Below are 113100 nucleotides of genomic sequence, written 5' to 3'. Positions count from 1 at the left end.
CGGCGAGCGATGCCAGCCTGCTGCGCGAGGTCTACAAGGCCTACCGCTCTGCCGCACACCGGCAGGCGTTGCAGAATGAGGCTGGAGTCATCACCGGCGATCAATTCGTGACCGAGCGGCGGGAAGTGTTGCGGATCTGGCGCGAGCTGGGGCTAAGCTAGGCGGCCTGACAGGGGCCACCATGTACTCGGCGGGCATTGCGGCTCGCCCAAACTGAACCGACGGCGAAGGCCGCGGTGCTGGATTCTCGAGGCGGGGAGGCATATGCCTCCCCGGCTCGTTTATGGAAACCACATGAATATTCTGATCGTTGGGCCCAGTTGGGTCGGTGACATGGTGATGGCGCAGACACTCTTCGAGTGCCTGAAGCAGCGTCATCCACAATGCGAGATCGACGTGCTGGCCCCCGAGTGGAGTCGCCCGATTCTCGAACGCATGCCCCAGGTGCGTCGGGCCTTGAGCTTTCCTCTGGGACATGGCGCCCTGGAGCTGGCAACCCGCCGTGGCATTGGCAAGTCCCTGGCCGGCCAATACGATCAAGCCATCCTGCTGCCCAACTCGCTGAAGTCGGCGCTGGTGCCGTTCTTTGCCGGCATCCCCAAGCGCACCGGCTGGCGTGGCGAGTTCCGCTACGGCCTGCTCAACGACGTGCGCAAGCTTGATAAAGAACGCTATCCGCTGATGATCGAGCGTTTCATGGCCCTGGCCTATGAACCGGGCGCCGAGTTGCCGCAGCCTTATCCCCGGCCGAACCTGCAGATCGACCCGCAAAGTCGCGAGGCGGCCCTGGCCAAGTTCGACCTGACCCTGGATCGCCCGGTCCTGGCGCTGTGCCCCGGGGCGGAGTTCGGCGAGGCCAAGCGCTGGCCCTCCGAGCACTACGCCCAGGTAGCGGAGGCCAAGATCCGCGAAGGCTGGCAGGTCTGGCTGTTCGGTTCGAAGAACGACCATGGCGTGGGTGAGGAGATCCGCGGCCGGCTGATCCCCGGGTTGCGTGAAGAATCGGTCAACCTCAGTGGCGAGACCTCACTGGCCGAGGCCATCGACCTGCTGTCCTGTGCCCATGGCGTGGTGTCCAATGATTCCGGACTGATGCACGTGGCCGCCGCGCTGAATCGCCCGCTGGTAGCGGTGTACGGCTCCACCTCGCCGGGCTTCACCCCGCCCCTGGCCGACCAGGTGGAGGTGGTGCGCCTGGGGATCGAGTGCAGTCCGTGCTTTGACCGCACCTGCCGCTTCGGCCATTACAACTGCCTGCGCCAGTTGATGCCGCAGTCGGTGAACGAGGCCCTGCAGCGGTTGCAGGGCTCCGTGGTCGAGGTCCAATAAGTTGCGGGTACTGTTGATCAAGACGTCCTCCCTGGGTGACGTGATCCATGCATTGCCGGCGCTGACCGATGCGATGCGGGCGATCCCGGGAATCAAGTTTGACTGGGTGGTGGAGGAGGGGTTCGCCGAGATTCCCACCTGGCACCCGGCGGTGGGCAAGGTGATCCCGGTGGCGATCCGTCGCTGGCGCAAGAACATCTGGCAAACCTTCAAGAGCGGCGAGTGGCGCCGCTTCAAGCAGAACGTGCGTTCGACCAAGTACGACCTGGTGATCGATGCCCAGGGCCTGCTCAAGAGTGCCTGGCTGACCCGCTATGTGCGTGCCCCGGTGGCGGGGCTGGACAAGCACTCGGCCCGCGAGCCCATGGCCTCGCGTTTCTACACCCGGCGCCTGGCGGTGGCCCGTGGGCAGCACGCCGTGGAGCGGGTGCGCCAGCTGTTCGCCGTGGCCCTGGGCTATGACCTGCCCCAGGGGCTGGGCGACTACGGCCTGAATGTCGAGAAGCTGGTGGAACTGCCGCGCAAGAACCCTTTCGTGCTGTTTCTGCACGGCACCACCTGGGACACCAAGCACTGGCCCGAGGCCTACTGGCGCGAGCTGACCGAACGCATGGGCATGCTGGGGGTCGAGGTCAAGTTGCCCTGGGGCAATGCTGCCGAGAAGGCCCGGGCCGAGCGCATCGCCAGCGGCCTGAGGAATGCCACGGTGCTGCCCAGGCTGAACCTGGCCGGCGTTGCCCGGGTCCTGGCTGATGCCCAGGCCTGCGTGGCCGTGGATACCGGGCTGGGGCACCTGGCCGCCGCCCTGGATGTGCCGACCATCTCGTTGTTCGGCCCGACCAATCCGGGGCTGACCGGCGCTTATGGCCGGGTGCAGATCCACCTGGGGAGCGACTTCCCCTGTGCCCCGTGCCTGCAGAAACAATGCACCTACCAGCCGACTGCCGTGGATCGGCAGCGGTTCGACCTCAAGCGCGAGTGGCCGCTGTGCTTCACTCGCCTGAATCCCGAGCGTGTCGCCAGCCGACTGAGCACCTTGTTACTGGCTGAGGAGCCGCGCTGATGCAATTGGCTTTTGTCCTTTATAAGTATTTCCCCTTCGGTGGCTTGCAGCGCGACTTCATGCGCATTGCCCTGGAGTGCCAGCGCCGTGGCCACCAGATTCGTGTCTACACGCTGATCTGGGAGGGTGAAGTCCCCCCGGGTTTCGAGGTGCTGGTGGCGCCGGTCAAGGCGCTGTTCAACCATCGGCGCAATGAAAAGCTCAGCGCCTGGATGGAGGCCGACCTGGCCAAGCGCCCGGTGGACCGGCTGGTGGGTTTCAACAAGATGCCGGGGCTGGACGTCTACTACGCCGCCGATGGATGTTTCGAGGACAAGGCGCAGAACCTGCGGCACTCCCTGTACCGTCGCTGGGGCCGCTACCGGCACTTCGCCGAGTACGAACGGGCCGTGTTCGCCAAGGAGGCCAAGACCGAGATCCTGATGATCTCCGAGGTCCAGCAGCCGCTGTTCATCAAGCACTACGACACTCCGCTGGAGCGCTTCCATTTGTTGCCGCCGGGGATTGCCCAGGACCGGCGGGCGCCGGCCAATGCGGCCGAGATCCGGGCGGATTTCCGTCGCGAGTTCAACCTCAAGGACGACGACTTGCTGCTGGTGCAGATCGGCTCCGGGTTCAAGACCAAGGGCGTGGATCGCAGCCTCAAGGCCCTGGCGGCACTGCCATCCGCACTGAAAAAACGCACCCGGCTGTTTGTAATCGGCCAGGACGACCCCAAGGTATTCCAGGTGCAGAGCGCCGCGCTGGGCCTGGGCGACCAGGTGCAGTTCATGAAGGGTCGCAGCGATATCCCGCGCTTCCTGCTGGGGGCCGACCTGTTGATCCACCCGGCCTACAACGAAAATACCGGCACCGTACTGCTGGAGGCCCTGGTGGCCGGGCTGCCGGTGCTGGTGAGTGCGGTCTGCGGTTATGCCCATTACATTGCCGAGGCCCAGAGCGGCCTGGTGCTGGACGAGCCACTGGAGCAGGCGCAGCTCAATCAATACCTCACCACCATGTTGACCGACGATGCTGCACGCGCGACCTGGAGCCGTAATGGCCTGGCGTTCGCCGAGACGGCCGACCTCTACAGCATGCCGCAGCACGCTGCGGATGTGATTCTGGCGGAGCAACACCGATGAAGTTGATGCTTGCCGAACCCTTCAAGAGCCTCTGGGCCGGACGTGACCCGTTCACTGCCGTCGAAGAGCTCGAGGGCCAGGTCTATCGCGAGCTGGAAGCGCGCCGTACCTTGCGTACGGAAGTCGACGGCCGCGGGTATTTCGTGAAGATCCATCGTGGTATCGGCTGGGGCGAGATCGCCAAGAACCTGGTCACCGCCAAGCTGCCGGTACTGGGTGCCGGCCAGGAGTGGCAGGCCCTTGAGCGCCTGCACCAGGCCGGTGTGCCGACCATGACTGCCGTGGCCTATGGCGAGCGTGGCGCCAATCCGGCGAACCAGCATTCGTTCATCGTCACCGAAGAGCTGGCGCCGACCATCAGCCTGGAAGACTTCAGCATCGATTGGGTCAAGCAGCCGCCCGAGCCTGCGCTCAAGCGTGCGCTGATCGCCGAAGTGGCGCGCATGACCGGCACCATGCACCGCGCCGGGGTCAATCACCGCGACTGCTACATCTGCCATTTCCTGTTGCACACCGACCGGCCGATCACGCCCGAGGGGCTCAAGCTGTCGCTGATCGACCTGCATCGCGCCCAGACCCGGCCGAAGATCACCTTGCGCTGGCGCAACAAGGATCTGGCGGCCCTGTACTTTTCTGCCCTGGACATCGGCCTGACGCATCGCGACAAGCTGCGTTTCCTCAAGGGGTACTTCCAGCAACCGCTGCGGCAAATCCTTGCCGAGGAAGCCGCGCTGCTGTCCTGGCTCGAGGGCAAGGCCGACAAACTCTACGCTCGCAAGCAACGGTACGGAGATGCGCTCTGATGGCTAGCTGGAACCTGGACCCTGCCTATCAGGCATTGGCACAAGATTTCGGCAGTCTGGAAGCGGTGTTCTCCCTCAAGGGCGAGCACCTGACTCGTGATCCGCTGTCCGAGGTCATCCGCGTCGAGCGTGGCGGCGTCAACTATTACGTCAAGCGCTACACCGGTGCCGGCAAGAACCTGCGGCGCTACCTGGGCAAGCCCCGGGTCAAGTTCGAGTGGCAGAACCTCAAGCGTTTCGCCAAGTGGGGCATCCCCACCGCCGATGTCGTGGCCTGGGGCCTGGAGCGTCGCTGCCTGGCCTACTCCCGGGGGGCGATGATCACCCGTGAGCTGCCGCGGACCGAGGACCTGTCGGTGCTGGCCGAGCGCAATGACCCGCGACTCAAGGACCGGGGCTGGGTCGATGGCGTCAGCCGGCAGCTGGCGACCCATACCCGCATCATGCATGACCATCGTTTTACCCATAACGATTTGAAGTGGCGCAACCTGCTGGTCGATGACCAGGCCCGGTTGTACCTGATCGACTGCCCGAACGGCGATTTCTGGCGTGGATTCTGGCTCAAGTACCGGATCACCAAGGACCTGGCCTGCCTGGACAAGGTGGCCAAGTATCATCTTTCGGCTACCCAGCGCCTGCGTTTCTACCTGCAGTATCGCCAGCGCGATCGCCTGACTGCGTCCGACAAGGAGCGCATTCGCCACGTGGTGAGATTTTTCGAGGGACGTGAATGACTGATTTCCTGGCGTCCGAGGAGCGTGCGCTGCTGGAGCGCAACGGCCTCGGCACTTTCGAGCAGCTGTGGGCCAGGCAACTGGATGCGGTGGACGAGCCCAATACCGGTCGTGGCGGCTACAGCAGCGTGTATCGCCTGGATGTGGAAGGGCATGGGTTCTACCTCAAGCGGCAGACCAACTACCTGACCCGTACCTTGCGCCATCCTTTCGGTGAACCCAGCTTCTCTCGCGAGTTCCGCAATATCCGGCGCTACCAGCAACTGGGCATTCCGGCCTTGCAGGCGGTGTTCTTCGGCATGCGCAAGGTCAATGGCGAGTCCCGGGCGATCCTCCTGACCCGGGCCCTGGATGGCTGGGACGACCTGGATGCGCTGCTGGCGCAATGGGAGCAGCTTGCCGTGCCACAGCGCCAGGCCGTGCTCGAGGCCTGCGGCCGTTTGGCCCGCCAACTGCATGGTTTGCGTCAGGTGCACGGTTGTTTTTATCCCAAGCATATTTTCCTGCGTCAGGAAGGTGCCGGTTACCAGGCACAGTTGATCGACCTGGAGAAGACCCGGCCATTGCTGTTCGGTCAGCGTGATCGGGTCAAGGATCTCGAACCCCTGTTGCGCCGGGCCTCGGTGTGGAGCACCGAAGAGGTGCGCTGCCTGCTGGCGACGTATCTGGACCAGCCGCAGGACAGTTCCTTGCTGGACGCCTGGGTCGCCCGTCTCAGTGCCCGCAGCAGCCATAAGGAAACCCGTTGATGCATTTGTCCGAGCTGAAGCATGCCGGGCGCAATCCGGCGCTGCCCCTGAGCCTTGCGCTGGCGGACGCCGCCGGCCCGGCGCAGTTGCAACTGCTGAGCCTGTTGCGGGTGTTGCCAGGGCAGCGGTATGTCGGCGCCGGGGTCTGGCGCGGACGTACGGTGCTGGCCAAGTTGCTGGTCGGGCCCAAGGCGGCGCGGCATTTTCAGCGCGAACTGCAAGGCGTACGCCTGCTGGCTGAGCAAGGGCTGACCACGCCGCTGCTGCTGGCCGACGGTTTGCAGGAGGGGGAGGGCGGCTGGCTGCTCTTCGAGTTCTTGGAAGGGGCGCAAAGCCTTGGCGAGGCCTGGAACCAGGTGCAAGCACTGCCGGTGCTGGCCGATGAACAGACCCAGGTGCTGGCCGAGGCGCTGGGGGCAATCGCCCGGTTGCATGCCAGGGGCCTGTGGCAGGAAGACCTGCACCTGGACAACCTGCTGCGTCACGACGGCCAATTGCACCTGATCGATGGTGCGGGTATCTGCGTCGAAGAGGCAGGCAAGCCCCTGTCCCGGCCCAAGGTCCTGGAGAACCTCGGGGTGTTCTTCGCCCAGTTGCCCAAGAGCCTGGAGCCGTTCACCGAAGAGTTGCTGGTGCATTATCTGCTGAGCAATGCCGAGCATGCCCTGCCCCTGGAGGCCCTGCAGAAGCAGGTGGACAAGGTACGTACCTGGCGCCTGCGGGACTTCCTGGCCAAGATCGGTCGTGAATGCACGCTGTTCAGCGTGCGTCGCGGGCCTTTCGCCCTGCGGGCGATCCGGCGTGAGGAAGAGGCGGCGATGTTGCCGGTGCTGGAACAGGCCGACGCCCTGCTGGATCAGGGGCACCTGTACAAGACTGGCGGCGCGGCGAGTGTCGGTCGGGTCGAGGCCGGCGGTCGGACCCTGGTGCTCAAGCGCTACAACATCAAGGGCGTTGCCCACTGGCTCAAGCGTTTCTGGCGCCCGAGCCGTGCCTGGCACTCCTGGCGCGAAGGCAATCGCCTGGCGTTCCTGGGGATTGCCACGCCCAAGCCCCTGGCGGTATTGGAGCAGCGGTTCCTCTGGCTGCGTCGACGTGCCTACCTGGTGACCGAGTACCTGCCGGGCCCGGACATCATCGAGCGTTTCGCTCCGTTCGTTGCCAGCGGCGAGGCCCCGGAGCTTGAGCTGCAGGCACTGGATCGGTTGTTTGCCGACTTGATCAGGGAGCGCATCAGCCATGGCGATCTCAAGGGGCACAACCTGTTCTGGCAAGAGGATCGCTGGGCGCTGATCGACCTGGACTCCATGTGCCAGCACGGCAGTCTCGCCAGCTTCTCTGCGGCGTACGCCCGTGATCGCGCGCGCTTCATGCGCAACTGGCCAGAAAGCAGCAATTTGTATCAAGTGATTGATCAACGTTTGCCCAGGACTGTCCAGGCTGTCGAGGCCTGATCTGCGACTTGTGGTCGCTGCCACCGCCACGACAAGCCCTGGAAGGCCTTCCAGGGTAGTGGCGGCAACAGTGCGGGCGCGCCGGACGCAGTCCGGCTTGTGGCTTGCCGCTAGAGGCTTGCCCCTGCTTTTACGTTATAATCCCGCCCTTTCGTTGTTTCTCGCCCCTTGCGAGCACACTTCATTTTCAAGGCGCTCTGCGCCCGCATGCAGACTAAACGAGGCTAGACCCCTGTGGCATTGACGATTCTTGGCCTGTCCGGCGCCCTTAGCCATGATCCTTCGGCAGCCCTGTACATCGACGGCAAGCTGATTGCCGCTGCTGAAGAAGAGCGTTTCGTGCGCGACAAGCATGCAAAGAACCGCATGCCCTACGAGTCGGCGAAGTTCTGCCTGGAACAGGCCGGGATCAAGCCGTCCGACGTCGACGTGGTCGCGATTCCATTTGCCCCGATCAGTCTGTTCGGCAAGGCCCGCTGGCACTATGCCAAGCGCTACTGGTATGCCCCGGACCGCGCCCTGGACGCGATCCTGATGGGCAACCGTCGCTACAAGCGCTATCGCAACAAGATCGTCTGGTGCCTGGAGCAACTGGGCTTCGATCCGAAAAAGATCAAGATCGAGCCGGTGGAGCACCACCTGGCCCACGCCTCCAGCGCCTACCATTGCTCGGGCTTCAAGGAGAAGACCGCGATCCTCGGGATCGACGGCAAGGGCGAATACGCCACCACGTTCTTCGGCTACGGCGAAAACGGCAAGATCCACAAGATCAAGGAATTCTTCGACCCGGACTCCCTGGGCGGCCTGTACGGCGCGATCACCGAGTTCCTCGGCTTCGAGATGCTCGACGGCGAGTTCAAGGTCATGGGCATGGCGCCGTACGGCGATGCCAGCAAGTACGACTTCTCGCGCCTGGCCAGCTTTGAAAATGGCGAGCTGGTGATCAACACCGACTACGCCAACGTCATCGGCCTGCGCCGCTACAAGGAGAAGGGCAAGGGGTTCTACTTCTCGCCGAAACTCATCGAGTGGCTGGGTCCCAAGCGCGAAGGCGACATCGCCGACGAGCCGTACATCCATTACGCCGCCAGCATGCAGGCACTGTTCGAGAAACTGGCCCTGCAGATGATCGACCACTATCTGGGCGACACGCTGAAGGAAACCGGCAAGCTGGCCTTCGCCGGTGGCTGCGCGCTGAACGTCAAGCTGAACCAGAAGATCATCGCTCGTTCGGATGTGAAGGAACTGTTCGTGCAGCCGGCCTCCGGCGACGCGGGCACCGCAGTAGGTGCTGCGGCCTATGTTTCCCATGCCCGTGGGGTGCCGGTCGAGAAGATGGAACACGTCTATCTCGGCCCGTCCTACAGCAACGAAGACGTGATCGCCGCCTGTGCCCGCCACCCGAACAAACCGGCCTGGCGCCAGATTGAAAACACCCCCGAGCGGATCGCCAAGATCATGGTGGACGGCAACCCGGTGGCCTGGTTCCAGGGCCGCATGGAGTTCGGTCCGCGGGCCCTCGGCGGTCGTTCGATCATCGGTTGCCCGAGCGCCGCTGGCGTCGCCGACCGGATCAACGAGCAGATCAAGTTCCGCGAGCGCTGGAGGCCTTTCTGCCCGTCGATGCTCGACACCGTCGCGCCGCAGATGATCAAGGTCGACCATCCGGCACCGTTCATGACCTTCACCTTCGAAGTGGCTGAAGAGTGGAAGACCCGGGTGCCGGAAGTGGTCCACGAGGACGGCACGTCCCGGGCCCAGGTGCTCAAGCGCGAGTACAACCCGCGCTACTACGACATGATGAAGGCCCTGGAAGTGCTGACTGGCAACGGCGTTTCGCTGAACACCTCGTTGAATCGCCGCGGCGAGCCGATGATCTGCTCGCCTACCGACGCCCTGAACATGTTCTACGGCTCCGACCTGCAATACCTGATCATGGAAGACATTCTGGTGGTCAAAGACGGCGTGGATCCTTATGACACGGTCGGCTGAACGCCATGTGCTGCAGTTCTGCCACGGCTATGACGGGCCGTTCCTGGACTGCGCGCGGCAATATGCCAGCCTGTTTTCAGGCAGCGGTTATCGGGTGACCACGGTCTTTCTGACCGGGGTTGCCGATGCCGAGGTTGCCGCAGGTTGCGCGTCCGACGAAGTGCTGTTCATGGAGTACAGCTCCAAGGCCATTCGCGGCCTGAAGCTGGGTGCCATCCGTGACCTGCGCAGGATCGCCGCGTCGCGCAACTTCAGCTTGTGCATCGCCCATCGTTTCAAGCCAATCTACATCGCCCTGCTGGGGACTCGTTTGCCGGTGATCGGTGTCCACCATGCGTTTTGCGATTACAAGCGTGGCAGCCGCAAGCTGTTCGCCGGGCTGTTTCGCAAGCGCCTGAGCCTGCTCGGGGTGTCTGACGCGGTGCGTGACGACATGCGTGCCTGCCTGCCCAAGTGGTCGGCGGAGCGTATCCAGACCCTGTACAACCGGATCGACCTGGACGCCTTGCAGGCCAGCCAGTTGGGCAGGGCCGAGGCCCGCGTCGAACTGGGGCTGCCTGCCGATGCCTGGATCATTGGCAACGTCGGGCGCCTGCATCCGGACAAGGACCAGGCCACCCTGTTGCGGGGATTCGCCGCCGCGGTGCCGCAGCTACCCCAAGGCAGCCAGTTGGCGATCCTGGGTACCGGCCGCCTGGACAAGGACCTCAAGTCCCTGGCTCGCGAGCTGGGCATCGCCGATCGCGTGCTGTTCCTCGGCCAGGTTCCAGAGGCCCGGCGCTATTTCCGGGCGTTCGATGTATTCGCCCTGAGCTCCGACCACGAGCCTTTCGGCATGGTCCTGCTGGAGGCCATGGCTGCCGGCGTGCCATTGCTGGCGACCGCCTGCGGCGGTGCCAGGGAAGTAGTCGAGGGCGTGGGCATCCTGTTCCCCCTGGGGGACGTCGAGCACCTGGCCCAGGGCCTGCAACACCTGGCGGCAATGGATGAACATCAGCGGCGAGTCTGTGCCGAACTGATGCTCGATCGCCTGCGTGAGCGGTTCTCCGACCGGGCCGTGCGCGACGTATTCTGGCGCCTGCCACACGTCACCGAACTGACCGCGAGGGGCTGATGCTCAATCGATTCCAAGGCTGGCGCGAGCGCGGCTGGTCTGTCATTGACGCGTCGACCTATGCCGATGCCTGGCAGCGTTTCGGTGGCAGCGTGGCCACCTACCCGCTGGTTGTCGCGCAGTTGGCGGACATGGCACAGATTCCGGTGCGCTACCTGGCCTGGGAGCGCGATGGCCAGGTGCAGGCAGCCATCGCTACCTGGGGGCGGGACCTGGCGTTGTCCAAGGACGTACTCAAGCGCGCGGGCAAGAAAGGCCTGTTCGACATCGGCAATGCCGAGCTGATCCTTCCAGCAGCGGCCGATGCCCAGGCACCACTGCGCCATCGCGGACGCTATCTCTCGGCGTTGAACGAAGGGCGCTTCGCTCAGCTGCGACCCCAGGCTGAACAACTGGCCATGGCCCGGACCCCGGAAGAATTGTCGAAGAAGTTTCGCTACAACCAGCGTCGCGAATTGCGTCTGCTGGAAGAGGCGGGCGGGGTGGTACGCCCGGTGAGTGATTTCACCAGTCTCGAGTTGGCCGCCATCTATTGCGATCTGTTCCAGCGTCGCTGGGGATTTGCCGCGACGGGCGCCGAGCGCATGCCCGAGGTGCTGGAGCGTCTTCGCGAACTGCTGATCGGCTCGGTAATCTTTCTCAACGACGCACCGATTGCCGTGCAACTGGTCTATCGGGTCGAAGCGCCGCAATGGATCAGCGTCGAGTACGTGAATGGTGGTGTCGACCCCCAGACCCGTGAATTCAGCCCCGGCAGTGTGCTCAGTTTCCTCAACACCCAGAGTGCCTGGGAGCAGGCGCGGGCGCTGGACAAACCGCTGCGTTTTTCCTTTGGTCGCGCCGACCGTGAATACAAGGATCGTTGGTGCAATCCTGTGCCGGTTTTCCAGGTATGAGCCAACCCATGAGTCGCAAGCAGCAACTGCTCAAGCGTCACCGGCGCAACAAGCGTATCGCCTTGTCGATCGGGTTGGCGCTGTTGCTGCTGGCTGGAATCCTGGTGGCCTGGTGGTTACCGCTGGTGCTGGCGGTACTGGGCTGGCTGGCCCATGAAGCCTGGTTTGCCGACCACCTGTTCTATTCCCCCCAGGATGACTACGCCTACCAGTTGCAGGCGGATGAGCAGCTCTCGTTGCAACTGTCCGAGAGCAGGCTGAATCTGCCCCAGTCCCTGGTCCTGGATGATAAAGACACCTTGATTCTCAAGGTGCGTCTCACGTCGTCCTGGCTGGGGCGGCTGTTCGATCCGGGCGTGCGAATGCTCGGTGGGACTGCGGACTGCCAGGACTTCGAGCGCGGTGTGCGAGGGGTGCGCTACCTGAATCTGACCGGGCAGCAGGCCGCCCTCAAGGATTCGAAGTTGACGCTCGTGGGCCGCTTTTGCCGGCTGGATCCCGAGGTCGAGTTGTTTGTCCTGCGCCATCCCGACTACCTGGCCAAGCGTGTGCTGGTCGTGGCGCCCCATGCCGACGATGCCGAGTTGGCAGCGTTCGGCCTGTACAGCCAGGCCGCGCAAAGCTGGATAGTGACCCTGACTGCAGGCGAGATCGAAGCCGAGCACTACCGGCAGATGGGGCTCGAAGGTGTCGAGGCGGCTCGCTTGAAGGGCTCGCTCCGGGCCTGGGACAGCATCAGCGTGCCCTTATGGGCAGGCGTTCCCCAGGAGCGTTGCGTGCAGTTGGGGTACTTCTGCCTGCAACTGGCAGCGATGCAGGCCGCACCTGCGGAGTCTTTCGGCTCGCGAGAGGCCGACATGGCCGATACTCGTCCTTTCCGGCGTTTCAATCGCTTGAGCCTGGCCAGCGACGCCGACGGAGTTCCCTCCTGGCAGAACCTGGTCCGGGATATGGTCGAACTGATCGAGCATATCCAGCCTCAGGTCATCGTCCTGCCTCACCCCCATTTCGATCCCCATCCGGACCATGTCTGTGCGCAGCAGGCGGTGCTGGAGGCTCTGAGCAGAACCGGCAGCCAGCCCGAGACCCTGCTTTATTATGCCAACCATCTGCACGACAACGACCGTTGGCCGATGGGGCGTGCCGGCTGTGGCGTGGCACTGCCGCCACAGTTGGCAACACAGGCGCCGCTGCGACCCTGGGCGTTGTCCATCCTTCCACAAAGACAGTGGCACAAGGCTATGTCTTTGGGCATGATGCACGACTTGCAGCCGCCACCCCCCTTCAAACGCAAGATCAGGCGCCTCATCCAGCGTTATCTGGCTGCCCGGCATTGGCCTGCATTTGGTGAAAACGAGTTTTTCCGCAAGGCGGTGCGCCAGCACGAGCTGTTCTGGGTCGACGAGAAGCCAAGCAAAAGAGAGGAAGTGTGAAAGTTCTGTTTCTGGTTCAGAAAGAACAGCGGGCCATTCTTGATCGACTCTATGACGGCATTGCCGAACAGTGCGATTGTGACATGCGCCTGCTGACCAGTGCCGAGCAGGACAATCTGCGCAAGTATTTCCGCGAACACGTGGATGTCGAGCGTTACGACCGGATCGTTTTTTTTCTGCGCTTCAAAAAGGAAATCAGACAGGTCAGGTTCATACAGACGCTGCCTAACCTGGTTATCCTCGAGCATGACGCGTACCAGAACTACATCCCTTGCAAGTACACCGGCAAGTTCAGCGCGCACTACCGCAAGCTGCCCTGGGCACGGGTCATCAGTTCGGGATACATGGTCAGCCAGCGTTTGTGTGAGGAAGGTTTTGATGCGCACTTCGTACCCAAGGGTTACGACCAGGCGCTGTTGCAGGATCGCGCTCGTGAGCGGGACATCGAGCTGGGCTTCGTCGGCAGCCTGAACAGCGTGGCGTACTCTGGTCGCAAGGACATGCTGGAGTCGATTGCCGAAGTCGAGAACCTGTTGATCACCCGCACCAAGTCGGGTGAGGAATATTGCGAAACCCTGAATCGTATTCGCTATTTCGTCAGTGCCGACGTCGGCATGGGCGAATACATGATCAAGAACTTCGAAGCCATGGCTTGTGGCTGCGTATTGTTCGCTTTTGACCAGGGCGCCGAGGAGAACCGGGCCTTGGGTTTTATCGATATGCAGAACATTGTACTGTACCGCGATCGTGAGGAACTGAGGCAGAAACTCCAGCAACTGCGCGCCTCACCAGAGCTCAGCCAGTCCATCGCAGAGGCGGGGCAGGCCCTGGTAGAACAGCGCTACAGCTTCCGGGCGGTAGGCCATGCGGTGGTTGAATGCATGCGCGCCCCGCTTCGCGAGCGTGCACCGCTGAGCTGGACAGAAAGACTACGTGTGGCGTTGGGCTTGTAAGAGCCTCGTGACAACTTCCCGCTAATGACTTGGTGCTATTAAATGCTGTTTAGCGAAACTAGCGATATATCGGTGGTGGTGACCAGTTGTGGTCGTTTCGACCTGTTGAAACGAACCCTGGAAACATTCGATCGCTTCAATACCGCACCTATCCGCCAGGTGTTCATCACCGAAGATTCCGGTGATAAAGAGGTGGAGAACTGCATTCCGGAACATTGGCGGCCGCATACCCGGTTTTTTGTCAACGCCCCGCGCCTGGGTCAGCTGCGCTCCATCGATCTTGCCTATGAGCAGGTGCAGACTTCCTGGGTCTTCCACTGCGAGGATGACTGGGGTTTTTATCGTGAAGGCTTTATCGAAGAGTCCCAGGTCCTCCTGGAAAACGACCCTCAAGCGCTGCAAGTCTGGCTGCGCAGCTTCAATCATGATCTGGCCGTACACAGCCCCTACATCTTCCTGAACGATCGCAAGGTGGTCGACGGGATTCCTTTTTACGTGCTGGGTTCGCACAAGGCTGACTGGCAGGGCTTTTCCCTGAATCCAGGCCTGCGACGCAAGGCGGACTACCTGTTGCATGCCCCTTACTCGGCATTTTCAGGAGAGAAGGATCTTTCGCGGGTGTATGCCCGTGACAATCGTTATGGCCTGATTCTGGAAAATGACGCAGTGCTGCACACGGGCTTTGGCGAGCATGTCGAGCTTCCCAAGGAGCGAGTGGACAAACAGCGTCGCAAGCGTCGTGACCGAATCAAGTTGTCGGCAGTTTTTATTCTTGGTCTCGCATTGGGTTGGTTGATACATGGAATTTGATCGTTCGAAGCCTGGTAGAACCATGCTCTACTTCAGCACGCTGTTGTGCGTGTTTTTGTTGAGTTATGTGGTGGGCTGGTCCTCTAAGTGGACTAACAATATCTTTTACGCCTTCATTGCCTTGCCGGGGCTGGTCTTCCTGATTGCCGGCCATGGCCGCAAGTTGCTCAAGGAGCCTCTGGCCTGGGGCTGGCTGGTCTTTATCCTGTGGTTCTTCGTGCCTGGAATCCTTGCCGGCAAAGGCCAGTTCTACAAGCACATCACCTATACCCTGCTGTTCATATTCGTTGTCGCGGCCCTGACTGCCCCGGCATTCTTCCGTAGCCCACAGTTCATCCGTGGCCAGTTCTGGATCCTCTGTCTGTATATCTATGCCAGTTCGATCTACAGCTGGAGCACGGGAGAGTTCGAGTTTGGTAGTCGGGTCGGTCTCTTGCCGGCACGCCTGCAGAATGTGATCTACGCCAGTATCTGGCTGTTCTGTGCGTTGGCCCTGGCCCTGCCTTTGTGGGTGAAGTCCAAGCGCTGGGTAGAAGCGGCTGCCGCGATCCTGTTGTCGGTGGTGGCTGTGACCTTTGTCCTGCAGACTCGTACGGCGCTGGTCGGCGCGGCATTTCTCTTCGGCCTCTGGGTGCTGTACGGCTTGTATCTCAAGCCCAAGGCCGTGGGAGCAGCCGTCGTCCTCGGTGCAGTGGTTCTGGCTGCCGTGGTCTGGGGCATTCACAACGAGGCGTGGTATCAGTCGTTGTGGACGCGTGGCGACTCCTACCGGACCGAGTTGTTCCACGTGATGGTTGGCGAGTGGCAGAACTGTGGCTGGACCCTGGGCTGCGGCGTGGACTTCCACTCTAGCCAGTTGCTGGGTGGTTGGATGCCAATCCAGCACCCGCATAACATTTTCGTCGCGCTGGGCCTGTATACCGGCGCGCCGGCACTGTTGATCTTCGTTGGCCTGATGGCGGCTACGCTAGCCTATGCCTGGCGTCTGCGCGATGCGTGGGGCATGTACCTGGCGTGCGCTCTGGTGATGCTCAACTTCGATGGCAGCCTGTTGATCGGCAACCCGGATGAGTTGTGGCCGCTGGTCCTGCTACCGGCAGCCCTGATCCTGGGGCATGCACTAAAACCGCGACCAGTACAAAACCTGTAAAGCGACTTCACCTCCAGCGCTGTGCATTACACCTTCTGCAAGGCTCCCATCAGGTCTTGCTCGGAGCAGGTGTCTTGCCCGGCGCTGTAGTGCTTGAGGAAGGTCGCTCCCTGATCCTTCAGCAGCCACTGGCGGTCTTCGGTGTAACGCAGCATGTGCTTGAAGTTGCGCAGGCGCAGGCTCTTGCGCAAGGGGCGGCGATGCACCTGCAGGTCGGCGATGTCGATCAGGCCTAGCTGCCCCTCGGGTGTCAGGACGATATTGCCCAGGTGAGCGGAGCGGAAGTAGATGCCGCGCTCATGCAGGGTCGCCATGAAGCTGCCCAGCTGGGCGCGTAACTGTTCGCCATGTTCTTCATCTTCCAGCAACTGGCGCAGGGTCTGTCCCGGCAGGGGGCTGTAGTGCACGGCGTCACGCTCGATACTGGCGATGCGGTAGACCTGGCGCACCTTGGGGCAGGGGATCTGCCGCTCATCCAGTGCCTTGCAGTTGTCGGCGAAGCGACGGGCGTAGGGGTACCAGGCTGCCGAGGTCAGCAGGCGCTTGCGACGAAAGAGCTTGAAGATCGAGCCGTCACTCAGACGCAGCACCTTGTCGCCATGGCCATCGGCCTCGAGGACTTCGGCGCCCTCGCGCAGGGTGAGGTAGCGGGCGGGGTCGAGCGCTTGCATCAATACTCCAGAGTCAACGCCGGCGGGCATGGATAGGGGGGCCGTATACTACCTCAGCTCAGGTGCGAAAATGCCCTGTGTTATAGTAAGCGGCTAATTTCCCATCCAACGAGCTCTCATGACTATCCCCAATCCTGCCGCGGCGTCGAGTCTGAAGATATACCTGCGCTTGCTGTCATATGTGCGTCCCTACTGGGGAATGTTCGCACTGAGCATCTTGGGTTTCGTGATTTTCGCTTCGACCCAGCCCATGTTGGCGGGAATCCTGAAGTACTTCGTTGATGGGCTCAGCAATCCCAATGCTGTGCTGTTTCCCGATGTCCCTTATCTGCAGGACTTGAAGCTGCTGATGGCGGTGCCGCTGTTGATCATCCTGATTGCGGCCTGGCAGGGACTTGGTTCATTCCTTGGCAATTATTACCTGGCCAAGGTGTCCCTCGGCCTGGTCCATGACCTGCGGGTCGAGTTGTTCAACAAGTTGCTGGTCCTGCCCAATCGTTATTTCGATACCCACAACTCCGGACACCTGATTTCGCGCATCACCTTCAACGTGACAATGGTCACCGGTGCGGCCACCGATGCCATCAAGGTGGTGATCCGTGAGGGCCTGACCGTCATATTCCTGTTCAGCTACCTGATCTGGATGAACTGGAAGCTGACCCTGGTGATGGTCGCCATCCTGCCGTTGATAGCCGTGATGGTGAGCAGCACCAGCAAGAAATTCCGCAAGCAGAGCAAGAAGATCCAGGTGGCGATGGGGGATGTGACCCATGTTGCCTCCGAGACCATTCAGGGCTATCGCGTGGTTCGCAGTTTCGGTGGCGAGCAGTACGAGCAGCAGCGTTTCGCACAGGCCAGCCAGGGCAACACCGACAAGCAGTTGCGCATGACCAAGACCGGCGCGGTCTATACCCCCATGCTGCAGCTGGTGATCTACTCCGCCATGGCGGCGCTGATGTTCCTGGTGCTGTTCCTGCGTGGCGATGCGACCGCCGGTGACCTGGTGGCCTATATCACCGCTGCGGGCCTGTTGCCCAAGCCGATCCGCCAACTGTCCGAAGTCAGCTCGACCATCCAGAAAGGCGTGGCCGGTGCCGAGAGCATTTTCGAGCAGCTGGATGTCGAGCCGGAAATCGATACCGGTACCGTCGAGCGTGAGCGGATCGATGGACGCCTGGAAGTGCGCAACCTGAGCTTCACCTATCCCGAAACCGACCGCCAGGTATTGCAGGACATCAGCTTCAGCGCCGACCCCGGCCAGATGATTGCCCTGGTTGGCCGCTCCGGTAGCGGCAAGTCGACCCTGGCAGGGCTGATTCCGCGTTTCTATCATCACGAAACCGGACAGATCCTGCTCGACGGCATCGAGATCGAGGACTATCGCCTGCGCAACCTGCGCCGCCACGTTGCCCAAGTGACCCAGCATGTGACCTTATTCAACGATACCGTGGCCAACAACATCGCCTACGGCGATCTGGCCGGCGCACCGCGTGCAGACATCGAGAAAGCGGCTGCCGACGCCTATGCCATGGACTTCATCGCTCAGTTGCCCGATGGCCTGGACACCCAGGTCGGAGAGAACGGCGTGCTGCTTTCCGGTGGTCAGCGCCAGCGCCTGGCGATCGCCCGGGCCTTGCTCAAGAACGCCCCGCTGCTGATCCTCGACGAGGCCACCTCGGCCCTGGATACCGAATCCGAGCGGCATATCCAGGCGGCCCTGGACAAGGTCATGAAGGGGCGCACGACGCTGGTCATCGCCCACCGCCTGTCAACCATCGAGAAGGCTGACCTGATCCTGGTCATGGATCAGGGGCGTATTGTCGAGCGCGGCACCCATGCCGAGTTGCTGGCACAAAATGGCTACTATTCGCGGCTGCATGCCATGGGCCTGGAAGAGCCGGCGCAACACGGAATTGCCTGACCCTGCAAGGGAGCGGATCGATTGCCGCTCCCCGGTCTGTCCCCTGGGCATGAACAGCCCAGGGGCATTTGTATCGCCCCTCTTACAGTCTTGACCAAGGCTAAATAATTCCACACCACGCACTTGTTATGTTTCCCGCCTGAATCGTCGATTGGATCGGGGGGGCCAACCCTCTCGTGCGGGTGCCGGAATGTTGCAACGCTTTATGTGGAAGTTATTACCCAAGACCCAACGCAGTTTCCTGCTTGGGCGCCTGTCGGTGGTGGACCGCCAAGCGGTGAACAAGTCCATGTCCGCCAATGTTCGCTTCCCGCCAGCCTTTTCCCGTCATTCCTGCTTGTTCATCCATGTCCCCAAGTGTGCCGGCAGCAGTATCTGCTCGGCCCTGTTCGATGGCTGGACGCCCGGGCATCTGCCGTTGTACTGGTACGAACAGCAGTTTCCCGAGGCGTTCTCCAGCAGTTTCAAGTTTGCCTTCGTCCGCGACCCGCTGGAGCGGATCTATTCGGCTTATGCCTTCTTGCGCGGCAATCCCATGTCGCCACGGGACCAGGCGGCTCAGGACCTGGTCATGCACTACCGGGACTTCGACGATTTCGTCAGGCGCTGGTTGCATCCCGAGAACATCGACAAGCAGATACATTTTGCCCCCCAGAGTGATTTCCTCACCGACTCCCTGGGCCGCCTGTCACTGGACTTCATGGGTTACCAGGAGCACCTGCAACGGGATTTCCAGCTGCTGTGCGAGCGTCTCGGCGTCGGGGCGCAACTTCCCCATCTCAACGGCACCCGGCAACGCGAAAGCGCTCCCGTGCGCGAGATGTGCTCAGTACGCACCCGACGCCTGGTGCGCCGGGTCTATCAACGTGACTACGAGATGCTCGGTTATGAGTAAACCTGCCTGCGTGTCTCAGGATCTCCCGCAGATCCGTCCGTACAGCTTGTCGCTTTCCGCCAGCGCCCGGGCGGCCCTCAAGCACCAGCAACCTTGCTGCCTGTGGTTGACTGGCCTGTCGGGAGCCGGCAAGTCGACCCTGGCCAACCTGTTGGAGCTGCGGCTCAACGAGTTGGGAATGCACACCTTTGTCCTCGATGGGGACAATGTGCGCAGCGGCCTGTGCCGCGACCTGGGAATGGGGGCCGAGGCCCGCAAGGAAAACATCCGCCGGATGTCGGAAGTGGCGCGTCTTATGGTGGAAGCGGGACTGCTGGTGATCGTCTCGGCGATCTCGCCGTTTCGCGCCGAGCGTGATGCCGCCAGGGCGCTGTTCGCTCCCGGACAATTCCTGGAAGTGTATGTCAGCACTCCGTTCGATACCTGTGCCCAGCGTGACCCGAAGGGGTTGTACCAGGCGGCGCTGGCGGGGCGAGTCAAGGATTTCACCGGGCTCGACAGCCCATACGAAGCGCCGTTGCAGGCCGATTGCGAGATCGATACCGCACGTATGGCGCTGCCGGAGGCGATCCGGTGCTTGCTGCAGCTTTTGCAGCGCCAATGAGTGCAGCATATTCTTCATCGGCCCCACGCAAGGCATAGAACGAGGCGGCGCCAACCCTGTGCTAATATCGCGCCCCTGTTCATTTTGTATGTGGGATGCTCCATGAAGTTGTCCATGCCGCGATTCGATCAAGCCCCCGTCTTGGTGGTCGGCGATGTCATGCTCGACCGTTACTGGCATGGTGGTACCTCACGGATTTCCCCTGAGGCGCCGGTACCGGTAGTCAAGGTCGAGCAGATCGAGGACCGCCCGGGCGGTGCTGCCAACGTTGCCCTGAACATCGCCGCCCTGGGCGCACCGGCCTCGCTGGTCGGGGTGACCGGCGACGACGAGGCGGCCGACAGCCTGGCCAACAGCCTGCAAGGTGCAGGCGTGCGTGCCTTGTTCCAGCGCATCAAGCACCAGCCGACCATCGTCAAGCTGCGGGTCATGAGCCGCCACCAGCAATTGCTGCGCATCGATTTCGAAGAACCTTTCGCCACCGACGCCCTGGCCCTGGCCAGCGAGGTCGACGCGCTGCTGGATGGCATCAAGGTGCTGGTGCTGTCCGACTACGGCAAGGGCGCGCTGCGCAATCACCAGGTGTTGATTGCCGCCGCCCGGGCTCGTGGCATTCCGGTGCTGGCCGACCCCAAGGGCAAGGATTTCTCCATCTACCGCGGCGCCAGCCTGATCACTCCGAACCTCAGCGAATTCGAAACCATCGTCGGTGGCTGCGCCGACGAGCACGAGCTGGTGAGCAAGGGCGCCAAGCTGATGCACGACCTGGAACTGGGAGCGCTGCTGGTGACTCGTGGCGAGCATGGCATGACCCTCTTGCGTCCGGATCATCCGCCTCTGCACCTGCCGGCCCGAGCCCGCGAAGTGTTCGATGTCACCGGTGCCGGCGATACCGTGATTTCCACCCTGGCGGCGGCGATCGCCGCTGGCGAGGAACTGCCCCATGCGGTGGGCCTGGCCAATCTGGCGGCGGGTATCGTCGTCGGCAAACTGGGCACCGCGGCCATCAGTGCCCCCGAACTGCGCCGGGCGATCCAGCGCGAAGAAGGCTCCGAGCGCGGGGTGCTGAGCCTCGACCAGTTGCTGCTGGCCATCGACGATGCACGGGCGCACAACGAGAAGATTGTCTTCACCAACGGCTGCTTCGACATTCTCCACGCCGGGCATGTGACCTACCTCGAGCAGGCCAGGGCCCAGGGTGATCGTTTGATCGTAGCCATCAACGATGATGCATCGGTCAGCCGGCTCAAGGGGCCGGGGCGGCCGATCAATAGCGTCGACCGGCGCATGGCGGTGCTGGCCGGGTTGGGCGCGGTGGACTGGGTCATCAGCTTCCCCGAAGGCACCCCGGAAAACCTGCTGGCGCAGGTGCGGCCGGACGTGCTGGTCAAGGGTGGCGACTACGGTATCGACCAGGTGGTTGGCGCCGATATCGTCAAGGCCTATGGCGGTACCGTGAAGGTGCTGGGGCTGGTGGAAAACAGCTCGACCACCGCCATCGTCGAGAAGATCCGCAAGACCGACAAAGCCCAGTAAAAGGGTGTGTGTCTCGAATCACGGCGCCCCTGAGGCGCCGTTTTTTTAGCCCTGGCGCCGGGTCTTGGTGGGAACGATCTTGCGCAGGATCTGCCGGGCCTTGCCGGTCAGGCGTGCGAGCTGGGTGTCCTTTTCCGGTTCGCTCAGGCCTCGTTGCCTGAGCCAGTCCTTCCAGCGAATCCGCTCATCGCTCACTACCCAGCCTTCCTGCTGGGCGAAGCTTTCGGCCAGGTACAGGCCGCGAGTGCTGGCTGGTTGCAGCTGATCCTTTTTCAGGGTGTACAGCTCGGCGCAGGGCTGGCCGTTTTCCAGGGGCATCAGGTACAGGTCGGGACGCTTGCGGTCCAGGCGGGCCACCAGTTGGTCGCCTTCCAGGCGCTCGTCGACATGGAACAGGCTCAGGGGCTTGGCATCCCTGGGAACGTCCAGGCGCAGGTCATAGATCAGCTGCAGCGAAGCCGTGGGCAGGTGCACATAGGCCCTGGGGCGTTCCAGCAATTGCAGGTTGGCGCAGCGCACCGGGCGCGCCGCACCGGACAGTGGGGTCAGGCCAAAGTGCGGGGTTTCGCGGTAATGCAGGGCCCCGGCATAGGGGGCCGGCAGCCAGGTGTCGTTGAAGCGTCCGGCCAGCCAGCCCTCCGGCGTCTCCAGCAGGCATTCCTCGGCGATTTCCTGGATGGCGGTGTGCAGCGGCAGGTTCAATTCGTGGGCCGGCACATAGCCGGAGATCAGCTTCAGGACCACATCGCCGCGATCCTGGCGGCGTTGGCGCACCAGCACCCAGTAGTCGCGGTTCTGCCAGTGCAGGGTCAGGCGCACCGAGACGCCCAGGTTCGCCAGCTCCAGGGCGAAGCGTTCGTTGTCGGGCACACTCACCGGACGCCGGCGCTGCAGGGTCTGGGCGAAGTTCAGCGGCATTCCGACGCCCTGGTAGCAGAGCCCTTCGGGTGTCGCTTCGACGAACAGGGGCAGGGTCTTGAAGTTGCTGGGGTTCTTTCTGATCAGCGGTCGCGACATCTCGGCTCCTTCCTGCGTCGGGGACGGGGCGCCTGGCGGCGTCAGTTCTTGCCCAGGACCTGTGCCACGGTCGTCACGTTGTGGGCCAGGTGCAGTGGATTGATGGTCCCGACAATAGCACTGGCGACACCGGGCTGGTCAAACAGCAGTTCGAAGCTGGCCCGCACGGGATCGATGCCCGGACTCAGGCAGACGTGGCCGCTGGCCAGGGCCTTCTTCACCAGGATGCCCTTGTGGTGGGCGGCGGCATAGTCGATGACTGCCTTCTCTGCCTGTTCGTTCAGATTGTAGGTAACCATGGCGCAATCGCCCTGTTCCAGGGCCCTGAGGCCGCCGTCGACGGTCTTCCCGGAAAAACCGTAGCCGCGGATCTTGCCCTCTTGCTTGAGCTGCGCGAGGGTCTGGTAGACCTCGCTGTGGTCGAGGACCGCCAGGTCGTTGCCGTCGGAGTGCACCAGGACCAGGTCGATGAAATCGGTTTCCAGGCGTTGCAGGCTGCGTTCCACCGACAGGCGGGTGTGGGCGGCGCTGAAGTCGTGGCGAGAGAGACCCTCGGCGAACTCTTCGCCGACCTTGCTGACGATCACCCAGTCGTGGCGCTGGCCGCGCAGCAACGGGCCCAGGCGTTCTTCGCTGCGGCCGTAGGCGGGGGCGGTGTCGATCAGGTTGATGCCCAGGTCGCGCGCCAGCTTGAGCAGCATCTGTGCTTGCTGGTCGTCCGGAATCTGGAAACCGCTGGGGTACTTGACCCCCTGGTCGCGGCCCAGCTTGACGGTGCCCAGGCCCAGGGGCGAAACCATCAGGCCGGTGCTGCCCAAGGGGCGACGCAGGTCGTGCAGGGTGGCCTGGCTCATGGCAGCAGTTGCTCCCACGCCGGTTGCCCCAGGGGCGGCCTTGGCAGGTCCGGCAACGGTTCGCCATGGGAGGGCACGATGCCGTCCCGCTCGAAGGCCGCCAGGACTCGGTCGGCGAAGTCCGGCGCCAGGGCGAGTTTGGTCGGCCAGCCCACCAGCAGGCGATCCTGTTCGGCGAGGAATGCGTTGTCCGGACGAGCCAGGCCCGATTGGGCCGGTTCGGCGCGGTCCACCCGCAAGGTGGCCCACTGCGCCCGGCCCAGGTCGATCCAGGGCAGCAACTGGCCCAGTTCCTTCTGGGCGGCGGCGATCTGCGCCGCCGGCTCGCGAGCCACACCTTCGGCCTCGGCGATATCGCCACCCAGGTACCAGACCCATTGGCCATCGGCCGCCGGGTGGGTGGTGACGGTGATCCGTGGCTTGGGCCCGCCGCCCAGGCAGTGGGCATACAGCGGTTTGAGGGTCGGGCCCTTGACCAGCACCATGTGCAGTGGCCGCCGCTGCATGGCCGGTTGGCTCAGGCCGGCCGCTTGCAGCAGCTGGGCATTGCCGGCACCGGCACTGAGGACGATGCGTTGCGCGCGGATTTCCCGCCCGTCGACCCGCAGCCCAGCCACCTGGCCATTTTCCAGCAGGGGCTCGATCTTCTCTCCGGCCAACAGGCTGTCGCCCGCCAGTTCAGCCAGGCGCTCGATCAGGCTCGGTACATCCACCACCAGTTCGGCCAGGCGGTAGACCTTGCCCTTGAAGCGCTTGTCCTGCAGGGCCGGGGGCAGTTGCTCGCCCTTGACCTGGTCGACCCGGCCTCGCACGGCCTTGCTGGCGAAGAAACTGGTGAGATTGCCCGCCAGGGTGCCGGGGGACCAGAGGTAGTGGGCCTCGGACAGCAGGCGCACACCGGACAGGTCCAGCTCGCCGCTGCCCGCCAGGGCTTCGCGCCAGCGCCGGGGCATGTCGGCGATGGCCTCCGAGGCGCCCGTCAGGGCCCCATGCAGGGCGTACTTGGCGCCACCGTGGATGATTCCCTGGGACTTGACGCTCTGTCCGCCGCCGAGGCTGGCGTTCTCCACCAGTACCGTGGAAAAGCCCTGGCGCCGCAGGCGAGCGTTGAGCCAGAGACCGGCGACGCCTGCGCCGACGATCAGCACATCGGTGGAAATAGCGGATGGCATGCAGCAACCTCGGAGAACCAATCGAAGCCGCAAGTTTCTAGCTTCAAGCCTCAAGCTGCAAGCAACAACCGGTGGTTGCGCCTTCTTGTCGCCTGAAGCTGGCCGTTGCTCTTCAGTGTCCGGCGGTCTTGGAGAACAACTGGATCACCATCACCCCGAGAACGATCAGCGCCATGCCCAGGATCGCCGGCATATCCAGCTTCTGGCCGTAGAGCAGCAGGGCGGCGATGCTGACCATGACGATCCCCAGCCCCGACCACACGGCGTAGGCCACCCCCACCGGGACGGTGCGCATCACCAGCGTCAACATCCAGAAGGCCACGCCGTACCCGGCAATGACCAGCAGCAGGGGCTGTGGCGTGCTCAGGCCCTTGACCGCTTTGAGTGAAACAGTGGCGATCACTTCCGCGCAGATGGCGATGGCCAGGTAGTAGTAAGCGTTCATGGGAGGGTCCTCGTGGCGGGGCGGCTTTCTGGGTTGGCATTCTAGTGGCTGCCCGGATGGGGTAAAGTCATTTCCTATCTGAATTTGAGATAGGGTCGCCGCATGAGCACACAGTGGAACCTGGAGCAGTTGCGTCTGTTCGTTGGAGTGGCCCAATTGCGCTCGTTCTCGGCCGTGGCCCGTCAGCACCGCAAGGCCCAGTCGGCCATCAGCAACGCCATTGCCTTGCTGGAGGCCGACCTGGGGGTCGGCCTGTTCGAGCGCAGCAGCGGTCGCCAGCCGAAGCTGACCGAGGCGGGCAGTGCGTTGTTGCAGGAGGCCCGGGAAATCCTGCGCCAGTGCGATCGCCTCAATGGCCGGGCCCTGGCGCTGATGCGTGGCCAGGAGGCTCGGTTGCGCCTGGCCCAGGACGAGGCGATGCCCTATCAGCCGGTGCTCGATAGTCTGGAGGCCTTGTCCGAGCGCTTCCCCAGCCTGGAGGTGCAACTGGCCAGCAGTGCCCAGGGCGATGTGGCGCGCAAGCTGGTGGAGCGCCGGGCCGATCTGGGGTTGCTGTTCCATCATGAACAGATGCCCGAGACCCTGGAACGCCGGGCCCTGGGCAGCGTCGAGATGGTCACGGTCTGCGCGGTAGGGCATCCCCTGGCCGACGAAAAAAGGGTCAACTGCCAGCTCCTGGCCCTACACCGGCAGTTGTTGATCGCTCCGCAACTGAGTGGTTATCCCGGTGGTGAGCAGATCAGCCCCCAGGTCTGGCGTGCCGACAGCTTTTATGTCATGGCCGAGTGGTTGATGCGCGGCCTGGGTTGGGCGTGGCTGCCACGGCATGTGGTGCAGTACCCGGCCTATCAGCAGCAGATGGTCGAGTTGGCCAGCGACTGGACCCCTCCGGCGCTGGTGGTGGAACTGGCCTGGCGTCGTGACGAGCCTCTGGGGCCGGCGGCGCGCTGGCTGGCGGAACGTTTTGCCCTGCACCTGAAGGCGATCGGCTAAAAAACCGATAAACTCCGCCGCCATGAATAGAACTCTCTACACCGCACTGTTTTACCTGGGGCTGCCATTGGTGGCGATTCGGTTGTGGCTGCGTTCGCGCAAGGCGCCGGCCTATGCCAAGCGCATCGGCGAGCGATTCTCCATCGGCCTGCCCACCCTGCAGCCCGGTGGGATCTGGGTGCATGCGGTGTCGGTCGGCGAGAGTATCGCCGCTGCACCGATGATTCGCGCATTGCTGGCCCGTTATCCACAGCTGCCGATTACCGTGACCTGCATGACCCCCACCGGCTCCGAGCGGATCCAGGCCCTGTTTGCCGATGAGCCACGAATCCAGCATTGCTACCTGCCCTACGACTTGCCGTGTGCCGCTGCCCGTTTTCTCGAGCGCGCGCAGCCCCGGCTGGCGGTGATCATGGAAACCGAACTGTGGCCCAATCACATCGACCAGTGCGCCCGTCGCGGGATTCCGGTGGCCCTGGCCAACGCTCGGCTGTCTGCGCGTTCGGCCCGAGGGTATGGGCGCTTTGCCAGGCTGAGTGCGCCGATGCTGGCTCAGATGAGCCTGTTCGCGGTGCAGACCCGGGCCGAGGCCGAGCGTTTCCTGCAACTGGGCGCGCGTCCGGAAACGGTGCAGGTGACCGGCTCGATCAAGTTCGACCTGAGCATCGACCCGCAGTTGCCGCAGCGTGCCACGCAGTTGCGCGAGCAATGGCAGGCCATGGAGCGTCCGGTGTGGATTGCCGCCAGTACCCATGAAGGCGAGGACGCGGTGGTGCTCGATGCCCACCGGCAGTTGCTGGCCAGCTACCCCAATGCCTTGCTGATCCTCGTGCCGCGACATCCGGAGCGCTTCGACTCGGTCTTCGAACTGTGCCGGCAGCAGGGACTGGCGACAGTGCGGCGCTCCAGTGGCGAGTTGGTGACTGCGGGCACCTCGGTGCTGCTGGGGGACACCATGGGTGAGCTGCTGTTCCTCTATGCCCTGGCCGACAGCGCGTTTGTCGGTGGCAGCCTGGTGGCCAATGGCGGCCACAACTTGCTGGAGCCGGCCGCCCTGGCCAAGCCGGTGATCAGCGGCCCGCACCTGTTCAATTTCCTGGAAATCGCCGCGATGTTGCGTGAAGCCGGGGCCCTGCAGGAAGTGGATGATGCCCAGGGCCTGGCGGAGGCGGTGCAGAGTCTGTTCGAGCTGCCCCAGGACGCCCGCAAGATGGGCGAGGCGGGGCTCGAGGTCATGCGCGCCAACCAGGGCGCGTTGCAGCGCCTGCTCGACGCTTTGGATCGCCTGCTGCAACAGTGATCCAGCTGACGCCTGGCGCCGCATGAAAAAGGCCACCCGCTCGGGTTAATGTCAGTCAGTTAAGCGAGGTGATCCCCTGCAGGAGCAGCCGGTCGACGCTCGATTGCTCGCGATGGTCGTTAACGGTAGCGCGTGTTTACTGGATAAACGCAGCGCTCTGAAGTCCATCGCGGGCAAGCCTCGCTCCTACCATTTCTTTAACTGATCGGCATTACCCGCTTGGGTGGCCTTTCTTTTCCTGGGTGGCAGCCTTCAGGGACGGGCCTTGAGCTGCTCGGCGGCGGCCTTGGCCAGGTCTGGCGGCAGGAAGTCGCGGTCCGGGTTGTAGTCGGCCTTGAGGTAGCGGGCCAGGTCCTGCAGGTCCCCTGGGTTGAGGGTGCCGGCGGCCTGCTTAAGGCGCAGGTTGTCGAGGATGTAGTCGTAGCGGCTGTTGTTGTAGTTGCGCACCGAGTTGTACAGCTGGCGCTGGGCGTCGAGCACGTCGACGATGTTGCGGGTGCCGACCTGGTAGCCGATTTCCGTGGCTTCCACGGCGCTCTGGTTGGAGATGATCGACTGGCGGCGGGCCTGGACCTGCTCGACATCGGTGTTCACTGCCCGGTGCAGATTGCGGGTGTTCTCCACCACCTGGCGACGCAGGGACTCGCGCTGCTGCTCGGACTGGCTCAGGCGCGAATAGGATTCGCGGACCTGGGAACTGGTCAGTCCGCCGCTGTAGATCGGGATGTTCAATTGCAGGCCGATGGAGCGCTGCTCGACATCACTGCCATAGCGGGTCATGGGGTTGGGGTTGCTGAAACCCAGGGCATCGTTGTCGCCCTTCTTGTACTGCACCACCGCGTCCAGGGTCGGGGCGTGCCCGGCCTTGCGCTGCTTGAGGGTTTCCTCGGCGGCGCTGACCCCGTAGTTGCTGGCCAGCAGGTTGAGGTTCTGCTTGGCGGCAGTGTCGACCCAGGCCTTGGCGTCGTTGGGCGTGGGCGTCAGCACCGGCAGGCTGTGGACGATGCCCTGGATCGAGTTGTATTCGCGGTTGGTCAGGGTAATCAGGGCCTCGAAGGCATCATCCACCTGGCGCTGGGCGACGATCCGGTTGGCCCGGGCGGTGTCGTAGCTGGCCTGGGATTGCAGCACGTCGGTCTTGTCCGACAGGCCCACGTCGAAGCGCTCGTTGGACTGGTCGAGCTGGCGCTTGAACGCAGCTTCCTCGGCCTTGGTCGAGGCCAGGTTGTCTTGGGCGCGCAGGACCGCGAAGTAGTTCTCGGCACTTTGCAGGATCAGGTTCTGCTCGGTGGCCGAGAGTTGCAGGGCAGCCTGTTCGTTGATGTCCTTGGCCGCCTGCAGTTGGAACCAGCGGTCGGCGCGGAACAAGGGCTGGGCCAGGGTTGCTCGATAGACGTTGCCACTGCGTGTGGAGGTCATTGACGGCTCGTCGAACTTGGTGCGCGTATTGTTCATGTCCGCACCGGCCGACAGGTTCGGCAGCAAGCCGGCCCGGGCCTGGGGCACCACTTCCTTCTGGGCTCCGTACTGGGCGCGAGCTGCGGCCAGGTCGGCGTTGTTGTCCACGGCTTCCTGATAGACGCTGACCAGGTCGGTCCTGGTGGTGGACACAGGCGCTTCTGCTGCCCAGGCCATTCCATTGGACGCACAAGACACGGCAACAGCCAGTGAGAGTTTGCGCAGCATTCGGCGATCCCTAGAGTTGATATTACGGAGATAATCCAGGCGCCAAGGCTAAGGCGCGCCCTACAGAGCGTCAAGGTTCGACACTGGGCAACGAGTGTAGAGGTGACACCCCCGGTGCAACAATCCGCTGATTGGCCATTCATCATGCTTATCGCACGGGTGTTGGCGTTCTGTCCCGGCTTTGTCTAGACTGGCCCGGTTCTTGTCGGGGTGCCTTGCTATGAGGCTGAGATCGGATAATCCGGATCCCGTTGAACCTGATCAGGTTAACGCCTGCGTAGGGAACAAGATTTCTCGTCACCCGGCGAGTCCTCTTGTGCTTCGTCCGGGATGTTGTTCGACAATCGAACACCCTCTTGAGTACCAAGCACTGCACTCACTAGTCGTCCAGACAGGGTGCGTCCGTCCGTTACAGGTTCGCTCCGACAAACTTCCACTGCCTGGATGCTGTCTGGAGAGCCCGTGATGACGACAAAACTAAAAAACGCTAGCAACCTCAGTGAGTCGGCCCAAGTCGACCAACAGTCGGTTCAGCCCTTTACCCGCTCGCAAAAAATCTATGTCCAGGGTTCCCGCCCCGATATTCGCGTGCCCATGCGTGAAATTACCCTGGACGTGACCCCCACCGACTTCGGTGGCGAGATCAATGCCCCGGTGACCGTCTACGACACCTCCGGTCCCTATACCGATCCGAACGTGGTGATCGATGTCCGCAAAGGCCTGGGCGATGTACGTTCGGCCTGGATCGACGATCGTGGCGACACCGAGCGCCTGGACGGCCTGTCTTCCGATTTCGGCCAGCAGCGCCTGGCCGATGCCGAGCTGACCAAGCTGCGCTTCGCCCATGTGCGCAACCCGCGCCGGGCCAAGGCCGGGGCCAATGTCAGCCAGATGCACTACGCGCGCCAGGGCATCATCACCGCCGAGATGGAATACGTCGCCATCCGCGAGAACATGAAACTGCAGGAAGCCCGTGCCGCCGGCCTGTTGAAGCAGCAGCACGGTGGCCACAGCTTCGGAGCCAGCATTCCGAAAGAGATCACTGCCGAGTTCGTGCGCGAAGAAATCGCCCGCGGACGCGCGATCATCCCCGCCAACATCAACCACACCGAGCTGGAGCCGATGATCATCGGCCGCAACTTCCTGGTGAAGATCAACGGCAACATCGGCAACAGCGCCCTGGGTTCCTCCATCGAGGAAGAAGTGGCCAAGCTGACCTGGGGCATTCGCTGGGGTTCGGACACGGTGATGGACCTGTCCACCGGCAAGCACATCCATGAAACCCGCGAGTGGATCATCCGCAACTCGCCGGTGCCGATCGGTACCGTGCCGATCTACCAGGCTTTGGAGAAGGTCAACGGCGTGGCCGAAGACCTCACCTGGGAGCTGTTTCGCGACACCCTGATCGAACAGGCCGAGCAGGGCGTGGACTACTTCACCATCCACGCCGGCGTGTTGCTGCGCTACGTGCCACTGACCGCCAAGCGCGTGACCGGCATCGTCAGCCGCGGCGGTTCGATCATGGCCAAGTGGTGCCTGGCCCATCACAAGGAAAACTTCCTCTACACCCACTTCGACGAAATCTGCGAAATCATGAAGGCCTATGACGTCAGCTTCTCGCTGGGTGATGGCCTGCGTCCGGGCTCGATTGCCGACGCCAACGACGAAGCGCAGTTCGGCGAGCTGGAAACCCTTGGCGAGCTGACCAAGATCGCCTGGAAGCATGATGTGCAATGCATGATCGAGGGGCCGGGCCATGTGCCGATGCAGCTGATCAAGGAGAACATGGACAAGCAGCTCGAATGCTGCGACGAGGCGCCGTTCTACACCCTCGGCCCGCTGACCACCGACATTGCGCCGGGCTACGACCACATCACCTCCGGTATCGGCGCAGCGATGATCGGCTGGTTCGGTTGCGCCATGCTCTGCTACGTCACGCCCAAGGAGCACCTCGGCCTGCCGAACAAGGATGACGTCAAGACCGGCATCATCACCTACAAGATCGCAGCCCATGCCGCCGACCTCGCCAAGGGTCACCCGGGCGCGCAGATCCGTGACAACGCGCTGTCCAAGGCGCGCTTCGAGTTTCGCTGGGAAGACCAGTTCAACCTCGGCCTGGACCCGGACACCGCCCGTTCTTTCCATGACGAGACCCTGCCCAAGGACTCGGCCAAGGTGGCGCACTTCTGTTCCATGTGCGGGCCGAAGTTCTGCTCGATGAAGATCACCCAGGAGGTGCGTGAGTACGCGGCCAACCAGCGCATCGAAGCGGTGGACGTCGACGTCGCCAAGGGCATGGCCGAGCAGGCCGAGCGCTTCAAGCAGGAAGGCAGCCAGCTCTACCAGAAAGTCTGAGAGGCAGCGGTACGCGGCTAGCGGCAAGTAGCAAGCGAAGGCTCACGGCTCTTGCTTGCAGCTTGCAGCTAGCTGCTGCTTCTTGTCTCTGTCCCTTTTCCTTTCGAGATTACCGCCTTGAACAGCCCAACCAGTAGCTATTCGCCCGATCACGCGGTGCCTGTCGACAAGCGCGCGTTCGGCGCTCGCGACCTGTTTTCCCTGTGGTTCTCCCTCGGTATCGGCCTGATGGTGCTGCAGACCGGTGCGCTGCTGGCGCCGGGCCTGGGGCTGGTCCATTCGTTGCTGGCGATCCTGCTGGGCACGGCGATCGGCGTTCTGTTGCTGGCGGCGGTGGGGGTGATCGGCAGCGATACCGGCCTGGCGTCCATGGCCGCCCTTCGGCTCAGCCTGGGACGCCACGGTGCACGCCTGCCGGCGGTACTCAATCTGCTGCAACTGGTGGGCTGGGGCTCGTTCGAGATCATCGTCATGCGCGATGCCGCCAGTCTCCTGGGCACCCGGGCCTTCGGCGAGGGCAGTGCCTGGACCAGCCCGCTGCTCTGGACGCTGTTCTTCGGTGCGCTGGCTACCCTGCTGGCGGTCAGCGGCCCCTTGACCTTCGTGCGCCGGATCCTGCGCAAGTGGGGCATCTGGTTGTTGCTTGCGGCATGCCTGTGGCTGACCTGGAACCTGTTCGCCCGGGCCGACCTGGCAGCGCTCTGGGCCCAGGCCGGAGATGGCTCGATGCCGTTCGCCGTGGGCTTTGACATCGCCATCGCCATGCCCCTGTCCTGGTTGCCGCTGATCGCCGACTACTCGCGTTTCGGCAAGCGTGCCAAGAGTGTCTTTGGTGGCACTGCCCTGGGTTTTTTCATCGGCAATTTCTGGCTGATGAGCCTGGGTGTGGCCTATACGCTGGCCTTCGCCCCCAGTGGCGAAGTCAATGCCCTGCTGTTGGCGCTGGCAGGCGCGGGGCTGGGGATCCCGTTGCTGCTGATCCTGCTGGACGAATCGGAGAACGCCTTTGCCGATATCCATTCGGCGGCCGTTTCCAGCGGTATCCTGCTACGGCTGAAGGTCGAGCACCTGGCCCTGGCCATCGGCGTGCTCTGCACCCTGATCGCCTGCCTGGCGCCGTTGGCCCAGTACCAGAACTTCCTGCTGCTGATCGGCTCGGTGTTCGCGCCGCTGTTCGGCGTGGTGCTGGTGGATCATTTCATCCTGCGCCGGCGCAATGCCCAGGTGCCGTTGGCCGCATTGCGCGGGCCGGCGTTGCTGGCCTGGCTCGGCGGCGTGAGCACCTACCACCTGCTGGCCAACCTGTATCCGGATGTGGGGGCAACCCTGCCATCGCTGCTGCTGGCAGGGCTGCTGCATGGGCTACTGGGTTTCAGTTGGCGTCAGGAAGCAGCTCGGGCTTGAAGATGCCGCGCAGGCGCTCATAGGGGATCTGCAGCTCGACGTGGCCCAGGGGGGCGGGTGCGATGGCACTGACGTCGTACTTGAGGGTCACGGCGTTGCGGGTCAGGGCCACGTTCGGGGTTTTCTGGAAGGGCCAGGCCCGCACGAACTCGGCCTCGCGATCCAGGTGGGTACTGATCAGCCAGTTGTTGTGGGCCACCCGGGCGGCCTTCCAGAACCGATCTTCCTGGTCTGGCAGCAGCATGTCCGCCAGGCTCAGGGCCTTGTGCTGCTGGCGCGAATAGTTGACGAAACCCCGGCCTGGCGTGCCGTTGGCGGCACCGGTGTCCAGGTAGCTTGCCAGTTCGATGATCACCAGGCCGTCATGCTGATCGCGTACCTTCGATTGCAGGTACATGCCGTGGCGGTCCGCGGCGCTGCGCAGGAACTGCTCGCGGTAGGCCACCAGGCTGGCTGGCAGCGGGGCATCGGGGCTGGTGCGGGTCATCTGCAGCAGGCGTTTCTCGATGATGGCGTCCAGTTGTGGCTCGGCGGGGAAATGCACGGTGTCGAGATTGACCAGCGGGCACTCGGCGCCGCTGCAGCCGGGCTTGAGTTGTTCGGACTTCTCTCGGGTGGCCTCCAGGGGCGTCTTGTAGCTTGGCTGGAACAGGCTCTGGCAGGCGCCCAGGGTCAGGGCGATGCAGGCCACGGAGGCGATTTTGACAAGCGACATGGGCGTCCTTCATAAACCAGGGGGGAGGCAAAAGTTACCGGCTTCGACTGCCTGCGGGGCCGTCGGTTCGCCACTAAGCTCAATAGGAACAATTAGAGTAGGTTTAGCCCCTCGCCGTCTATCCCGCTGAGGCCAAAGGGGCTGCATCGCCAGGCGCGAGCGCGTTAGGATTGCGCGAAGTCGAGGAGGATCCTCGGATCGAACATGTTGTAGACGAGGATTGTTATGACTGACTTTGCCCACTCCACGCCGAGTGCCGTCCAGATTGTCCGGCGCGAGAACTGTTTCCAGGGTTTCTACCGGCTGGACCGCCTGCACCTGCGGCACGAGTTGTTCGCCGGTGGCATGGGACCTGAAATCAGCCGTGAAGTCTTTATTCGTCATGATGCGGTCTGCCTGCTGCCGTACGACCCGCAGCGTGATGAGGTAGTGCTGATCGAGCAATTTCGCGTCGGTGCCATGGGCAAGGCCGCCACGCCCTGGCTGGTGGAGCTGGTGGCCGGGCTGATCGACAAGGACGAGCAGCCCGAGCAAGTTGCCCGTCGCGAGGCGCAGGAAGAGGCGGGCCTGGACATTTCGGCGCTGTGGCCAATGACCCAGTATTTCCCGTCGCCCGGTGGCAGCACCGAGTTGGTCCACCTATACCTGGGGCGTTGCGACAGCAGCGCCGCCGGCGGATTGCACGGGCTGGTGGAGGAGGCTGAAGATATCCGGGTTTCAGTGATGGCCTACGAGGATGCGCAGCAGGCCATGCGTGATGGGCTGATCTGCAATGCGGCCAGCATCATTGCCCTGCAATGGCTGGCGCTCAATCGCGCGGAAGTGAGGGGGTTATGGTCGTAAACAAGGTGCGTGATCGCTATCGGGTCGACCTCGCGGGGCTGCAAGCTGCCTGCGAGGCCAACTATGCCCGGTTGATGCGCCTGTTGCCCGACATGCGCAACCAGCCGGTGGCGCGACGCATCGCCGTGACCCAGGGCGACCAGATGCTCGGCGTGCTGGCCCTGGAGGTGGTGCTGGCCTGTCCCTATACCACCACCTTGCAGGTACGCCAGGAACACAGCCTGCCCTGGCTGCCGATCCCGCAGCTGGAAGTGCAGGTCTATCACGACGCGCGAATGGCCGAGGTGATCAGTGCCGAGCATGCCCGGCGTTTTCGCAGCATCTATCCCTATCCCAATGCCTTCATGCACCAGCCGGATGAGAAGGCCCAGCTGAATGTCTTCCTGGGGGAATGGTTGAGTCACTGCCTGGCTTGCGGGCATGAATTCGAGGTCGTGCGCTAGGTTGCGTACAAAAGCTGTCTGCACTTGGAACCTGCTGCGCGCCGGGCGCCCTTGGCGCGACGCAGAAACAGGCTCGGAATGCTCATGCAGGCCCCTGCATGTTTTTGCCTTGCCTGATCCTCGTTCGGCGAGCGCTTGAACAGAACCAGGATGTGAACTGGGTCCGCTTCCCGGGTTTCCTCTTTTTCACTTCCCCCAGCATAATTGCCCCCCTTCTTCATGCTTTGTGATCTTGCTCCGGGAGAACGCCTTGCCAAGCGTATCCGCTCCGCCCGCCGACGATTCCGTGTTGCTGGTGCAACTGTCGGACAGCCACCTGTTTGCCGAGACGGAGGGCACGCTGCTGGGCATGAACACCAGCGATAGCCTGCAGCGGGTCATCGACCTGGTGCTGGCGCAACAGCCGCGGATCGACCTGATGCTGGCTACCGGCGACCTGTCCCAGGACGGCAGCCTGGAGTCCTACCAGCGTTTTCGCCAGTTGACCGCGCAGATCCAGGCGCCGGGCCGCTGGTTGCCCGGTAACCACGACGAGCCGCAGATCATGCAGTTGGCGGCCAGGGACAGCGAGCTGCTGCACCCGGTGGTGGATGTCGGCAACTGGCGCATCACCCTGCTGGATTCGTCGGTGCCTGGCTCGGTGCCGGGGTTTCTCCAGGATGACCAGTTGCAACTGCTGGCCCGCTCCCTGGACGAGGCGCCAGAACGTCACCACCTGATCTGCCTGCATCATCACCCGGTGTCCATCGACTGTACGTGGATGGAGCCCATCGGCTTGCGCAATGCCCAAGCCCTGTTCGAGGTGATCGAGAGGCATGCGCAGGTCCGAGCCCTGCTGTGGGGCCATGTCCACCAGGAGATCGACCAGTTGCGCGATGGGCTGCGACTGTTGGCCTCACCCTCCACCTGCATCCAGTTCGAGCCTCGCAGCGACGACTTCAAGGTCGAGGAGCGGGCGCCGGGCTATCGCTGGCTGCGGCTGCTGGCCGACGGACGGCTGGAAACCGGCGTGCAGCGGGTCGAAGGCTACGAGTTCACCATCGATTACGGCAGCAACGGTTATTGAAGCGGCTTCGTTACCTGGCGCCATCCCTGTAAACTGCGGCTTTTGTCCAGGTGCAGGGAGTCCGCATGTCCGGTTCGATCCTTTATATCCACGGCTTCAACAGCGCTCCGGCCTCGACCAAGGCCACCCAGTTGCGCCAGGTAATGGAACAAATCGGCCTGGCCGGGCAGTTGCGGGTACCGGCCTTGCACCATCATCCCCGCCAGGCGATCGCCCAGCTGGAACAGGCGATCGCCGAACTGGGTCGCCCGCTGCTGGTCGGCAGCTCGCTCGGCGGCTACTATGCGACACACCTTGCCGAGCGCCACGGTCTGAAAGCCTTGCTGGTCAACCCCGCCGTCAACCCGCACCGCCTGTTCGACGGTTACCTGGGCCCGCAGAAGAACCTGTATACCGATGAAACCTGGGAGCTGACCCTCGATCACGTGGCGGCCCTGGAGGCATTGGAGGTCCCGCCGCCCCAGGACCCGGAGCGTTACCAGGTGTGGCTGCAGACCGCGGACGAGACACTGGACTATCGTCACGCCCAGGCGTATTACCGCGCTTGCGCCTTGCGCATCCAGGCTGGCGGCGATCATAGTTTCCAAGGTTTTACCGGCCAATTGCCGGCGATGTTGAATTTTGCCGGCATCACTGCCGATCAGTACCAGGCGCTCGACCTCACAGCACTGTGACGCCGCGCCCCATATTCATTGAACGACTAACGACGAGAACCCATGGCCACTCCCAGCGCTAGCTCCTATAACGCAGACGCCATCGAAGTCCTCTCGGGACTCGACCCGGTGCGCAAACGCCCGGGCATGTACACCGACACCACGCGGCCCAACCACCTGGCCCAGGAAGTCATCGACAACAGTGTCGACGAAGCCCTGGCCGGCCACGCGAAGTCGATACAGGTCATCCTGCACGCCGATCATTCCCTGGAAGTGTCCGACGATGGTCGCGGCATGCCGGTGGACATCCACCCCGAAGAGGGCGTGTCGGGCATCGAGCTGATCCTCACCAAGCTCCACGCCGGCGGCAAGTTCTCCAACAAGAACTACCAGTTCTCCGGCGGTCTGCACGGGGTGGGCATTTCCGTGGTCAACGCCCTGTCCAGCCAGGTGCGGGTGCGGGTCAAGCGTGATGGCAGCGAGTACCAGATGACCTTTGCCGACGGCTACAAGGCTTCCGAACTGGAAGTGGTCGGCACCGTTGGCAAGCGCAATACCGGTACCAGCGTGTTTTTCGCCCCGGATCCCAAGTACTTCGATTCGCCGAAGTTCTCCGTCAGCCGCCTCAAGCATGTGCTCAAGGCCAAGGCCGTATTGTGCCCGGGGCTGCTGGTCAGCTTCGAAGACAAGGGCACTGGCGAGAAGGTCGAGTGGCATTACGAGGACGGCCTGCGCTCCTACCTGGTCGACGCCGTCAGCGAGTTCGAGCGCCTGCCGGTCGAGCCATTCTGCGGCAGCCTGGCGGGGAACAAGGAAGCGGTGGACTGGGCTTTGCTGTGGCTGCCCGAGGGCGGCGATAGTGTCCAGGAAAGCTACGTCAACCTGATTCCCACCGCCCAGGGCGGCACCCACGTCAATGGTTTGCGCCAGGGCCTGCTGGATGCCATGCGTGAGTTCTGCGAATTCCGCAACCTGTTGCCGCGCGGGCTCAAGCTGGCGCCGGAAGACGTCTGGGAGCGGATCGCGTTCGTCCTGTCGATGAAGATGCAGGACGCGCAGTTCTCTGGCCAGACCAAGGAACGCCTATCGTCCCGCGAGGCGGCAGCCTTCGTTTCCGGTGTGGTCAAGGACGCCTTCAGCCTGTGGCTCAACGCCAACCCGGAGCTGGGCATGCAGCTGGCGGAGCTGGCCATCAGCAACGCCGGTCGCCGTTTGAAGGCCAGCAAGAAGGTCGAGCGCAAGCGCATTACCCAGGGCCCGGCACTGCCGGGCAAGCTGGCCGATTGCGCCGGCCAGGACCCGATGCGCTCCGAGCTGTTCCTGGTGGAGGGTGACTCCGCCGGCGGTTCGGCCAAGCAGGCGCGGGACAAGGAGTTCCAGGCGATCCTGCCGTTGCGCGGCAAGATCCTCAACACCTGGGAAGTGGACGGCAGCGAAGTCCTGGCCAGCCAGGAAGTGCACAACATCGCCGTGGCCATCGGTGTCGACCCGGGTGCCGAGGACATGAGCCAGTTGCGCTACGGCAAGATCTGCATCCTGGCCGACGCCGACTCCGATGGCCTGCATATCGCAACCTTGCTCTGTGCGCTGTTCGTCCAGCATTTCCGTCCGTTGGTGGATGCCGGTCACGTCTACGTGGCCATGCCGCCGCTGTACCGCATCGACCTGGGCAAGGAAATCTACTACGCCCTGGACGAGGCCGAGCGCGACGGCATTCTCGATCGCCTGGTGGCCGAGAAGAAGCGCGGCAAACCGCAGGTCACCCGATTCAAGGGCCTGGGTGAGATGAACCCGCCGCAACTGCGCGAGACCACCATGGACCCCAACACCCGGCGGCTGGTGCAGTTGACCCTGGACGACGTCGAGGCCACCGCGGAAATCATGGACATGCTGCTGGCCAAGAAGCGCGCCGGCGACCGCAAGTCCTGGCTGGAGACCAAGGGCAACCTGGCCGAGGTGCTGGCCTGATGCATAGAGGTTTTGCCCTGGCCCTGGCGCTATCGGCAACCTCGGTGGCGGCGGCGCCAGCCCCCGAGCTGAGCTTGTTGTCCGAGCATCCCGTTGAAGGGATGCGCGGCGGCAACCTGTCCGGCCTGGCCCTGTGCGGCCAGGAACTGTGGACCGTCTCGGACCGCGACGACGACCAGATCTACCGGCTCGATACCCGCGACACCGTCTGGCAGGCCGAGACGGTCAAGCTGCAAGTGCCACCGGTGCCCGATACCGGCTTGCCCTGGGGCCTGAAGTCGCGGACCTGGGCCGCCTCCTTCGTGCGGGGCGGAGACCTGGATTTCGAAGGCATCTCCTGTGACGCCGCCGGCAACAAGTATGTGGTCAGCGAAGCCCACGCCACGGTGTTGCAGGTCCCGGTCCAGGGCGCGCCCGACTGGTTGAAGATCTCCCCGCTGATGGTTCGCGAAGCCCGGGCCAGTGGCATGCTGCTGCACTTCAATGCCCTGTTCGAAGGCCTGGCGGTGAACCCTGCCGGGGATCGCATCTGGCTGGCGGCCGAACGCGAGCGGCGTGGCTTGTTGCTGATCAAGCGCGGGCAGACCACCTGGGATTGCGATGGCCGTTGCGTGCTGCTCAGCGAAGCCGGCCTGCAGATGCAGCCCGAGCAAGTGCCCCATGCCAAGGCCGTGACTCGGGATTTCGCCGATCTTTCGCTGTTCGACGGCAAGCTGTTCACCCTGGAACGCAACGCCTACCAGATCTGTCGCCGGGATGCGCAGAGCGCCAAGGTCGAGCAGTGCTGGTCCTTCGCCGCGCAAGCCCTGGTGGAGACGCGTCGTTATCCACAGCCTTATGGCCTGGCGGAAGCCCTGGTGGTGGATGCCCAGGGCGCCTGGATCGGCCTGGACAACAACAATGGCGCCCGTGCCGATGGCGAGACTCGCCCGATCGTCTGGCGCTTCGCCGCGCCTGAAGGCGGCTGGAGTGCCAAGCCATGAGCCAGCAACCGGGCCGCAGTGCCGGCAGGGTACTGCTGATCCTGGCCTGGGCGGCGGGGTTGTTCCTGGCCACGCGGTTCTTCGCCGACTGGGAAGCGCGTCAGGAAAATCCCAACACTGTCGTCAGTTCGCAACAGCATGAGGGTTACATCGAAGTGAAGCTGGTCGGCAATGGCCAGGGGCATTTCGTCGCCAGCGGCCATATCAACGGCCAGCCGGTGCAGTTCATGCTCGATACCGGCGCCACCGACGTCTCGGTTCCCTCCGGGTTGGCCGAACGCCTGGGCCTGGAGCAGGGGCTGCCCGTTACCTTGAGCACTGCCAACGGTCGCAGCGAAGGCTACCGGACGCGTATCGAACGCCTGCAACTGGGGGATATCACCTTGCGCGATGTCCGTGCCGTGGTGGCCTCGGGACTCGACGGCGACCAGGTTCTGCTGGGCATGAGCGCATTGAAGAAACTTGAATTTACTCAGCGCGGCGGCACCATGCTGCTGCGCCAGACCACGAACCAATGAGGCCCGCATGAGCGACTCCCTTGATCTCAGTCTGGATGGCGTAGAACGCCGGTCACTGGCTGACTTCACCGAAAATGCCTACCTCAACTACTCCATGTACGTGATCATGGACCGTGCTCTGCCGCATATCGGCGACGGCCTGAAACCGGTACAGCGGCGTATCGTCTACGCCATGAGTGAGCTGGGGCTGGATGCCGACTCCAAGCACAAGAAGTCCGCGCGTACCGTGGGCGACGTGCTCGGCAAGTTCCACCCGCACGGCGACTCCGCCTGCTACGAAGCGATGGTGCTGATGGCCCAGCCGTTCAGCTATCGCTACACGCTGGTGGATGGCCAGGGCAACTGGGGCGCGCCGGACGATCCAAAGTCCTTCGCGGCCATGCGTTACACCGAGGCACGCCTGTCACGCTACTCCGAAGTGCTGCTCAGCGAGCTGGGCCAGGGCACCGCAGACTGGGGGCCGAACTTCGACGGCACGCTGCAGGAGCCGCTGGTGCTGCCGGCGCGCCTGCCGAACATCCTGCTCAACGGCACCACGGGCATCGCCGTGGGCATGGCCACCGACGTACCGCCGCACAACCTGCGGGAAGTGGCCAGCGCCTGCGTGCGCCTGCTCGATGAACCCAAGGCCACGGTCGAGCAACTCTGCGAGCACATCCAGGGCCCGGATTACCCGACCGAAGCGGAAATCATCACCCCGCGTGCCGACCTGCTGAAAATGTACGAAACCGGCAAGGGCTCGGTGCGCATGCGCGCCGTGTATCACGTCGAGGACGGTGACATCGTGGTCACCGCGCTGCCGCACCAGGTCTCCGGGGCCAAAGTGCTGGAGCAGATCGCTGCGCTGATGCAGGCCAAGCCATCGAAAGCACCGCAGATTGCTGACCTGCGCGACGAGTCCGACCACGAAAACCCTTGCCGCATCGTGATCATTCCGGTCAACAGCCGGGTCGATCACGAAGCGCTGATGCAGCATCTGTTTGCCAGCACCGAGCTGGAGTCGACCTACCGGGTCAACGTCAACATCATCGGTCTGGACGGCAAGCCGCAGCTGAAAAACCTGCGCGCCTTGCTGGTGGAGTGGCTGGAGTTCCGAGTGCAGACCGTGCGTCGCCGCCTGCAATTCCGCCTCGACAAGGTCGAGCGTCGCCTGCACCTGTTGGACGGTTTGCTGATTGCCTACCTCAACCTGGATGAAGTGATCCACATCATCCGCACCGAGGAGCATCCGAAGGCGAAGCTGATCGAGCGTTTCGCCCTCAGCGAAATCCAGGCCGACTACATCCTCGATACTCGCCTGCGTCAGTTGGCGCGACTGGAAGAGATGAAGCTGCGTGATGAGCAGGATGAACTGCTCAAGGAACAGGCCAAGCTGCAAGCGTTGCTGGGCAGCGAAGCCAAGCTGAAGAAGCTGGTACGTACTGAGCTGCTCAAGGATGCTGAAACCTATGGCGACGACCGCCGCTCGCCAATCGTCGAGCGTGCCGAAGCCAAGGCGCTGACTGAGCACGATCTGCTACCGAACGAAAAAGTGACCGTCGTATTGTCGGAAAAAGGCTGGATTCGTTCGGCCAAGGGCCATGAGATCGACGCCACCGGTCTGTCATATAAGGCCGGCGACGGTTTCAAGACTGCCGCAGCCGGGCGGTCCAACCAGTTCGCAGTGTTCATCGACTCCACTGGTCGCAGTTATTCGGTGGCGGCCCATACGCTGCCGTCGGCCCGTGGCCAGGGCGAGCCGCTGACCGGCCGCCTGACGCCGCCGCCAGGCGCGACCTTCGAGTGCGTGCTGTTACCCGAGGACGAGGCACTGTATGTGATCGCCTCCGACGCCGGTTACGGTTTCGTGGTCAAGGGCGAGGACTTGCAGGCCAAGAACAAGGCGGGCAAGGCGCTGTTGAGCCTGCCGAACAATGCCAGGGTCCTGGCGCCAAGGCCGGTGGCCGATCGCGAGCAGAACTGGTTGGCCTCGGTGACTACCGAGGGTCGCCTGCTGGTGTTCAAGATCAGCGACCTACCGCAGTTGGGCAAGGGCAAGGGCAACAAGATCATCGGGATTCCTGGCGAGCGGGTCGCCAGTCGTGAAGAGTATGTGACCGATATCGCGGTGCTGGCGGAAGGCGCGACCCTGGTGTTGCAGGCGGGCAAGCGTACCCTGTCGCTCAAGGCCGATGACCTGGAGCACTACAAGGGCGAGCGTGGGCGCCGTGGCAACAAGCTGCCGCGAGGTTTCCAGCGAGTGGATGCGTTGTTGGTAGAACCTCTCAGTTAAGAGGGCCGATCGGTCATTTAACCAGCAGATCGATGCTGGAACACTGGAGTCATGGCGCATATTCACGGATGATATGCGCTTTCAAACGCCGGCCTGGTCCGGCGTTATTCGGTTTTTTTGAGTATTTTCACTGTGGCCGGCCTGATGGCCGCCACCTGGATGGGATGATGACTGCTCTGCGTTTTCCTCTTTTTTTCCTGCTCGCGGGTGTTCTTGGCCTGGCGGGTTGCAGCGTTCACCAACCGGTGTCGCTGTATCAGCTGGACAGCGGAAGTCCAGCCCAGCCGGCCAGCACCGGCATGTCGGTATTGCTGGGTCCGGTACTGATTGCCGATTACCTGCAGCGTGAAACCCTGTTGCAGCGCCAGGACGATGGCAGCTTGCAGGCGTCCACCGATGGCCGCTGGGCCGGTAGCCTGTCTTCGGACATCGATCAGTTGCTGCTGCGTCAGGTGGCCGGCCACCTGGATAGCCAGCGAGTGGTGCTGGCCCCTGCCACCAGCGGCTTTACCCCGGATGTCCAGGTGCTGTTGTCAATCACCCGCCTGGATTCCGGCAAGTCGCAACCGGCGGTGCTCGACGCGCAATGGCGCCTGATCGATCGTCGTGGCCAGGTCCGTGACAACCGCATTGTCCACCTGCAGGAGCAGCATGCGGGGACCACGGCTTCCCAGGTGCAGGCACAGGGCGTGCTGTTGCAGCGCCTGGCCGAGCAGTTGTCGGGCGCCCTCAAGCCCCTGGCCAATCAGCCAGCCGTGGCCGAGGTGCCGCGCAAGGCGGCGCCTGCACCGGCGCCCAAGCCGGCAGAGCAGGAAAAGCGGCCGAAAATCCCGATGGCCACGCCGATCCGCACGGATATGGAAGTGTTCCGCTTCTGAGCTGAAAGCCTGAAAGACAAGGCCCGCCCAACAGCGGGCCTTGTCGTTTCTGCTTCTGGCCAGCATCCCTGTAGCCGCTACCGAAGGTTGCGAACGGACCGCAGGCTCGCGGCGATATCACTGGCATGAAGCCTTTCGGGGTTTTTCGCAGGCTGCGACAGCCGCTACACAACGCCCACAAAAAAGCCCGCACTTGGCGGGCTTCTTCTTGCGCGGGACAACCTTACAGCTTGGCCCGCGTCTCATGCATGCGTGCCAGTTGCCGCTCCAGCATCGATGGGTAGGGCTCCATCAGGCGTTCGACGCAGCAGGCGCCCTCCGGGCTGGCAATCGGACGAATACGGGCGCGCTGGCGCAGCAGGACATCGTCGTTGACCTTGCGCTCCACCAGCAGCAGGTTGCGGCTGTGCTGGGACAGTGCCAGGGCATCCTGGGCCGTTTCGGTCAACAGCAGGTCGATCTGGCTCATGCCGAACAGGTCATCACCGAGGGTCAGGCCCAGCTGCAGTTGCAGGGTGATGCCGCTGTCCGCCACTTCGATCTGCAAGGCATGGCCCAGGGCACGCAACAGCTCGCCACAGCAGATGGCGTTGGTCAGGTAGTCCTCGCCGCTGTCCTCGCTGTGGAACAGCATCAGCGTGCTGCCATCGTTCAGGGTATGCAATTCGCTCTGGTACAGCGATGCTGCCTGGTCCAGGCAATCTCGATAACGCTCGAGCAGCTCCGTCAGGCGGGCGCGTGGCAGGCGTCGCAATTGCTCCTGGGCGCCCAGTTGCACGGCGAGCACGGCGCTGTGCGAAGGCTCCGTCGGAACCTGGGCTTGGGGCTTGACGGCAGGCGCCGAGGTCGAGGAATGATCACGCAGTTCGGCGAACGGATCCTCTTCGTCCAGCTCGTCTTCCTCGGCGGTGACCACATGCCGTGGCGCAGGTTTCAGGCCGGCAACCGGGGCGCTTTCATCGAAGCTTGGATCGCGCAGGTTGCGGACTTCGAACGCCGGCAGTTCGTCTTCCTCATCGTGCTCAGGGAGGTCGGGCTGGGGCTCGGGTTCGGGAATCTCCGGAGCCAGGCGAGCGTGCAACTGGCGCGCCAGGTCGCCGATTTCATCCTGGCGCTGGATGGCAGGGGTGTGCTCGTCCAGGTCGCGCAGCCAGACCCGCAATTGCAGCAGGGGGGTGGAAATGTGGCGACCCAGGCGCAGGCTCAGGGCGAGCGCCAGGGCCAGCAGGATGGCGCTGAGGATGCCCATGCTCTGCAGGCTGATGGTCATCGGTTGCTGGAATTGCGCCATGTCCAGGCTGATCCGCAGGTTGCCGGCGGTCACGTCCTGGAAGGTGATCTTGGTCTGGTACACGCCCTCGGTTTCGCCCAGCAGGCTGCTCTTGGGGCGTTGGCCGGCCTCGGCGAGGATGCGGTTGTCGACGCTGTAGATCGCCGCATGGGCCACCAGCGGATTCTTGGTCAGGTTGTTGAGCAGGACATTGAGGCTGAGGATGTCGTTGGACACCAGCAGCTCGGTGGCCGAAGTGGCTGTCTGGGTGGTCAGGCTCTGGCCCAGGGCGTCGGCCTGCTCATGCATGGCTTGCTTGAACTGCAGGCCCATCACGCCGGCATAGATCACCAGGGCCAGGGCGACCAGGATCACGTTATGGCTGGCAATACGCAATGCAATCGGCACACGGCGGTGGCGCAGTGCACGGAAGATCAGCAAGAAGAAGTTATCGTTTTTAACTGGCGTGGGCCGGTTCACTGAGCTCGGCTCTTTTGTCCGTGAAGTTGACGCGCAGTATAGCGACAGGCCCTAGACCGGCAAAGCGCTGGCTGTGCCCGATGGTCAGCGAAAGTGGGTAGAATGCGCTTTTTTTCCACCTCGGGGGTGCGCCTTGCGCGAAATTGTCCTGATAAACATCACTGGCGAAGATCGTCCCGGTCTGACTGCGGCCATTACCGGCGTCCTGGCCCAGGGTGGTGTGAACATTCTCGACATCGGTCAGGCGGTGATCCACGACGCCCTGTCGTTTGGCATCCTGGTCGAAATTCCGGACAACGAGCGCAGCTCCTCGGTGCTCAAGGACATTCTGTTCACCGCCTACAAGCTCGATCAGCAAGTGCGATTCACGCCGGTGTCCGAGGACGACTACCAGCAGTGGGTGGCCGGCCAGGGCAAGAAGCGCCATATCGTTACCCTGCTGACCCGCAAGGTCACTGCCGAACAGTTGCAGCGGGTGAGCTCGATCACCGCACAGTACGGCTTGAACATCGATCATATCGATCGCCTGTCCGGGCGCATGCCCCTGGATATGCCGGTCGACCAGGGCAAGGGCTGCATCGAGTTCTCGGTGCGTGGTGAAGCCGCCGATCCCCAGGCGCTGCGGGCCGAGTTCCTCAGTGTGGCCCAGGAGTTGAACGTCGACATCGCCTTCCAGGAAGACTCGCTGTTCCGCCGCAATCGGCGGCTGGCGGTGTTCGACATGGACTCGACGCTGATCGAGGCCGAGGTCATCGACGAACTGGCCAAGGCGGCGGGTGTCGGCGATCGGGTCGCCGAAATCACCGAACGGGCAATGGCCGGGGAACTGGATTTTCGCGCCAGCTTCAAGGAGCGCCTGGCGCTGCTCAAGGGGCTCGACGTGAGTGTCCTGGATTCAATCGGTGCGTCCCTGCGCCTGACCGAAGGGGCCGAGACGCTGTTCGCCGAGCTCAAGCGCCTGGGCTACAAGACCGCGATCCTTTCCGGCGGCTTCACCTATTTCGCCAAGCAGCTGCAAGCCAAGCTGGGCATCGACTACGTGTTCGCCAACGAGCTGGAAGTGGTGGATGGCAAGGTCACTGGTGTGGCGGTGGAGCCGATCGTCGACGCGCAACGCAAGGCCGATCTGCTGCGTGAGCTGGCTCACAAGGAAGGCTTGCGCCTGGAGCAGACCATCGCCGTTGGCGACGGGGCCAACGACCTGCCGATGCTGGGCATCGCCGGCCTGGGCGTGGCGTTTCGCGCCAAGCCGCTGGTCAAGCAGTCGGCCAAGCAGGCGATCTCGACCCTGGGCCTGGATGGCGTGCTCTACTTGCTGGGTTTCCGGGATCGCGACGGCCAGGCCTGAGGCAACGGATACAGAATATCGCGCCCATAAAAAACGCCGCTGATCAGCGGCGTTTTTTGTCCGGTCTTCTTCCTGGCATCAGGCCTTTGGCAAGCCAAGGCCCTGGCCCATCTGCACTGGTGAGCCGGCTGCCAGTTCCTCGGCCCATTGCACCTGGTCCGGGCCGAACAGCACGATAGCGGTGGAACCCAGTTTGAAGCGACCCATCTCGGCGCCTTTCTCCAGGTGGATCGGAGCCCGGGCAGCCTCGTCGTAGCGCACGGTCTTGAGTTCGCGCTTGGGTGGCGTCACCAGGCCGGCCCAGACGGTTTCGATCGATGCCACGATCATCGCGCCCACCAGCACCAGGGCCATGGGGCCGCGCTCGGTGTCGAAGATGCACACCACGCGCTCATTACGGGCGAACAGCTCAGGGACGTTTTCCGCTGTGGTCTGGTTGACCGAGAAAATCCGTCCAGGCACATAGACCATTTCCCGCAGGGTGCCGGCCAGTGGCATGTGCACGCGGTGGTAGTCCTTGGGGGACAGGTAGATGGTGGCAAAGTCGCCGCCCATGAACGGCGCGGCCAGGGCAGGGTCGCCTCCTAGCAGTTCCAGCACGCTGTAACTGTGGCCCTTGGCCTGGAGCACCCGGCCATGTTCGATCGGGCCAAGCTGGCTGACGGCGCCGTCGGCGGGGCTGAGCACTGCACCCGGAGTCGGGTCCAGGGGGCGTGCACCGTCTTTCAGGGCGCGGGTGAAGAAGGCGTTGAAGTGCTCGTAGGCCGTCACGTCCTCTACCTGGGCCTCGGACATGTCCACCTGGTACTGCTTGGCGAACCAGCTGGTGAAGGCATTCTTGAACCAGCGCACGCGGCACTCGGCGATGCAGCCGGCCAGGCGCGACAGCAGGTGGTGGGGCAGCAGGTACTGGCTGATGATGAACAAACGCTTTTTCATTGGGTGTCCTTAAGAACCTTAAATCTCTACGGGCGTGTCGGGATGATTGCCCCATTCGCCCCAGGAGCCGGCGTAGCCCTTGACCCGTGGGTAGCCCAGCGCCTTGGCCACCAGATAGGTGAAGCCGGAGCGATGGTGGGTCTGGCAGTGGGTGATCACTTCTTTGTCTTTGCTGATGCCCAGGTCCGCGAGGATCTGCGGCATGTCGCGGCGGATGCGCAGGTGGCGAGCCTGATCCATGCCGGCGGTCCATTCGAAATTCACTGCGCCGGGGATGTGCCCGCCCTTGGCCGCCAGGACCTTCTCGCCGGAGTATTCCAGCGGGCCGCGAGCATCCCAGATCGCCAGGTCTGCAGCGCCGAGGCGGCTTTGCAGGTACTCGCGGGTGGCGGTGGGCTCGTCATGCAGGGTCAGCGCCACGGGGCCGCCGGCCGAGGCCGGGACTTCGGTCGACACGGGCAGGCCTTCCGCCAGCCAGGCCGGCAATCCGCCGTCGAGGTAGTGGTAGCGGTGGTGGCCGATCACGTCCAGCAGCCAGATGAAGCGTCCGGCCCAGCCGCCGCCTTCGTCGTCGTAGACCACATAGACGGCTTCGGGGTTGTGTCCGAGTTCGCCGAACAGCGTTTCGAGCGCGGCCTTGGGGGGTAGCAATCCAGGGGCCGGGGCTTGGCCGAGCTGGGTGCGCTTGGGATCGATGAAGCGCGCCCCGGGGATATGCCCGGTGCTGTAGCGGGCGGCACTGGTCAGGTCGACCAGGATCAGTTCGCGGGCGTCGAGGCGGGCGAGCAGGTCGCCAGGTTCGATGACCAGCGGCAAGCCGGAAAATTCAGACATGTCAGGTCCCCAGGGCGCAAAGGGAGGAATTGTAGCGCAAGCGTCATTGGCTGCGGTTGGTAAAGCTGTGCAAGGCTTTTTCGATGCACTGGGCGGTCTTGCCGAAGGCCTGGACGCTGGTTTCGGCGAAGGGCACGCCGCCCTGGTCGGCGATGGCCAGCATCAATACCCGGCCATTGCAGGACAGCGAGCGGATCAGCAGGTGCTCGCCCCGGAACAGCTGCCGCAGGGCGCCTGGCAAGTGTGCGGCGAACTGCCGATAGTTGTCCGGTGTCAGGCGGATCTGCGCGGACTTCTCCAGCAGGCGCAGCAGCAGTGGACTCTGCTTGGCCTGCAGGCTCAGGCCGGCGGTTTCACTGGGCAGGCCATGCAGCTGTTGCACCCGCAGTTGGCTGAGGTTGCGGTCTGCCATCAGCAGCATGATCCGCTGCATGCCGCAGGCAGCCAGGGCATCCCGGGCAAACCCGGTGAGGTGCACGGCATTGGTGAAAGGGCTGGGGTCCTGCAGCAGTTCGCTGCACAGCGTGCGCCACTTGGCCAGTTCCAGGGCTGTTGGCGCGGGTGCCGGCAGTTCGCCGTTGTGCAGGCGTCGAACATTCCAGGGCCAGAGCAGGGCCTGGGCCGGGTGCCAGAGGTCGGGCTGGCTGTCGTTGCGGGCGCTGTTGGCGGCCTGTTGGTGCAGTTGCTGCTGGACTTCGGCGACTGGCATCTGCAGGTACAGGGCGGTGAGGTTCTGCCAGCGCCGCCCGTGGGGGTTGTTCCAGGAGTATTGCGCTGCGAGGGCCATGCCATTGGCCAGCAGGACGCAGTTGGCCGGCTGGTTCAGCCAGCGCCGCAACTCCGGATCGTCATCCAGGCGCTGCTGCTGGCGCAGCGGATTGTCGTTGTCGCGCGCGATCAGCATGACCTTGGCCAGCTGGCGTTGTTCGCGGGTCAGCAGCCGGTAGCCCTGCTGCACCCAGATCGGCAGGTGCCACGCTTGCACCAGTGCCTGGCACAGTTCCATCAGTCGCACGCCGAATAGCTGCTGCTCGACCTTGCGTGCGGGCTCGTGCTTGTAGATGACCCGCAACTCCCACTCTTCCACCAGCTTGGGGTAGGTCAGGGCGATGGCCCACAGCGGCGAGAGAAACAGCAGGCTGCCCCAGTGAATGTCCTGCCATAGGCGGGCGAGGCGCCCGGCAAAAAAACCGTTGGCTTGCTGGGTGGCATGCTGGCTGATCAGTTGCAACTGCCGCAGTGCCTGGGGAATCTGCTCATCGGGCAGGGTCGGCAGTTGTTCCAGCAGTTCCTGGGTGCGCTTGAGTCCCAGGCGGTTGACTGCGATCTCCAGGTTTTCTGCCGGTTCGCTCATGCTGCCGTGGGTGTGCCGATTGGCTTCGCGGATCACGCTGAGGGCCAGCGCAGGGCTGTTCTGCATCAGGTCGGCGATTTCCCGCAGCGAACTGCGGTTGTTGGCGATGGCCTTGCAGACCCGGTCATGGCTGTTTTGTGGCACTGGCAGGCGCACGGCGCCAAGAAGCCTGAGCCAGGCCTCCAGAGAGGTCGGCGGAGAGTGCGGAGCGCTGGTTTCATTGGACATGGTCGGGCGCAATCATCGTCTGCTGTGAACACGCCCGGAGCGGGCCAAACTGGCTTTTCGCCTTAACTGGCTATAGTCTGGCGCAGTTTTGCCGATAAGTAGAAGAAGAGTTTTAAGAACTTCCGAATATGACCTTGAACCCGACTCAATAAGTACTCTCTTACCTATGGCTAAAATTATCGGCATCATCGTCGTATTCGCTAGCGTGCTCGGCGGATACGTGCTCTCCCACGGTAAGATTGCAGCGCTGATCCAGCCTTTCGAGGTATTGATCATCGGCGGTGCCGCCTTTGGTGCATTCCTCCAGGCCAACCCTGGCTACATGACGATGCACGTCGTCAAGAAATCCCTGGGGATGTTCAGCTCGCGGTTTACCCATACCTTCTACCTGGAAGTGTTGGGCCTGATCTACGAGATCCTCAACAAGAGTCGCCGCGAAGGCATGATGGCCATCGAGGGCGACATCGAAGACGCAGCGGCCAGCCCGATCTTCGCCAAGTACCCGGCGGTACTCAAGGACGAGCGCATGACCGCCTACATCTGTGATTACCTGCGCATCATGTCCTCCGGCAACATGGCTCCCCACGAGCTGGAAGGCCTGTTCGACATGGAACTGTTCAGCCTCAAGGAAGACCTCGAGCATCCATCCCATGCCGTCAACGGGATTGCCGATGGCATGCCCGGTTTCGGTATCGTCGCGGCGGTCCTGGGGATCGTAGTGACCATGGCCTCCCTGGGCGATGGTGACCAGAAGTCCATCGGCCTGCACGTGGGTGCGGCATTGGTGGGCACCTTCTTCGGTATTCTCGCGGCTTATGGTTTCTTCGGCCCGCTGGCGCACTCCCTGGCGCACGACGCCAAGGAAGAGCTGAATGTCTACGAGGCCATCAAGGCTTCCCTGGTGGCATCTGCCTCCGGCATGCCGCCTTCGCTGGCGGTGGAGTTCGGGCGCAAGGTCCTGTATCCGGCGCACCGTCCTAGCTTCGCCGAGCTGGAACAAGCGGTTCGCGGTCGCTAAGTCATGGAAAACAATCAGCCGATTATCATCAAGCGCGTCAAGCGCTTCGCTGGCGGGCATCACGGGGGCGCCTGGAAAATCGCCTTCGCCGACTTCGCCACGGCGATGATGGCGTTCTTCCTGGTGTTGTGGTTGCTGTCCACCGCGACTCCGGAGCAGAAGATCGCCATCGCCGGTTATTTCAAGGACCCGATCGGCTTTTCCGAAAGTGGTACGCCCTACATCATCGACCTGGGCGGTTCGCCGGAACTGGCGCCGGAAAATACCCTGAACCCCGAGATCCAGTCCCAGCCGCAGCCGGACAAGGTCACGGTTGACTCCGACCAGGTGGAGGGCATGGCCGAACAGGTCGAGCGCGAGCGTCTCGAGCTGCTGCTGCAGGAGTTGCAGAACAAGGTCGAGGAAAATCCCCAGCTGCAGAAGTTCAAGGACCAGATCCTCTTCGAGATCACCCCGGACGGCTTGCGGATCCAGATCATGGACGCCGAGAACCGGCCGATGTTCGACTCCGGCAGCGCTCGTCTGAAACCGTATTTTGAAGACATCCTGCTGGCCATGGCCGACACCATCAAGGCGGTGCCGAACAAGATCAGCATCAGCGGCCATACCGATGCCACGCCTTATGCGGGGACCGGCGAGTTCGGCAACTGGGAGCTGTCGGCCAACCGTGCCAATGCTGCGCGTCGGGCACTGGTGGCCGGTGGTTATCCTGATCCGCAAGTGGCACGGGTGGTGGGTTTCGCCTCTTCGGCCCTGTTCGATCGCAAAGACCCGTTCAACCCGGTCAACCGGCGTATCGACATCGTTGTCCTGACCAAGCGAGCCCAGCGCGCTATCGAAGGTGAGCAGGTGGACCCCAAGGCACCCGTCCCGACCCAGGGCACCGGGGCTCCCGGTGAGGTGCCGGGCGCCGCAGCCGATCCGCACGCCCTGCCACCGGGCAGCGAGCCGCTGCCGGCCCACGAAGTTCGCCAGCGCCTGAATATCTTCGAGGACGGTGTGTTGAAGATGGATGAGCAGGGCGCGCCGGGCCAGACTCCTGCACCTGCACCTGCACCTGCACCTGCACCTGCACCTGCACCTGCCGCGCCCTCCGCGGCGCCGGGAACCGCCAGGTGAAAACGACAAGGCCGCGATGATCGCGGCCTTGTCGTTTCTGCGTGGGCTGACTCAGTAGCTGTCGTCGGGCAGGCTGGCCAGGATCGAACGGTAGCTGTTCATCCGTTGTTGCTGGATGCGTCCTTCCTCGAGGGCCTTGAGCAGGGCACAGCCAGGCTCGCGATCGTGCTTGCAGTCACGGAAGCGGCAGGTACCCAGCAGGTCGTTGAACTCGATGAAACCGGCCTCGACATCGGCCCGGCTGACGTGACCCAGGCCGAACTCCCGGATACCCGGGGAGTCGATCAGTTCACCGCCGCCCGGGAAGTGGAACAGTCGCGCAGTGGTCGTGGTGTGGGTGCCCTGGCCGGAGTATTCCGACAGCGGGCCGACCCGGGTTTCGACTTCTGGCAGCAGGCTGTTGACCAGGGAGGACTTGCCTACCCCCGACTGCCCGACGAACACGCTGATGCGGCCGTCCAGCAAGGCCTGTAGTTGTTCCATGCCATCGCCATGGTGGGCCGAGACTTCCAGCAGCGGATAACCCAGCTGGCGATAGACCGCCAGCAGCGCGTTGAGCGCTGGAGCGTTCTGTTCGTCGATCAGGTCGGCCTTGTTCAGCAGCAGCAGGGGGCGGATTCCGGCATGCTCGGCGGCCACCAGGTAGCGGTCGATGAGGTTGGCGTGGGGCTCTGGCATGGGCGCGAAGACGATCACGATCATGTCGACATTGGCCGCTACCGGCTTGAGCTGGCCGCGGCTGTCCGGGCGGCAGAGCTCGGTGCTGCGGGGCAGTTGCGCGACGATCACGCCGATGCCCTGGTTGCCGGCGCGCCAGACCACCTGGTCACCGGTTACCAGTGCCGGCAGGTTGGCTCGCAGGTAGCAGCGAAACACCTGGCCGGCGAGTTCGCCGTCGCGCGCCTCGACTTCGACCTGGACGCCGAAGTGGGCAATCACCAGGCCGGTTTGTTCCGGGCCCAGGTCGCCACCTTCCAGCGCCTCTACGGCAGAGGACTCGCGTTTGGCGGCGCGTGCTGCGCGCTCACCTTGAATCTTTTCGATGCGCCAGTTTTGGCGGCGATTGAGCTGGCGTTTGGCCATTGATGTTCCGTGTCGATAATTACGGCGGTTGGGTAAAGCGGCGGCGAGTTTAGCACGCCGGGCCGGCCCTCTAGGCTAAACTGCGCAACTACGCCGAGGAGCCCACCCATGCAAAACCCGCAGAACCTGATTTGGATCGATCTGGAAATGACCGGTCTGAACCCCGATACCGATGTCATCATCGAAATGGCGACCATCGTCACCGATAGCAACCTGAATACCCTGGCTGAAGGACCGGTCATCGCCATTCACCAGAGTGACGAGATCCTCGCCGGCATGGACGAGTGGAACACCCGCCAGCATGGCAGCTCCGGCTTGACCCAGCGGGTGCGCGAAAGTCGCATCGACATGGCCGAGGCCGAGGCCCAGACCATCGCCTTCCTGGAGCAATGGGTGCCGCGGGGCAAGTCGCCGATCTGTGGCAACAGCATCTGCCAGGACCGGCGCTTCCTCTATCGCCACATGAAGGACCTGGAAAGCTACTTCCACTACCGCAACCTCGATGTATCGACTCTCAAGGAGCTGGCTGCCCGCTGGGCGCCGGACGTTCGCGACAGTTTCAAGAAGGGCAGCACCCACCTGGCCCTGGACGACATCCGCGAGTCCATCGCCGAACTGCAGCACTACCGCAAGCACTTCATCAAGTTGTGAGCATGCGGGCGAGCCGGCGGGATGCCTCGCGCCCGCTGCCGCCCTCTTTTGGTGCCCGCGTCAACTGAGTAGACTGCGCGCCTTCTTGAAGGGACCGCCAACATGCTGTTGATGCTTTATCTGATCGCCATTACCGCCGAAGCCATGACAGGCGCCCTTTCTGCCGGACGCCGCGGCATGGACTGGTTTGGCGTGGTGCTGATCGCCTGCGTCACCGCCCTGGGGGGCGGCTCGGTGCGCGACATGCTGTTGGGGCACTACCCGCTGACCTGGGTCAAGCACCCCGAATACCTGGTGCTGACGTCAGTGGCGGCCCTGGTGACGATTTTCATCGCCCCGTTGATGCGCCATCTGCGCTCGCTGTTCCTGGTACTCGACGCCGTCGGCCTGGTGGCCTTTACCCTGATCGGCTGCATGACCGCCCTGGAGATGGGGCACGGCATGCTGGTGGCCTCGGTCAGCGGGGTGATCACCGGGGTTTTCGGCGGCATTCTCCGGGACATTTTCTGCAACGACATTCCACTGATCTTCCGGCGCGAGCTGTACGCCAGCGTGTCCTTCGCGGCTGCCTGGTGCTACATGCTGTGCATCTACCTGCAGCTGCCCAGCGAACAGTCGATCCTGGTTACCCTGTTTGGTGGTTTCCTGCTGCGCCTGCTGGCGATCCGTTTCCACTGGGAAATGCCCAAGTTCGTCTACAACGACGAGCATTGACGGCTGGCGTGCTGGGCCAGGGCCCATTGCACGTGTTCGCGCACCAGTTCCGAGGGGTAGTCCTGGCGGGCCTTGAGGGCTTCCAGTACCGGGATGCTGGAAGGTGCGTTGCCCAGGCCCACCGCCAGGTTGCGTAGCCAGCGTTCATAACCGGCGCGACGCAGGGGCGAGCCCTCGGTGCTGCTGAGGAACTGCGCCTCGTCCCACAGGAACAGCTGGGCCAGTTCGGCATTGTCCAGGTTATGGCGGGGCTTGAAGTCGCCTTCCCCCGAGGGGCGGGCGAAACGGTTCCAGGGACAGACGATCTGGCAGTCATCGCAGCCGAATACCCGATTGCCGATCAGCGGGCGCAGTTCCTCGGGAATGGCGTTCTTCAGCTCGATGGTCAGGTAGGAAATGCAGCGCCGGGCATCGAGCTGGTAGGGACCGACGAAGGCATTGGTCGGGCAGATGTCCAGGCAGGCGGTGCAGCGTCCGCAATGCTCACTGGCATGGGGAGCGTCCACCGGCAGGGGCAGGTCGACGAACAGCTCGCTGAGGAAGAAGTAGCTGCCGGCCTTGCGGTTGAGCACCAGGGTATTCTTGCCGATCCAGCCGAGGCCGGCCTGTTCGGCAATGGCCTTCTCCAGTACCGGTGCGCTGTCGACGAAGGCGCGATAACCGAAGGGGCCGATGACTTGCTGGATGCGCTCGGCCAGTTGCTGGACGCGCTTGCGGATCAGCTTGTGATAGTCGCGGCCCAGGGCGTAGCGCGAGACGTAGGCCTTGGACGGTTGCGCCAGGCGCTGGGCCATCTGGGTATCTCCAGGCAGGTAGTCCATGCGCAGCGAGACCACGCGCAAGGTGCCGGGCACCAGTTCCTCGGGGTGCGAGCGCTTGGTGCCGTGGGCACCCATGTATTCCATTTCGCCGTGGTAGCCGGCGGCGAGCCAGCGCTCCAGGTGCTGCTCGTGCTCAGCCAGGTCCAGGCCGCTGATACCGACTTGTTGAAAGCCCAGTTCGCGGCCCCAGTCCTTGATGGATTGGGCGAGGGCGGGAAGATCCTGGGTGATGGCGGACATGAGGCAAGAGAAACCGACTACTGAGGTGCGTATAATTCTGCCAGACATCGGAGCCCGAAGACGCATGCCTCAGACAAAACACACCTTGCCAGACGTTCAGTTGCTGACTGCCGGTCAGTTGCCACGCCTGACGGCCCGCCCCCTCGATGCCCACAAGGGGCAGTTTGGCCACGTACTTTTGATCGGCGGCGACCTGGGTTTTGCCGGCGCTGCCTTGCTGGCAGCCCAAAGCGCATTGCGCAGTGGGGCGGGCCTGGTGTCGCTGGCTACTCGCAGCGAACACGTGGCGGCAGCTGCTGCGCGGGTGCCGGAGGTCATGACCCTGGGTACGCATTCGGCCAACCAGTTGATGGGGCTGATGGCGCGGGCCACGGTGGTGGTGGCTGGTCCCGGCCTGGGGCAAGGGGCGTGGGGGCGCAGCCTGTTGTCGGCGGCGGCCAGCGCACCCTTGCCACAGGTGTGGGATGCCGATGCCTTGAACCTCCTGGCCCGGGATGGCCTGGACTTGCCCGCCAACAGCGTGATCACCCCGCACCCTGGGGAAGCGGCGCGGTTGCTGGGGATTTCCAGTGCACAGGTCCAGGGTGATCGCCCGGCGGCAGCCCGAGCCCTGAGCCGCCAATACGCGGCGGTGGTTGTGCTCAAGGGGGCAGGCAGCCTGATTGCCTCCCCGGATGGGCGCCTGGCCCGATGCGATGCCGGGCATCCGGCGATGGCTGCGGCGGGTTTGGGCGATGTCCTCGCCGGCTTGCTCGGGGCGCTGCTGGCGCAGGGCATGCCGGCATTCGAGGCTGCTTGCCTGGCGGTCTGGCTGCACGCCAGTGCCGGTGAGCAGCAAGGTAAAATGGGCCGAGGACTGGCGGCCAGCGATCTGATTCCAGCCATTCGTCAGTTGTTGGAGGAGCAATCACCGTGTCTGAGTTAACCCTTTATCTGGCCGACGAGCAGGCCATGGTGGAATTTGGTGCACGTATTGCTCAAGTCACCCGCGGTGTGGGGGTGATCTTTCTCGAAGGGGACCTGGGAGCGGGCAAGACCACGCTATCCCGGGGAATCATCCGTGGGCTGGGGCATGTCGGGGCGGTCAAGAGCCCGACCTTCACCCTGGTGGAGCCCTACGAGATCGGGACAGTGCGCGCCTTCCACTTCGACCTGTACCGGTTGGTGGATCCCGAAGAGCTGGAGTTCCTCGGGATCCGCGACTACTTCGAGGGCGATGCCCTGTGCCTTCTGGAGTGGCCTGCGCGGGGTGCAGGCTTTTTGCCAAAGCCCGACCTGACCATTACCATTACCCCGCAAAACAATGGGCGTTGCGTACATCTGTTGTCCCAAGGCTCGCGAGGCGAGTCCTGGTGTGCCGCTTTGGCGTTGGAATTCAAATAATTGATGGGGTTAGGTATGCGCATTCGCGCGTTGGTTGCTGTCGTAGGACTGTTGCTTACGGCATTGGCCGTCGAGGCTGTGGCCGCTACACAGGTTCGCAGCGTCCGCTTGTGGCGGGCACCGGATAACACGCGATTGGTATTCGACCTGTCTGGCCCGGTTCAGCACAGTGTCTTCACCCTCACCGCGCCCAATCGCCTGGTGATCGATATTAACGGTGCGACCCTCGGCGGTTCGCTGAATGTCGCCACGGCCAATACCCCGATCACGGCCATGCGTTCGGCGCAGCGCACGCCGACCGACCTGCGGGTAGTGGTGGACTTGAAGAAAGCCGTCACGCCCAAGAGCTTCACCCTGGCGCCCAATGCCCAGTACGGCAACCGCCTGGTGGTGGACCTGTTCGACAACCCCGCCGATGCCGCGCCACCGCCTGCTCCGCCGACTGTCGCGACGGTCCCGGCGGTGCCTGTCACTCCCGCCGAGCCTGCAATCAAGTTGCCACCGGCACCCGCCGGCAAGCGCGACATCATTGTGGTGATCGATGCCGGGCACGGTGGCGAAGACCCGGGTGCTTCCGGCTCCCGCGGCCAGCACGAGAAGGATGTGGTGCTGTCCATCGCCCGTGAACTGCAGCGCCAGGTCAATGGCGTCAAGGGCTTCCGTGCCGAACTGACCCGTACCGGCGATTACTTCATCCCGCTGCGGGGGCGTACCGAGATCGCCCGCAAGAAGGGTGCCGACCTGTTCGTCTCGATCCACGCCGACGCTGCGCCTTCGACGGCAGCCTTCGGGGCCTCGGTGTTTGCTCTGTCCGAGCGTGGCGCCACCTCGGAAACCGCGCGCTGGCTGGCGGACAGCGAAAACCGTTCCGACCTGATCGGTGGGGCTGGCAACGTCAGCCTCGACGACAAGGACCGGATGCTGGCCGGGGTATTGCTGGATCTGTCGATGACGGCCTCCTTGACCTCCAGCCTGAATGTGGGACAGAAGGTGTTGAACAACATCGGTCGGGTCACGCCGCTGCACAAGCAGCGTGTGGAGCAGGCCGGGTTCATGGTGCTCAAGTCACCGGACATCCCTTCGATCCTGGTCGAGACTGGTTTCATCTCCAACTCCAACGAAGCCTCGAAGCTGGCCACCACCAGCCATCAGCAAGCCCTGGCGCGTTCCATCAGCAGTGGCGTACGGCAGTTCTTCCAGCAGAATCCGCCACCGGGCACCTATATCGCCTGGCTGCGCGATTCCGGGAAGATCGCCCAGGGACCACGTGACCATCGAGTCAACCCCGGAGAAACCCTGGCCATGATCGCAGTACGCTACCAGGTCCCGGCGACTGCATTGCGCAGCGCCAATAACCTGAAGAGCGATGAATTGAAAGTGGGACAGGTCCTGACCATCCCCGGTACCGAGCTGGCGGCCAAGCAATGAGTGAGTCGCTGGTTGGCAGCACCCGCATCGCGCTGCTCAGTCCACGCCTGGCCAACCAGATCGCCGCAGGCGAGGTGGTCGAGCGCCCTGCCTCGGTGATCAAGGAACTGCTGGAAAACAGCCTGGACTCCGGAGCCCGGCGTATCGAGGTTGAGGTCGAGCAGGGCGGCGTGAAGCTGTTGCGTGTGCGCGACAACGGTAGCGGTATCGCCCCGGACGACCTGCCGCTGGCCCTGGCGCGCCACGCCACCAGCAAGATCCGCGAGCTGGAAGACCTCGAAGGCGTGCTCAGCCTGGGCTTTCGTGGGGAGGCGCTGGCATCGATCAGTTCGGTGGCCCGGTTGACCCTGACTTCGCGTACGGCCGAGGCCAGCGAGGCCTGGCAGGTGGAAACCGAGGGCCGCGACATGACGCCCCGGGTGCAGCCCGCCGCGCATCCGGTCGGTACCTCGGTGGAGGTGCGCGACCTGTTCTTCAATACCCCAGCCCGGCGCAAGTTCCTCAAGGCCGAGAAAACCGAGTTCGATCACCTGCAGGAGGTCATCCGGCGTCTGGCGCTGGCGCGTTTCGACGTGGCGTTCCATCTGCGCCACAACGGCAAGACCATCTTCAGCCTGCATGAGGCTGCCGACGATGTGGCCCGCGCACGGCGTGTCGGTGCTATCTGCGGCCCGGGCTTCCTCGAGCAAGCGCTGCCGATCGAAGTCGAGCGCAACGGCCTGCGCCTGTGGGGCTGGGTCGGGCTGCCGACGTTCTCGCGCAGCCAGGCGGATCTGCAGTACTTCTTCGTCAATGGCCGCGCTGTACGCGACAAGCTGGTTGCCCACGCCGTGCGTCAGGCGTACCGCGACGTGCTGTTCAACGGGCGCCACCCGACCTTCGTGCTGTTTCTCGAGCTCGACCCTACCGGCGTCGACGTCAACGTGCACCCGACCAAGCACGAAGTTCGTTTTCGCGAAGGGCGGATGGTCCATGACTTCCTTTATGGCACGCTGCATCGCGCCCTGGCTGATGTGCGTCCAGAGGACCAGTTGGCGGCACCTGCCACGGTCGCCGAGATGGTGCGGCCCAGCGGCCTGCAGGCCGGAGAGTTCGGCCCCCAGGGCGAGATGCGCCTGGCCGCCTCGATACTGGAACAGCCCCAGGGTGAACAGCGCCCGTCGTTTCCCTCGACCGGTTCGGGTGCGGGTTATCAGTATCAGTACACGCCGCGTCCGTCGCAGCCAGTCAATGCTGGCGAGAGCCAGGCGGTCTATCGCGAGTTTTATGCGCCGCTGGAAAACGCCTCGGGCGCGCCAGCCGCATTGCCGCAAAGCCAGGGTGACATCCCGCCGCTGGGTTATGCCTTGGCCCAGCTCAAGGGCATCTACATCCTTGCCGAAAATGCCGTCGGCCTGGTGTTGGTGGACATGCACGCCGCCCATGAGCGAATCATGTACGAACGCCTCAAGGTGGCGATGGCCAGCGAGGGCCTGAGTGGCCAGCCGCTGCTGGTGCCGGAATCGCTGGCACTGAGTCAGCGCGAGGCCGATTGCGCCGAGGAGCATGCCCAGTGGTTCCAGCGGCTGGGCTTCGAGTTGCAGCGCCTGGGCCCGGAAACCCTGGCGATTCGCCAGATTCCAGCGCTCCTCAAGCAAGCCGAGGCCAATCGCCTGGTCCAGGACGTGCTGGCCGACCTGATGGAGTACGGCACCAGCGATCGTATCCAGGCCCACCTCAACGAGCTGCTGGGGACCATGGCGTGCCATGGCGCTGTACGTGCCAATCGACGCCTGGCCATCCCGGAAATGAACGCACTGCTGCGCGACATGGAAAGCACCGAGCGTAGCGGCCAATGCAACCATGGCCGGCCGACATGGACCCAGATGGGCCTGGACGACCTGGACAAACTCTTTCTGCGCGGTCGTTGATGACTCAGCTTCCTCCCGCGATTTTCCTGATGGGCCCGACCGCGGCGGGCAAGACCGACCTGGCCATCGAGTTGACCAAGGTGTTGCCCTGCGAGTTGATCAGTGTCGATTCGGCGCTGGTCTATCGCGGCATGGATATTGGCACTGCCAAGCCTTCCAGGGAGCAGTTGGCGCAGTTTCCCCACCGCCTGATCGATATTCTCGATCCCAGCGAGAGTTATTCGGCAGCCGATTTTCGTACCGATGCCCTGGCGGCCATGGCCGATATCACCGCTCGGGGCAAGATCCCGCTGCTGGTGGGGGGCACCATGCTGTATTACAAGGCGCTGCTCGAAGGGCTGGCGGACATGCCGCCGGCGGACCCGCAAGTGCGTGCCGAGCTGGAAGAAGAGGCGGTGCGGCTAGGCTGGCAGGCACTGCATGACCAGTTGGCGGCAGTGGATCCCGAGTCTGCGGCGAGGATTCATCCCAATGATCCTCAGCGTCTGACCCGGGCATTGGAAGTCTATCGAGTCAGCGGCTTGACAATGACGGCCCATCGGCAACGTCAATTGGCGCAAAGTACCGAAGCAGGCGCTTCGGGACGCGGCCAATTGCCCTATACTGTCGCCAATCTGGCCATCGCTCCGGCGAATCGCCAGGTACTGCACCAACGTATTGCACAAAGATTCACACAAATGTTGGAACAGGGATTCATTGATGAGGTCGTAGCTCTGCGTTCGAGAAGTGACCTGCATGCTGGGTTGCCGTCTATACGTGCAGTGGGCTATCGCCAAGTCTGGGATCACCTGGATGGCAAGTTGACGTTCGCCGAAATGCAGGAGCGGGGCATCATTGCCACGCGCCAGTTGGCGAAGCGCCAGTTTACCTGGTTACGCAGCTGGTCCGACCTGCAATGGTTGGACAGTCTGGATTGCGACAATCTGCCACGCGCCTTGAAATACTTAGGGACGATCTCCATATTGGGCTGAGTCCTTGCAATTGCCGTCTATCCTTGGGGGTGTGACGGCTTTGGCTATCTGTTTTCCGGTTTTTTTATTGATCCTTAAAGGAGTGCGGCACATGTCAAAAGGGCATTCGCTACAAGACCCTTACTTGAATACATTACGTAAAGAGAAAGTTGGGGTTTCCATCTATCTGGTTAACGGAATCAAGCTGCAAGGCACGATCGAGTCCTTCGACCAGTTCGTCATCCTGCTGAAAAACACCGTCAGCCAGATGGTGTACAAGCACGCTATCTCGACAGTGGTTCCAGTTCGTCCGATTCGTCTGCCTAGCGCATCCGAGTCTGAACAGGGTGACGCTGAACCAGGTAACGCCTGATAGGAGTCTCCTTTGTTCTTTGAGCGCCACGGTGGTGGTGAACGGGCCATTCTCGTTCACTTGGAAGGTCAGGACCCTGAGGCGCGCGAAGATCCGCAGGAGTTTCAGGAGCTGGCACTATCGGCCGGCGCCGAGACCGTCGCGTTTATTAGCGTGTCGCGTCATCGGCCAACCGCCAAATACCTGGTTGGCAGCGGCAAGGTCGAGGAATTGCGCGACCTGGTCAAAGCCGAACAGGTAGACCTGGTGATTTTCAATCACGTCCTCACACCCAGTCAGGAACGTAACCTCGAACGTGCATTCGAGTGTCGTGTGATTGATCGCACGGGTCTGATTCTCGATATCTTCGCTCAACGAGCCCGTACTCACGAAGGCAAGCTCCAGGTCGAACTGGCCCAGCTTGAGCACATGAGCACCCGATTGGTTCGTGGCTGGACTCACCTCGAACGACAGAAAGGCGGTATCGGTCTGCGCGGTCCGGGTGAAACCCAGCTGGAAACCGACCGACGCCTGCTGCGAGTGCGTCTTCGACAGATCAAGGCGCGCCTGGAAAAGGTTCGCAGTCAGCGTGAGCAAGCCCGTCGTGGTCGCAAGCGTGCCGACATTCCTTCGGTGTCGCTGGTGGGTTATACCAACGCCGGCAAATCCACCCTGTTCAATGCGGTCACCGTGTCCGACGTCTACGCGGCCGACCAGTTGTTCGCCACTCTGGATCCTACCCTGCGCCGGCTGGAGCTGAACGACCTGGGGCCGATCGTGCTGGCCGATACCGTGGGTTTCATTCGGCACCTGCCCCACAAACTGGTCGAGGCGTTCCGAGCTACGCTCGAAGAGTCGAGCAATTCCGACCTGCTGCTGCACGTGATCGATGCCCATGAGCCCGAGCGCATGGCCCAGATCGAACAGGTCATGGTGGTGCTGGGGGAGATCGGGGCTCAAGACTTGCCGATCCTGGAGGTCTATAACAAACTCGATTTGCTCGAGGGGGTTGAGCCACAGATCCAGCGTGATCCCGATGGCAAGCCGCAAAGGGTCTGGTTGTCGGCCCGTGACGGTCAGGGGCTGGATCTGCTCAAGCAGGCCATCGCGGAACTGTTGGGCGAAGATTTGTTCGTGGGCACCTTGCGCTTGCCCCAGGGTTTTGCTCGACTGCGAGCACAGTTTTTCCAGTTGAACGCTGTGCAGAAAGAAGATCACGACGACGAGGGTGTCAGTTTGCTTGCTGTTCGCCTGCCGCGTGTCGAGTTGAACCGGCTGGTCAGTCGCGAAGGTTGGCAGCCGTCGGACTTCATCGAGCAACACACTTTGCAATAAAAGCCTGGGCAAGCGGTTATGCCGCTGTAGCAGGCATTCTGTAGCATTGGCCGGCGCGCCGTGGGCGCGTCTTTGCTTTATCAGATGGAGAGCGCTATGGCTTGGAATGAGCCGGGTGGCAACTCGAATAATCAGGACCCTTGGGGCGGTAAGCGCCGCAATAACGGCGATCGCAAGGGCCCGCCAGATCTCGACGAGGCCTTCCGTAAGCTGCAGGAAAGCCTGAATGGGTTGTTCGGTGGTGGTAAGAAACGTGGTGACGACGGTGCCGGTTCCGGCTCCGGCAAAGGGGGCGGTTTCGGCCTGCTGGGCATCGGCCTCGTGGTGCTGGCGGCCGTGTGGCTGTACAGCGCGGTCTATGTCGTCGACGAGCAGGAGCAGGCCGTGGTGCTGCGCTTCGGCAAGTATTACGAAACCGTCGGCCCGGGCCTGAACATCTACTTCCCGCCGATCGACCGCAAGTACATGGAAAACGTCACGCGCGAGCGTGCCTATACCAAGCAGGGCCAGATGCTGACCGAGGACGAGAATATCGTCGAGGTGCCGCTGACCGTGCAGTACAAGATCAGCAACCTGCAGGACTTCGTGCTGAACGTCGACCAGCCGGAAATCAGTCTGCAGCATGCGACCGACAGTGCCTTGCGCCACGTGGTGGGTTCCACCGCCATGGACCAGGTACTGACCGAAGGTCGTGAGCTGATGGCCAGCGAGATCAAGGAGCGCCTGCAGCGGTTCCTCGACAACTATCGCACCGGTATCACCGTGACCCAGGTGAACGTGCAGAGCGCGGCGGCCCCGCGTGAAGTGCAGGAAGCCTTCGATGACGTGATCCGTGCCCGTGAAGATGAGCAGCGTTCGCGCAACCAGGCTGAAACCTACGCCAATGGCGTAGTGCCTGAAGCACGTGGCCAGGCCCAGCGCATCCTCGAGGATGCCAATGGCTACCGCGACGAAGTGGTATCGCGGGCCAAGGGTGAGGCGGATCGCTTCACCAAGCTGGTCGCCGAGTACCGCAAGGCTCCAGAGGTCACCCGTCAGCGGCTGTACCTGGACACCATGCAGGAAGTCTTCAGCAACACCAGCAAGGTGCTGGTGACCGGTGGCAAGGGCGGGCAGAACAACCTGCTGTACCTGCCTCTGGACAAGATGATCGACAGTGGTCGTAGTGGCGGTGCTCCGGTAACGGGTTCGTCTTCTACCTCCAGCAATGAAGCGAATGCGCGCGCGGCGGTTGAGCATATGCAGCAACAGCAGCAGACGCGTTCTAGGGAGAGTCGCTGATGAGCAATAAATCGCTGATCACCCTGATCGTGGGTGTTGTCGTGGCGGTGGTTGCCTGGAACAGCTTCTACATCGTGGCTCAGACCGAGCGTGCGGTGTTGCTGCAGTTCGGTCGTGTGGTCCAGGCCGATGTCCAGCCTGGCCTGCATGTGAAAGTGCCCTATGTGAACCAGGTGCGTAAGTTCGACGCGCGCCTGATGACCCTGGATGCACCGACCCAGCGCTTCCTGACCCTGGAAAAGAAAGCGGTCATGGTGGATGCCTACGCCAAGTGGCGGGTGAAGGATGCCGAGCGCTTCTACACTGCGACTTCCGGCCTCAAGCAGATCGCCGACGAGCGTCTGTCCCGTCGCCTGGAGTCGGGGCTGCGTGACCAGTTCGGCAAGCGCACCTTGCATGAAGTGGTGTCCGGTGAGCGTGATGCGCTGATGGCTGATATCACTGGCTCGTTGAACAAGATGGCGGAGAAGGAACTGGGCATCGAAGTCGTCGATGTCCGGGTCAAGGCGATCGATCTGCCCAAGGAAGTCAACCGCAGCGTGTTCGAGCGCATGAGCACCGAGCGTGAGCGTGAGGCTCGCGAGCATCGCGCGAAGGGTAACGAGCTGGCTGAAGGCATCCGTGCCGACGCTGATCGTCAGCGTCGTGTGCTGCTGGCTGAAGCCTATCGCGAGTCCGAAGAGGCCCGCGGTGATGGCGACGCCCAGGCGGCGGCGATCTATGCCAAGGCCTACGGCCAGGACCAGGAGTTCTACGCGTTCTATCGCAGCCTGCGTGCCTACCGTGAAAGCTTCGCGAACAAATCCGACGTCATGGTCCTGGACCCAAGCAGCGACTTCTTCCATTACCTGGAAAAGTCCAAGCCTTGATCAGGCCCTGATCCTGAGGCACCCCGCCGGGCGGCTAAAACGCCTCGCGGGGTGATCCTTTGGGAAAACGGGTGTATGATGCGGCAGCCGGGAAATTCCCGGCTTTTTTGCGTCTGCATCTTTGATTGGCCGTGGCTCGTTCAAGAGTCCGGCAAGATTTTTCGAGGAAAATGGTCCGTACAGCTGATTCCTGGCTGCCTGTCCGGCTGAGTTCGCGTCGGATGCGACTGTTTTCTGCTTCACTCTAAGGCTGGCCCCAGGCTTGCCGCCCGGACCATAGGGGAATGGCGTAATGGCAACGGTAGACCGCTGGCTGCTGCCAGATGGCATCGAAGAAGTATTGCCGCCGGAAGCGGCGCGCATCGAAGTGGCGCGTCGTCAGGTGTTGGATCTGTTTCAGAGCTGGGGGTACGAGTTCGTCGTCACTCCCCATATCGAATACCTGGAATCCCTGCTGACGGGCGCTGGCCAGGACCTGGACCTGCGTACTTTCAAGGTCATCGATCCGCAATCGGGTCGGCAGATGGGCTTCCGTGCGGACATCACGCCACAAGTGGCGCGTATCGACGCCCACACCCTGCGCCGTGAAGGGCCGAGCCGCCTGTGCTATGCCGGCAGCGTGCTGCATGCCCAGCCGCGGGCCTTGTCGACCTCGCGCAGCCCGATCCAGCTGGGTGCCGAGTTGTACGGCGATGCCAGCCCGAGCAGTGACGTCGAGGTCATCAGCCTGATGCTGGCCATGCTGCAACTGGCCGAAGTGCCGGATGTCCACATGGACCTGGGGCACGTGGGTATCTACCGAGGCCTGGCCCAGGCTGCCGGCTTGTCCGGCGCGGTGGAGCAACAATTGTTCGATGCCCTGCAGCGCAAGGCAATCGATGAGGTCATCAGCCTGACTGAAGGCCTGCCGGCGGACCTGGCAGACATGCTGCGTTCCCTGGTGGACCTGTGCGGTAGCCGCGAAGTGCTGGGCGATGCCCGCCGTCGCCTGGCTGGCGCGCCAACTTCGGTGCTGCTGGCGCTGGATGAATTGCTGACCATCGCCGAGCGCCTGTCCGTGCGGTTCCCGGACTTGCCGCTGTACTTCGACCTTGGCGAGCTGCGCGGCTACCACTACCACACTGGCGTGGTGTTCGCGGTATTCGTCCCGGGCGTGGGTCAATCCATTGCCCAGGGCGGTCGTTACGATGACATTGGTGCGGACTTCGGGCGCGCCCGGCCGGCCACTGGCTTCTCCACCGATCTCAAGACCCTGGTAACCCTGGGGCGTGCCGAGATCGATCTGCCGTCGGGTGGCATCTGGATGCCCGACAACACGGATGCGGCACTCTGGCAGACCGTCTGCCAGTTGCGCGGTGAGGGCCAGCGCATCGTCCAGGCATTGCCTGGGCAGCCCCTGGCTGCCGCCCGTGAAGCGGACTGCGACCGGCAGTTGGTTCGGCACGATGGTATTTGGCAAGTATTGCCACTGGTTTCCTGAGTTTTCCTGCCGGCGGTTGCCGGCACCAAGTTTGCGCGAATGAGGACAAATGTTATGGGTAAGAATGTCGTAGTCCTGGGCACCCAGTGGGGTGATGAGGGCAAAGGCAAGATCGTTGATCTGCTGACCGAACATGCCGCCGCCGTAGTGCGCTACCAAGGTGGCCATAACGCTGGCCATACCCTGGTGATCGACGGTGAGAAGACCGTTCTGCACCTGATCCCGTCCGGCGTGCTGCGCGAAGGCGTGCAGTGCCTGATCGGCAACGGCGTGGTGGTGGCTCCGGATGCCTTGATGCGTGAAATCATCAAGCTGGAAGAGAAGGGCGTACCGGTGCGTGAGCGCCTGCGCATCAGCCCGTCCTGCCCGCTGATCCTGTCCTACCACGTGGCCCTGGACCAGGCCCGTGAGAAGGCCCGCGGTGAAGCCAAGATCGGCACCACCGGTCGCGGCATCGGCCCGGCCTATGAAGACAAGGTGGCTCGCCGTGGCCTGCGCATCGGCGACCTGTTCCACCGTGAGCGCTTTGCTGCCAAGTTGGGCGAGTTGCTGGACTACCACAACTTCGTCCTGGTCAATTACTACAAAGAGCCGGCCATCGACTTCCAGAAGACCCTGGACGAGTGCATGGAGTACGCCGAGCAGCTCAAGCCGATGATGCTCGACGTGACCGCTGAGCTGCACCAGCTGCGTCGCGGCGGCAAGGACATCATGTTCGAAGGTGCCCAGGGTTCGCTGCTGGATATCGACCATGGCACCTATCCGTACGTCACCAGCTCCAACACCACCGCTGGTGGCATTGCCACTGGTTCGGGTGTGGGTCCGATGTACATCGACTACATCCTGGGCATCACCAAGGCCTACACCACTCGCGTGGGTTCGGGTCCGTTCCCGACCGAGCTGTTCGATGACGTCGGTGCCTTCCTGGCCAAGCGTGGCCACGAGTTCGGTGCCACCACCGGTCGCGCCCGTCGTTGCGGCTGGTTCGATGCCGTGATCCTGCGTCGCGCCATCGACGTCAACAGCATCTCGGGCCTTTGCCTGACCAAGCTGGACGTACTGGACGGCCTGGAAACCATCAACATCTGCGTCGGCTACAAGAACCAGGATGGTGCGGTCATCGACGCGCCGACCGACGCTGACAGCTACATCGGCCTGGAGCCGGTGTACGAGCAGATGCCTGGCTGGAGCGAATCGACCCTGGGTGCCAAGACCCTGGAAGAACTGCCGGCAGCCGCCCTGGCCTACATCAAGCGTATCGAAGAGCTGGTCGGTGCGCCGATCGACATTATTTCGACAGGCCCGGACCGCAACGAGACCATCGTGCTGCGCCACCCGTTCGCTTGATAAGCCGTTGATGTAAAAAACAAAGGGCCCTTATGGGGCCCTTTGTTGTTTCTGGCTGCCGTACGGCACGACCCTTGCTGGGAAATTCACTTCTAGAGTGCCATCAGAATAATGGCTTCCAAAGTAGAGGGATTTCCTGTGTCGGCCGTTCTCTCACTGTTACAAAGCCGTTTACTGCGGCCTGTATTCGTTACCCTCGGTATCGCTCTTTTGGTGCAGGTGCTGGTTGCCGTTGCCCTGACCCGGAGCACGGTGACAGCCCTCGAGGCGGACCTGGCTTCTCGCCTGGGGGGCGATAGCCAGAAACTAGCGGGTGAGCTGGAGCAGGCGGGCAAGGAGGTCACCTCCAGCCTGGAAAGCCTGTCTGCCAGCACTCGGCAGCGGCTCACGGCGGGCCTGTCGTCGCGACTCACGGATGAGCAGGTTCAGCTGCGTGCCGCGCTGGAGAAGGACCTGAAGGATTCGGCCAACGACATGGCCCAGTTGTTGGCCTCGGTGGCGCCTCGCGCCATGTGGGACAACGACGTGCCCACCTTGTCCGAGTTCGCGCGGCGAGCCCAGCGCAACCCCAACGTGCTGTTCGTGGTGTATGACGATGCTGCGGGGGCGCACCTGACTCGTTATCTGAACCGTGAAAATGCCATCAACAAGGCCCTGTTGGAGAAGGGCAAGGGCGACCGGGCTCTGGACAAGGTGCTGGATGCGGCGAAGAGCGATCCTTCGGTCTATTACATCGAGGCCCCGATCAATCCCAACGGGGTCGAGATCGGCAAAGTGCTGATGGGGGTGTCCACCGCGTCGGTGGAAGCCGATATCGTGGCGCTGGATCAACGCTTCGCAGCCTTGATCGCCAGCAGCGACCAGTTGGTCGGCGACAGCCTCAAGGGCGCTTCTGCCGACAGCTCGGCGGCGATGCGTGCGCGCTTGCAGTCGGCCCAGGGCACGGCAGCCCAGATGCAGGCCAATACCACCAGTACGGTGCAGGAGGCGGCGGCTACCTTGCGATGGCAGATCGGTGTCGGCCTGGCGCTGGTGGGCCTGGCGTTGCTGCTGTTGCTGGCGGTGGTGCTGGGGCGGCGGGTCGTTAACAAGCTGCACCTGCTGATCACGGCGCTCAACGACCTGGCCGCAGGCGAGGGCGACCTGACCAAGCGTGTCCCGCTCAATAGCAATGACGAGATCGGCGACATGGCTTCGGCGGTGAATCGTTTCGTGGACAAGTTGCAACCGATCGTCCGTGAGGCGGGCGATGTGGCCCAGCGTACCGGGGTCGAGATCGGCGCCATGAGCCTGCGCAATGCGGGTGCCGATGCGGCGGCCGAGGCGCAGCGCGACGAGGTGGCGGAAAGCTTGCGGGCCCTGTCGCAGATGGCCGATGAAGCCCAGGCGGAAAGCCAGGCCATGCAGGCGGCGCTGCAGCAGGTCGTGGAAATTCGCCAGGCCACTGACGAGACCACCCGGACCTCGGAACAGGTGGGCGGCCTGATTGAAGCGCTGGCCGGGCAGGTGGATACCGGAGCCAAGGTGATCGAGCGGCTGGCGCAGCAGAGCGAGCAGATCGAGGTGGTGCTGACGGTCATCCATGGCATTGCCGAGCAGACCAACCTGTTGGCGCTGAATGCGGCGATCGAGGCGGCCCGGGCTGGGGAAACCGGGCGCGGCTTCGCGGTGGTGGCGGATGAGGTACGGGCCCTGGCCAGCAAGACCCAGAGTTCCACGGGCGATATTCAGGCCCATATCGGCGCATTGCAACAGGGCGCCCGGGAGGCGGTGGCAGCCATCGGCCAGGCCGGGCGGCAGGCAAGCGAAGGTCTGTTGGTGTTGCGTGACAGTGCTCGTTTGCAGCAGTCGGTGCAATCGTCGGTGGAGCAGGTGCACGCGGCCATCGGCCTCGCTACCCAGGCTGCAGCGCATCAGGCCCAGGGTGCACAGGCGGTACGTGGTCGGGTGGAAACCATCCATGCCCAGGCCGAGCGTGCCGCCCAGGCAGTGGTGGAAACCACCGCCAGTGGCAAGGTGCTGGACAGCCTGGCGGCGCAGCTCAAGGCCAGCCTGGGGCAGTTCCGCGCCTGAGGTGTATGCCAAGTGGCGGCTCCCTGCCGTGCGCCGGAGCCGCTGCTCGACAGACAAAGGTGTTGTCAGCGGCTCAGGTACATCCGTGTCGTCAGCAGATACACCGGCAATCCCGATACAAGGATCAGTAGCGCGGCATAGGGCGCCGCCGCTGCGAACTCCAGGTTCGACGTATGGGCCCAGACCGCCGTGGCCAGGGTATTCATGCCTGTCGGGCTGAGTAGCAGGGTGGCGGTCAGCTCTTTCATCGCATCCAGGAACACCAGGGCAAAAGCCGCGCCCAGTGCCGGGAAGATGATCGGCAGGGTGACTCGACAAAAAGCGCCGAACGACGAGGTTCCCAAGGTTCTCGCGGCTTCTTCCAGCTGCGGTGCGGCCTTGTTCAAGGCTGTGCGGATCGGTGCCTGAGCCAGGGGCAGGAACAGTAGCGCATAGGCGATGAGCAGCAGTGCCGAGGTCTGGTACAGCGCCGGTACGTAGTGCAGGGCGAAGTACACCAGGGTCAAGGCGATCACCAGGCCTGGCAGGGCATGGAGCAAGTAGGGCAGGCGCTCTGCCCAGATCGCCAGGCGCCCCTTGTAGCGCACTACCAGCAAGCCCACGGGGACTGCCAGTACCAGGCACAGGGCGGCGCCCCCCAAGGACAGTGCCAGCGATGAGAGCAGGGCTTCACCAATGGCGGCGACGGGGAAGGCGGCCGATGAGCCTGACGCCAGCCAGTAGGCGAGCATTGCCAGGGGAATGCCGCTGCCGATCAGTGCCAGCAAAAGACAGTAGAGCTGCCCGGCCAGGGACCAGCCGCCCAGGCGAACCTGTTCGGCTTGTCGTGCCACGCCCTGGCCGATACGTACATGTCGGCCTTTGCCGCGGGCCCGGAGTTCCAGTCCCAGCAGTGCCAGGCACAACATCAGTAAGACAGCCGACAGCATTGCCGCATTGGCATTGCTGAATTCCAGCTCGAACTGCTGGTAGATCGCCGTGGTGAAGGTTTGCAGGCCCATGATCGACAGGGCGCCGAACTCCACCAGCATGTGCAGGGCAATCAGCAGCGACCCTGCCAGCAGCGATGGCCAGACCAGGGGCAGGGTGACCTTCAGGAATACTCCCCAGCGGTTCTGTCCCAGGGTGCGAGCCGACTCTTCCAGGCAGGGGTCGAGATTGCGCAGGGTGGCAGCCACCGGCAGGAACACCACGGGGTACTTGGACAGCGTCATCACCAGGATCGCCCCGCCCAGGCCTTCGAAGCTGGCGCTCAGGGATACCCAGGTGAAGCTGCTGACGAAGGCCGGCACGGCGAAAGGCAGGCATAGCACCACGCCCCAGAACCTTCGGCCCGGCAGATCGCTACGCTCCAGCAGCCAGGCCAGCGACAGGCCGATGATGGCGCAGGCTGCAGTGGTTCCGAGCATCAGCAGCAGGGTGTTTTGCAGCAGGCGCAGTACATAGGGGCGCCATAGCAGGTGCCAGGCCTCGGCCCAGCCAGCTTGCCAGGCCTTGAGCGCAACATAGGCCAGCGGCAATAGGCTCAGGCAGACCAGCAGCAGGACCGGCAGCAGCAACCAGCTTGGCGGACGTTTGCGTCCGGGTGTGTAGTGATCCTGCGCAGTGGAGCGTGACAGGTCCATCAGTTCAGGCCGACATCGCGTTCCAGCTCAAGGGCCTGTTCGGCATTGCCCAGGTCGGCGGGTGTCACCTTTGGTGGATTCAGCTCGCTGAAGGGCTTGAGTCCACGGTTCGATTCCATGCCTTTGTGCAGCGGGTATTCCGCGGTGGTCTGGGTGATCACGCGCTGGCCTTCTTCGCTGGCCATGTAGGCAAGAAATTGCTGGGCTTGCTTGGGGTGTTTGCTGGACTTGAGTACTGCGGCGCTTGAAACGGTGATCAATCCACCAGCATCGCCGTTGGTGAAGTAGTGCAGTTTGGAGTCGAGCTGGCCCTTTTCCCGTTGCAGGGCGAACCAGTAGTAGTTGTTCGCCAGGACTGCTGCTACTTCACCGTTTTCCACGGCCTTGAGCGCCACCATGTTGTTGCTGTAGACCTTGCCGAAGGCCCGCAGTCCGGTGAGCCATTCTTCGGCTGCATCCAGGCCGTGCAGCTTGATGATGGCCACGGCCTGTTCCTGGAAGGCCCCGCTGGTAGGTACGAAGCCGATCTTGCCTTGCCACTGGGGCTGGGAGAATTCGAGTACCGATTTGGGCAAATCTTTCTCGTCGATCAGTTTGGGGTTGAAGGCTACTACCCGGACGCGGGCGGTAATGCCGATCCAGGTGCCGTTACTGGCGACGTACTCCTTGGGCAGCACCGCCAGGGTGGCGGGGTCGGTCTGGGCCAGGAGACCCTGTTCGCCGAGTTTGTTCAGGGGCGGGGATTCTTCGGAATAGATCACGTCGGCAGGAGAGCGATCACCTTCTTCCACGACCTGGCTGGCCAGTTGGTTACTGCTGCCTTTGCGTACATTGACGTGAATGCCGGTCTTGGCTTCGAAGGCCTTGGCGATCGCTTCGCCGACTTCCTTGTGTTGCCCGTTGTACAGGGTCAGGGCAACGGGGTCGGCCGCCTGGGTGAGTGGGGATGCCAGGGTCAATCCCAGCAAAGTGATGGTCAGGCCACGCAGAAGGGATGTTGCTAGGAGGGTATTTCTGAACATCATTCGCAGGTTTCCTCACTATTGCATTGCAAAAACTTGTAACAATCATAAACGATATCGTTTCTCATGTGCGCTTTGCAGGGGAGGACGAGCGAAGAAGGAGGGAGATGCAGGAGGCTGAAACGCAAAAACCCGCTTTCGCGGGTTTTTGTGAGGCTTCAGAAGTGAAGGTCTGAAGCTTTGAATTGGTGCCCAGAAGAAGACTCGAACTTCCACGGCCTTGCGGCCACCAGCACCTGAAGCTGGCGTGTCTACCAATTTCACCATCTGGGCAGTATCGACATCGTCGCCGTGTCGATGGAGCGCACTATACGGGCAGTGTTTTGATCTGTAAACCCCTGTTTTGCTTTTATTAAATCAAACACTTAGGGAAATCAGGCGCTTAGAACGCAAAAACCCGCTTTCGCGGGTTTTTGTCCGAGCCTTGAAATTGATCTAATCTCAAGCTCTTGAATTGGTGCCCAGAAGAAGACTCGAACTTCCACGGCCTTGCGGCCACCAGCACCTGAAGCTGGCGTGTCTACCAATTTCACCATCTGGGCAGTATCGACATCGTCGCCGTGTCGATGGCGCGCACTATACGGATGAGGTTTTGAGCTGTAAACCCCAGGATTCAAAAAAAGTCTGAAAAATGTCTTCGGGGTGGACGGGGGGATAGTTGAGCGGGTGTTGAGGCGTTTTCCAGCGTTGATCAAGCCTGAAATTTCCCGTTTCAATACGCGTATGCCAAACTAACCGAGATATAGACAAGGTGAAATTTATCTAATGGCCGATTGGCAGTCCCTCGATCCCGAGGCCGCTCGTGAAGCGGAAAAATACGAAAACCCTATTCCTAGCCGTGAACTCATCCTCCAGCATCTGGCTGATCGGGGTTCGCCTGCTAGCCGCGAGCAGTTGGTCGACGAGTTCGGTCTGACCACCGAAGACCAGATCGAAGCCCTGCGCCGCCGCCTGCGCGCCATGGAGCGCGATGCTCAACTGATCTATACCCGCCGCGGCACCTACGCGCCGGTAGACAAGCTCGACCTGATTCTCGGCCGCATCAGTGGTCACCGTGATGGCTTCGGTTTCCTGGTGCCGGATGATGGCAGTGATGACCTGTTCATGAGTCCGGCGCAGATGCGCCTGGTGTTCGATGGCGACCGCGCCCTGGCTCGGGTATCCGGGCTGGATCGCCGCGGTCGTCGCGAAGGCGTGATCGTCGAAGTGGTGTCACGTGCCCATGAGAGCATCGTTGGTCGTTATTTCGAGGAAGGCGGCATCGGCTTTGTGGTTGCGGACAACCCGAAGATCCAGCAGGAAGTGCTGGTGACGCCGGGGCGCAATGCCAATGCCAAGATTGGTCAGTTCGTCGAGGTGAAGATCACCCACTGGCCGACGCCGCGCTTCCAGCCGCAAGGCGACGTGGTGGAGGTGGTGGGCAACTACATGGCCCCAGGCATGGAAATCGATGTGGCCCTGCGCACCTACGATATTCCTCATGTCTGGCCAGAGGCCGTGCTCAAGGAAGCTGGCAAGCTCAAGCCCGAAGTGGAAGAAAAGGACAAAGAGAAGCGCATCGACCTGCGTGACCTGCCTTTCGTCACTATCGACGGTGAAGATGCTCGCGACTTCGACGACGCGGTTTTCTGTGAGGCCAAGCCGGGCAAGCTGCGCCTGTTCGGCGGTGGCTGGAAGCTCTATGTGGCGATCGCCGATGTCTCCAGCTACGTGAAGATCGGTTCTGCCCTGGACGCCGAAGCCCAGGTGCGTGGTAACTCGGTGTATTTCCCTGAGCGGGTAATCCCCATGTTGCCCGAGCAGCTGTCCAACGGCCTTTGCTCGCTGAACCCCAAGGTCGACCGCCTGGCCATGGTCTGTGAAATGACCATATCCAAATCCGGCGAGATGACCGACTACCAGTTCTACGAGGCGGTGATCCATTCCAAGGCGCGCCTGACCTACAACAAGGTCAGCACCCTGCTTGAGCACCCCAAGACCAGCGATGCCAAGCAGCTGCGCGGCGAATACGCCGATGTGGTGCCGCACCTCAAGCAGTTGTACGCGTTGTACAAGGTCTTGCTGGGTGCCCGTCATACTCGCGGCGCCATCGATTTCGAGACCCAGGAAACCCGAATCATCTTCGGTTCCGAACGCAAGATCGCCGAAATTCGCCCGACCACCCGCAACGATGCCCACAAGCTGATCGAGGAGTGCATGCTGGCGGCCAACGTTGCCACCGCCGAGTTCCTCAAGAAGCATGAGATTCCGGCCCTTTACCGGGTGCACGACGGTCCGCCGCCGGAGCGTCTGGAAAAACTGCGCACCTTCCTTGGTGAGCTCGGCCTGTCCCTGCACAAGGGCAAGGAAGGTCCGACGCCGAAGGACTACCAGGCACTGCTGGAGAAGATCAAGGACCGTCCGGACTACCACCTGATCCAGACCGTGATGCTGCGCTCGTTGAGCCAGGCGGTGTACAGCGCCGACAACCAGGGTCACTTCGGCCTGAATTACGAGGCCTACACCCACTTCACTTCGCCGATTCGTCGTTATCCGGACCTGCTGACCCACCGGGCGATCCGCAGCGTCATCCACTCCAAGCAGGACACGCCACACGTGCGCCGCGCCGGGGCGATGACCATTCCGAAAGCGCGTATCTATCCCTACGACGAAGCGGCCCTGGAGCAGCTTGGCGAGCAGTGCTCGATGAGCGAGCGCCGTGCCGACGAAGCTACACGCGATGTAGTCAACTGGCTCAAGTGCGAGTTCATGAAGGATCGCGTGGGCGAGTCCTTCCCGGGCGTGATTACCGCGGTGACCGGTTTTGGTTTGTTCGTCGAATTGACTGACATCTACGTCGAGGGCCTGGTGCACGTCACGGCCTTGCCGGGCGATTACTACCACTTCGATCCCGTGCATCACCGTCTGGCGGGCGAGCGCACCGGTCGCAGCTTCCGTCTGGGTGACACGGTGGAAGTGCGGGTCATGCGGGTCGACCTGGACGAGCGCAAGATCGACTTCGAGATGGCGGAAAAAACCATCAGCGCTCCTGTCGGGCGCAAGAAGCGTGGCGCGGCCGATGTGCCAGCGAGCAAGGTGGTGGAATCCTCTGCGCCCGCCAAGGCTCCCCGGCGCAGTTCCGCCAAGGAAAAGGTGGCGGAGGCTTACCGTCCCAGCGATGCCGCAGCGAAAAACGCTGAAGTGCGCAAGAGTCGGGAAATGAAGCAAGCCCTGCTAGCTGAGGCCAAGGCTGGTGGCAAGGCTTCGGGTGCAAAGTCCGGCAAATCGTCCTTCGATAAGCCTGCAAAGCCCACCAAGCACCGCAAGGGGCCGCCCAAGGCGGGCTCCAGTTCCGGCGCAAAGAGTGGTGGGGCGCGTAAACCTAAGGCCAAGTCATGAGTCAGTTGGAAAAAATCTACGGCGTACATGCTGTGGAAGCGTTGCTGCGTCACCACCCCAAGCGAGTCAAGCAGATCTGGTTGGCGGAAGGGCGTAGTGATCCACGGGTTCAGGTGCTGCTGGATCTGGCAGCGCAGAGTCGCGTCGCTGTCGGCCAGGCCGAGCGTCGGGAAATGGACGCCTGGGTCGAAGGCGTGCACCAGGGTGTTGTGGCGGAAGTCAGTCCCAGCCAGGTGTGGGGCGAAGCCATGCTCGATGAGCTGCTGGATCGCACCGAAGGCGCGCCGCTGTTGCTGGTGCTCGATGGTGTGACCGATCCGCACAACCTCGGAGCCTGCCTGCGCACCGCCGATGCCGCGGGCGCCCTGGCCGTGCTGGTGCCCAAGGACAAGTCGGCGACCCTGACCCCGACCGTGCGCAAAGTCGCCTGTGGCGCCGCCGAAGTGATCCCGCTGGTGGCGGTGACCAACCTTGCACGCACCCTGGAAAAACTCCAGCAGCGCGGCCTGTGGATCGTCGGCACTGCCGGTGAGGCCGAACAGGAGTTGTACGACCAGGACCTGACCGGGCCGACCATCATCATCATGGGGGCCGAGGGCAAGGGCATGCGGCGTCTGACTCGTGAGCACTGCGATTACCTGGTGCGCCTGCCCATGGCAGGTAGCGTCAGCAGTCTCAACGTCTCCGTGGCCACGGGCGTATGCCTGTTCGAAGCCATGCGCCAGCGCGGCGCCAAGGCCAAGGCTGCTCGCAAATAGCAAGCATGCGGCAGGTCATGGGCGGCGAGTGCTCCTGCTTGCCGCTTGATGCCCATGGCTTGCCGCTGTTGTTCAAATAATCACCAATTGCCTTGCGCCGCTGTTCCCCCTTCTCTACAATTGCGCCCCTTGCCGTGACGGCAGGCGCATATGTGCCTATCTATGGCAAGACACACAAGTGTCATTCACTCCTTGTCTGACCGCTTATAGGCGGCAGGCTACAACCCGTAAGGAGCATTCATGCGTCATTACGAAATCATCTTTTTGGTCCACCCGGATCAAAGCGAGCAAGTCGGTGGCATGGTTGAGCGTTACACCAAGCTGATCGAAGAAGACGGCGGCAAAATCCACCGTCTGGAAGACTGGGGCCGTCGTCAACTGGCCTACGCAATCAACAATGTTCACAAGGCTCACTACGTGATGCTGAACGTTGAGTGCACTGGCAAAGCCCTGGCTGAGCTGGAAGACAACTTCCGTTACAACGATGCAGTGATCCGTAACCTGGTCATCCGTCGCGAAGAAGCCATCACTGGCCAATCCGAGATGCTCAAGGCCGAAGAAAACCGCAGTGAGCGCCGTGAGCGTCGCGACCGTCCTGAGCATGCTGACAGCGCCGATGGCGACGACAGCAATGACAGCGACAACAGCGATAACGCTGACGAGTAATCCACGGACCTTTTGAGGAGCCAATTACATGGCACGTTTCTTCCGTCGTCGTAAATTCTGCCGCTTCACCGCTGAAGACGTGAAGGAGATCGATTACAAAGATCTCAACACTCTGAAAGCCTACGTATCCGAGACCGGCAAAATCGTTCCAAGCCGCATCACCGGTACCAAAGCTCGTTATCAGCGTCAGCTGGCCACCGCTATCAAGCGCGCCCGCTTCCTGGCCCTGCTGGCCTACACCGACAGCCACGGCCGCTGAGACCGGGCAGTCGACAAGTAGTAAGGGATTGAATGCATGCGCGCCTTAGCTGAGTTCATCATGCGCGGTCGTGTGCAGGCCACTCTGGTAGTGGCTGGCTGTTCGGCATTGCCGTTGTTGTATTGGTTGGGTGCTGCCGCTGCAAGCCTTGTGCTGCTGCGGCGCGGATTGCAGGGCGCCATTGGTGTCCTGGCTCTGGGAGTGCTGCCAGCTTTGCTCTGGTGGCTGACGTTCGATGATCCGCGAGCACTTCTGGTGCTGCTGGGATCTTCGAGTCTTGCGCTGGTTTTGCGCGCAAGCGAATCCTGGAACCGCGTGCTGCTGGTCAGCATAGCGATGGGGTTGGTGTTTGCTGGGGTCCTGGGTGCGGCATTCCGCCCTCAGATCGAAGCGCTGTCGCAGGAACTGATCAAGATCCTGCCGATGGCCTTGGGTGAGGTCTACCAGCAGTTGTCGGTTGAAGAGCGGGCTCGTCTCGCCACGCTGATCGCACCGATCCTGACCGGCCTGATAGCGGCCTTGCTGCAAGCCATCAGTGTGCTGAGCCTGATTCTCGGGCGTTACTGGCAGGCTGTGATGTATAACCCGGGTGGTTTTGGTCGCGAGTTTCGCGCCATCAGAATCCCCCTTGGACCAGCGATGTTGCTGCTGGCGTGCATGCTGGTCGGGCCGAATTTCGGACCCCAACTGGCCATGCTCACGCCGATGTGCAGTGTACCGCTGGCATTCGCCGGTCTGGCCCTGATTCACGGGCTGGTGGCGCAAGGGCGACTGGCCAGATTCTGGCTGGTGGGGTTGTACGTCACGATGCTGCCGTTCATGCAGCTGATCTATCCGTTGCTCGTGGTCTTGGCCATTGTCGACAGTCTGGTTGATTTTCGCGGTCGTTTGGCGCCGAAAGACGCTGACAACGACTCTGCGAACGGTGAAGGTTAAAAGTTAAGAGGATTTTCACATGCAACTGATCCTTCTGGAAAAAGTCGCCAACCTGGGCAACCTGGGCGACAAAGTGAACGTTAAGGCTGGTTACGGTCGTAACTACCTGCTGCCTTACGGCAAAGCCACCGCTGCTACCGCTGCCAACCTGGCTGCGTTCGAAGAGCGTCGTGCCGAGCTGGAAAAACTGGCTGCAGACCGTAAAGCTTCGGCTGAAAGCCGCGCTGCCCAACTGGCCGAGCTGGAAGTGACCATCACTGCCACCGCCGGTGACGAAGGCAAGCTGTTCGGTTCGATCGGCACCCACGACATCGCTGATGCACTGACCGCCTCCGGCGTTGAAGTTGCAAAAAGCGAAGTTCGTCTGCCGAACGGCACTATCCGCAACGTAGGTGAATTCGACGTAGCCGTGCACCTGCACGCTGAAGTCGAAGCAACCGTACGCGTTGTCGTGGTGGCTGCTTAAGCAGTACCAAATCGTCTGGCACCTTGTGTGGCTGACGGTTAACATCGGGCACGATCCTGTTCACAGGTCGTGCCCTTTGTCTTTCTGCCGATCCTGATTTCCCGTTCCTAGAATTCCAAGTGGCCATGAACGATATTTCCGTCCCCGAGCAATACGATCTGCAAACCGCTGCCCTGAAGGTGCCGCCGCACTCCATCGAGGCCGAACAGGCCGTGCTCGGTGGTCTGATGCTGGACAACAACGCCTGGGAGCGGGTGCTGGATCAAGTCTCCGACGGCGACTTCTATCGGCATGACCACCGCCTGATCTTTCGTGCGATCGCCAAGCTGGCCGATCAGAACATGCCGATCGACGTGGTTACCTTGTCCGAGCAGTTGGACAAGGAAGGCCAGACCTCCCAGGTCGGCGGCCTGGGGTATCTCGGCGAGTTGGCAAAAAACACCCCGTCCGTGGCCAACATCAAGGCCTATGCGCAGATCGTCCGCGAGCGCGCGACCTTGCGGCAGTTGATCGGCATCAGCACTGAAATTGCCGACAGCGCCTTCAACCCTGAAGGCCGTACCGCCGCCGAGATCCTCGACGAGGCCGAGCGGCAGATCTTCCAGATTGCCGAGGCCCGGCCCAAGACTGGCGGCCCGGTGGGGGTCAATGACCTGCTGACCAAGGCCATCGACCGTATCGACACCCTGTTCAACACGGACAACGCCATTACCGGCCTGTCCACCGGCTACACCGACCTCGACGAGAAGACCAGTGGCCTGCAGCCCGCGGACCTGATCATCGTTGCCGGCCGTCCTTCCATGGGTAAGACCACCTTCGCCATGAACCTGGTGGAAAATGCGGTGCTGCGCAGCGACAAGGCGGTGCTGGTGTACTCCCTCGAGATGCCAGGCGAATCGCTGATCATGCGTATGCTGTCCTCGCTCGGCCGGATCGACCAGACCAAGGTCCGTTCCGGTCAGCTGGAGGATGACGACTGGCCGCGCCTGACTTCAGCAGTCAACCTGCTCAACGACCGCAAGCTGTTCATCGACGACACCGCAGGCATCAGCCCTTCGGAGATGCGTGCGCGCACCCGGCGCCTGGTACGCGAGCACGGCGATATCGGCCTGATCATGATCGATTACCTGCAGCTGATGCAGATCCCGGGTTCCAGCGGTGACAACCGAACCAACGAGATTTCCGAGATCTCCCGTTCCCTCAAGGCGCTGGCCAAGGAATTCAACTGTCCGGTGGTGGCCCTCTCCCAGCTCAACCGTTCCCTGGAACAGCGCCCCAACAAGCGACCGGTGAACTCCGACTTGCGTGAATCCGGAGCGATCGAGCAGGACGCCGACGTCATCATGTTCGTGTACCGGGACGAGGTGTACCACCCGGAGACCGAGCACAAGGGCATTGCCGAGATCATCATCGGCAAGCAGCGGAACGGCCCCATTGGCTTCATTCGCCTGGCCTTCATCGGCAAGTACACGCGTTTCGAGAACCTCGCCCCGGGCAGCTACAACTTCGACGACGACGAATAACGGCGCCACGCTGTGGCGAGGGAGCTTGCTCCCGCTGGGTCGCACAGTGGCGCCGAAGCCGGCCGGCGCCTTGCTCCAGATACATTGTCAGCCCCGACTCTGAGCCTGTTGCGCAGGCGAGCGGGAGCAAGCTCCCGCGACGTGAATTGTCTTAGCCGTGAATTCCGACTGGCGCAGTCGGAATTGGTCATTTTTTGTGCTATATTCCGCGCCCGCGAATTTCCCTGTCATTCAGCGCGTCCTAATCTGCGCCAACACCGGTCATCGACATGCAAGCAGCCAAGCCGTTATTCGACTATCCAAAGTACTGGGCCGAATGTTTCGGGCCGGCACCGTTCCTGCCCATGAGCAGGGAGGAGATGGATCAGCTCGGCTGGGATTCCTGCGACATCATCATCGTGACCGGCGATGCCTACGTCGATCACCCGTCGTTTGGCATGGCGATCATTGGGCGGCTGCTGGAAGCCCAGGGCTTTCGCGTCGGAATCATTGCCCAGCCCAACTGGCAGTCCAAAGACGACTTCATGAAGCTCGGCGAGCCGAACCTGTTCTTCGGCGTGGCGGCCGGCAACATGGACTCGATGATCAACCGTTACACCGCCGACAAGAAAGTCCGCTCCGACGACGCCTACACTCCGGGCGGCCTGGCAGGCAAGCGCCCCGATCGCGCCAGCCTGGTGTACAGCCAGCGCTGCAAGGAAGCCTACAAGCATGTGCCGATCATCCTGGGCGGCATCGAGGCCTCCCTGCGCCGCATTGCTCACTATGACTACTGGCAGGACCGGGTCCGCAACTCGATCCTGATCGATGCCTGTGCCGACATCCTGCTCTACGGCAACGCCGAGCGGGCCATCGTCGAAGTGGCCCAGCGACTGTCCTACGGCCAGAAGATCGAAGACATCACCGACGTGCGCGGAACCGCGTTCATCCGTCGTGATACGCCCAAGGACTGGTACGAAGTGGACTCCACTCGCATCGATCGTCCGGGCAAGATCGACAAGATCATCAACCCCTACGTCAACACCCAGGACACTGCCGCCTGCGCCATCGAGCAGGAAAAAGGCCCTGAGGAGGATCCGAACGAAGCCAAGGTCGTGCAGATCCTGGCCAGTCCGAAGATGACCCGGGACAAGACCGTGATCCGCCTGCCATCCATGGAAAAGGTGCGTAACGATCCGGTTCTCTACGCGCACGCCAACCGCGTGCTGCATCTGGAGACCAACCCGGGCAACGCTCGCGCCATGGTGCAGAAGCACGGCGAGCAGGATGTCTGGTTCAATCCGCCACCCATTCCCATGACTACCGAGGAAATGGACTACGTGTTCGGCATGCCTTATCAGCGCATTCCGCACCCGGTCTATGGCAAGGAGAAAATCCCGGCCTACGACATGATCCGGTTCTCGGTGAACATCATGCGTGGCTGTTTTGGTGGCTGTACCTTCTGCTCGATCACCGAGCACGAAGGACGGATCATCCAGAACCGCTCCGAAGAGTCGATCATCCGCGAGATCGAAGAAATTCGCGACAAGGTTCCGGGTTTTACCGGGGTGATCTCCGACCTGGGTGGCCCGACCGCCAACATGTACCGCATTGCTTGCAAGAGCCCGGAAATCGAGTCTGCGTGCCGCAAGCCTTCCTGCGTGTTCCCCGGCATCTGCCCGAACCTGAATACCGATCACTCTTCGCTGATCCAGCTGTACCGCAGCGCTCGCGCCCTGCCAGGGGTGAAGAAGATCCTCATCGCTTCGGGCCTGCGCTATGACCTGGCGGTGGAATCGCCGGAGTACGTCAAGGAGCTGGTGACCCACCACGTCGGTGGTTACTTGAAGATCGCCCCGGAACATACCGAGGAGGGGCCTCTGAACCAGATGATGAAGCCGGGCATCGGTACCTATGACCGGTTCAAGCGGATGTTCGAGAAGTACTCCAAGGAAGCAGGGAAGGAGCAGTACCTGATTCCGTACTTCATCGCCGCTCACCCGGGCACCACCGATGAAGACATGATGAACCTGGCCCTCTGGCTCAAGGGCAATGGCTTCCGCGCTGACCAGGTGCAGGCCTTCTACCCCTCGCCGATGGCCAGCGCCACGGCGATGTACCATTCGGGCAAGAACCCGTTGCGCAAGGTCACCTACAAGAGCGACTCGGTGACCATCGTCAAGAGCGAGGAGCAGCGCCGGTTGCACAAGGCGTTCCTGCGTTATCACGACCCCAAGGGTTGGCCAATGCTGCGCGAGGCGTTGCTGCGCATGGGGCGTGGCGACCTGATTGGTCCGGGCAAGAACCAGTTGATCCCGGCGCACCAGCCGTCCGCCGACAGCTATCAGAGCGCTCGGCGCAAGAACTCTACACCTGCCGGCAGCCATAAGGTGGCCAAGGACACGCGGATCTTGACCCAACACACCGGGCTGCCGCCGCGTGGCAGTGATGGCGGCAATGCCTGGGACAAGCGCGAAGAGGCCAAGGCCGCGGCATTTGCCCGCAACAAGCAGGCCGCCAAGGAGCGCGCCGAGGCGACCAAGGGCAAAGGCAAGAAGCCGACCCGCAAGCCGGTGGTGCCGCGCTGAAACCACAAGACGCCAGCTGTGAAGCTGGCGTCTTGCTGTCAGGGCGCAGGATTTCTCAGGTGCAGGCGAGCAGCAAGCGCCCCGGCGCGAGCCTCGGCGCGCCTGGCAGGTTCAGCTGGGCTTGGCGTCGGTCCATTTGGCTGCGACCGAGGGCCGCCAGGCGTCCAGGGCATCCAGCAAGCCGGTTGGCGACTGGTTGATCTGCAGCATGTCGCGGTGCTGCTGACGGACGAAGCCTTCATCGACGATATGGTCGAGGAAACCGCCGAGTTTTTCGTAGAAGCCATTCACCTCCAGCAGTCCCAGGGGCTTGCGGTGATAGCCCAGCTGACCCCAGGTCCAGACTTCGAACAGCTCCTCCAGGGTGCCCAGGCCGCCGGGCAGGGCGATGAAGGCATCGCTGAGCTCGGCCATGCGCGCCTTGCGGGCATGCATGCCATCCACCACTTCCAGGCGGGTCAGGCCGTTGTGGCCAATCTCGATGTCTTTCAGGCTTTGCGGAATGATGCCCACGACTTCCCCGCCAGCGGCCATCGCTGCATCGGCGACAATGCCCATCAGGCCCACTGCACCACCGCCGTAGACCAGGGTCAGCTTGCGTTCGGCGATGGCCCGGCCCATGGCCTCGGCGGCTTCACGGTAGGCAGGATTGGCGCCGGCGCTGGCGCCACAGAATACACAGACTGAAGTTAACGGCATGTCTTGCTCCCAGCTCATAGATCGCCTCAGGGTAAAGGCTCCGGGAGCTCAGTCCAAGCACTAGGCGTCGCGTTGCGGGGTTTCATGGGTGCCGCTGGCGCCACAGGCGTAGGCGGCGAGCAAGCTGCGAAACAGGCTGTTGAGCGACATGATCCAGACTCCGGTTGGGGGATGGCCGCGATTCTAGGGACAGCTCCAGCAGCTGGCTGCTTGATTGTTTCGATCGGCCTGATAGCAGAGAGTTGTATACAGTTTCTTGATGCAAATCATAGGCAGTTGCGAGAAATTCAGGCAGTCTTGCCACCCATGGATTCAGATGGACTTTGTTAAACCCTGCCTTGGAGATTCACCATGTTTGCCAAACTCGTTGCAGTATCCCTGTTGACTCTGGCCAGCAGCCAACTGATGGCCGCTGAATGCAAGGTCGACGTCGACTCTACCGATCAGATGTCCTTCAACACCAAGGAAATCACCATCGACAAGAGCTGCAAGACCTTCACCGTGAACCTGACTCACTCCGGCAGCTTGCCAAAGAACGTCATGGGTCATAACTGGGTACTGAGCAAGACCGCAGACATGGCAGGCATCGCTGCCGACGGCATGGCCGCAGGCATCGACAAGAGCTACCTGAAGGAAGGCGACACCCGCGTCATCGCCCACACCAAGATCATCGGTGCCGGTGAAAAGGATTCGGTGACCTTCGACGTATCGAAGCTGACTGCTGGCGAAAGCTATCAGTTCTTCTGCTCGTTCCCTGGCCACAACTCGATGATGAAAGGCGCTGTGGTCCTGAAGTAATCCTCAGGCCCGGCTGCAACGGAAAAGCGCCCCTCGGGGCGCTTTTTTTGTGCCTGGACACGGCTCAGGGGGCGAAGGGCATGACCCGCTTGTGGTGCGTCTTGCGGTAGGTATCGCAGATGATCCGGAACGCTTCCTCGCGTACCGGCTGGCCGTGCAGGAAGGCATCGATCTCGGCATAGGTGACGCCGTGGGAGGCTTCGTCGGGCTTGCCAGGTGACAGGTCCTCGAGATCGGCGGTGGGGATCTTCTCCACCAGTGACTCGGGGGCCCCGAAATACCGGGCAATGGCCCGTACCTGGTTTTTCACCAGGCCACTCAGGGGCGCCAGGTCGCAGGCGCCGTCGCCGAACTTGGTGAAGAACCCCATCACCGCTTCGGCGGCGTGGTCGGTGCCGATCACCAGACCCTGGGCGGCGCCGGCGATGGTGTACTGGGCGACCATGCGCATCCGTGCCTTGGTATTGCCCAGCACGAAGTCGCGGGACACTGCGTGCTGGCCTTCGAAGGCCATCACCTCATTGGCCAGGGCCTTGACCGCCGGGCCGATGTTCACGGCATGGCGCTCGTCGGGGTTGATGAAGTCCACCGCGGCCTGGGCGTCGTGCTCGTCGAACTGGGTCTCGTAGGGCAGGCGCACGGCGATGAAGCGGTAGTGCGGGTCGCCGCTGCTGGCACGCAGTTCAGTCATGGCGCGCTGGGCCAGCAGGCCCGCGGTCAGCGAATCGACACCGCCGCTGATGCCCAGCACCAGGGTCTTGAGGCCGGATTTGACCAGGCAGTCCTGGATGAAGCGGATACGCCGGGCGACTTCCGCTTCCAGGGCAGCGTGGTCGGGAAAAGGTGCTTGGACCTTGAGCTGCTGCGCAATCTCACGCTGTACGGCTTGCATGATTCACTCCTTGCCAGGTTGGGCAGGTACTTGGAAAACGTGGCGCAAATAGGCGACGAAGTTCGGATCCTTGCAGTGGGTCTTGCCCGCTTCGTCGGAGATCTTGGCGACGGGCTGGCCATTGCAGGCGGCCATTTTAAGCACGATGCTCATCGGCTCGACACCGGGAATGTCACACGTCAGGTTGGTACCGATGCCGAAGCTGACGTTGATTCGCCCGCGCAGTGCCCGGAAGATTTCCAGGGAGCGGGGCAGTGTCAGGCTGTCGGAGAACACCAGCGTCTTGCTCATCGGGTCGATGCCCAGCTGGTGATAGTGGGCGATGGCCTTTTCCGCCCAGAGGATCGGGTCCCCCGAGTCATGGCGCAGGCCGTCGAACAGCTTGGCGAAGAACAGGTCGAAGTCGCCGAGGAAGGCATCGGTGGTGATGCAGTCGGTCAGGGCGATGCCCAGCAGGCCCCGGTACTCGCGGACCCAGCAGTCGAGGGCGGCGATCTGGCTGTCGATCAGTCGTGGGCCCAGCTGCTGGTGGGCCATGATCCACTCGTGGGCCATGGTGCCCAGGGGTTTCATGTCCAGCTCCCGGGACAGGTGCACGTTGCTGGTGCCGACGAACCGCCCGGGGAAATCATGCTTGAGCACATTCACCACTTCTTCCTGGACCCGGTAGGAGAAGCGTCGGCGGGTGCCAAAATCCGCCACTTGCAGTTCGGACAGTTCCTCGCTGCTGGCGTTGGCCGTCAGCCAGTCGAACTTGCGGTACAGCTGTTCGCGGGCCTGTACCAGCTGGGTCTCCCGGTAGCGGTAGCGATTGCGCACTTCGCTGATGATGGCCAGCATCGGCACTTCGAACAGGATCACGTGCAGCCAGGGACCGCGCAGGCGGATGAACAGCTCGCCGTTCTCGATACCGGTATGCACATAGCGCAGGTTGAAGCGGAACAGCCCGAGAAAGCGCAGGAAATCCGGCTTGAGGAAGCTGATGCGTTCGAGAAACCCCAGTTGGTCGGCGCTCAGGCTCAACTCCGCCAGGCGTTCGAACTGGTAGCGGATCTCCGGCAGGTAGGGCCGCAGGTCTTCGCTGTTACGGCAACGAAACTCCCATTCCACCTCGACATTGGGGTAGTTGTGCAGCACCGCCTGCATCATGGTCAGTTTGTAGAAGTCGGTGTCGAGCAGGTTCTGCACGATGCGATCGGCAAACACACTCTCGCTCATAACGGGAATCTCCATGCTGGCCGCGACTGACAGGTGCGGCGCTCAGCTCTTTCAATGAAGGCGCTAGTGGCGCATAGACGTCCCGGGCTTTGCCAGTGTTTTTTCGCCCGAAGATGGATGTCGCTTGGCTACTGCTCGATCCGCTCCAGCATCCAGCGCACGAAATCCCGGACCTTGGGTACTTCCGCCGCGTGCTCGGGGTAGGCCAGGTAATAGGCATCCTGGCTGGGCATGGCGTATTCCCAGGCGATCACCAGCTTGCCCTCGGCCAGTTCTTCCTCCACCAGGAACCGTGGCAGCAGGGCCACGCCGCAACCGACCTGGGCTGCGCGGATGCACATGTAGAAGGTCTCGAAGCGCGGGCCGTGGTAGCTGTGCTCGGTGTGGTAGCCCTGCTGGTCGAACCATTCGTGCCAGCCCTGGGGGCGCGAGGCATTTTGCAGCAGCACCAGGTCGGTCAGCTGCCGCGGATCGGTCAGGGGGGCGGCAGGCAGGCTGTCGGGGGCGCAGACGGCGACCAATTCCTCGCTGAACAGCTTCAGGCTTTCGGTGCCGGGGCGGGCGCCCTGGCCGAAGTAGAACGCCAGGTCGCTGTGGCCCTGGAGCAGCTCATCGGGCTCCTGTTCGTTGCACAGGTCCAGGTGGATATGCGGATGACGCAGGCGCCAGCCCTTGAGCCTTGGCACCAGCCAGCGCGCGCCGAAGGTATAGGGCGTGGAGACTCGCAGCACTTCGGTCTCGCCGCCGTAGGAACGCAGGTAGTGGGTGGACATTTCCACCTGGGTGAGGATCTTGCGCACCTCCACCAGGTACAGGTCGCCAGCCGGGGTCAGTTGCAGGCGTCGTCGCACACGGCGGAACAACAAGTGCTGCAGCAGCTCTTCCAGCTGCGCCACTTGCTTGCTCACCGCGCTCTGGGTCAGGTTCAACTCCTCGGCCGCGCGGGTGAAGCTCAGGTGCCGGGTCACGGCCTCGAAACACTGCAGGGCGGTGATCGACGGCAGGTAGCGTTTGTTCAGCATGGCGTGTCCTTGTTCTTATCGGTGCTGGAAGCCGGCTCAGCATGAATAAACGGAATGATATCTCGCTTAAAGGTCGTTTGTTGGCAAGTCTGCGGCCAGCTACAACTACAGGTCTCGAAGATCGCCGTGGCGGTCTGGATCTTTCGCTTGCCACCTGTAAGGAGTCACCCATGGTTGCCGCATTGCTTGATCGTCTGGGCGTGAACCCGGCCCTGTACCAGTCGGGCGCACACCCTGTGCATTCGCCCATCGACGGCAGTCGGATCGCTGCAGTGAACTGGCAGGGCGCCGCCGAAGTGGAGCAGCAGGTCAGTCGCGCCGAGCATGCATTCGCCCTTTGGCGCAATGTGCCGGCGCCCCGGCGCGGCGAGCTGGTACGGCAATTCGGCGAGGTGTTGCGTGAACACAAGGCCGACCTTGGCGAACTGGTGTCCTGGGAGGCCGGCAAGATCACCCAGGAGGGCCTGGGGGAGGTGCAGGAGATGATCGACATCTGCGACTTCGCCGTTGGCCTGTCACGCCAGCTCTACGGCCTGACCATCGCCTCCGAGCGTCCGGGCCACCACATGCGCGAGACCTGGCATCCGCTGGGGGTGGTGGGAGTGATCAGCGCCTTCAACTTCCCGGTGGCGGTCTGGTCCTGGAACACCGCCCTGGCCCTGGTCTGCGGTAACCCGGTGATCTGGAAACCTTCGGAAAAGACTCCGCTGACCGCCCTGGCCTGCCATGCCTTGCTGGAGCGCGTGCTGAAGAACTTCCACGATGCCCCCGAATACCTGAGCCAGGTGATCATCGGTGGCCGTGAGGCGGGTGCCGCCCTGGTGGACGACCCCCGCGTGGCCCTGGTCAGTGCCACCGGCAGCACCCGCATGGGCCGTGAAGTGGCGCCCAAGGTCGCCGCGCGCTTTGCCCGCAGCATTCTCGAACTGGGTGGCAACAACGCCATGATCCTGGGGCCCAGCGCCGACCTGGACATGGCCGTGCGCGCCATCCTGTTCAGCGCCGTGGGCACCGCCGGCCAGCGCTGCACTACCTTGCGCCGGTTGATCGCCCACGAGTCGGTGAAGGAGGAGATCGTCACTCGCCTCAAGGCCGCCTATGCCAAGGTGCGCATCGGCCATCCGCTGCAAGGCAACCTGATCGGTCCGCTGATCGACAGGCACAGCTTCGAGGCCATGCAGGATGCCCTGGAGCAGGCCTTGAGTGAGGGGGGCCGGGTGTTCGGCGGCCAGCGCCAGTTGCAGGACCAGTTCCCCAACGCCTATTACGTCTCGCCCGCCATCGTCGAAATGCCCGAGCAGAGCGATGTGGTGTGCAGCGAGACCTTTGCCCCGATCCTGTATGTGATCGGCTACGACGACTTCGAAGAAGCGCTGCGCCTGAACAACGCCGTGCCCCAGGGGCTGTCCTCGTGCATCTTCACCACCGATGTGCGCGAGGCCGAGCGTTTCATGTCGGCAGTGGGCAGCGACTGCGGGATTGCCAACGTCAACATCGGCCCCAGTGGCGCGGAGATCGGCGGCGCCTTCGGGGGCGAGAAGGAAACCGGCGGTGGTCGCGAGTCGGGCTCTGATGCCTGGCGTGGCTACATGCGGCGCCAGACCAACACCGTCAACTACTCCCGGGAGTTGCCGCTGGCCCAGGGCGTTACCTTCGATTGAAGGTCGCCATCAACGGCTGCGATCGGCCGCGAGGAGCCCGTGCTCTTCAGGCCGCCGCAAGGCCCTTCGGGCCTTGTCGCAGCCTGCGGCAGCGCGGCTACGGGGTTCTGCAGATCTACAGGCGGGTTGATTTCGGAGTTGGCGATGGCACTACAAGAACAATGTCTATGGGAACAACTGACTCCGCAAAGACCTGACCACGCACCACTCAAGGGCGAACAGACGGCGGATGTGTGCATCATCGGCGCCGGCTTCACCGGCTTGTCGGCGGCGGTGCATTTGCTGGAGCAGGGCAAGCGGGTATGCGTGGTGGAGGCCCGGCGTGCCGGGCAGGGCGGCTCGGGGCGCAACGTTGGCCTGGTGAATGCCGGCATGTGGATTCCCCCGGACGAGATCGAGGCCGGTTTTGGCGAGCAGGTGGGCAGCCAGCTCAATCGCATGCTTGGCGCGGCACCCTCCCTGGTGTTCAGCCTGGTGGACAAGTACCGCATCGATTGCCAGCTGCGCCGCGAAGGCACCTTGCACATGGCCCACAACGCCCGTGGCGAGGCTGACCTGCGCAGCCGCGAACAGCAATGGAAACGCCGTGGCGCGCCGGTGGAACTGCTCACCGGGGCGGCCTGTGAGGCCGCCACCGGGACCCGGCAGATCGCTGCCGCCCTGCTCGACCGCCGGGCCGGAACGATCAATCCGATGGCCTATGTCAGTGGCCTGGCCAAGGCAGCGGCCGATCTGGGCGGCCGGTTGTTCGACCATTCCCCGGTGACTCGCCTGGAGCGCCAGGGCCAGCGCTGGTCGGTACAGACCGAGCAGGGTTCGGTGCTGGCCGAGCAGGTGGTGATCGCCTCGAACGCCTACACCGAAGGCGACTGGACCGAGCTCAGACGCAACTTCTTCCCCGGCTACTACTACCAGGTGGCCTCGGCGCCGCTGACTGAAGAGGCGGCCCAACAGATCCTGCCGGGAGGCCAGGGCTCCTGGGATACCCGCCAGGTCCTGAGCAGCATCCGTCGGGATGCCGACGGCAGGCTGTTGCTGGGGAGCCTGGGCAATGGCAACCAGAAACCCCTGTGGTTCCTCAAGGCCTGGGCCGACCGGGTGCAGCAGCACTATTTTCCCTACCTCAAGCCGGTGGAGTGGGAGTGCACCTGGACCGGCTGCATCGCCTTCACCCCCGATCACCTGATGCGCCTGTTCGAGCCGGCCCCGGGCCTGGTGGCCGTCACCGGCTACAACGGCCGCGGGGTGACCACCGGGACCGTGGTGGGCAAGGCATTTGCCGACTACCTGTGCAACGGCGATCCGCAGGCTCTGCCGATCCCCTTCGCGCCCATGCAGCCGCTGTCTGGCGCGGGGCTGCGCAGTTGCCTGTACGAGGCCGGATTCTCCCTCTACCACGCCGGCCAGTGCCTGCGAATCGTTATCTGAATGAGGAAATGCGCAGCCGCGGACGACGCTTTTCGATGCAGCGACTAGCCTGTAATGGTGCGGCTCGTAGCAGTTGAGCACCAGCAGTGTGCAGTTCGGTGACGCGGGCTGTTACAAGAGGGTTGCACGTTGAATTGTGTCGCGGTTGCAATGATGGCACGTGTGGGTTGCGCCCACTGGAAAACAGGGTTTTACCTTCCGCGGTTTAGACGGTTGCACGCCCAATGAAAATGGGCTCGAAACAGTCGAAATAACAATAAGACAGCGACTTTTCTAAGAATAAAAAACCACTGGCACGGCGCTTGCTCTGAGCATTGATGTAAGTCGCAGTGCCAACTAAAAAACCTTGGAGCATCACCTCATGTCCCAGACGTTTTACAAAAAAGGCTTCCTGGCCCTCGCAGTGGCAACTGCGCTGGGTGTTTCTGCGTTTGCTCAAGCCGACCTCAAGATCGGCGTAGCGGGTCCCATGACAGGCGCCAACGCGGCATTTGGCGAGCAGTACATGAAGGGTGCACAGGCAGCGGCTGACGAAATCAATGCCAAGGGTGGGGTCAACGGCGAGAAGATCGTCCTGGTCAAGGGCGACGACGCTTGCGAGCCGAAGCAGGCGGTCGCGGTCGCCAACCGCCTGGTGGACCAGGACAAGGTGGCCGGCGTGGTCGGACACTTCTGCTCCTCGTCGACCATCCCGGCTTCCGAGGTGTACAGCGACGCCGGAGTGATTGCCATCACCCCGGGCTCCACCAACCCCCAGGTCACCGAGCGCGGCCTGTCGGCGATGTTCCGCATGTGCGGGCGTGACGACCAGCAGGGCGTGGTGGCCGGCGACTACATCGTCGATGTGCTCAAGGGCAAGAAGGTCGTGGTGCTGCACGACAAGGACACCTACGGCCAGGGCCTGGCGGATGCCACCAAGGCGCAGCTGACCAAGCGTGGCGTGGCCCCGGTACTGTACGAGGGCCTGACTCGCGGCGAGAAGGACTTCAGCGCCGTGGTCACCAAGATCCGCGCCGCCGGTGCCGACGTGGTGTACTTCGGCGGCCTGCACCCGGAAGCCGGCCCGCTGGTGCGCCAGCTGCGCGAACAGGGCCTGAAGGACGTCAAGTTCATGTCCGACGACGGCATCGTCACCGACGAACTGGTGACCACCGCCGGTGGCCCGCAGTACGTCGATGGCGTGTACATGACCTTCGGCGCCGACCCCCGCCTGCTGCCGGACAGCAAGGCCGTGGTGGATGCCTTCCGCAAGGCCGGTACCGAGCCTGAGGGCTACACCCTGTATGCCTACGCCTCGATCCAGGCGCTGGCTGCCGGCTTCGGCGGTGCCAAGTCCAACAAGGGCGAGGACGCTGCCAAGTGGCTCAAGGCCAATCCGGTGAAAACCGTGATGGGCGAGAAGACCTGGGATGCCAAGGGCGACCTGAAGGTCTCCGACTACGTGGTCTATCAGTGGGACAAGGACGGCAAGTACCACCAGCTGGAAAAACAGAAGTGACATGAGTCCGCGCGGGCCGGAGTCCCTTCGGGGAGCCGGTCCGTACTCGTGCAGTACTTGCCTTTTCTCGTAGAGCTGCACAACGGACGTGTTGCGCGGACCGGTGCCCCCTGTCCGGCGTTGACGCCCAGTGCTGTCTCTCAAGTCCGTGAGATTGCGTTATGGATGGTATTTTCCTGCAGCAACTGATCAATGGACTGACCCTCGGGTCCGTCTACGGTCTGATCGCCATCGGCTACACAATGGTCTATGGCATCATCGGCATGATCAACTTCGCCCACGGCGAGGTTTACATGATTTCCGCCTACCTCGCGGCAATCAGTCTGGCCCTGCTGGCCTACTTCGGCATCGAATCCTTCCCGCTACTCATTCTCGGCACCCTGATCTTCACCGTCGTGGTCACGGGGATCTACGGCTGGGTCATCGAGCGTGTCGCCTACAAGCCCCTGCGCAACTCCACTCGCCTGGCACCGCTGATCAGCGCCATCGGCATTTCGCTGATCCTGCAGAACTATGCGCAGATCAGCCAGGGCGCCAAGCAGCAGGGCGTGCCCACGCTGCTGGCCGGCGCCTGGAAGGTCGATATCGGCAGCGGTTTCGTGCAGCTCACCTACACCAAGATCTTCATCCTGGTGGCGGCTTTCGCCGGCATGGCGCTGCTGACCTACATCATCAAGTACACCAAGCTCGGACGGATGTGCCGGGCCACCCAGCAGGACCGCAAGATGGCCTCGATCCTGGGGATCAACACCGACCGGGTGATCTCCTACGTGTTTGTCATCGGCGCGGCCATGGCCGCCCTGGCCGGGGTGCTGATCACCATGAACTACGGCACCTTCGACTTCTACGCCGGCTTCGTCATCGGCATCAAGGCTTTCACTGCCGCAGTGCTCGGGGGTATCGGCTCGCTGCCCGGGGCGATGCTCGGCGGGATCATCCTCGGCATCTCCGAGTCGCTGTTCTCCGGCTTGATCAACTCCGACTACAAAGACGTGTTCAGTTTCTCGCTGCTGGTGCTGATCCTGATCTTCCGTCCCCAAGGCCTGCTGGGTCGCCCACTCGTGGCGAAGGTGTAAGTATGTCTGCTGCCAATAAACCGATCGATATCAAGAAAAGCGTCATCGACGCCGTGCTCGCCGGGCTGATCTCGCTGATCGTGTTCGGCCCCATCGTGGGCGTGGTGCTCGATGGCTACAGCTTCAACCTGGAACCGACCCGGGTCGCCTGGCTGGTGGCTATTGTGATGGCCGGTCGCCTGGCCATGAGCCTGTTCCTGCAGACCCCGAAGGGCTTGAAGATTCTCCAGGGGTTCGAAAGCACAGGCTCCGGCGTGCACGTGCTGGCGCCGGACTACAAGTCGCGGCTGCGCTGGATCATCCCGGCGTTGATCGTGATCGCCATCGTGTTCCCCTTCTTCGCCAACAAGTACCTGCTGACGGTGGTGATCCTCGGCCTGATCTACGTGCTGCTGGGCCTGGGGCTGAACATCGTGGTGGGGCTGGCCGGGCTGCTGGACCTGGGCTACGTGGCGTTCTACGCCATCGGTGCCTATGGCCTGGCCCTGGGTTACCAGTACCTGGGCCTGGGCTTCTGGAGCGTGCTGCCCCTGGCGGCCATCGCTGCTGCGCTGGCGGGGTGCATATTGGGTTTCCCGGTGCTGCGAATGCACGGCGACTACCTGGCCATCGTGACCCTGGGTTTTGGCGAGATCATCCGCCTGGTACTCAACAACTGGCTGTCCTTCACCGGCGGCCCCAATGGCATGCCGGTACCGTCGCCAACCTTCCTGGGCCTGGAGTTCGGCCGCAAGGCCAAGGACGGCGGGGTGCCGTTCCACGAATTCTTCGGCATGGACTACAACCCCAACCTGAAATTCCTGTTCATCTACATCGTGCTGTTTCTGGTGGTGCTGCTGGTGCTCTACATCAAGCACCGGCTGACCCGCATGCCGGTCGGCCGGGCCTGGGAAGCCCTGCGTGAGGACGAGATCGCCTGCCGCGCCATGGGCCTGAACCATGTGCTGGTGAAACTCTCGGCCTTTACCATCGGGGCCTCCACTGCCGGCCTGGCCGGGGTGTTCTTCGCCAGCTACCAGGGCTTCGTCAACCCCTCGTCCTTCACCTTCTTCGAGTCGGCGCTGATCCTTGCCATCGTGGTGCTGGGGGGCATGGGTTCCACCGTGGGGGTGGTGATCGCCGCCTTCGTGCTCACCGTGGCGCCGGAGTTGCTGCGCAGCTTCTCCGAATACCGGGTGCTGCTGTTCGGCATCCTCATGGTGTTGATGATGATCTGGCGCCCGCGTGGCCTGATCCGCATCAGCCGCACAGGGGTGACCCCGCGCAAAGGCGTTTTGACCCAGAGGAGCGCGCCATGAGCGAATACATTCTTTCGGTCGAGAACCTGATGATGCACTTTGGTGGCATCAAGGCCCTCAGTGACGTCAGCCTCAAGGTCAAGCGCAACTCGATCTTCGCCCTGATCGGTCCCAACGGTGCCGGCAAGACCACGGTGTTCAACTGCCTGACCGGTTTCTACAAGGCGTCCGGCGGGCGCATCGCACTCGATACCCGGGGCCGGCAAACCGACGTCATCAAGCTGCTGGGCGAGCCGTTTCGGGCCAGCGACTTCGTGTCGCCCAAAAGCTTCATGAGCCGCCTGTACTACAAGATGTTCGGCGGCACCCACCTGGTGAACCGCGCCGGCCTGGCGCGAACCTTCCAGAACATCCGGCTGTTTCGGGAAATGTCGGTGGTGGAGAACCTGCTGGTGGCCCAGCACATGTGGGTCAACCGCAACCTGCTGGCAGGCGTGCTCAATACCAAGGGGTATCGCCAGGCAGAAAGCGACGCCCTGGACCAGGCCTTCTACTGGCTGGAAGTGGTGGACCTGGTGGACTGCGCCAACCGCCTGGCTGGCGAACTGTCCTACGGCCAGCAGCGCCGCCTGGAGATCGCCCGGGCCATGTGCACGCGGCCGCAGATCATCTGCCTCGACGAACCGGCCGCCGGCCTCAACCCGCAGGAAACCGAGGCGCTGAGCGCGATGATCCGGCTGCTGCGCGACGAGCACGATCTGACCGTGGTGCTGATCGAACATGACATGGGCATGGTGATGAGCATTTCCGACCACATCGTGGTGCTCGACCACGGCAATGTGATCGCCGAAGGCGGGCCGGAGGCGATCCGCAACGACCCGAAAGTGATCGCCGCCTACCTGGGTGCCGACGAAGAGGAACTGGCATGACTCAACCGATCCTCGAGCTCAAGGACCTGGACGTGTACTACGGGCCGATCCAGGCCCTGAAGAAGGTCTCGCTGCACATCAACGAAGGGGAAACCGTGAGCCTGATCGGCTCCAACGGGGCCGGCAAGTCGACCCTGCTGATGTCGATCTTCGGCCAGCCCCGGGCCGAGTCAGGGCAGATCCTCTATCGCGGTGTGGACATCACCCACAAGTCGTCCCACTACATCGCCTCCAACGGCATCGCCCAGTCCCCGGAAGGGCGCCGGGTATTCCCCGACATGACCGTGGAGGAGAACCTGCTGATGGGCACCATTCCCATCGGTGACCAGTACGCCAGCGAAGACATGCAGCGCATGTTCGAGCTGTTCCCCAGGCTCAAGGAACGGCGTACTCAACGGGCCATGACCATGTCCGGCGGCGAGCAGCAGATGCTGGCCATCGCCCGGGCGCTGATGAGCCGGCCCAAGCTGTTGCTGCTGGACGAGCCGAGCCTGGGCCTGGCGCCGATCGTGGTGAAGCAGATCTTCTCCACCTTGCGGGAGCTGGCGGCCACCGGCATGACCATCTTCCTGGTGGAGCAGAATGCCAACCACGCCCTCAAGCTGTCCGACCGCGCCTACGTGATGGTCAATGGCGAGATCCGCCTGAGCGGCACAGGCAAGGAACTGCTGGTCAACGAGGAGGTGCGTAACGCTTACCTGGGCGGCCACTGATTGCACCGTGGATGGAAAGGCCCTGTCGGTTCGCGTCGGCGGGGCTTTTTTATCCACACCCGTACACTCGGCTCCGGATTGAGGCCTGGTGATACGTCGGTGCAAGCGTGCGTCCGACAATTGTGGAAAACATCCTGGACAAGCTGTCAAAACGCGGCATAAAGACGCCGCAAATAGTTGTTTTTCCACCGTTTTGATTTGTCCCCGTTTGCTGTGGAGCGGGCTGTGGGTAACGTGGGAGTAGCTGGCTGGAAGCCTTTGAATACGTGGCCTGCAAGCAATTGGTTGTTTTTTGATCATGGATTTTTGCCTAACTTGAGGCCGCTTTTGTCAACCTTTTTATTGTCGCAGCAAGCAGCTGCCGCAGCCCTGGATAAAGCTGTGGATAAGTCTGTGACTAAACTCTGGAAAGAGCGCCCCGGGCAGCGTAATTGCTGGCCTCTGGCCTTATGGTGTTTGACCGTCCGGTCATCTTTTCTGCACGTGACGGCACGGACTGCCGGCCCAGGTCAAGCAAAAAACTTTGCCCGCGGCTGCCCACGCCTTGTGGATAGCGGTCTCGCGTGATTCGCAGTTGCCCCCAAAGACTGTGGACCGGCCTGTGGATAAGGTGCGTGCACCTGGCTACAGCCCGCGCAGGCCGTGGTTATGCTGCATGTGAACATTTTTTGTACAGCCTTCTCGGAGGAGCGCCTGTCATTGCCGGTTGCTCTCGCACAGGATGGGCAGGGCAAAGGTCTGGTTGCCGCCCGGGGCTGGCCCGGGCATGCTGCGAAACGTTTTTTATCAACCTGCCAGCCCGCCCCCAGCAAGGAGAACACCATGACTTCCACTCTGTTCATCACCGGCGCGACTTCCGGTTTTGGTGAAGCCTGTGCCCGGCGTTTTGCCGAGGCCGGCTGGTCGCTGGTGCTGACCGGCCGTCGCCAGGATCGTCTCGACGCCCTGTGCGCGGAGCTCTCCAGGCAGACCGAAGTCCACGGCCTGGTCCTTGACGTCCGGGACCGCAAGGCCATGGAAGAGGCCATCGCCAATCTGCCGCCATCCTTCGCCAAGCTGCGCGGCCTGATCAACAACGCCGGCCTGGCCCTGGGCGCGGACCCTGCGCCCCAGTGCGCACTGGACGATTGGGACACCATGGTGGACACCAACATCAAGGGCCTGATGTACAGCACCCGTCTGTTGCTGCCCCGCCTGATCGCCCATGGCCGTGGTGCCGGGATCGTCAATCTCGGATCCGTCGCGGGCAACTATCCGTATCCGGGCAGCCACGTGTATGGCGGCACCAAGGCTTTCGTCAAACAGTTCTCCCTGAGCCTGCGTTGCGACCTGCAGGGCACCGGCGTGCGGGTGACCAACATCGAGCCGGGCCTGTGCGAGAGCGAGTTCTCGCTGGTGCGCTTCAATGGCGACCAGGCCCGCTATGACGCGACTTACGCCGGTGCCGAGCCGATCCAGCCCCAGGACATCGCCGACACCATATTCTGGGTCATGAACACCCCGGCCCACGTCAACATCAACAGCCTGGAACTGATGCCGGTCAGCCAGTCCTGGGCCGGCTTCGCCATCGATCGCAACGCCAAGGCCTGATCCGTCAATCGGTAGCCGGCGCCAGTCCCTCCGCGGGCAGCGCGCCGTACTCCTGTAGATACCGTCTTGCCCGTTACCGGGCAAGCGCCAATTTCGGGTCATAAGGATGACCCGATTTGAGCACGCCAAACACGATATGCAGCATCTTGCGCATCACCGCGCAGACGATCTGTTTGCCCGCTTTACCTTTGGCCCGCAGGCGCTCTTTCATCGCCATGAGCGGCTCACTCATGTTCATGGCGGTGATGCCGGGCAAGTACAACGCTCGGCGGATACGCCCCGAACCAGCCTTGCTGATCAGCGTGCGGCCCTTGAATTTGCCGGATTCGGCCAGCTGTGGATTCAACCCCGCAAACGAGACCACGGCCCGGGCGCTACGAAACTCCTTGAGATCGCCCAGTTCGGCCAGGATCACTGACGCGGTCTTCTCGCCAATACCGTCGATGCTTAACAGGAGATCCCGCTTGCCCCGTAAGTCGGGATCATCGTCGACATGCTGCTTGATCATCTGGCGGGTCTGGGCGATGTCCTTTTCGATGTGGATGATGTGCGACTGGATCGATTCCTGAACCACCGTATCCGCCACTTCCTGGCGATTACGTTCCATCTGCAGCATCTCCTGCAGGTCGTCCAGGCGTCGCAGCAGGACCCGTAGCCGGCGGATCGCCACAGGCTCCGGTGCCCACGGCATCAAGGGCGACTCGTGCTTGGCCTGGGCAAAGGCGGCCAGCAGCTTGGCGTCCACCTTGTCGGTCTTGTAGTTGATTCCTTCGCTTTTCTTGAAGTAATGGACCCGGGCCGGGTTGACCACGATGACCTCGTAACCCTGGTGGTAGAGGTGCTCTGCCAGGGCTTCGTGATAAACGCTGGTGGCTTCCATGACAACCCTGGCGCTGGGTTGCGCATGCAACTTGAGCCACTGGTCGAGCTGGGCGAAGCCTTCGGCTTTGTTGGGAATCTTGCCGCGTGTGCGGTACTTGCCATTGGGCAGAGGGGTGGCGACATCGAATGTGTTCTTGGCGATATCGATCCCGATTACGTTAGACATATTCTCCTCCTCGGATGCGCAGGTTAAGGATCATCCGTCACTCGGTCTCAGCCTTGTTGATGCGAGCTACCATGCGATGCAGGGCCCAGGATACCGTTCGGACTTAGCGAGTGAGGTTGAAGAGGAGGAGCTCAATCTACAGTGCAAGCTCAAGGCCTTAGCCGCTGCCCGGCTTCATTCCTCTTCCTCGATGATCAGTCGAGAACTATCGCGTGTGTAGACGCGATAGTCGAGATACAAGCCGCTGCTGGACTGGCGAAGCTGCGCCAAGGTCCGCAGGACCTTCCTGGGCGCTCAAGACCACGTCCTTTTCGACAGCCGTTATCCACAGCTTCGTAGTGAAGCCGGTCGTACTCGGAAATACATGAGCTGATTCGTTTCAGCTTGTCGAACCCGAGGCGCGCTAGAATTCCTCCCCTAAATTTGTATTGCCGCCGTCATCGAGGCGGTGTTTTCCAAGTTCCGTGGGAGGAATCGTGAGTAACCGAGGTGAGCAGGCCCTGCTCAAACAATCGACCGTACTGATGTTCGTCGTGGCGATCGCCGGTATCGTCACGGGTTTTGTTTCTGGCGCCCAATCCATCCTGTTCGATGGTTTCTTTTCCCTGATCGCTACCTTCATCAAGGTCCTGATGCTGATCACGGCCAGGCTGCTGACCAAACCGGGCAACCAGCGCTTCCAGTTCGGCTTCTGGCACCTGGAGCCCATGGTGTTGCTGATCGAGGGCAGCTTCCTGCTGCTGATCGCCATCTATGCCTTTCTCAATGGGGTGTTCGGCATCATCAACGGCGGCCGAGAGATCGAACTGGGCCTGGTGATCGTCTATGCCGCGGTGTTCACCGTGGTTGAGTTCGCCTACTTCTTCTACGTGCGTCATCGCAACCGCAAGCTCAAGTCGTCGCTGATCCAGTTCGACAACATCAGCTGGCTGGTGGACGCCATGCTGTCGGTGGGGCTGCTGGTGAGTTTTGTCAGCGCGCTGCTGCTCAAGCACTACGGGCATGGCCAGTGGGCCGTCTATGTCGATCCGCTGATCCTGATCGTGCTGGCCCTGAGCATGCTGGCGCCAGCCCTGAAGATCCTGCGTCCGGCCTTGCGCGAGGTACTTGGCATTGCCCCGGACCAGCTGGACGAGACCGTGCGCGAGGTCATGGAGCGGGCCAAGGCCACCCATGGGTTCGATGACTATGTCAGCTACGTGCAGAAGCACGGCCGGGCGCGCTTCATCGAGATTCACGTGGTGCTGCCAGTGGACTACCCGCTGGGCAATGTGGCGATCCTGGATCGCCTGCGCGAAGATATTTCCAGCCAGTTGGGCGGGGCCGATGCCACTCGCTGGCTGACCATCAGCTTCACCGGGGATCGCAAATGGATTGCCTGACCGGCTCGCAGGCCAGGCAGGGCCTTCAGCTGAAGTAGCTCGCCAGCCCGTGATAACAGGTGGCCAGATGGTAAGGCGTGGTCGAGGGCATGTCCCGGCGGCTGACCGCGCCGCTTGCGTCCAGGCACTCATGCCAGCCGCCAGCATGCAGGAAGTTGTCGTGCAATACCTGCAGCTGGCGCGCCAGGGACGCCTGGCCATCCGGGCGCAGGGTCAGGGCGCGCAGGTATTCGGCCTGGGCCCAGATGCGCTGGGTGGCATCCTTGGGCGGCATGTGGGGTGGCAGTTCGAGCATGGCGCATACCGCGCCGCTCTGTGGATCCACACCCAGTTGTTCGGTAAAGGCGAATGCCCGCTCCAGGGAGGCATGCAGGGCACTGTCACGCAGCAGCGGTGACGAGGCGAGCAGGAAATACCATTCGAACTGGTGCCCCGGCTCGAACCAGTTATCCACAGCCCCGAGGGGTTTCTCCATCATCACGCCATGCTGCGGCTCGATGAAGTGTCGCTGCATGGCCTGGCACAGCTCGAGCAGTGCCGCTTGCACCGATGCATCGTCCCGGGCTGCCAGGGTGGCGAGGAAGGCTTCGGCCAGGTGCATCGATGGGTTCTGCAGGGGGCCTGTGCCCAGCAGCGCCCAGTTCTCGTCGAGGCAGGCTTCGTAGAGACCGTCGCCCTGGGCAAAGCGCCGGGCCACGACTTCCAGGGCCGCGTTGAGGGCCGACTCCACCAGCGGTTCGCGGACCTTGGCCCAGTAATGGGCACAGGCGAACACGATGAAGGCGTGGGTGTAGAGATCCTTGCGCCGATCCAGCGGTGCCCCTGCCGGATCGATGCTGTAGAACCACCCGCCATGCTCGGCATCATGGAAATGCCGTTGCAGGGAACGGAACAACGCGGCGGCGCGCGCCTCGGCGTAGGGAGCGGAGGCATCGCCGATCAGTTGGGAAAACACATACAGCTGTCGGGCGCAGGCCATGGCCCGATAGCGCTGTGCCGGCAGCGGTCGATGTTCGCCATCCAGCGCCTCGAAGGGCAGTGCCAGTTGCGGGTTCCAGCCCGGCCCCAGCCACAGGGGGACGACCACCTCATGGAAATGCTGGTGCACGGCCTGGAACACAGCATTGGAGTCTGGTGAGGGGGTGGGGCGGGATACATCGAGCATTGGCTGGCGTCTTCTAACGGCAGGTTTGAATGTGCGACATGGTAGCAGAGAAGGCTGTGCCTATTGCCCCTGCGTCGCAGCCGCGCGGAGCGGCTGGCGCAGGAGAGCCGTTCAACCGGCCAGCAGCCACACACCGGCGGCGGCAGAGGCTGCGCCCGCCATGCGCACCAGGGGCGCGGCGGCCTGGGGCAGCATGCGGACCACGGCATAACCGGCAGTGTGCAGGGCGGCGGTGGCAGCAACGAACCCGGCGGCATAGGCCCAGGGGCTGGACATCTCCGGCAGTTCCAGGCCGTGGGCCACGCCGTGGAACAAGGCGAACAGCGCGGTCGCCGTCATGGCCAGCGGCAGCGGCGGACGCACCGCGAGGGCCACTGCCAGGCCCAGGGCCAGCACCGAGGCCGCAATGCCGCTCTCTAGCGCCGGCAATTCCAGGCCGGCAAAGCCCAGCAGGCCGCCCACCAGCATGGTGCCGACGAAAGTGCAGGGCAGCGCCCAGCGTGCTGCGCCTTGCTGCTGGGCGGCCCACAAGCCCACGGCTACCATCGCCAGCAGGTGATCGAGGCCGCCGATGGGATGGCTGATCCCGGCCACCAGGCCGTTGTCGCCGTGGCCGGGATGGGCCAGGGCCAGTGTGGGAGCCAGCAGCAGGGCCAGGGCCCCGAGGATGCGTTTGAAGGTCATGGGTCGCTGTCCTTTTCGAGTGTCGAGGTTGGGCTCAGGCTGCGCTCAGCAGGCCCTGGCGTTCGATGAAGGCGATGATGTCCGCCAGGCCCTGGCCGGTCTTCTGGTTGCTGAACACAAAGGGCTTGTCGCCGCGCATGCGCTGGGTGTCGCTGTTCATCAGGTCCAGGGAGGCGCCGACCAGCGGTGCCAGGTCGATCTTGTTGATCACCAGCAGGTCGGATTTGCAGATGCCCGGGCCGCCCTTGCGGGGCAGCTTGTCGCCAGCCGAGACATCGATCACATAGAGGGTGAGGTCCGAGAGTTCAGGGCTGAAGGTGGCGGACAAGTTGTCGCCGCCGGACTCCACCAGGATCAGGTCCAGCCCCGGGAAGCGTCGATTCAACTGATCCACGGCCTCCAGATTGATCGAGGCGTCCTCGCGTATGGCCGTGTGCGGGCAGCCGCCGGTCTCCACGCCAATGATTCGCTCCGGTGCCAGGGCCTGGTTGCGTACCAGGAAGTCGGCGTCTTCGCGGGTGTAGATGTCGTTGGTCACTACCGCCAGGTTGTAGCGGTCGCGCAGGGCCAGGCACAGGGCCAGGGTCAGGGCGGTCTTGCCGGAGCCCACCGGGCCGCCGATGCCAACGCGCAAGGGTTGTGTGTTCATGTGCTTCTCCAAAATGAGGGGCCCTTAGGAACGAAACAGTCGGCTGTACTGGCGCTCATGGGCCATGCTCGCCAGGGACAGGCCGAAGGCGGCGCTGCCGTAGTGGTCGGGATCGAGGGTGACGGCGGAATGCTGGGCTTGTTGCAGCAACGGCAGCAGTTGGCTGGTCAGGCGCTGGGCGGCTTGCTGGCCAAGTGGCAGGGTCTTCATCAGCACGGTCAGCTGGTTCTCCAGCCAGCTCCAGAGCCACGCCGCCAGGGCGTCCTCGGGACTGATCTGCCAGGCACGGGCTGCCAGGGCCCAGCCCAGGGCCAGGTGTGGTTCTTCTTGTCGCGCCAGCACCTGACGGGCACCGGCATCCAGTTCCGGCAGGCCTTCGAGCAATTGCTTGAGGGAGTACCCCATTTGCCGGCTCTCCAGGTACAGCTCGCGAGTTTCGCGGCTGGCGCGATGCTCGTCGCACAGCAGGTGCAGGCGCTCCCAGTCCTGCTCGGCCGCAGACCGGCAATGGGCCCATAACAGCGGGGCCTCGAAGCGCGCCAGATTGAGCAGCAACTGATCGCCGATCCAGCGTCGGGCACTCTCCGGATCCTGGACCCGCTGCTGCTCCACCGCCATCTCCAGGCCCTGGGAATAGCTGTAGCCGCCAATTGGCAGTTGGGGGCTGGCCAGGCGCAGCAGGGCCCAGGCCGGGTTCATGAGCGAACGCCGAACTGGTGCAGACGCGGCGGGTAGTTGAAGTCTTCGTCGCTGTGGCGCGAATGATGGTGGCCGCCGCCATAGGCGCCATGCTCGGGTTGGAAAGGGGCTTGGAGGGTGCTGGTACTGGCCCCCAGTTGCTCGAGCATGGCCTTGAGCACGTAGTCGTCCAGCAGCCGTAGCCAGCCGTCACCGATTTGCAAGGCCACATGGCGGTTACCCAGGTGATAAGCGGCGCGAGTCAGTTCCAGGGCATTGCCGCAGGTGACATGCAGCAGGGGCTCGGGGCGAGCGCAGACCCTGACGATGCGGCCGTCCTCGGCGACCAGGAACTCGCCATCATGCAGGGGGGGCTGGCCCCGTTCGAGGAACAGACCGACGTCTTCGCCCTCGGCGCTGAAACAGCGCAGGCGACTTTTGCTGCGCGCCTCGTAGGTCAGGTGCAGTTCTACGGACCAGGTGGCCTGTGGGGCGGTTCGGCGGTGGATCACCAGCATCGGAAAGCTTCCAGCCATGAGCGATGCACAAGCCAGAGCAAGGGCCTTGCCAATCGCCCGCAAGAAAGGAAAAACCCCTGTAACTGCGCCTGGAAAAGGGGTACCTCTTGTTGCATCTTGTTACAAATTAATGCGTCGAGCTGATTTATAGCACTGACTTGGTGCGCTGCAAATGTTTTTGCCGCAAACCGGTGCCCGTCTGGCGGGCAGGTGCAAAGACCCGCTGCAGAGCGGACGCAGGTGGCTTGGCAAGGCTGGGGGGAGGGTTACTCGGTGCTGCCCAAGCCGTTCCAGTGCTTGAGCCCAATGAACACGAAGCGCAGTTGCTGGGTGATCTTCGCCTGGGGTGTGAGGTGTTCGGGCAGGGCCTGGACGGGTGGGTCGATAATGTCCGGCAGGGTGGCGAACACGCTCTTGACGACCAGGTCGGCCATGACGCTGAAGTCGGCGGCATTGAGGTGCTGTAGCTTGGGCATCAGTGCCAGGTCGGCGGCCAGGTCCGAGCTGATGTTTTCCCGCAGGCTGGCGATGGCCTGGCGCACCGACAGCGAGCCACCATATTGTTCGCGAGCAAGAAACAGGAACTGCACGCGCTTGGCTTCCACCACGTCAAGGAAGATGCGCACAGAAGCATCGATGATGCCGCCCATGACGAACTCGTTATGACGGACCAGGCGGAGGGTTTCGCGGAAGGTCTGGCCTACCTCGCTGACCAGTTCCAGGCCCAGTTGGTCCATGTCACTGAAGTGTCGGTAGAACCCGGTGGGCACGATGCCGGCGGCTTTTGCCACCTCCCGCAGGCTCAGGCTGCCAAAGCCGCGGCCACCTTCCATCAGATGCCGTGCAGCATCCATCAGGGCATTGCGGGTCTGTTGCTTCTGTTCGGCGCGGGGCAGCATCTGAAGGGCAATTCTTTGCTCAAGGTGAGCGACGCACTCTAGCAAATCAACTTTGCTCGAGTCGAACTGGCATCAAGCCAGTGCAGGCAAGGGGGAAAGTCTAGCCCCCTGAAAAGTCAAAGCCCGATCCAGGGACCGGGCTTTTTTCTGGGCCAGCATGGCCTCAGCTCGCAGCTTGGTGGCGTTCTGCCAGGCGATCGGCACCGCCTTCGGCAACAGTCTGGCCCTGTGGGGTGCGGCTGTAGCCATCTTCGACCAGGCCTTTCTCTTCCAGGCGATCACGGCCGCCTTCGGCTACGGTCTGGCCTTGTGGAGTGCGGCTGTAGCCATCTTCGACCAGGCCTTTCTCTTCGAGGCGATCACGGCCGCCTTCGGCTACGGTCTGGCCCTGTGGAGTGCGGCTGTAGCCGTCTTCGACCAGGCCTTTCTCTTCCAGGCGATCGCGACCGCGTTCGGCTACGTTTTGACCTTGTGGAGTACGGTCGTAGCCATCTTCGGCGACTTTCTGGCCTTGTGGGGTGCGATCATAACCATCGGCGGCGACTTTGTTGCGTTCGATCAGGCGATCCGAGCCACCTTCGGCCAGGGTCTGGGTGAACACGCTGCTATGGCTGGCCTGGACCTGTGGAGTGGCTTGCTCGGCAGCAGGCAGGGCGAAGGCGTTGGCGGCCAGGATGGATAAAGTCAGGCTCAACAGGATGTGGCGTTTCATGAGGGGGTGCTCCTTGGGAGGGCGAAAAATTGGGTACGGAGCTAATGTTACCGCCACAAAATCGATATAAAAGTTCATAAACACAATGATGATAATCAACGGAATTGATTGTTTGCCGCTGGGGCTCTAGCCCGGGCTTCCTGGCTTCTGGGGGCGTGCACTGCGGTGGGTAGTTTCGACTCACTCATGCTCCATGGAAGGGCGGAAGTCGGTAACACAAGGCTGTCCAAGTGGGCAGCAATGACGGGTTTTTCGCTAGGTCGGCCTTTCCGATCAAACCTGTGGGCGCTTTGCCAGTCCTAGTTTCACAGCCGGTGGTTTTGCGCCGGTTTTTCATCGATGCGTCGTGGTTCGACGCTCAGTTGTCTTAAGGAGCCTCGTGCAATGATGCGCACTCGTAAAATTCTCGCCTGGACCTCGTTCGGTCTGATCCTGCTGCTGGCCGTGCTGGTACTGGTGATTGCCTTTTTCGACTGGAACCGGATCAAGCCAACCCTCAATGCCAAGGTGTCCGAGGAGCTGCATCGGCCGTTCGCGATCAATGGCGACTTGTCAGTCGTCTGGCAGCGCGAGCCCGACGAGGGCGGCTGGCGGGCCTGGGTGCCCTGGCCCCACGTGGTGGCCCAGGACCTGACCCTGGGCAACCCGGACTGGTCCAAGGCACCGCAGATGGCCAGCCTCAAGCGGGTTGAACTGCGGATCTCGCCCCTGGCCCTGCTGGCGCAGCGGGTGAGCATTCCGCGCATCGACCTCACCGAGCCGGACGCCGCGTTGCAGCGCCTGGCGGACGGTCGCGCCAACTGGACCTTCACGTTCGATCCCAAGGACCCCGACGCCGAGCCTTCCAACTGGACGGTGGACATTGGCGCCATCGGCTTCGACAAGGGCCACGTGACCCTGGATGACCGAAGCCTCAAGACCCAGCTGGACCTGCAGGTGGAATTGCTTGGCAAGCCGATCCCGTTCAGCGACATCGTCGGCGAGAGCGAGGCGAAAAAGGTCGCCGAGAAAGGCGCCGAACCCCAGGCCTATGCCTTTGCCCTCAAGGTCAAGGGCCAGTACCACGGGCAGAAGCTCGCCGGCACCGGCAAGATCGGTGGCCTGCTGGCCTTGCAGGACGCCCGCAAGCCGTTTCCGCTGCAGGCCCAGGCTCAGATCGGCGACACCAAGGTGGAGCTGCGGGGCAGCCTGACCGATCCGCTGAACCTGGGCGCCCTGGACCTGCGCCTGAAACTGGCGGGCACCAGCCTGGGCAATCTCTATCCGCTGACCGGGGTGACCCTGCCGGACTCGCCGCCGTATTCCACCGATGGCCACTTGACTGCCAAGCTGCATGATCCAGCGGGCGCGACCTTCAGCTACCGGGACTTCAACGGCAAGATCGGCGACAGCGACATCCACGGCAACCTGACCTACGTGGCCAGCCAGCCACGGCCCAAGCTCAGTGGCGCGCTGGTGTCCAACCAGCTGTTGATGAGCGATCTGGCGCCGCTGATCGGCGCCGACTCCAATGCCCAGCAGAAGGCTCGGGGAGGCGACAGCAAGCAGCCGGCGGACAGGGTGCTGCCCGTGGAAGAGTTTCGTACCGAGCGCTGGCGCGACATGGACGCCGACGTGGAATTCACCGGCAAGCGCATCGTCCACAGCGCCGAGTTGCCGTTCACCGATCTCTACACCCACCTGGTGCTCAACGATGGCCAGCTCAGCCTGGAGCCCCTGCGTTTTGGCGTGGCCGGCGGCAAGCTCGATGCCCAGGTGCGCCTCAATGGCCACACCTCGCCCATGGAAGGACGAGCCCGGCTGACGGCGCGCAACTTCAAGCTCAAGCAACTGTTCCCGACCTTCGAACCGATGAAGACCAGCTTTGGCGAGCTCAATGGCGACGCCGATATCGCCGGGCGCGGCAACTCGGTGGCGGCCCTGCTGGGCAGTGCCAACGGCGATCTGAAGATGCTGATCAACGATGGCGCCATCAGTCGCAGCCTGATGGAGATCGCCGGGCTCAACGTCGGCAATTATGTGGTCGGCAAACTGTTCGGCGACAAGGACGTGAAGATCAACTGCGCGGCCGCCGACTTCGACATCAAGACCGGCCTGGCCACCTCGCGGCTGTTCGTCTTCGACACCGAGAACGCCATCATCTACATCGATGGCACTGCCAACATGGCCACCGAGCAACTTGACCTGACCATCACCCCCGAGTCCAAGGGCCTGCGGCTGTTCTCACTGCGTTCGCCGCTCTATGTGCAGGGCAAGTTCATCAAGCCCAGTGCCGGGGTCAAGGCTGTGCCCCTGGTGCTGCGCGGTGCCGGGATGGTGGCGCTGGGGGTGATTGCCGGTCCGGCGGCGGGCTTGCTGGCACTGGTGGCGCCCAGCGGCGACGAGCCCAACCAGTGCGCGCCGCTGCTGCAGCAGATGCGCTCGGGCAAGGCACCGGTGACCGTGAAACCGACAAGGTAAGAGGCTGTTCACAAGCGTCTGCTCCTGCGTAGGCAGGAGCAGACGTGGGGAAGGGTGTTACAGGTCGTTGAGAATGTCCGCCATGTCGTCGGCGTGTTCTTCTTCCTGGGCCAGGATCTCTTCGAACAAGCGGCGGGTGGTCGGGTCCTTGTCACCGATGAAGCGGATGATCTCGCGGTAGCTGTCGATGGCGATCCGCTCGGCCACCAGGTCTTCGTAGACCATTTCCTTCAACGTATCGCCGGCCACGTACTGGGCATGGGAGTGCTTGGACAGCAGGTCGGGGTCGAACTCCGGCTCGCCGCCAAGCTGGACGATGCGTTCGGCCAGCTTGTCGGCATGCTCGGCTTCCTGGGTGGCATGTTCGAGGAACTCATCGGCCGCGACGCTGGCCTTGAGGCCGCTGGCCATGAAGTAGTGGCGCTTGTAGCGCAAAACGCAGACCAGTTCGGTGGCCAGCGATTCATTGAGCAGGCGTAGTACCTGTTCGCGATCGGCGCTGTAGCCCTCGGTCACTGCGCCATTCTCCACATGACTGCGGGCCCGTTCGCGCAGGGTGTTCACATCAGACAACTGCATGTCGCTCATCTCGATCTCCTGGAGGCTGATCCGATTGACGCCAGGCTCTGCCGGCCCGGTCGCTACCTAAGGTGTGAGTTGCGCGGCGGGCAAAAAGTTTTATCGAATGTGCCAGGTGGCAAGGCAATGGATCGTCAACTGCGCCCCGGCAGTGGATGCCCGTCCAGCAGCGCCTCCTGCTGCAGCCACTGGAGGAAGGCCCGAACCGGCGGATGCCGCTCGCGCCCGGGAACGCACAGGGCGCTGTAGCCCGAGCCGGCGACCTGGATCTGCGGCCGGTAAGCCTGCAACAGGCCGCTGGCCACGCTTTGCGATACCAGGATATTGCTGGCCAGTACCAGGCCCTGGCCGGCGATGGCTGCCTGCAGGGCGTATTGCTCTTCGTCGTAGGAACGTACCCGTGATGGGTCATCGAGCCAGCTTTCCCCGGCCTGGGCGCACCAGGCCTGCCAACCATCGGCATACAGCCTGGAATTGCGCCAGTGCACACTGATCAAGGCCGGCCGTTGCTGGCTGGCCAGCGCCACCTGCTGCGGTGCGCCATAGACCGCGAAACGCTCGTCGAACAGGCACAGGCCATGCAGGTTCAGGTAGCTGTCCTGGCTGTAGCGGATCGCCACATCGATGCTGGCGTCCTGTTGCAGGTCCACCACCTCGCACTGAGTGTCCAGGCGCAGGTTGATGCCCGGATGCCGAGCGTAGAAGCGTCCCAGGCGCGGCACCAGCCACAAGGCGGCGAAGGCGGCGGTGGTGGAGACCGTCAGCTGCGCGTTGCTCGGCGTGGGGCGCAGGGTGTCGACGCTCTGCGCGACGTCCAGCAAGGCACCGTGCACGCTGTGGAACAAGCGATCGCCGGCGCTGGTCAGGCGTACCTGGCGCGGCAGGCGCTCGAACAGCGGCACCCCCAGCCAGTGTTCCAGGCTGCGGATCTGGTGGGAGACCGCCGTTGGCGTCACCGATAGGTCTTCGGCCGCCTCCTTGAAGCTCAACAGGCGCGCTGCGGACTCGAAGGTGCGCAAGGCAGTGAGAGGCAGGTGGGCGAACATTTAACGCTCCATGGCTGAGATGAATTCATCTGAATGGATTTTAATTCGTTTGTTGCCGAATTCCGCTGAATCTAGATTTAGCGCGAAATCGACGGGGCTTCAAGACCGTCGACGTCCTAGCGCATGAGAGAATTAAGATGAATAAAGTTCTTGTAGTTCATGGTAGTCCCCGGGGCGAACGATCCCACAGCCGGCGCCTGGCCGAGTCATTCCTGCAGGCCTGGCAAGTGTCCAACCCACAAGGTCGGTCGACCCGTCGGGAGGTCGGGCGGGGGGCATTGCCCCACATCGGCGAGACATTCATTGCTGCGGCGTTTTATCCAGAGCCCGAGGCCCGGTCATTATCGATGCAGGCCGACCTGGCCTTGAGCGACGAGCTGGTGGACGAGCTGTTCGACCATCAGCGCCTGGTGATCTCGGCGCCCATGTACAACTTCAGCGTGCCCAGCGGGCTCAAGGCCTGGGTTGATCACGTCGTGCGCCTGGGCCTGACCTTCAACACCCAGCTGGATACCGGCGAGGCCTGCTACCAGCCGCTGGTGCAGGGCAAGAAAGTGCTGATCATCACCACTCGTGGCAGTGGCGGCTTTGGCCCGGGAGGCGAGCATGAGGCGCAGAACCATGCCGATCGCTGGTTGCGCACGGCCCTGGGCTTCCTGGGGATCGAGGATGTCACGGTGATCGCGGCCGAAGGCGAGGAGTCGGCGCCCGAGCGGTTCCAGCAGTCTTGCGCCCAGGCCCAGCAGCAACTGCTGGCGCTGGCCCGGCATTTCTGAGGCACGCCCATGGCCTGGGGATTGCTGTTGCTGGCTGCGATCTTCGAGGTCGTGTTCGCCATGGGCATGAAGTACGCCGAAGGTTTCACCCGCCCCTGGCCGTCGCTGCTGACCGTGGCGGCGGCGCTGGGCGGGATCTACTTCCTGACCTTGGCGCTGCGCGAGCTGCCGGTCAGCGTGGCGTACCCGATCTGGACCGCCATCGGCTCACTGGGCACGGTGCTGCTGGGTTTCGCACTGCTGGGAGAGAGCCTGACGCCGGTCAAGCTGATCTCGGTGGGGCTGATCGTGGTGGGAGTGGTCGGCCTCAAGCAAGGGAGCTGAGGGCTGTCATGGGACGGTCGCCAAACTGTCACGAGGACTGACGACGCCCGTGGTTATGGTCTAGCGTTGAGCCTGACCCATCGCCCGCACAAGGATGTCCCCATGTCCCAAGAGCTTGCCACGCGTTATCCCCTGGTGCTGGTGCCTGGCATGCTCGGTTTTGTCCGCCTGCTGCTGTACCCCTACTGGTATGGAATCCTCCCGGCGTTGCGCCAGGGAGGCGCCCAGGTATTTGCGGTACAGGTCTCGCCGCTCAACTCCAGCGAGGTGCGCGGCGAGCAACTGCTGGTGCAGATCCAGCGGATCATGGAGCAGACCGGTGCCGCCCGGGTCAACCTGATCGGCCACAGCCAGGGCGCGCTCACCGCCCGCTATGCGGCGGCCAGGCGTGCGGACTGGGTGGCCTCGGTAACGTCGGTGGCAGGCCCCAACCATGGCTCCGAACTGGCGGACTACCTGCAACGGCACTCGCCGGCGCACAGCTTGCGCGGGCGCATGCTGAGCCTGCTGCTGCGCACAATCTCGGCCTTGATGACCCTGCTGGAAACCGGTTATCGCGGGCCCAGGCTGCCGGCCGACATCCATGCTTCGCACCAGTCGCTGACCACCGAGGGCGTGGCCCTGTTCAATCGCCAGTATCCCCAGGGGTTGCCACCGACCTGGGGCGGGCACGGTGCGCAGGAGGTCGGTGGCGTGCGCTACTACTCCTGGTCTGGCACGTTGCAGCCGGGCAAGACCAATCGCGGCTGGAACCTGCTGGACGGCTCCAGCCGCAGCTGTCGACTGTTCGCCCGGACCTTCGTGCGCGAGGCCGGGCAGTGCGACGGCATGGTGGGGCGCTACAGCTCGCACCTGGGGCTGGTCATCGGCGATGACTACCCTCTGGACCACTTCGACATCGTCAACCAGTCGTTCGGGCTGGTGGGCAAGGGCGCCGAGCCGATCCGCCTGTTCGTCGAACATGCCCGGCGCCTCAAGGCGGCCGGGCTCTGAGCCGGGGCAGTGGTCAGGCTTCGCGCGGCCGCGACCCCAGCACCTGGGTCCAGCGTTCGGACAGCACCACGCCGCCCAGGGTCAAGATCCCGCCCACCAGGTGGAACCAGGCCAGTTGTTCGTGCAGTACCACGGCGGCGATCAGCGCGGTGACCAGCGGCAGCAGGTTGAAGAACAGCGTGGTCCGGCTCGGTCCCAGGCGCACCACCGCCTGCATCCACGCCAGTGGCGCGACCATCGATGCCAGCAGGCAGGCGTAGAGCACCAGGGGAATGTTCTGCAGGGTCGGGCCCACCTTCGGCGAGGCCAGGAACAACGGAAGCAGCACCAGTACCGCCACCAGCACCTGCAGGTACAACAGCACCAGGGGCGGCAGGCGCAGCTGCCATTTCTTCAGCAAGGTGCTGTAGATCGCATAGGCCAGCGTGGCGACCAGCATCATCGCGTCACCCAGGTTGACCCCGTGCTGCAGCAGGCTGGCCAGGCTCCCGGAGGACACCACCACCAGCACCCCGGCGAAGGACAGCACCGCGCCTACCAGGGCCCCGGCGGTCAGGCGCTGGCCCAGGACTGCAATGGCCATGGCCAGGGACATCAGCGGCATCAGCGAAAGGATGATGCCCATGTTGGTGGCCGAGGTCTGGATGGCGGCGAAGTAGGCCAGGCTCTGGTAGACCGCCATGCCCAGCACGCCGAGGATGAAGATCCGCCCCAGGTTCGGGCGGATCTGTGGCCAGTGGCGCCGCACCGGCCCGAGCATGAACGGGGTGAACAGCAAGCCCGCCAGCAGCCAGCGATAGAAACCGATTTCCGCTGGGTTGATCGCGCCCACGGCGAGCTTGTTGACCACGGTATTGCCGGCCCAGATGAAGACGGCCAGTAATGGATAAGCGTATTGCATGGAAACAGCCAGGAAGTGAATGAGGGGTGATTATCCTCCTGTCCGGATCAATGCCTATACTGCGAACCAGACAACCCGCCCTTGCATCCGGACAAGCATGAGCAAAAAGCACATCGACCTCCTGGATTTCCACGGCCTGCCAGCGCCCGTGTACTTCCGTTATGCCGACTTCGCCGCCCACAGCCATGCCCTCGAGCATCGTCACCCCTGGGGCTGCCTGGAGTATTCGGCCCATGGCGTGATGCACATGGAGATCGCCGGCCAGCGCTTCATGTCGCCGCCGCAGTACGCAGTCTGGGTGCCGCCGCACATCGCCCACAGTTTCTACACCAGCCAGCCGATCAACTACCGGGCGGTGCTGCTGGCCCCGGAGCTGTGCCACGACCTGCCGCAGCAAGGCTGTACCTTGAGCATCAGCGAGATCCTCAAGGCGATCCTCAAGGACTTCGCTGCCCGGGACGTGCAGGTCCCCGAGGGCGAGGCCGACCAGCGCCTGGCCCAGGTCCTGCTGGATCAACTGCGCCAGGCCCCGGTGCATGACTGCTTCCTGCCGTACGCCAGCAGCCCTGACTTGCTGCGGGTACTCCAGGCCCTGCAGGCCGAGCCGAGCAACAACCGGCCTCTGGCCTACTGGGCGCAACAGGCCCACGTCAGCGAACGGACCCTGGCCCGGCAGTTTGTCCGCGAGCTGGGCATGAGCTTCGGCGAGTGGCGCCAGCGCCAGCGTTTCCTGGCCGCGATCCAGGCGCTGGAGAGTCCGCGGAGCATCCAGGAGATCGCCTTCGACATGGGCTACAGCACCGCCTCGGCATTCATCGCGATGTTCCAGCGCCAGGCCGGTTGCACACCCGAGCAGTACCGCCGGGCCGGCCTGCAGAACAGGTGAAGGTGTAACAGGCTTTGTCTACACTGCCTGGGAGGCCGTACCCATCGGTGCGGTGACCAGGAGAAAACTCCATGAAGATGTTGCGTATCCCGCTGCTGATGGTGGGCCTGCTGCTTTGCTCCCAGGGCTTTGCCG

Annotated in this window: 103 protein-coding genes, 2 tRNA genes and 1 riboswitch (2 of these 106 cut by a window edge); of the genes, 73 read left to right on the top strand and 32 right to left on the bottom strand. The window is 62.9% G+C overall.

Annotated features, from left to right (window positions below):
• The 15 genes from glnE to LGQ10_RS16505 form a co-directional block, all read left to right on the top strand.
• Positions 1-161: the end of a bifunctional [glutamate--ammonia ligase]-adenylyl-L-tyrosine phosphorylase/[glutamate--ammonia-ligase] adenylyltransferase gene (gene glnE / locus LGQ10_RS16575; RefSeq protein WP_226522592.1), read on the top strand. Its footprint begins 2779 nt before the window's first position; 161 of the gene's 2940 nt are visible here — the last part of the coding sequence; its start codon lies off the left edge, out of view; it ends in the stop codon at positions 159-161.
• Positions 162-294: 133 nt separating this feature from the next.
• Positions 295-1329 carry a lipopolysaccharide heptosyltransferase II gene (gene waaF, locus LGQ10_RS16570; protein WP_058437220.1) on the top strand — a complete coding sequence of 345 codons (1035 nt, stop codon included), beginning with the start codon at positions 295-297 and terminating at the stop codon, positions 1327-1329.
• Position 1330: 1 nt separating this feature from the next.
• A complete protein-coding gene (gene waaC, locus LGQ10_RS16565) occupies positions 1331-2392 on the top strand; it encodes a lipopolysaccharide heptosyltransferase I (RefSeq protein WP_058437219.1) in 1062 nt (353 codons plus the stop codon).
• The gene (locus tag LGQ10_RS16560) at positions 2392-3516 is read left to right on the top strand and encodes a glycosyltransferase family 4 protein (RefSeq protein WP_226522591.1); all 1125 of its coding nucleotides are present in this window, start codon (positions 2392-2394) and stop codon (positions 3514-3516) included. Before waaC ends, LGQ10_RS16560 begins: the two co-directional genes overlap by 1 nt.
• The gene (gene rfaP, locus LGQ10_RS16555) at positions 3513-4319 is read left to right on the top strand and encodes a lipopolysaccharide core heptose(I) kinase RfaP (RefSeq protein ID WP_058437411.1); all 807 of its coding nucleotides are present in this window, start codon (positions 3513-3515) and stop codon (positions 4317-4319) included. The genes LGQ10_RS16560 and rfaP overlap by 4 nt, the downstream gene beginning before the upstream one ends.
• Positions 4319-5053 (top strand): lipopolysaccharide kinase InaA family protein, encoded by a 735-nt coding sequence (locus tag LGQ10_RS16550; protein WP_226522590.1) that lies wholly within the window; start codon positions 4319-4321, stop codon positions 5051-5053. Before rfaP ends, LGQ10_RS16550 begins: the two co-directional genes overlap by 1 nt.
• On the top strand, positions 5050-5802 hold the full coding sequence (locus LGQ10_RS16545; protein WP_058437409.1) for a lipopolysaccharide kinase InaA family protein: 753 nt from the start codon (positions 5050-5052) through the stop codon (positions 5800-5802). The genes LGQ10_RS16550 and LGQ10_RS16545 overlap by 4 nt, the downstream gene beginning before the upstream one ends.
• Positions 5802-7256 (top strand): lipopolysaccharide kinase InaA family protein, encoded by a 1455-nt coding sequence (locus LGQ10_RS16540; RefSeq protein ID WP_226522589.1) that lies wholly within the window; start codon positions 5802-5804, stop codon positions 7254-7256. The genes LGQ10_RS16545 and LGQ10_RS16540 overlap by 1 nt, the downstream gene beginning before the upstream one ends.
• A gap of 234 nt (positions 7257-7490) precedes the next feature.
• Positions 7491-9248 carry a carbamoyltransferase gene (locus LGQ10_RS16535; protein WP_226522588.1) on the top strand — a complete coding sequence of 586 codons (1758 nt, stop codon included), beginning with the start codon at positions 7491-7493 and terminating at the stop codon, positions 9246-9248.
• Positions 9232-10362, top strand: a complete 1131-nt coding sequence (locus tag LGQ10_RS16530; RefSeq protein WP_226522587.1) for a glycosyltransferase — start codon at positions 9232-9234, stop codon at positions 10360-10362. Before LGQ10_RS16535 ends, LGQ10_RS16530 begins: the two co-directional genes overlap by 17 nt.
• Positions 10362-11258: an antimicrobial resistance protein Mig-14 gene (locus LGQ10_RS16525; protein WP_226522586.1), complete on the top strand. Its 897-nt coding sequence runs from the start codon at positions 10362-10364 to the stop codon at positions 11256-11258. The genes LGQ10_RS16530 and LGQ10_RS16525 overlap by 1 nt, the downstream gene beginning before the upstream one ends.
• Positions 11259-11266: 8 nt before the next feature.
• Complete coding sequence (locus LGQ10_RS16520; RefSeq protein ID WP_226522585.1) at positions 11267-12691, top strand: PIG-L deacetylase family protein; 1425 nt, start codon at positions 11267-11269, stop codon at positions 12689-12691.
• Positions 12688-13644, top strand: a complete 957-nt coding sequence (locus LGQ10_RS16515) for a glycosyltransferase (RefSeq protein WP_058434186.1) — start codon at positions 12688-12690, stop codon at positions 13642-13644. Before LGQ10_RS16520 ends, LGQ10_RS16515 begins: the two co-directional genes overlap by 4 nt.
• 42 nt (positions 13645-13686) lie before the next feature.
• Positions 13687-14454, top strand: a complete 768-nt coding sequence (locus LGQ10_RS16510) for a glycosyltransferase family 2 protein (protein ID WP_226522584.1) — start codon at positions 13687-13689, stop codon at positions 14452-14454.
• Between the two features lie 22 nt (positions 14455-14476).
• Entirely contained in the window at positions 14477-15604 is a 1128-nt protein-coding gene (locus LGQ10_RS16505) for an O-antigen ligase family protein (protein WP_226522583.1), read from the top strand.
• 26 nt (positions 15605-15630) lie between these two features.
• On the opposite strand, the gene LGQ10_RS16500 is transcribed toward LGQ10_RS16505, so the two are convergent.
• Entirely contained in the window at positions 15631-16275 is a 645-nt protein-coding gene (locus LGQ10_RS16500) for a phosphotransferase (RefSeq protein WP_058434183.1), read from the bottom strand.
• A 118-nt stretch (positions 16276-16393) separates the two neighbouring features.
• Between LGQ10_RS16500 and msbA the strand changes: the two genes are divergently transcribed.
• From msbA to hldE, 4 genes are all read left to right on the top strand, one after another.
• Positions 16394-18196: a lipid A export permease/ATP-binding protein MsbA gene (msbA, locus tag LGQ10_RS16495; RefSeq protein WP_058434182.1), complete on the top strand. Its 1803-nt coding sequence runs from the start codon at positions 16394-16396 to the stop codon at positions 18194-18196.
• A gap of 190 nt (positions 18197-18386) precedes the next feature.
• On the top strand, positions 18387-19091 hold the full coding sequence (locus LGQ10_RS16490) for a sulfotransferase family 2 domain-containing protein (protein WP_058434181.1): 705 nt from the start codon (positions 18387-18389) through the stop codon (positions 19089-19091).
• Positions 19084-19695: an adenylyl-sulfate kinase gene (gene cysC / locus LGQ10_RS16485; protein WP_226522582.1), complete on the top strand. Its 612-nt coding sequence runs from the start codon at positions 19084-19086 to the stop codon at positions 19693-19695. The genes LGQ10_RS16490 and cysC overlap by 8 nt, the downstream gene beginning before the upstream one ends.
• 102 nt (positions 19696-19797) lie before the next feature.
• On the top strand, positions 19798-21231 hold the full coding sequence (gene hldE, locus LGQ10_RS16480) for a bifunctional D-glycero-beta-D-manno-heptose-7-phosphate kinase/D-glycero-beta-D-manno-heptose 1-phosphate adenylyltransferase HldE (protein ID WP_058434179.1): 1434 nt from the start codon (positions 19798-19800) through the stop codon (positions 21229-21231).
• Positions 21232-21276: 45 nt separating this feature from the next.
• On the opposite strand, the gene LGQ10_RS16475 is transcribed toward hldE, so the two are convergent.
• The 4 genes from LGQ10_RS16475 to LGQ10_RS16460 all read right to left on the bottom strand — a co-directional run bounded on the left by LGQ10_RS16475 (position 21277) and on the right by LGQ10_RS16460 (position 24719).
• Entirely contained in the window at positions 21277-22248 is a 972-nt protein-coding gene (locus LGQ10_RS16475) for a metal ABC transporter ATPase (RefSeq protein WP_226522581.1), read from the bottom strand.
• A 41-nt stretch (positions 22249-22289) separates the two neighbouring features.
• Positions 22290-23102, bottom strand: a complete 813-nt coding sequence (locus LGQ10_RS16470; RefSeq protein ID WP_226522580.1) for an aldo/keto reductase — start codon at positions 23100-23102, stop codon at positions 22290-22292.
• Entirely contained in the window at positions 23099-24274 is a 1176-nt protein-coding gene (locus LGQ10_RS16465; RefSeq protein ID WP_226522579.1) for an NAD(P)/FAD-dependent oxidoreductase, read from the bottom strand. The genes LGQ10_RS16470 and LGQ10_RS16465 overlap by 4 nt, the downstream gene beginning before the upstream one ends.
• Positions 24275-24386: 112 nt before the next feature.
• Positions 24387-24719, bottom strand: coding sequence for a DMT family transporter (locus tag LGQ10_RS16460; protein ID WP_058434175.1), 333 nt, complete (start codon positions 24717-24719; stop codon positions 24387-24389).
• 102 nt (positions 24720-24821) lie between these two features.
• Here LGQ10_RS16460 and LGQ10_RS16455 point away from each other — a divergent pair, with 102 nt between their 5' ends.
• Positions 24822-25712, top strand: coding sequence for a LysR family transcriptional regulator (locus LGQ10_RS16455; RefSeq protein ID WP_226522578.1), 891 nt, complete (start codon positions 24822-24824; stop codon positions 25710-25712).
• 22 nt (positions 25713-25734) lie between these two features.
• Positions 25735-27012 (top strand): lipid IV(A) 3-deoxy-D-manno-octulosonic acid transferase, encoded by a 1278-nt coding sequence (gene waaA, locus LGQ10_RS16450; protein ID WP_226522577.1) that lies wholly within the window; start codon positions 25735-25737, stop codon positions 27010-27012.
• Positions 27013-27264: 252 nt separating this feature from the next.
• Here waaA and LGQ10_RS16445 read toward each other — a convergent pair whose 3' ends face one another.
• A complete protein-coding gene (locus LGQ10_RS16445) occupies positions 27265-28698 on the bottom strand; it encodes a TolC family outer membrane protein (protein ID WP_226522576.1) in 1434 nt (477 codons plus the stop codon).
• A gap of 196 nt (positions 28699-28894) precedes the next feature.
• Positions 28895-28999, top strand: a riboswitch (TPP riboswitch).
• 164 nt (positions 29000-29163) lie between these two features.
• Here LGQ10_RS16445 and thiC point away from each other — a divergent pair.
• Together thiC and cytX are read left to right on the top strand one after the other, a co-directional pair.
• Positions 29164-31053 carry a phosphomethylpyrimidine synthase ThiC gene (gene thiC / locus LGQ10_RS16440; protein ID WP_226522575.1) on the top strand — a complete coding sequence of 630 codons (1890 nt, stop codon included), beginning with the start codon at positions 29164-29166 and terminating at the stop codon, positions 31051-31053.
• A 117-nt stretch (positions 31054-31170) separates the two neighbouring features.
• The gene (cytX, locus tag LGQ10_RS16435; protein ID WP_226522574.1) at positions 31171-32457 is read left to right on the top strand and encodes a putative hydroxymethylpyrimidine transporter CytX; all 1287 of its coding nucleotides are present in this window, start codon (positions 31171-31173) and stop codon (positions 32455-32457) included.
• On the opposite strand, the gene LGQ10_RS16430 is transcribed toward cytX, so the two are convergent.
• Positions 32426-33172, bottom strand: coding sequence for an RsiV family protein (locus tag LGQ10_RS16430; RefSeq protein ID WP_226522573.1), 747 nt, complete (start codon positions 33170-33172; stop codon positions 32426-32428). The genes cytX and LGQ10_RS16430 overlap by 32 nt on opposite strands.
• Positions 33173-33397: 225 nt before the next feature.
• Here LGQ10_RS16430 and LGQ10_RS16425 point away from each other — a divergent pair, with 225 nt between their 5' ends.
• The 9 genes from LGQ10_RS16425 (at position 33398) to LGQ10_RS16385 (ending at position 42796) form a co-directional block, all read left to right on the top strand.
• Positions 33398-34015 (top strand): NUDIX domain-containing protein, encoded by a 618-nt coding sequence (locus tag LGQ10_RS16425; protein ID WP_226522572.1) that lies wholly within the window; start codon positions 33398-33400, stop codon positions 34013-34015.
• Complete coding sequence (locus LGQ10_RS16420) at positions 34006-34458, top strand: DUF1249 domain-containing protein (protein ID WP_058435405.1); 453 nt, start codon at positions 34006-34008, stop codon at positions 34456-34458. The genes LGQ10_RS16425 and LGQ10_RS16420 overlap by 10 nt, the downstream gene beginning before the upstream one ends.
• A 250-nt stretch (positions 34459-34708) precedes the next feature.
• Entirely contained in the window at positions 34709-35524 is an 816-nt protein-coding gene (gene cpdA / locus LGQ10_RS16415) for a 3',5'-cyclic-AMP phosphodiesterase (protein WP_226522571.1), read from the top strand.
• A 65-nt stretch (positions 35525-35589) separates the two neighbouring features.
• A complete protein-coding gene (locus LGQ10_RS16410) occupies positions 35590-36198 on the top strand; it encodes a YqiA/YcfP family alpha/beta fold hydrolase (protein WP_058435697.1) in 609 nt (202 codons plus the stop codon).
• A gap of 42 nt (positions 36199-36240) precedes the next feature.
• Positions 36241-38145, top strand: a complete 1905-nt coding sequence (gene parE, locus LGQ10_RS16405) for a DNA topoisomerase IV subunit B (RefSeq protein ID WP_058435696.1) — start codon at positions 36241-36243, stop codon at positions 38143-38145.
• Positions 38145-39128, top strand: coding sequence for an esterase-like activity of phytase family protein (locus LGQ10_RS16400; protein WP_226522570.1), 984 nt, complete (start codon positions 38145-38147; stop codon positions 39126-39128). Before parE ends, LGQ10_RS16400 begins: the two co-directional genes overlap by 1 nt.
• Positions 39125-39646 (top strand): TIGR02281 family clan AA aspartic protease, encoded by a 522-nt coding sequence (locus tag LGQ10_RS16395; RefSeq protein ID WP_226522569.1) that lies wholly within the window; start codon positions 39125-39127, stop codon positions 39644-39646. The genes LGQ10_RS16400 and LGQ10_RS16395 overlap by 4 nt, the downstream gene beginning before the upstream one ends.
• A 7-nt stretch (positions 39647-39653) precedes the next feature.
• Positions 39654-41918, top strand: coding sequence for a DNA topoisomerase IV subunit A (gene parC / locus LGQ10_RS16390; RefSeq protein WP_226522568.1), 2265 nt, complete (start codon positions 39654-39656; stop codon positions 41916-41918).
• 167 nt (positions 41919-42085) lie between these two features.
• Positions 42086-42796: a membrane integrity-associated transporter subunit PqiC gene (locus tag LGQ10_RS16385; protein ID WP_058434280.1), complete on the top strand. Its 711-nt coding sequence runs from the start codon at positions 42086-42088 to the stop codon at positions 42794-42796.
• Positions 42797-43019: 223 nt separating this feature from the next.
• Here LGQ10_RS16385 and LGQ10_RS16380 read toward each other — a convergent pair whose 3' ends face one another.
• Positions 43020-44546 carry an AhpA/YtjB family protein gene (locus LGQ10_RS16380; protein WP_058434279.1) on the bottom strand — a complete coding sequence of 509 codons (1527 nt, stop codon included), beginning with the start codon at positions 44544-44546 and terminating at the stop codon, positions 43020-43022.
• Between the two features lie 133 nt (positions 44547-44679).
• Here LGQ10_RS16380 and serB point away from each other — a divergent pair, with 133 nt between their 5' ends.
• Positions 44680-45894 carry a phosphoserine phosphatase SerB gene (gene serB / locus LGQ10_RS16375; RefSeq protein ID WP_058434278.1) on the top strand — a complete coding sequence of 405 codons (1215 nt, stop codon included), beginning with the start codon at positions 44680-44682 and terminating at the stop codon, positions 45892-45894.
• 78 nt (positions 45895-45972) lie between these two features.
• Here serB and asd read toward each other — a convergent pair whose 3' ends face one another.
• The 3 genes from asd to LGQ10_RS16360 are packed head-to-tail and all read right to left on the bottom strand — an operon-like array spanning position 45973 to position 49249.
• Entirely contained in the window at positions 45973-46833 is an 861-nt protein-coding gene (gene asd / locus LGQ10_RS16370) for an archaetidylserine decarboxylase (protein ID WP_226522567.1), read from the bottom strand.
• Positions 46834-46851: 18 nt separating this feature from the next.
• Positions 46852-47667, bottom strand: coding sequence for a thiosulfate sulfurtransferase (gene rhdA, locus LGQ10_RS16365; protein WP_058434276.1), 816 nt, complete (start codon positions 47665-47667; stop codon positions 46852-46854).
• A 43-nt stretch (positions 47668-47710) separates the two neighbouring features.
• Positions 47711-49249, bottom strand: a complete 1539-nt coding sequence (locus LGQ10_RS16360; protein WP_226522566.1) for an HDOD domain-containing protein — start codon at positions 49247-49249, stop codon at positions 47711-47713.
• A 166-nt stretch (positions 49250-49415) separates the two neighbouring features.
• Between LGQ10_RS16360 and motA the strand changes: the two genes are divergently transcribed.
• Together motA and motB are read left to right on the top strand one after the other, a co-directional pair.
• A complete protein-coding gene (motA, locus tag LGQ10_RS16355) occupies positions 49416-50267 on the top strand; it encodes a flagellar motor stator protein MotA (RefSeq protein ID WP_058434274.1) in 852 nt (283 codons plus the stop codon).
• Positions 50268-50270: 3 nt separating this feature from the next.
• Positions 50271-51386: a flagellar motor protein MotB gene (motB, locus tag LGQ10_RS16350; protein WP_226522565.1), complete on the top strand. Its 1116-nt coding sequence runs from the start codon at positions 50271-50273 to the stop codon at positions 51384-51386.
• A 51-nt stretch (positions 51387-51437) separates the two neighbouring features.
• Here the strand turns inward: motB and rsgA are convergent, their stop codons facing one another.
• A complete protein-coding gene (gene rsgA, locus LGQ10_RS16345) occupies positions 51438-52469 on the bottom strand; it encodes a small ribosomal subunit biogenesis GTPase RsgA (RefSeq protein ID WP_226522564.1) in 1032 nt (343 codons plus the stop codon).
• A 108-nt stretch (positions 52470-52577) separates the two neighbouring features.
• On the opposite strand from rsgA, the gene orn reads away from it, so the two are divergent.
• Together orn and LGQ10_RS16335 are read left to right on the top strand one after the other, a co-directional pair.
• Positions 52578-53120: an oligoribonuclease gene (orn, locus tag LGQ10_RS16340; RefSeq protein WP_058437898.1), complete on the top strand. Its 543-nt coding sequence runs from the start codon at positions 52578-52580 to the stop codon at positions 53118-53120.
• Between the two features lie 102 nt (positions 53121-53222).
• A complete protein-coding gene (locus LGQ10_RS16335; RefSeq protein WP_058437896.1) occupies positions 53223-53834 on the top strand; it encodes a trimeric intracellular cation channel family protein in 612 nt (203 codons plus the stop codon).
• Here the strand turns inward: LGQ10_RS16335 and queG are convergent.
• Positions 53816-54895 (bottom strand): tRNA epoxyqueuosine(34) reductase QueG, encoded by a 1080-nt coding sequence (gene queG, locus LGQ10_RS16330; protein WP_226522563.1) that lies wholly within the window; start codon positions 54893-54895, stop codon positions 53816-53818. The genes LGQ10_RS16335 and queG overlap by 19 nt on opposite strands.
• 64 nt (positions 54896-54959) lie before the next feature.
• On the opposite strand from queG, the gene LGQ10_RS16325 reads away from it, so the two are divergent.
• The 12 genes from LGQ10_RS16325 (at position 54960) to LGQ10_RS16270 (ending at position 69303) form a co-directional block, all read left to right on the top strand.
• The gene (locus tag LGQ10_RS16325; RefSeq protein ID WP_058436659.1) at positions 54960-55820 is read left to right on the top strand and encodes an NAD(P)H-hydrate dehydratase; all 861 of its coding nucleotides are present in this window, start codon (positions 54960-54962) and stop codon (positions 55818-55820) included.
• Positions 55808-56278, top strand: a complete 471-nt coding sequence (tsaE, locus tag LGQ10_RS16320) for a tRNA (adenosine(37)-N6)-threonylcarbamoyltransferase complex ATPase subunit type 1 TsaE (RefSeq protein ID WP_058436658.1) — start codon at positions 55808-55810, stop codon at positions 56276-56278. The genes LGQ10_RS16325 and tsaE overlap by 13 nt, the downstream gene beginning before the upstream one ends.
• Before the next feature lie 3 nt (positions 56279-56281).
• Positions 56282-57706, top strand: a complete 1425-nt coding sequence (locus tag LGQ10_RS16315) for an N-acetylmuramoyl-L-alanine amidase (RefSeq protein ID WP_226526148.1) — start codon at positions 56282-56284, stop codon at positions 57704-57706.
• Positions 57703-59616: a DNA mismatch repair endonuclease MutL gene (gene mutL, locus LGQ10_RS16310; protein WP_226522562.1), complete on the top strand. Its 1914-nt coding sequence runs from the start codon at positions 57703-57705 to the stop codon at positions 59614-59616. Before LGQ10_RS16315 ends, mutL begins: the two co-directional genes overlap by 4 nt.
• Entirely contained in the window at positions 59616-60587 is a 972-nt protein-coding gene (miaA, locus tag LGQ10_RS16305) for a tRNA (adenosine(37)-N6)-dimethylallyltransferase MiaA (RefSeq protein ID WP_058434239.1), read from the top strand. The genes mutL and miaA overlap by 1 nt, the downstream gene beginning before the upstream one ends.
• Positions 60588-60678: 91 nt before the next feature.
• Positions 60679-60939, top strand: a complete 261-nt coding sequence (gene hfq, locus LGQ10_RS16300; protein WP_007921378.1) for an RNA chaperone Hfq — start codon at positions 60679-60681, stop codon at positions 60937-60939.
• Between the two features lie 12 nt (positions 60940-60951).
• The gene (hflX, locus tag LGQ10_RS16295) at positions 60952-62253 is read left to right on the top strand and encodes a ribosome rescue GTPase HflX (RefSeq protein WP_058434238.1); all 1302 of its coding nucleotides are present in this window, start codon (positions 60952-60954) and stop codon (positions 62251-62253) included.
• A gap of 96 nt (positions 62254-62349) precedes the next feature.
• Positions 62350-63534, top strand: a complete 1185-nt coding sequence (gene hflK / locus LGQ10_RS16290; protein ID WP_226522561.1) for an FtsH protease activity modulator HflK — start codon at positions 62350-62352, stop codon at positions 63532-63534.
• On the top strand, positions 63534-64403 hold the full coding sequence (gene hflC, locus LGQ10_RS16285; protein ID WP_058434236.1) for a protease modulator HflC: 870 nt from the start codon (positions 63534-63536) through the stop codon (positions 64401-64403). Before hflK ends, hflC begins: the two co-directional genes overlap by 1 nt.
• A gap of 292 nt (positions 64404-64695) precedes the next feature.
• Positions 64696-65883: an ATP phosphoribosyltransferase regulatory subunit gene (locus LGQ10_RS16280; protein ID WP_226522560.1), complete on the top strand. Its 1188-nt coding sequence runs from the start codon at positions 64696-64698 to the stop codon at positions 65881-65883.
• A 54-nt stretch (positions 65884-65937) separates the two neighbouring features.
• Positions 65938-67230 (top strand): adenylosuccinate synthase, encoded by a 1293-nt coding sequence (locus LGQ10_RS16275; RefSeq protein WP_226522559.1) that lies wholly within the window; start codon positions 65938-65940, stop codon positions 67228-67230.
• Between the two features lie 138 nt (positions 67231-67368).
• Positions 67369-69303 (top strand): methyl-accepting chemotaxis protein, encoded by a 1935-nt coding sequence (locus LGQ10_RS16270; RefSeq protein ID WP_226522558.1) that lies wholly within the window; start codon positions 67369-67371, stop codon positions 69301-69303.
• Between the two features lie 65 nt (positions 69304-69368).
• On the opposite strand, the gene LGQ10_RS16265 is transcribed toward LGQ10_RS16270, so the two are convergent.
• The 4 genes from LGQ10_RS16265 to LGQ10_RS16250 all read right to left on the bottom strand — a co-directional run bounded on the left by LGQ10_RS16265 (position 69369) and on the right by LGQ10_RS16250 (position 72492).
• Positions 69369-70928: an ABC transporter permease gene (locus LGQ10_RS16265; protein ID WP_226522557.1), complete on the bottom strand. Its 1560-nt coding sequence runs from the start codon at positions 70926-70928 to the stop codon at positions 69369-69371.
• Positions 70928-71953: an extracellular solute-binding protein gene (locus LGQ10_RS16260; RefSeq protein ID WP_058436923.1), complete on the bottom strand. Its 1026-nt coding sequence runs from the start codon at positions 71951-71953 to the stop codon at positions 70928-70930. Before LGQ10_RS16260 ends, LGQ10_RS16265 begins: the two co-directional genes overlap by 1 nt.
• Before the next feature lie 183 nt (positions 71954-72136).
• Positions 72137-72223 (bottom strand) — tRNA-Leu (locus LGQ10_RS16255).
• Between the two features lie 182 nt (positions 72224-72405).
• Positions 72406-72492: transfer RNA gene (locus LGQ10_RS16250), tRNA-Leu, on the bottom strand.
• Positions 72493-72715: 223 nt separating this feature from the next.
• Here LGQ10_RS16250 and rnr point away from each other — a divergent pair.
• From rnr to LGQ10_RS16210, 8 genes are all read left to right on the top strand, one after another.
• Entirely contained in the window at positions 72716-75328 is a 2613-nt protein-coding gene (gene rnr, locus LGQ10_RS16245) for a ribonuclease R (protein WP_058437354.1), read from the top strand.
• A complete protein-coding gene (gene rlmB / locus LGQ10_RS16240; RefSeq protein ID WP_226522556.1) occupies positions 75325-76086 on the top strand; it encodes a 23S rRNA (guanosine(2251)-2'-O)-methyltransferase RlmB in 762 nt (253 codons plus the stop codon). The genes rnr and rlmB overlap by 4 nt, the downstream gene beginning before the upstream one ends.
• Positions 76087-76326: 240 nt before the next feature.
• A complete protein-coding gene (rpsF, locus tag LGQ10_RS16235; RefSeq protein ID WP_022641809.1) occupies positions 76327-76752 on the top strand; it encodes a 30S ribosomal protein S6 in 426 nt (141 codons plus the stop codon).
• A gap of 28 nt (positions 76753-76780) precedes the next feature.
• Complete coding sequence (gene rpsR / locus LGQ10_RS16230; protein ID WP_002551829.1) at positions 76781-77011, top strand: 30S ribosomal protein S18; 231 nt, start codon at positions 76781-76783, stop codon at positions 77009-77011.
• 36 nt (positions 77012-77047) lie between these two features.
• Positions 77048-77947 carry a hypothetical protein gene (locus tag LGQ10_RS16225; protein ID WP_058434638.1) on the top strand — a complete coding sequence of 300 codons (900 nt, stop codon included), beginning with the start codon at positions 77048-77050 and terminating at the stop codon, positions 77945-77947.
• Between the two features lie 19 nt (positions 77948-77966).
• Positions 77967-78413 (top strand): 50S ribosomal protein L9, encoded by a 447-nt coding sequence (rplI, locus tag LGQ10_RS16220; RefSeq protein WP_020299422.1) that lies wholly within the window; start codon positions 77967-77969, stop codon positions 78411-78413.
• Between the two features lie 125 nt (positions 78414-78538).
• Entirely contained in the window at positions 78539-79936 is a 1398-nt protein-coding gene (dnaB, locus tag LGQ10_RS16215) for a replicative DNA helicase (protein ID WP_058434637.1), read from the top strand.
• Positions 79937-80205: 269 nt separating this feature from the next.
• Positions 80206-82503, top strand: a complete 2298-nt coding sequence (locus LGQ10_RS16210; protein ID WP_226522555.1) for a YgiQ family radical SAM protein — start codon at positions 80206-80208, stop codon at positions 82501-82503.
• Positions 82504-82614: 111 nt separating this feature from the next.
• Here the strand turns inward: LGQ10_RS16210 and LGQ10_RS16205 are convergent, their stop codons facing one another.
• Positions 82615-83202, bottom strand: coding sequence for a TIGR00730 family Rossman fold protein (locus LGQ10_RS16205; protein ID WP_058434640.1), 588 nt, complete (start codon positions 83200-83202; stop codon positions 82615-82617).
• Positions 83203-83553: 351 nt separating this feature from the next.
• On the opposite strand from LGQ10_RS16205, the gene azu reads away from it, so the two are divergent.
• Positions 83554-84000 (top strand): azurin, encoded by a 447-nt coding sequence (gene azu, locus LGQ10_RS16200; protein ID WP_226522554.1) that lies wholly within the window; start codon positions 83554-83556, stop codon positions 83998-84000.
• A 64-nt stretch (positions 84001-84064) separates the two neighbouring features.
• Here azu and nadE read toward each other — a convergent pair whose 3' ends face one another.
• The 3 genes from nadE to LGQ10_RS16185 form a co-directional block, all read right to left on the bottom strand.
• The gene (gene nadE / locus LGQ10_RS16195; RefSeq protein WP_226522553.1) at positions 84065-84892 is read right to left on the bottom strand and encodes an ammonia-dependent NAD(+) synthetase; all 828 of its coding nucleotides are present in this window, start codon (positions 84890-84892) and stop codon (positions 84065-84067) included.
• Positions 84893-84895: 3 nt separating this feature from the next.
• Positions 84896-86110: a nicotinate phosphoribosyltransferase gene (gene pncB / locus LGQ10_RS16190; protein WP_058435225.1), complete on the bottom strand. Its 1215-nt coding sequence runs from the start codon at positions 86108-86110 to the stop codon at positions 84896-84898.
• A 128-nt stretch (positions 86111-86238) separates the two neighbouring features.
• Positions 86239-87132 (bottom strand): LysR family transcriptional regulator, encoded by an 894-nt coding sequence (locus LGQ10_RS16185; RefSeq protein WP_226522552.1) that lies wholly within the window; start codon positions 87130-87132, stop codon positions 86239-86241.
• 170 nt (positions 87133-87302) lie between these two features.
• On the opposite strand from LGQ10_RS16185, the gene LGQ10_RS16180 reads away from it, so the two are divergent.
• The 8 genes from LGQ10_RS16180 (at position 87303) to LGQ10_RS16145 (ending at position 97265) form a co-directional block, all read left to right on the top strand.
• Complete coding sequence (locus LGQ10_RS16180; protein ID WP_319003929.1) at positions 87303-88793, top strand: aldehyde dehydrogenase family protein; 1491 nt, start codon at positions 87303-87305, stop codon at positions 88791-88793.
• 144 nt (positions 88794-88937) lie between these two features.
• Entirely contained in the window at positions 88938-90221 is a 1284-nt protein-coding gene (locus tag LGQ10_RS16175; protein ID WP_226522550.1) for an NAD(P)/FAD-dependent oxidoreductase, read from the top strand.
• A 361-nt stretch (positions 90222-90582) separates the two neighbouring features.
• Positions 90583-91719: a branched-chain amino acid ABC transporter substrate-binding protein gene (locus LGQ10_RS16170; RefSeq protein ID WP_226522549.1), complete on the top strand. Its 1137-nt coding sequence runs from the start codon at positions 90583-90585 to the stop codon at positions 91717-91719.
• 161 nt (positions 91720-91880) lie between these two features.
• On the top strand, positions 91881-92795 hold the full coding sequence (locus LGQ10_RS16165) for an ABC transporter permease subunit (RefSeq protein WP_058433480.1): 915 nt from the start codon (positions 91881-91883) through the stop codon (positions 92793-92795).
• Positions 92796-92797: 2 nt separating this feature from the next.
• Positions 92798-94093, top strand: a complete 1296-nt coding sequence (gene livM / locus LGQ10_RS16160) for a high-affinity branched-chain amino acid ABC transporter permease LivM (protein ID WP_226522548.1) — start codon at positions 92798-92800, stop codon at positions 94091-94093.
• Positions 94090-94962: an ATP-binding cassette domain-containing protein gene (locus LGQ10_RS16155; protein WP_058436322.1), complete on the top strand. Its 873-nt coding sequence runs from the start codon at positions 94090-94092 to the stop codon at positions 94960-94962. Before livM ends, LGQ10_RS16155 begins: the two co-directional genes overlap by 4 nt.
• A complete protein-coding gene (locus LGQ10_RS16150; protein WP_058436321.1) occupies positions 94959-95675 on the top strand; it encodes an ABC transporter ATP-binding protein in 717 nt (238 codons plus the stop codon). The genes LGQ10_RS16155 and LGQ10_RS16150 overlap by 4 nt, the downstream gene beginning before the upstream one ends.
• Positions 95676-96497: 822 nt before the next feature.
• Entirely contained in the window at positions 96498-97265 is a 768-nt protein-coding gene (locus tag LGQ10_RS16145) for an SDR family oxidoreductase (protein ID WP_058436320.1), read from the top strand.
• A gap of 73 nt (positions 97266-97338) precedes the next feature.
• Here the strand turns inward: LGQ10_RS16145 and LGQ10_RS16140 are convergent, their stop codons facing one another.
• On the bottom strand, positions 97339-98313 hold the full coding sequence (locus LGQ10_RS16140; RefSeq protein WP_226522547.1) for an IS110 family transposase: 975 nt from the start codon (positions 98311-98313) through the stop codon (positions 97339-97341).
• Positions 98314-98789: 476 nt separating this feature from the next.
• Between LGQ10_RS16140 and LGQ10_RS16135 the strand changes: the two genes are divergently transcribed.
• The gene (locus LGQ10_RS16135; protein WP_226522546.1) at positions 98790-99695 is read left to right on the top strand and encodes a cation diffusion facilitator family transporter; all 906 of its coding nucleotides are present in this window, start codon (positions 98790-98792) and stop codon (positions 99693-99695) included.
• Between the two features lie 25 nt (positions 99696-99720).
• Here the strand turns inward: LGQ10_RS16135 and LGQ10_RS16130 are convergent, their stop codons facing one another.
• The 7 genes from LGQ10_RS16130 to LGQ10_RS16100 all read right to left on the bottom strand — a co-directional run bounded on the left by LGQ10_RS16130 (position 99721) and on the right by LGQ10_RS16100 (position 105000).
• Positions 99721-100860 (bottom strand): AGE family epimerase/isomerase, encoded by a 1140-nt coding sequence (locus tag LGQ10_RS16130; protein WP_226522545.1) that lies wholly within the window; start codon positions 100858-100860, stop codon positions 99721-99723.
• 111 nt (positions 100861-100971) lie between these two features.
• Complete coding sequence (locus tag LGQ10_RS16125; protein WP_226522544.1) at positions 100972-101544, bottom strand: HupE/UreJ family protein; 573 nt, start codon at positions 101542-101544, stop codon at positions 100972-100974.
• 34 nt (positions 101545-101578) lie between these two features.
• Complete coding sequence (gene ureG / locus LGQ10_RS16120; protein ID WP_058436327.1) at positions 101579-102193, bottom strand: urease accessory protein UreG; 615 nt, start codon at positions 102191-102193, stop codon at positions 101579-101581.
• Between the two features lie 24 nt (positions 102194-102217).
• The gene (locus LGQ10_RS16115) at positions 102218-102892 is read right to left on the bottom strand and encodes an urease accessory protein UreF (RefSeq protein WP_226522543.1); all 675 of its coding nucleotides are present in this window, start codon (positions 102890-102892) and stop codon (positions 102218-102220) included.
• Complete coding sequence (gene ureE / locus LGQ10_RS16110) at positions 102889-103389, bottom strand: urease accessory protein UreE (protein ID WP_226526147.1); 501 nt, start codon at positions 103387-103389, stop codon at positions 102889-102891. Before ureE ends, LGQ10_RS16115 begins: the two co-directional genes overlap by 4 nt.
• Before the next feature lie 266 nt (positions 103390-103655).
• Positions 103656-104288: a TetR family transcriptional regulator gene (locus tag LGQ10_RS16105; protein WP_058436324.1), complete on the bottom strand. Its 633-nt coding sequence runs from the start codon at positions 104286-104288 to the stop codon at positions 103656-103658.
• Positions 104289-104451: 163 nt separating this feature from the next.
• Positions 104452-105000: a hypothetical protein gene (locus tag LGQ10_RS16100; protein ID WP_226522542.1), complete on the bottom strand. Its 549-nt coding sequence runs from the start codon at positions 104998-105000 to the stop codon at positions 104452-104454.
• Between the two features lie 384 nt (positions 105001-105384).
• Between LGQ10_RS16100 and LGQ10_RS16095 the strand changes: the two genes are divergently transcribed.
• Positions 105385-107460 carry an AsmA family protein gene (locus LGQ10_RS16095; RefSeq protein ID WP_226522541.1) on the top strand — a complete coding sequence of 692 codons (2076 nt, stop codon included), beginning with the start codon at positions 105385-105387 and terminating at the stop codon, positions 107458-107460.
• A 57-nt stretch (positions 107461-107517) separates the two neighbouring features.
• Here the strand turns inward: LGQ10_RS16095 and LGQ10_RS16090 are convergent, their stop codons facing one another.
• Positions 107518-108048 carry a ferritin-like domain-containing protein gene (locus tag LGQ10_RS16090; RefSeq protein ID WP_058438060.1) on the bottom strand — a complete coding sequence of 177 codons (531 nt, stop codon included), beginning with the start codon at positions 108046-108048 and terminating at the stop codon, positions 107518-107520.
• Positions 108049-108173: 125 nt separating this feature from the next.
• A complete protein-coding gene (locus tag LGQ10_RS16085) occupies positions 108174-109085 on the bottom strand; it encodes a LysR substrate-binding domain-containing protein (RefSeq protein WP_226522540.1) in 912 nt (303 codons plus the stop codon).
• A gap of 137 nt (positions 109086-109222) precedes the next feature.
• On the opposite strand from LGQ10_RS16085, the gene LGQ10_RS16080 reads away from it, so the two are divergent.
• The 3 genes from LGQ10_RS16080 (at position 109223) to LGQ10_RS16070 (ending at position 111178) form a co-directional block, all read left to right on the top strand.
• Complete coding sequence (locus LGQ10_RS16080) at positions 109223-109861, top strand: FMN-dependent NADH-azoreductase (protein WP_226522539.1); 639 nt, start codon at positions 109223-109225, stop codon at positions 109859-109861.
• Between the two features lie 9 nt (positions 109862-109870).
• On the top strand, positions 109871-110185 hold the full coding sequence (locus tag LGQ10_RS16075) for a DMT family transporter (protein ID WP_226522538.1): 315 nt from the start codon (positions 109871-109873) through the stop codon (positions 110183-110185).
• Between the two features lie 102 nt (positions 110186-110287).
• On the top strand, positions 110288-111178 hold the full coding sequence (locus tag LGQ10_RS16070) for an esterase/lipase family protein (protein WP_058438069.1): 891 nt from the start codon (positions 110288-110290) through the stop codon (positions 111176-111178).
• Between the two features lie 13 nt (positions 111179-111191).
• On the opposite strand, the gene LGQ10_RS16065 is transcribed toward LGQ10_RS16070, so the two are convergent.
• Complete coding sequence (locus LGQ10_RS16065) at positions 111192-112079, bottom strand: DMT family transporter (RefSeq protein ID WP_058438071.1); 888 nt, start codon at positions 112077-112079, stop codon at positions 111192-111194.
• A gap of 97 nt (positions 112080-112176) precedes the next feature.
• Here LGQ10_RS16065 and LGQ10_RS16060 point away from each other — a divergent pair, with 97 nt between their 5' ends.
• Both LGQ10_RS16060 and LGQ10_RS16055 read left to right on the top strand, forming a co-directional pair.
• On the top strand, positions 112177-112965 hold the full coding sequence (locus LGQ10_RS16060; RefSeq protein WP_226522537.1) for an AraC family transcriptional regulator: 789 nt from the start codon (positions 112177-112179) through the stop codon (positions 112963-112965).
• Positions 112966-113036: 71 nt separating this feature from the next.
• Positions 113037-113100, top strand: partial view of a PsiF family protein gene (locus LGQ10_RS16055; protein WP_058438073.1) — the 5' portion only. 236 nt of this gene lie beyond the right edge of the window; the window shows 64 of its 300 coding nt (coding positions 1-64); the start codon lies at positions 113037-113039; the stop codon falls past the right edge of the window.

It is taken from the genome of Pseudomonas sp. L5B5, from assembly GCF_020520285.1.
Taxonomy (GTDB): domain Bacteria; phylum Pseudomonadota; class Gammaproteobacteria; order Pseudomonadales; family Pseudomonadaceae; genus Aquipseudomonas.
Note: the sequence above shows the minus strand (reverse complement) of the source record. Positions and strands in the feature narration are given on the sequence as shown.

Excerpts from the sequence above, each read along its gene's own strand:
- msbA (WP_058434182.1), top strand. The coding sequence starts at position 16,394 with ATGACTATCCCCAATCCTGCCGCGGCGTCGAGTCTGAAGATATACCTG.
- mutL (WP_226522562.1), top strand. The coding sequence starts at position 57,703 with ATGAGTGAGTCGCTGGTTGGCAGCACCCGCATCGCGCTGCTCAGTCCA.
- LGQ10_RS16175 (WP_226522550.1), top strand. The coding sequence starts at position 88,938 with ATGGCACTACAAGAACAATGTCTATGGGAACAACTGACTCCGCAAAGA.
- LGQ10_RS16075 (WP_226522538.1), top strand. The coding sequence starts at position 109,871 with ATGGCCTGGGGATTGCTGTTGCTGGCTGCGATCTTCGAGGTCGTGTTC.
- cysC (WP_226522582.1), top strand. The coding sequence starts at position 19,084 with ATGAGTAAACCTGCCTGCGTGTCTCAGGATCTCCCGCAGATCCGTCCG.
- LGQ10_RS16395 (WP_226522569.1), top strand. The coding sequence starts at position 39,125 with ATGAGCCAGCAACCGGGCCGCAGTGCCGGCAGGGTACTGCTGATCCTG.
- LGQ10_RS16525 (WP_226522586.1), top strand. The coding sequence starts at position 10,362 with ATGCTCAATCGATTCCAAGGCTGGCGCGAGCGCGGCTGGTCTGTCATT.
- LGQ10_RS16505 (WP_226522583.1), top strand. The coding sequence starts at position 14,477 with ATGCTCTACTTCAGCACGCTGTTGTGCGTGTTTTTGTTGAGTTATGTG.
- parC (WP_226522568.1), top strand. The coding sequence starts at position 39,654 with ATGAGCGACTCCCTTGATCTCAGTCTGGATGGCGTAGAACGCCGGTCA.
- LGQ10_RS16265 (WP_226522557.1), bottom strand. The coding sequence starts at position 70,928 with ATGGACCTGTCACGCTCCACTGCGCAGGATCACTACACACCCGGACGC.
- thiC (WP_226522575.1), top strand. The coding sequence starts at position 29,164 with ATGACGACAAAACTAAAAAACGCTAGCAACCTCAGTGAGTCGGCCCAA.
- queG (WP_226522563.1), bottom strand. The coding sequence starts at position 54,895 with ATGTCCGCCATCACCCAGGATCTTCCCGCCCTCGCCCAATCCATCAAG.
- LGQ10_RS16455 (WP_226522578.1), top strand. The coding sequence starts at position 24,822 with ATGAGCACACAGTGGAACCTGGAGCAGTTGCGTCTGTTCGTTGGAGTG.
- LGQ10_RS16420 (WP_058435405.1), top strand. The coding sequence starts at position 34,006 with ATGGTCGTAAACAAGGTGCGTGATCGCTATCGGGTCGACCTCGCGGGG.
- dnaB (WP_058434637.1), top strand. The coding sequence starts at position 78,539 with ATGAACGATATTTCCGTCCCCGAGCAATACGATCTGCAAACCGCTGCC.
- LGQ10_RS16540 (WP_226522589.1), top strand. The coding sequence starts at position 5,802 with ATGCATTTGTCCGAGCTGAAGCATGCCGGGCGCAATCCGGCGCTGCCC.
- LGQ10_RS16275 (WP_226522559.1), top strand. The coding sequence starts at position 65,938 with ATGGGTAAGAATGTCGTAGTCCTGGGCACCCAGTGGGGTGATGAGGGC.
- LGQ10_RS16060 (WP_226522537.1), top strand. The coding sequence starts at position 112,177 with ATGAGCAAAAAGCACATCGACCTCCTGGATTTCCACGGCCTGCCAGCG.
- motB (WP_226522565.1), top strand. The coding sequence starts at position 50,271 with ATGGAAAACAATCAGCCGATTATCATCAAGCGCGTCAAGCGCTTCGCT.
- LGQ10_RS16165 (WP_058433480.1), top strand. The coding sequence starts at position 91,881 with ATGGATGGTATTTTCCTGCAGCAACTGATCAATGGACTGACCCTCGGG.
- LGQ10_RS16545 (WP_058437409.1), top strand. The coding sequence starts at position 5,050 with ATGACTGATTTCCTGGCGTCCGAGGAGCGTGCGCTGCTGGAGCGCAAC.
- LGQ10_RS16490 (WP_058434181.1), top strand. The coding sequence starts at position 18,387 with ATGTTGCAACGCTTTATGTGGAAGTTATTACCCAAGACCCAACGCAGT.
- LGQ10_RS16090 (WP_058438060.1), bottom strand. The coding sequence starts at position 108,048 with ATGAGCGACATGCAGTTGTCTGATGTGAACACCCTGCGCGAACGGGCC.
- LGQ10_RS16115 (WP_226522543.1), bottom strand. The coding sequence starts at position 102,892 with ATGAACCCGGCCTGGGCCCTGCTGCGCCTGGCCAGCCCCCAACTGCCA.
- LGQ10_RS16155 (WP_058436322.1), top strand. The coding sequence starts at position 94,090 with ATGAGCGAATACATTCTTTCGGTCGAGAACCTGATGATGCACTTTGGT.
- hflK (WP_226522561.1), top strand. The coding sequence starts at position 62,350 with ATGGCTTGGAATGAGCCGGGTGGCAACTCGAATAATCAGGACCCTTGG.
- rhdA (WP_058434276.1), bottom strand. The coding sequence starts at position 47,667 with ATGTCTGAATTTTCCGGCTTGCCGCTGGTCATCGAACCTGGCGACCTG.
- rlmB (WP_226522556.1), top strand. The coding sequence starts at position 75,325 with ATGAGTCAGTTGGAAAAAATCTACGGCGTACATGCTGTGGAAGCGTTG.
- LGQ10_RS16280 (WP_226522560.1), top strand. The coding sequence starts at position 64,696 with ATGGCAACGGTAGACCGCTGGCTGCTGCCAGATGGCATCGAAGAAGTA.
- LGQ10_RS16140 (WP_226522547.1), bottom strand. The coding sequence starts at position 98,313 with ATGTCTAACGTAATCGGGATCGATATCGCCAAGAACACATTCGATGTC.
- waaF (WP_058437220.1), top strand. The coding sequence starts at position 295 with ATGAATATTCTGATCGTTGGGCCCAGTTGGGTCGGTGACATGGTGATG.
- LGQ10_RS16520 (WP_226522585.1), top strand. The coding sequence starts at position 11,267 with ATGAGTCGCAAGCAGCAACTGCTCAAGCGTCACCGGCGCAACAAGCGT.
- LGQ10_RS16145 (WP_058436320.1), top strand. The coding sequence starts at position 96,498 with ATGACTTCCACTCTGTTCATCACCGGCGCGACTTCCGGTTTTGGTGAA.
- rfaP (WP_058437411.1), top strand. The coding sequence starts at position 3,513 with ATGAAGTTGATGCTTGCCGAACCCTTCAAGAGCCTCTGGGCCGGACGT.
- rplI (WP_020299422.1), top strand. The coding sequence starts at position 77,967 with ATGCAACTGATCCTTCTGGAAAAAGTCGCCAACCTGGGCAACCTGGGC.
- LGQ10_RS16550 (WP_226522590.1), top strand. The coding sequence starts at position 4,319 with ATGGCTAGCTGGAACCTGGACCCTGCCTATCAGGCATTGGCACAAGAT.
- LGQ10_RS16210 (WP_226522555.1), top strand. The coding sequence starts at position 80,206 with ATGCAAGCAGCCAAGCCGTTATTCGACTATCCAAAGTACTGGGCCGAA.
- LGQ10_RS16560 (WP_226522591.1), top strand. The coding sequence starts at position 2,392 with ATGCAATTGGCTTTTGTCCTTTATAAGTATTTCCCCTTCGGTGGCTTG.
- LGQ10_RS16510 (WP_226522584.1), top strand. The coding sequence starts at position 13,687 with ATGCTGTTTAGCGAAACTAGCGATATATCGGTGGTGGTGACCAGTTGT.
- livM (WP_226522548.1), top strand. The coding sequence starts at position 92,798 with ATGTCTGCTGCCAATAAACCGATCGATATCAAGAAAAGCGTCATCGAC.
- LGQ10_RS16410 (WP_058435697.1), top strand. The coding sequence starts at position 35,590 with ATGTCCGGTTCGATCCTTTATATCCACGGCTTCAACAGCGCTCCGGCC.
- hflC (WP_058434236.1), top strand. The coding sequence starts at position 63,534 with ATGAGCAATAAATCGCTGATCACCCTGATCGTGGGTGTTGTCGTGGCG.
- LGQ10_RS16170 (WP_226522549.1), top strand. The coding sequence starts at position 90,583 with ATGTCCCAGACGTTTTACAAAAAAGGCTTCCTGGCCCTCGCAGTGGCA.
- orn (WP_058437898.1), top strand. The coding sequence starts at position 52,578 with ATGCAAAACCCGCAGAACCTGATTTGGATCGATCTGGAAATGACCGGT.
- LGQ10_RS16460 (WP_058434175.1), bottom strand. The coding sequence starts at position 24,719 with ATGAACGCTTACTACTACCTGGCCATCGCCATCTGCGCGGAAGTGATC.
- hfq (WP_007921378.1), top strand. The coding sequence starts at position 60,679 with ATGTCAAAAGGGCATTCGCTACAAGACCCTTACTTGAATACATTACGT.
- LGQ10_RS16085 (WP_226522540.1), bottom strand. The coding sequence starts at position 109,085 with ATGTTCGCCCACCTGCCTCTCACTGCCTTGCGCACCTTCGAGTCCGCA.
- LGQ10_RS16080 (WP_226522539.1), top strand. The coding sequence starts at position 109,223 with ATGAATAAAGTTCTTGTAGTTCATGGTAGTCCCCGGGGCGAACGATCC.
- LGQ10_RS16185 (WP_226522552.1), bottom strand. The coding sequence starts at position 87,132 with ATGCTGAACAAACGCTACCTGCCGTCGATCACCGCCCTGCAGTGTTTC.
- ureG (WP_058436327.1), bottom strand. The coding sequence starts at position 102,193 with ATGAACACACAACCCTTGCGCGTTGGCATCGGCGGCCCGGTGGGCTCC.
- LGQ10_RS16335 (WP_058437896.1), top strand. The coding sequence starts at position 53,223 with ATGCTGTTGATGCTTTATCTGATCGCCATTACCGCCGAAGCCATGACA.
- LGQ10_RS16530 (WP_226522587.1), top strand. The coding sequence starts at position 9,232 with ATGACACGGTCGGCTGAACGCCATGTGCTGCAGTTCTGCCACGGCTAT.
- LGQ10_RS16360 (WP_226522566.1), bottom strand. The coding sequence starts at position 49,249 with ATGTCCAATGAAACCAGCGCTCCGCACTCTCCGCCGACCTCTCTGGAG.
- LGQ10_RS16130 (WP_226522545.1), bottom strand. The coding sequence starts at position 100,860 with ATGCTCGATGTATCCCGCCCCACCCCCTCACCAGACTCCAATGCTGTG.
- motA (WP_058434274.1), top strand. The coding sequence starts at position 49,416 with ATGGCTAAAATTATCGGCATCATCGTCGTATTCGCTAGCGTGCTCGGC.
- ureE (WP_226526147.1), bottom strand. The coding sequence starts at position 103,389 with ATGCTGGTGATCCACCGCCGAACCGCCCCACAGGCCACCTGGTCCGTA.
- LGQ10_RS16425 (WP_226522572.1), top strand. The coding sequence starts at position 33,398 with ATGACTGACTTTGCCCACTCCACGCCGAGTGCCGTCCAGATTGTCCGG.
- LGQ10_RS16095 (WP_226522541.1), top strand. The coding sequence starts at position 105,385 with ATGATGCGCACTCGTAAAATTCTCGCCTGGACCTCGTTCGGTCTGATC.
- hldE (WP_058434179.1), top strand. The coding sequence starts at position 19,798 with ATGAAGTTGTCCATGCCGCGATTCGATCAAGCCCCCGTCTTGGTGGTC.
- LGQ10_RS16475 (WP_226522581.1), bottom strand. The coding sequence starts at position 22,248 with ATGTCGCGACCGCTGATCAGAAAGAACCCCAGCAACTTCAAGACCCTG.
- LGQ10_RS16325 (WP_058436659.1), top strand. The coding sequence starts at position 54,960 with ATGCCTCAGACAAAACACACCTTGCCAGACGTTCAGTTGCTGACTGCC.
- LGQ10_RS16260 (WP_058436923.1), bottom strand. The coding sequence starts at position 71,953 with ATGATGTTCAGAAATACCCTCCTAGCAACATCCCTTCTGCGTGGCCTG.
- LGQ10_RS16500 (WP_058434183.1), bottom strand. The coding sequence starts at position 16,275 with ATGCAAGCGCTCGACCCCGCCCGCTACCTCACCCTGCGCGAGGGCGCC.
- LGQ10_RS16465 (WP_226522579.1), bottom strand. The coding sequence starts at position 24,274 with ATGCCATCCGCTATTTCCACCGATGTGCTGATCGTCGGCGCAGGCGTC.
- LGQ10_RS16430 (WP_226522573.1), bottom strand. The coding sequence starts at position 33,172 with ATGTCGCTTGTCAAAATCGCCTCCGTGGCCTGCATCGCCCTGACCCTG.
- waaA (WP_226522577.1), top strand. The coding sequence starts at position 25,735 with ATGAATAGAACTCTCTACACCGCACTGTTTTACCTGGGGCTGCCATTG.
- asd (WP_226522567.1), bottom strand. The coding sequence starts at position 46,833 with ATGAAAAAGCGTTTGTTCATCATCAGCCAGTACCTGCTGCCCCACCAC.
- rsgA (WP_226522564.1), bottom strand. The coding sequence starts at position 52,469 with ATGGCCAAACGCCAGCTCAATCGCCGCCAAAACTGGCGCATCGAAAAG.
- LGQ10_RS16070 (WP_058438069.1), top strand. The coding sequence starts at position 110,288 with ATGTCCCAAGAGCTTGCCACGCGTTATCCCCTGGTGCTGGTGCCTGGC.
- LGQ10_RS16385 (WP_058434280.1), top strand. The coding sequence starts at position 42,086 with ATGACTGCTCTGCGTTTTCCTCTTTTTTTCCTGCTCGCGGGTGTTCTT.
- LGQ10_RS16315 (WP_226526148.1), top strand. The coding sequence starts at position 56,282 with ATGGGGTTAGGTATGCGCATTCGCGCGTTGGTTGCTGTCGTAGGACTG.
- rpsF (WP_022641809.1), top strand. The coding sequence starts at position 76,327 with ATGCGTCATTACGAAATCATCTTTTTGGTCCACCCGGATCAAAGCGAG.
- miaA (WP_058434239.1), top strand. The coding sequence starts at position 59,616 with ATGACTCAGCTTCCTCCCGCGATTTTCCTGATGGGCCCGACCGCGGCG.
- LGQ10_RS16445 (WP_226522576.1), bottom strand. The coding sequence starts at position 28,698 with ATGCTGCGCAAACTCTCACTGGCTGTTGCCGTGTCTTGTGCGTCCAAT.
- LGQ10_RS16205 (WP_058434640.1), bottom strand. The coding sequence starts at position 83,202 with ATGCCGTTAACTTCAGTCTGTGTATTCTGTGGCGCCAGCGCCGGCGCC.
- LGQ10_RS16105 (WP_058436324.1), bottom strand. The coding sequence starts at position 104,288 with ATGCTGCCCCGCGCCGAACAGAAGCAACAGACCCGCAATGCCCTGATG.
- LGQ10_RS16225 (WP_058434638.1), top strand. The coding sequence starts at position 77,048 with ATGCGCGCCTTAGCTGAGTTCATCATGCGCGGTCGTGTGCAGGCCACT.
- LGQ10_RS16125 (WP_226522544.1), bottom strand. The coding sequence starts at position 101,544 with ATGACCTTCAAACGCATCCTCGGGGCCCTGGCCCTGCTGCTGGCTCCC.
- rnr (WP_058437354.1), top strand. The coding sequence starts at position 72,716 with ATGGCCGATTGGCAGTCCCTCGATCCCGAGGCCGCTCGTGAAGCGGAA.
- azu (WP_226522554.1), top strand. The coding sequence starts at position 83,554 with ATGTTTGCCAAACTCGTTGCAGTATCCCTGTTGACTCTGGCCAGCAGC.
- pncB (WP_058435225.1), bottom strand. The coding sequence starts at position 86,110 with ATGAGCGAGAGTGTGTTTGCCGATCGCATCGTGCAGAACCTGCTCGAC.
- LGQ10_RS16470 (WP_226522580.1), bottom strand. The coding sequence starts at position 23,102 with ATGAGCCAGGCCACCCTGCACGACCTGCGTCGCCCCTTGGGCAGCACC.
- LGQ10_RS16180 (WP_319003929.1), top strand. The coding sequence starts at position 87,303 with ATGGTTGCCGCATTGCTTGATCGTCTGGGCGTGAACCCGGCCCTGTAC.
- LGQ10_RS16400 (WP_226522570.1), top strand. The coding sequence starts at position 38,145 with ATGCATAGAGGTTTTGCCCTGGCCCTGGCGCTATCGGCAACCTCGGTG.
- LGQ10_RS16100 (WP_226522542.1), bottom strand. The coding sequence starts at position 105,000 with ATGAAACGCCACATCCTGTTGAGCCTGACTTTATCCATCCTGGCCGCC.
- rpsR (WP_002551829.1), top strand. The coding sequence starts at position 76,781 with ATGGCACGTTTCTTCCGTCGTCGTAAATTCTGCCGCTTCACCGCTGAA.
- nadE (WP_226522553.1), bottom strand. The coding sequence starts at position 84,892 with ATGCAAGCCGTACAGCGTGAGATTGCGCAGCAGCTCAAGGTCCAAGCA.
- LGQ10_RS16150 (WP_058436321.1), top strand. The coding sequence starts at position 94,959 with ATGACTCAACCGATCCTCGAGCTCAAGGACCTGGACGTGTACTACGGG.
- LGQ10_RS16065 (WP_058438071.1), bottom strand. The coding sequence starts at position 112,079 with ATGCAATACGCTTATCCATTACTGGCCGTCTTCATCTGGGCCGGCAAT.
- parE (WP_058435696.1), top strand. The coding sequence starts at position 36,241 with ATGGCCACTCCCAGCGCTAGCTCCTATAACGCAGACGCCATCGAAGTC.